The 115,343-nt window shown below is 62.3% G+C and carries 93 protein-coding genes and 1 pseudogene (1 of these 94 running past the window's edge); 39 read left to right on the forward strand and 55 right to left on the reverse strand.

Annotation, left to right across the window (positions count from 1 at the left end; translation table 11 throughout):
• Window positions 1-140: 140 nt before the first annotated feature.
• The 5 genes and pseudogenes from tssM to P9236_RS21790 form a co-directional block, all read left to right on the forward strand.
• A pseudogene (gene tssM, locus P9236_RS21770) lies at window positions 141-3,389 on the forward strand (type VI secretion system membrane subunit TssM); the annotation flags it as partial.
• Window positions 3,390-3,524: 135 nt separating this feature from the next.
• The gene (locus tag P9236_RS21775; protein WP_278076610.1) at window positions 3,525-4,298 is read left to right on the forward strand and encodes a PP2C family serine/threonine-protein phosphatase; all 774 of its coding nucleotides are present in this window, start codon (window positions 3,525-3,527) and stop codon (window positions 4,296-4,298) included.
• 5 nt (window positions 4,299-4,303) lie between these two features.
• Complete coding sequence (locus tag P9236_RS21780) at window positions 4,304-6,877, forward strand: serine/threonine protein kinase (protein ID WP_278076611.1); 2,574 nt, start codon at window positions 4,304-4,306, stop codon at window positions 6,875-6,877.
• 12 nt (window positions 6,878-6,889) lie between these two features.
• Entirely contained in the window at window positions 6,890-7,378 is a 489-nt protein-coding gene (locus P9236_RS21785) for a DUF1036 domain-containing protein (protein WP_278076612.1), read from the forward strand.
• The gene (locus tag P9236_RS21790) at window positions 7,375-9,789 is read left to right on the forward strand and encodes a M23 family metallopeptidase (RefSeq protein WP_278076613.1); all 2,415 of its coding nucleotides are present in this window, start codon (window positions 7,375-7,377) and stop codon (window positions 9,787-9,789) included. Before P9236_RS21785 ends, P9236_RS21790 begins: the two co-directional genes overlap by 4 nt.
• A 172-nt stretch (window positions 9,790-9,961) precedes the next feature.
• Here P9236_RS21790 and P9236_RS21795 read toward each other — a convergent pair whose 3' ends face one another.
• Window positions 9,962-10,495: an OmpA family protein gene (locus P9236_RS21795; protein ID WP_278076614.1), complete on the reverse strand. Its 534-nt coding sequence runs from the start codon at window positions 10,493-10,495 to the stop codon at window positions 9,962-9,964.
• A 276-nt stretch (window positions 10,496-10,771) separates the two neighbouring features.
• On the opposite strand from P9236_RS21795, the gene P9236_RS21800 reads away from it, so the two are divergent.
• Entirely contained in the window at window positions 10,772-11,338 is a 567-nt protein-coding gene (locus P9236_RS21800) for a hypothetical protein (RefSeq protein ID WP_278076615.1), read from the forward strand.
• Window positions 11,339-11,389: 51 nt separating this feature from the next.
• On the opposite strand, the gene P9236_RS21805 is transcribed toward P9236_RS21800, so the two are convergent.
• The 6 genes from P9236_RS21805 to P9236_RS21830 form a co-directional block, all read right to left on the reverse strand.
• On the reverse strand, window positions 11,390-12,628 hold the full coding sequence (locus P9236_RS21805; RefSeq protein WP_278076616.1) for a caspase domain-containing protein: 1,239 nt from the start codon (window positions 12,626-12,628) through the stop codon (window positions 11,390-11,392).
• 8 nt (window positions 12,629-12,636) lie between these two features.
• Window positions 12,637-13,740 carry an OmpA family protein gene (locus P9236_RS21810; protein ID WP_278076617.1) on the reverse strand — a complete coding sequence of 368 codons (1,104 nt, stop codon included), beginning with the start codon at window positions 13,738-13,740 and terminating at the stop codon, window positions 12,637-12,639.
• Between the two features lie 122 nt (window positions 13,741-13,862).
• Window positions 13,863-14,132: a hypothetical protein gene (locus P9236_RS21815; RefSeq protein ID WP_278076618.1), complete on the reverse strand. Its 270-nt coding sequence runs from the start codon at window positions 14,130-14,132 to the stop codon at window positions 13,863-13,865.
• A 29-nt stretch (window positions 14,133-14,161) separates the two neighbouring features.
• Window positions 14,162-16,711, reverse strand: coding sequence for a caspase family protein (locus tag P9236_RS21820; RefSeq protein ID WP_278076620.1), 2,550 nt, complete (start codon window positions 16,709-16,711; stop codon window positions 14,162-14,164).
• 384 nt (window positions 16,712-17,095) lie between these two features.
• Complete coding sequence (gene fghA / locus P9236_RS21825) at window positions 17,096-17,932, reverse strand: S-formylglutathione hydrolase (RefSeq protein ID WP_278076621.1); 837 nt, start codon at window positions 17,930-17,932, stop codon at window positions 17,096-17,098.
• A gap of 220 nt (window positions 17,933-18,152) precedes the next feature.
• Window positions 18,153-18,578, reverse strand: coding sequence for a hypothetical protein (locus tag P9236_RS21830; RefSeq protein ID WP_278076622.1), 426 nt, complete (start codon window positions 18,576-18,578; stop codon window positions 18,153-18,155).
• A 247-nt stretch (window positions 18,579-18,825) separates the two neighbouring features.
• On the opposite strand from P9236_RS21830, the gene P9236_RS21835 reads away from it, so the two are divergent.
• Entirely contained in the window at window positions 18,826-19,659 is an 834-nt protein-coding gene (locus tag P9236_RS21835; protein WP_278076623.1) for a 3-keto-5-aminohexanoate cleavage protein, read from the forward strand.
• Between the two features lie 25 nt (window positions 19,660-19,684).
• On the opposite strand, the gene P9236_RS21840 is transcribed toward P9236_RS21835, so the two are convergent.
• From P9236_RS21840 to P9236_RS21850, 3 genes are read right to left on the reverse strand one after another with little or no spacing between them, the layout of a single operon-like run.
• Window positions 19,685-21,964 (reverse strand): xanthine dehydrogenase family protein molybdopterin-binding subunit, encoded by a 2,280-nt coding sequence (locus tag P9236_RS21840; protein ID WP_278076624.1) that lies wholly within the window; start codon window positions 21,962-21,964, stop codon window positions 19,685-19,687.
• Between the two features lie 2 nt (window positions 21,965-21,966).
• A complete protein-coding gene (locus tag P9236_RS21845) occupies window positions 21,967-22,989 on the reverse strand; it encodes a xanthine dehydrogenase family protein subunit M (RefSeq protein ID WP_278076625.1) in 1,023 nt (340 codons plus the stop codon).
• Window positions 22,990-22,991: 2 nt separating this feature from the next.
• Complete coding sequence (locus tag P9236_RS21850) at window positions 22,992-23,612, reverse strand: 2Fe-2S iron-sulfur cluster-binding protein (protein WP_278076626.1); 621 nt, start codon at window positions 23,610-23,612, stop codon at window positions 22,992-22,994.
• A 331-nt stretch (window positions 23,613-23,943) separates the two neighbouring features.
• On the opposite strand from P9236_RS21850, the gene P9236_RS21855 reads away from it, so the two are divergent.
• The 5 genes from P9236_RS21855 (at window position 23,944) to P9236_RS21875 (ending at window position 28,673) form a co-directional block, all read left to right on the forward strand.
• Window positions 23,944-25,158: an HlyD family secretion protein gene (locus tag P9236_RS21855; protein ID WP_278076628.1), complete on the forward strand. Its 1,215-nt coding sequence runs from the start codon at window positions 23,944-23,946 to the stop codon at window positions 25,156-25,158.
• The gene (locus P9236_RS21860; protein WP_278076630.1) at window positions 25,155-26,753 is read left to right on the forward strand and encodes a DHA2 family efflux MFS transporter permease subunit; all 1,599 of its coding nucleotides are present in this window, start codon (window positions 25,155-25,157) and stop codon (window positions 26,751-26,753) included. Before P9236_RS21855 ends, P9236_RS21860 begins: the two co-directional genes overlap by 4 nt.
• Window positions 26,754-26,819: 66 nt before the next feature.
• Window positions 26,820-27,263 carry a PPC domain-containing DNA-binding protein gene (locus tag P9236_RS21865; protein ID WP_278076632.1) on the forward strand — a complete coding sequence of 148 codons (444 nt, stop codon included), beginning with the start codon at window positions 26,820-26,822 and terminating at the stop codon, window positions 27,261-27,263.
• Window positions 27,264-27,277: 14 nt separating this feature from the next.
• Complete coding sequence (locus P9236_RS21870; protein ID WP_278076633.1) at window positions 27,278-28,297, forward strand: ATP-dependent DNA ligase; 1,020 nt, start codon at window positions 27,278-27,280, stop codon at window positions 28,295-28,297.
• Between the two features lie 94 nt (window positions 28,298-28,391).
• Window positions 28,392-28,673, forward strand: a complete 282-nt coding sequence (locus P9236_RS21875) for a hypothetical protein (protein ID WP_278076634.1) — start codon at window positions 28,392-28,394, stop codon at window positions 28,671-28,673.
• Between the two features lie 88 nt (window positions 28,674-28,761).
• Here the strand turns inward: P9236_RS21875 and P9236_RS21880 are convergent, their stop codons facing one another.
• A complete protein-coding gene (locus P9236_RS21880) occupies window positions 28,762-28,977 on the reverse strand; it encodes a KTSC domain-containing protein (protein ID WP_278076636.1) in 216 nt (71 codons plus the stop codon).
• Between the two features lie 113 nt (window positions 28,978-29,090).
• Between P9236_RS21880 and P9236_RS21885 the strand changes: the two genes are divergently transcribed.
• Entirely contained in the window at window positions 29,091-29,696 is a 606-nt protein-coding gene (locus P9236_RS21885) for an alpha-ketoglutarate-dependent dioxygenase AlkB (protein ID WP_278076638.1), read from the forward strand.
• 12 nt (window positions 29,697-29,708) lie between these two features.
• On the opposite strand, the gene P9236_RS21890 is transcribed toward P9236_RS21885, so the two are convergent.
• From P9236_RS21890 to P9236_RS21905, 4 genes are all read right to left on the reverse strand, one after another.
• Window positions 29,709-31,052, reverse strand: a complete 1,344-nt coding sequence (locus P9236_RS21890) for a sorbosone dehydrogenase family protein (protein ID WP_278076639.1) — start codon at window positions 31,050-31,052, stop codon at window positions 29,709-29,711.
• Window positions 31,039-31,491, reverse strand: a complete 453-nt coding sequence (locus tag P9236_RS21895) for a DUF2231 domain-containing protein (protein WP_278076641.1) — start codon at window positions 31,489-31,491, stop codon at window positions 31,039-31,041. Before P9236_RS21895 ends, P9236_RS21890 begins: the two co-directional genes overlap by 14 nt.
• A gap of 373 nt (window positions 31,492-31,864) precedes the next feature.
• The gene (locus P9236_RS21900) at window positions 31,865-33,241 is read right to left on the reverse strand and encodes an MFS transporter (RefSeq protein WP_278076642.1); all 1,377 of its coding nucleotides are present in this window, start codon (window positions 33,239-33,241) and stop codon (window positions 31,865-31,867) included.
• A 222-nt stretch (window positions 33,242-33,463) separates the two neighbouring features.
• Window positions 33,464-34,888, reverse strand: a complete 1,425-nt coding sequence (locus P9236_RS21905; protein ID WP_278076643.1) for a hypothetical protein — start codon at window positions 34,886-34,888, stop codon at window positions 33,464-33,466.
• Between the two features lie 529 nt (window positions 34,889-35,417).
• On the opposite strand from P9236_RS21905, the gene P9236_RS21910 reads away from it, so the two are divergent.
• From P9236_RS21910 to P9236_RS21925, 4 genes are all read left to right on the forward strand, one after another.
• Entirely contained in the window at window positions 35,418-35,642 is a 225-nt protein-coding gene (locus P9236_RS21910; protein ID WP_278076644.1) for a hypothetical protein, read from the forward strand.
• Between the two features lie 477 nt (window positions 35,643-36,119).
• A complete protein-coding gene (locus P9236_RS21915) occupies window positions 36,120-36,824 on the forward strand; it encodes a Crp/Fnr family transcriptional regulator (RefSeq protein ID WP_278076645.1) in 705 nt (234 codons plus the stop codon).
• Window positions 36,825-37,264: 440 nt separating this feature from the next.
• Complete coding sequence (locus P9236_RS21920; protein ID WP_278076646.1) at window positions 37,265-38,017, forward strand: response regulator transcription factor; 753 nt, start codon at window positions 37,265-37,267, stop codon at window positions 38,015-38,017.
• Between the two features lie 331 nt (window positions 38,018-38,348).
• On the forward strand, window positions 38,349-39,767 hold the full coding sequence (locus tag P9236_RS21925; RefSeq protein ID WP_278076647.1) for a glutamate-1-semialdehyde 2,1-aminomutase: 1,419 nt from the start codon (window positions 38,349-38,351) through the stop codon (window positions 39,765-39,767).
• Window positions 39,768-40,011: 244 nt separating this feature from the next.
• On the opposite strand, the gene P9236_RS21930 is transcribed toward P9236_RS21925, so the two are convergent.
• The 4 genes from P9236_RS21930 to P9236_RS21945 form a co-directional block, all read right to left on the reverse strand.
• Window positions 40,012-40,317 (reverse strand): hypothetical protein, encoded by a 306-nt coding sequence (locus P9236_RS21930; RefSeq protein ID WP_278076648.1) that lies wholly within the window; start codon window positions 40,315-40,317, stop codon window positions 40,012-40,014.
• A gap of 187 nt (window positions 40,318-40,504) precedes the next feature.
• A complete protein-coding gene (locus P9236_RS21935; protein WP_278076649.1) occupies window positions 40,505-41,158 on the reverse strand; it encodes a PIG-L deacetylase family protein in 654 nt (217 codons plus the stop codon).
• Window positions 41,155-41,970 carry a sugar phosphate nucleotidyltransferase gene (locus tag P9236_RS21940; RefSeq protein WP_278076650.1) on the reverse strand — a complete coding sequence of 272 codons (816 nt, stop codon included), beginning with the start codon at window positions 41,968-41,970 and terminating at the stop codon, window positions 41,155-41,157. The genes P9236_RS21935 and P9236_RS21940 overlap by 4 nt, the downstream gene beginning before the upstream one ends.
• On the reverse strand, window positions 41,967-43,262 hold the full coding sequence (locus P9236_RS21945; protein WP_278076651.1) for a class I SAM-dependent methyltransferase: 1,296 nt from the start codon (window positions 43,260-43,262) through the stop codon (window positions 41,967-41,969). The genes P9236_RS21940 and P9236_RS21945 overlap by 4 nt, the downstream gene beginning before the upstream one ends.
• 320 nt (window positions 43,263-43,582) lie before the next feature.
• Between P9236_RS21945 and rfbC the strand changes: the two genes are divergently transcribed.
• Window positions 43,583-44,122, forward strand: a complete 540-nt coding sequence (rfbC, locus tag P9236_RS21950; RefSeq protein WP_278076728.1) for a dTDP-4-dehydrorhamnose 3,5-epimerase — start codon at window positions 43,583-43,585, stop codon at window positions 44,120-44,122.
• Between the two features lie 6 nt (window positions 44,123-44,128).
• Here rfbC and P9236_RS21955 read toward each other — a convergent pair whose 3' ends face one another.
• From P9236_RS21955 to P9236_RS21985, 7 genes are all read right to left on the reverse strand, one after another.
• Entirely contained in the window at window positions 44,129-45,451 is a 1,323-nt protein-coding gene (locus P9236_RS21955; protein ID WP_278076652.1) for a DUF4910 domain-containing protein, read from the reverse strand.
• A 5-nt stretch (window positions 45,452-45,456) separates the two neighbouring features.
• Window positions 45,457-46,518, reverse strand: coding sequence for an SDR family oxidoreductase (locus P9236_RS21960; RefSeq protein ID WP_278076653.1), 1,062 nt, complete (start codon window positions 46,516-46,518; stop codon window positions 45,457-45,459).
• Window positions 46,519-46,728: 210 nt separating this feature from the next.
• On the reverse strand, window positions 46,729-48,837 hold the full coding sequence (locus tag P9236_RS21965; protein WP_278076654.1) for a PQQ-binding-like beta-propeller repeat protein: 2,109 nt from the start codon (window positions 48,835-48,837) through the stop codon (window positions 46,729-46,731).
• A 188-nt stretch (window positions 48,838-49,025) separates the two neighbouring features.
• Window positions 49,026-50,321 carry a polysaccharide pyruvyl transferase family protein gene (locus tag P9236_RS21970; protein ID WP_278076655.1) on the reverse strand — a complete coding sequence of 432 codons (1,296 nt, stop codon included), beginning with the start codon at window positions 50,319-50,321 and terminating at the stop codon, window positions 49,026-49,028.
• Window positions 50,318-51,667 carry a DUF4038 domain-containing protein gene (locus tag P9236_RS21975; RefSeq protein ID WP_278076656.1) on the reverse strand — a complete coding sequence of 450 codons (1,350 nt, stop codon included), beginning with the start codon at window positions 51,665-51,667 and terminating at the stop codon, window positions 50,318-50,320. The genes P9236_RS21970 and P9236_RS21975 overlap by 4 nt, the downstream gene beginning before the upstream one ends.
• Window positions 51,668-51,696: 29 nt before the next feature.
• Window positions 51,697-53,130, reverse strand: coding sequence for a DUF4214 domain-containing protein (locus P9236_RS21980; protein ID WP_278076657.1), 1,434 nt, complete (start codon window positions 53,128-53,130; stop codon window positions 51,697-51,699).
• 160 nt (window positions 53,131-53,290) lie between these two features.
• Window positions 53,291-54,391, reverse strand: a complete 1,101-nt coding sequence (locus tag P9236_RS21985; RefSeq protein ID WP_278076658.1) for an acyltransferase — start codon at window positions 54,389-54,391, stop codon at window positions 53,291-53,293.
• Window positions 54,392-54,747: 356 nt separating this feature from the next.
• Here P9236_RS21985 and P9236_RS21990 point away from each other — a divergent pair, with 356 nt between their 5' ends.
• Complete coding sequence (locus P9236_RS21990) at window positions 54,748-56,205, forward strand: oligosaccharide flippase family protein (RefSeq protein ID WP_278076659.1); 1,458 nt, start codon at window positions 54,748-54,750, stop codon at window positions 56,203-56,205.
• Between the two features lie 42 nt (window positions 56,206-56,247).
• On the opposite strand, the gene P9236_RS21995 is transcribed toward P9236_RS21990, so the two are convergent.
• The 3 genes from P9236_RS21995 to P9236_RS22005 all read right to left on the reverse strand — a co-directional run bounded on the left by P9236_RS21995 (window position 56,248) and on the right by P9236_RS22005 (window position 59,553).
• Complete coding sequence (locus P9236_RS21995) at window positions 56,248-57,171, reverse strand: glycosyltransferase (protein WP_278076660.1); 924 nt, start codon at window positions 57,169-57,171, stop codon at window positions 56,248-56,250.
• Window positions 57,168-58,163 (reverse strand): glycosyltransferase family A protein, encoded by a 996-nt coding sequence (locus P9236_RS22000; RefSeq protein ID WP_278076661.1) that lies wholly within the window; start codon window positions 58,161-58,163, stop codon window positions 57,168-57,170. The genes P9236_RS21995 and P9236_RS22000 overlap by 4 nt, the downstream gene beginning before the upstream one ends.
• 100 nt (window positions 58,164-58,263) lie before the next feature.
• Window positions 58,264-59,553 (reverse strand): glycosyltransferase family 1 protein, encoded by a 1,290-nt coding sequence (locus tag P9236_RS22005; protein ID WP_278076662.1) that lies wholly within the window; start codon window positions 59,551-59,553, stop codon window positions 58,264-58,266.
• Between the two features lie 191 nt (window positions 59,554-59,744).
• On the opposite strand from P9236_RS22005, the gene P9236_RS22010 reads away from it, so the two are divergent.
• A complete protein-coding gene (locus P9236_RS22010; protein ID WP_278076663.1) occupies window positions 59,745-60,875 on the forward strand; it encodes a glycosyltransferase family 1 protein in 1,131 nt (376 codons plus the stop codon).
• Here the strand turns inward: P9236_RS22010 and P9236_RS22015 are convergent.
• Window positions 60,868-62,052, reverse strand: coding sequence for a glycosyltransferase (locus P9236_RS22015; RefSeq protein WP_278076729.1), 1,185 nt, complete (start codon window positions 62,050-62,052; stop codon window positions 60,868-60,870). The genes P9236_RS22010 and P9236_RS22015 overlap by 8 nt on opposite strands.
• Window positions 62,053-62,346: 294 nt before the next feature.
• Between P9236_RS22015 and P9236_RS22020 the strand changes: the two genes are divergently transcribed.
• From P9236_RS22020 to P9236_RS22030, 3 genes are all read left to right on the forward strand, one after another.
• Window positions 62,347-63,219: a glycosyltransferase family 2 protein gene (locus tag P9236_RS22020; RefSeq protein WP_278076664.1), complete on the forward strand. Its 873-nt coding sequence runs from the start codon at window positions 62,347-62,349 to the stop codon at window positions 63,217-63,219.
• 2 nt (window positions 63,220-63,221) lie between these two features.
• Window positions 63,222-64,544 (forward strand): polysaccharide biosynthesis/export family protein, encoded by a 1,323-nt coding sequence (locus P9236_RS22025; protein WP_278076665.1) that lies wholly within the window; start codon window positions 63,222-63,224, stop codon window positions 64,542-64,544.
• Between the two features lie 421 nt (window positions 64,545-64,965).
• Window positions 64,966-65,196, forward strand: coding sequence for a hypothetical protein (locus P9236_RS22030; protein ID WP_278076666.1), 231 nt, complete (start codon window positions 64,966-64,968; stop codon window positions 65,194-65,196).
• Between the two features lie 16 nt (window positions 65,197-65,212).
• Here P9236_RS22030 and P9236_RS22035 read toward each other — a convergent pair whose 3' ends face one another.
• From P9236_RS22035 to P9236_RS22045, 3 genes are all read right to left on the reverse strand, one after another.
• Entirely contained in the window at window positions 65,213-65,800 is a 588-nt protein-coding gene (locus tag P9236_RS22035) for a sugar transferase (RefSeq protein ID WP_278076667.1), read from the reverse strand.
• Window positions 65,801-66,185: 385 nt separating this feature from the next.
• On the reverse strand, window positions 66,186-68,018 hold the full coding sequence (locus P9236_RS22040) for a GNVR domain-containing protein (protein ID WP_278076668.1): 1,833 nt from the start codon (window positions 68,016-68,018) through the stop codon (window positions 66,186-66,188).
• 175 nt (window positions 68,019-68,193) lie between these two features.
• Window positions 68,194-68,358, reverse strand: coding sequence for a hypothetical protein (locus P9236_RS22045; RefSeq protein ID WP_278076669.1), 165 nt, complete (start codon window positions 68,356-68,358; stop codon window positions 68,194-68,196).
• Between the two features lie 373 nt (window positions 68,359-68,731).
• Here P9236_RS22045 and P9236_RS22050 point away from each other — a divergent pair, with 373 nt between their 5' ends.
• From P9236_RS22050 to P9236_RS22075, 6 genes are all read left to right on the forward strand, one after another.
• A complete protein-coding gene (locus P9236_RS22050) occupies window positions 68,732-70,252 on the forward strand; it encodes a phosphomannomutase/phosphoglucomutase (RefSeq protein WP_278076670.1) in 1,521 nt (506 codons plus the stop codon).
• Between the two features lie 26 nt (window positions 70,253-70,278).
• The gene (locus tag P9236_RS22055; RefSeq protein ID WP_278076671.1) at window positions 70,279-72,582 is read left to right on the forward strand and encodes an AGE family epimerase/isomerase; all 2,304 of its coding nucleotides are present in this window, start codon (window positions 70,279-70,281) and stop codon (window positions 72,580-72,582) included.
• Window positions 72,583-73,276: 694 nt separating this feature from the next.
• Window positions 73,277-74,149, forward strand: coding sequence for an oxidoreductase (locus tag P9236_RS22060; protein WP_278076672.1), 873 nt, complete (start codon window positions 73,277-73,279; stop codon window positions 74,147-74,149).
• 73 nt (window positions 74,150-74,222) lie between these two features.
• Entirely contained in the window at window positions 74,223-74,519 is a 297-nt protein-coding gene (locus P9236_RS22065; protein ID WP_278076673.1) for a hypothetical protein, read from the forward strand.
• A gap of 455 nt (window positions 74,520-74,974) precedes the next feature.
• Window positions 74,975-77,194, forward strand: a complete 2,220-nt coding sequence (locus tag P9236_RS22070; RefSeq protein ID WP_278076674.1) for a mechanosensitive ion channel family protein — start codon at window positions 74,975-74,977, stop codon at window positions 77,192-77,194.
• Between the two features lie 77 nt (window positions 77,195-77,271).
• Complete coding sequence (locus P9236_RS22075) at window positions 77,272-77,832, forward strand: DUF1801 domain-containing protein (RefSeq protein ID WP_278076675.1); 561 nt, start codon at window positions 77,272-77,274, stop codon at window positions 77,830-77,832.
• 256 nt (window positions 77,833-78,088) lie between these two features.
• Here P9236_RS22075 and P9236_RS22080 read toward each other — a convergent pair whose 3' ends face one another.
• The 12 genes from P9236_RS22080 to P9236_RS22135 all read right to left on the reverse strand — a co-directional run bounded on the left by P9236_RS22080 (window position 78,089) and on the right by P9236_RS22135 (window position 87,172).
• The gene (locus P9236_RS22080; protein ID WP_278076676.1) at window positions 78,089-78,913 is read right to left on the reverse strand and encodes a DUF1445 domain-containing protein; all 825 of its coding nucleotides are present in this window, start codon (window positions 78,911-78,913) and stop codon (window positions 78,089-78,091) included.
• Between the two features lie 167 nt (window positions 78,914-79,080).
• Window positions 79,081-79,896: a type III secretion system export apparatus subunit SctT gene (sctT, locus tag P9236_RS22085; protein ID WP_278076677.1), complete on the reverse strand. Its 816-nt coding sequence runs from the start codon at window positions 79,894-79,896 to the stop codon at window positions 79,081-79,083.
• Between the two features lie 9 nt (window positions 79,897-79,905).
• Window positions 79,906-80,175: a flagellar biosynthetic protein FliQ gene (locus P9236_RS22090; RefSeq protein ID WP_126085461.1), complete on the reverse strand. Its 270-nt coding sequence runs from the start codon at window positions 80,173-80,175 to the stop codon at window positions 79,906-79,908.
• 18 nt (window positions 80,176-80,193) lie between these two features.
• Entirely contained in the window at window positions 80,194-80,847 is a 654-nt protein-coding gene (gene sctR / locus P9236_RS22095; RefSeq protein ID WP_278076678.1) for a type III secretion system export apparatus subunit SctR, read from the reverse strand.
• Window positions 80,840-81,838 carry a type III secretion system cytoplasmic ring protein SctQ gene (sctQ, locus tag P9236_RS22100; protein ID WP_278076730.1) on the reverse strand — a complete coding sequence of 333 codons (999 nt, stop codon included), beginning with the start codon at window positions 81,836-81,838 and terminating at the stop codon, window positions 80,840-80,842. Before sctQ ends, sctR begins: the two co-directional genes overlap by 8 nt.
• A 128-nt stretch (window positions 81,839-81,966) precedes the next feature.
• A complete protein-coding gene (locus tag P9236_RS22105) occupies window positions 81,967-82,455 on the reverse strand; it encodes a hypothetical protein (protein WP_278076679.1) in 489 nt (162 codons plus the stop codon).
• Window positions 82,442-83,800, reverse strand: a complete 1,359-nt coding sequence (locus P9236_RS22110; RefSeq protein ID WP_278076680.1) for a FliI/YscN family ATPase — start codon at window positions 83,798-83,800, stop codon at window positions 82,442-82,444. Before P9236_RS22110 ends, P9236_RS22105 begins: the two co-directional genes overlap by 14 nt.
• Complete coding sequence (sctL, locus tag P9236_RS22115) at window positions 83,797-84,417, reverse strand: type III secretion system stator protein SctL (protein ID WP_347405200.1); 621 nt, start codon at window positions 84,415-84,417, stop codon at window positions 83,797-83,799. The genes P9236_RS22110 and sctL overlap by 4 nt, the downstream gene beginning before the upstream one ends.
• Window positions 84,417-84,989 carry a hypothetical protein gene (locus P9236_RS22120; protein ID WP_278076681.1) on the reverse strand — a complete coding sequence of 191 codons (573 nt, stop codon included), beginning with the start codon at window positions 84,987-84,989 and terminating at the stop codon, window positions 84,417-84,419. The genes sctL and P9236_RS22120 overlap by 1 nt, the downstream gene beginning before the upstream one ends.
• A gap of 47 nt (window positions 84,990-85,036) precedes the next feature.
• Window positions 85,037-85,873: a type III secretion inner membrane ring lipoprotein SctJ gene (gene sctJ, locus P9236_RS22125; RefSeq protein ID WP_278076682.1), complete on the reverse strand. Its 837-nt coding sequence runs from the start codon at window positions 85,871-85,873 to the stop codon at window positions 85,037-85,039.
• Between the two features lie 10 nt (window positions 85,874-85,883).
• The gene (locus P9236_RS22130) at window positions 85,884-86,504 is read right to left on the reverse strand and encodes a hypothetical protein (RefSeq protein ID WP_278076683.1); all 621 of its coding nucleotides are present in this window, start codon (window positions 86,502-86,504) and stop codon (window positions 85,884-85,886) included.
• Window positions 86,505-86,515: 11 nt separating this feature from the next.
• Window positions 86,516-87,172 (reverse strand): type III secretion protein, encoded by a 657-nt coding sequence (locus P9236_RS22135; protein ID WP_278076684.1) that lies wholly within the window; start codon window positions 87,170-87,172, stop codon window positions 86,516-86,518.
• A 233-nt stretch (window positions 87,173-87,405) separates the two neighbouring features.
• Here P9236_RS22135 and P9236_RS22140 point away from each other — a divergent pair, with 233 nt between their 5' ends.
• Both P9236_RS22140 and P9236_RS22145 read left to right on the forward strand, forming a co-directional pair.
• Complete coding sequence (locus P9236_RS22140) at window positions 87,406-88,128, forward strand: L,D-transpeptidase (RefSeq protein WP_278076685.1); 723 nt, start codon at window positions 87,406-87,408, stop codon at window positions 88,126-88,128.
• Window positions 88,129-88,131: 3 nt separating this feature from the next.
• Window positions 88,132-89,109 (forward strand): LysR family transcriptional regulator, encoded by a 978-nt coding sequence (locus tag P9236_RS22145; protein ID WP_278076686.1) that lies wholly within the window; start codon window positions 88,132-88,134, stop codon window positions 89,107-89,109.
• Here P9236_RS22145 and P9236_RS22150 read toward each other — a convergent pair.
• Window positions 89,082-98,918 (reverse strand): LysM peptidoglycan-binding domain-containing protein, encoded by a 9,837-nt coding sequence (locus P9236_RS22150; protein WP_278076687.1) that lies wholly within the window; start codon window positions 98,916-98,918, stop codon window positions 89,082-89,084. The two genes, P9236_RS22145 and P9236_RS22150, sit on opposite strands and share 28 nt — an antisense overlap.
• Before the next feature lie 77 nt (window positions 98,919-98,995).
• Window positions 98,996-99,838 (reverse strand): MurR/RpiR family transcriptional regulator, encoded by an 843-nt coding sequence (locus P9236_RS22155; RefSeq protein WP_278076688.1) that lies wholly within the window; start codon window positions 99,836-99,838, stop codon window positions 98,996-98,998.
• A 225-nt stretch (window positions 99,839-100,063) separates the two neighbouring features.
• Here P9236_RS22155 and P9236_RS22160 point away from each other — a divergent pair, with 225 nt between their 5' ends.
• From P9236_RS22160 to P9236_RS22185, 6 genes are all read left to right on the forward strand, one after another.
• Entirely contained in the window at window positions 100,064-100,246 is a 183-nt protein-coding gene (locus tag P9236_RS22160) for a hypothetical protein (RefSeq protein WP_192251710.1), read from the forward strand.
• 124 nt (window positions 100,247-100,370) lie between these two features.
• Entirely contained in the window at window positions 100,371-101,372 is a 1,002-nt protein-coding gene (locus P9236_RS22165) for an EscD/YscD/HrpQ family type III secretion system periplasmic domain-containing protein (RefSeq protein WP_278076689.1), read from the forward strand.
• A complete protein-coding gene (locus tag P9236_RS22170) occupies window positions 101,369-101,806 on the forward strand; it encodes a hypothetical protein (RefSeq protein WP_278076690.1) in 438 nt (145 codons plus the stop codon). Before P9236_RS22165 ends, P9236_RS22170 begins: the two co-directional genes overlap by 4 nt.
• 331 nt (window positions 101,807-102,137) lie before the next feature.
• Window positions 102,138-104,300, forward strand: a complete 2,163-nt coding sequence (gene sctV / locus P9236_RS22175) for a type III secretion system export apparatus subunit SctV (protein ID WP_278076691.1) — start codon at window positions 102,138-102,140, stop codon at window positions 104,298-104,300.
• Between the two features lie 48 nt (window positions 104,301-104,348).
• Window positions 104,349-105,710, forward strand: coding sequence for a type II and III secretion system protein family protein (locus P9236_RS22180; RefSeq protein WP_278076692.1), 1,362 nt, complete (start codon window positions 104,349-104,351; stop codon window positions 105,708-105,710).
• Between the two features lie 12 nt (window positions 105,711-105,722).
• Window positions 105,723-106,172, forward strand: a complete 450-nt coding sequence (locus P9236_RS22185; protein WP_278076693.1) for a hypothetical protein — start codon at window positions 105,723-105,725, stop codon at window positions 106,170-106,172.
• A 170-nt stretch (window positions 106,173-106,342) separates the two neighbouring features.
• Here P9236_RS22185 and P9236_RS22190 read toward each other — a convergent pair whose 3' ends face one another.
• Window positions 106,343-107,125 carry a tetratricopeptide repeat protein gene (locus P9236_RS22190; RefSeq protein WP_278076694.1) on the reverse strand — a complete coding sequence of 261 codons (783 nt, stop codon included), beginning with the start codon at window positions 107,123-107,125 and terminating at the stop codon, window positions 106,343-106,345.
• Window positions 107,126-107,231: 106 nt separating this feature from the next.
• On the opposite strand from P9236_RS22190, the gene P9236_RS22195 reads away from it, so the two are divergent.
• On the forward strand, window positions 107,232-108,272 hold the full coding sequence (locus P9236_RS22195; protein ID WP_278076695.1) for an EscU/YscU/HrcU family type III secretion system export apparatus switch protein: 1,041 nt from the start codon (window positions 107,232-107,234) through the stop codon (window positions 108,270-108,272).
• 160 nt (window positions 108,273-108,432) lie between these two features.
• On the opposite strand, the gene P9236_RS22200 is transcribed toward P9236_RS22195, so the two are convergent.
• From P9236_RS22200 to P9236_RS22225, 6 genes are all read right to left on the reverse strand, one after another.
• Complete coding sequence (locus P9236_RS22200; RefSeq protein WP_278076696.1) at window positions 108,433-108,798, reverse strand: VOC family protein; 366 nt, start codon at window positions 108,796-108,798, stop codon at window positions 108,433-108,435.
• Between the two features lie 209 nt (window positions 108,799-109,007).
• Window positions 109,008-110,063 (reverse strand): sn-glycerol-3-phosphate ABC transporter ATP-binding protein UgpC, encoded by a 1,056-nt coding sequence (gene ugpC / locus P9236_RS22205; RefSeq protein ID WP_278076697.1) that lies wholly within the window; start codon window positions 110,061-110,063, stop codon window positions 109,008-109,010.
• 26 nt (window positions 110,064-110,089) lie between these two features.
• Window positions 110,090-110,845, reverse strand: a complete 756-nt coding sequence (locus P9236_RS22210; RefSeq protein WP_278076698.1) for a ribonuclease activity regulator RraA — start codon at window positions 110,843-110,845, stop codon at window positions 110,090-110,092.
• 106 nt (window positions 110,846-110,951) lie between these two features.
• Window positions 110,952-111,830: a carbohydrate ABC transporter permease gene (locus P9236_RS22215; RefSeq protein ID WP_278076699.1), complete on the reverse strand. Its 879-nt coding sequence runs from the start codon at window positions 111,828-111,830 to the stop codon at window positions 110,952-110,954.
• Complete coding sequence (locus P9236_RS22220) at window positions 111,827-112,750, reverse strand: sugar ABC transporter permease (RefSeq protein ID WP_278076700.1); 924 nt, start codon at window positions 112,748-112,750, stop codon at window positions 111,827-111,829. The genes P9236_RS22215 and P9236_RS22220 overlap by 4 nt, the downstream gene beginning before the upstream one ends.
• Before the next feature lie 2 nt (window positions 112,751-112,752).
• Complete coding sequence (locus P9236_RS22225; protein ID WP_278076701.1) at window positions 112,753-114,033, reverse strand: sugar ABC transporter substrate-binding protein; 1,281 nt, start codon at window positions 114,031-114,033, stop codon at window positions 112,753-112,755.
• A 390-nt stretch (window positions 114,034-114,423) separates the two neighbouring features.
• On the opposite strand from P9236_RS22225, the gene P9236_RS22230 reads away from it, so the two are divergent.
• Window positions 114,424-115,077, forward strand: a complete 654-nt coding sequence (locus P9236_RS22230) for an FCD domain-containing protein (protein ID WP_278076702.1) — start codon at window positions 114,424-114,426, stop codon at window positions 115,075-115,077.
• A 91-nt stretch (window positions 115,078-115,168) separates the two neighbouring features.
• On the opposite strand, the gene P9236_RS22235 is transcribed toward P9236_RS22230, so the two are convergent.
• Window positions 115,169-115,343: the final stretch of an aldo/keto reductase gene (locus P9236_RS22235; RefSeq protein ID WP_278076703.1), read on the reverse strand. It continues 812 nt past the right edge of the window; only the last 175 of its 987 coding nucleotides appear in the window; the start codon falls outside the window, past its right edge; it ends in the stop codon at window positions 115,169-115,171.

Here is a 115,343-nt window from a genome sequence, read left to right on the forward strand (position 1 = left end):
GGCTCGCCGTCGAGCGCGGAGGCGATGTCGGCCGCGATGGGCTGGAACTCTGTCTTCAGCTCCGCCTGGCCTGACGCTAACAAAAGCTGGTTGTTGACCTCCACGACGATGAAGTTGCCCTTGGTGCCGACCGTCAGCCCATCGCGACGCTGAAGCGGTCGAGCGGGAGGCGCAATTTCCTCTACGAGATTCCCTGGTACATCATCATCGGCCCGCCGGGAGCCGGCAAGACGACGGCGCTGGTGAATTCTGGGCTGAAATTTCCGCTTGCGGGCTCGGGCAATGCCCAGCCGGTGGCAGGCGTCGGCGGCACGCGGTCATGCGACTGGTGGTTTACCGACGATGCCGTGCTGATCGACACGGCCGGCCGCTATACGACGCAGGAGTCGGACCGCGAGCGCGACAAGGCTAGCTGGCTCGCCTTCCTGACGCTGCTGAAGAAGCACCGCACCAGACAGCCGATCAACGGCGTGATCCTCGCCATCAGCCTTGCCGACCTCATCGGCTTCGACGACCAGCAGCTCGACGCGCATGTCACCGAGATCAGAAGCCGGCTGCGCGAGCTGCACGAGACGCTGAAGATCCAGTTCCCGGTCTACCTTCTCTTCACCAAGGCCGACCTCGTCGCCGGCTTCATGGACTATTTCGGCGATTTCGACGAGGCGCGCCGGCGCAAGGTTTGGGGCGCCACCTTCCAGACCACCGACCGCAACAGGAACATGGTCGGCGAGGCCCCTGCCGAGTTCGACGCGCTGGCCGGGCAACTGGCGGACGAGATCGCCGATCGCCTGCAGGACGAGGCCGACCCGGTGGCGCGCATCGCGATCTTCGGCTTTCCGGCGCAGTTCGGAGCGCTGCGGACCCGCGTCGTGCGTTTCGTCACAAGCCTGTTCGACGCCTCGCGGGCGCAAGTGAACGTCAGCCTGCGCGGGCTCTATTTCTCGTCGGGCACGCAGGAAGGAACGCCGATCGACCAGGTGCTGGGCGCGATCGGACGCAGTTTCGGCAGCGCTTCGCAGGCGCATCTTTCCGGCTCCGGCAAGAGCTTCTTCCTGCATGATCTTCTGGCGAAGGTGATCTTTCCGGAGGCAGGCTGGGTCTCGTTCGACAGGACCGCGGAGCGGCGCGCCAAGTTCGCCAGATTTGGCAGCCTCGCCGCGATCGCGCTCGCGGCTCTGGCGGCGCTCGGCGTCCTGGGCCTCTCCTTCTTCGCCAACAAGTCGCTGATTACCGCCACGAGGCAAGCGATGGCGCAGTATCGCGACAGCGCGGATTCGCTGCTCAAGAGCGCGACCGTGGCCGATGTCGATCTCGAGAACGTCATCGGTCCGCTCGACCAGCTGCGCAACCTGCCGGCCGGATATGAAGCCGCCGACCAATCGAAGCCGGTCGAGGAGAGTTTCGGGCTCAGCCAACGGGAGAGACTTCTGTCGGCGTCCAAGACTGCCTACCGGCAGGCGCTGGAGCGAAGCTTCCGCTCCCGGCTTCTGGTTCAGGCGGAGCGGACGATCCAGGCCAAGATGGCCGATCCGATCGCGCTTTACGAACCGCTGAAGATCTATCTGATGCTGGGCGGCAAGGCGCCGAAGGTCGATGACGAGCTGATCGTGTCCTGGATGAAGCAGGACTGGGAGGAAAACCGCTACCCGGGCGAGAACAACCGCGAGGGCCGCGCGCAGCTCGAAAAACATCTGCGCGCCATGCTCGCGCTCGATGACGCCTACGACCCGGTCTTCGAGCTCAACCAGCCGCTGGTCGAGGCGGCGCAACGCTCGCTCGGGCGCATGAGCCTTGCCGACCGCGCGTCGGCGCTGATCAGGTCGGCGGTCTACGCGGCAAGGCTCCAGGACTTTTCCGTTCCCGCGAAGGCCGGTCCGGAAGCGCAGCTCCTGTTCGAGCGCATGGATGGCAGGGAGCTCTCCGACCTTAACGTTCCCGGCCTCTACACCAAGGCAGGTTTCAACGGCTTTTATCTGCCGCAGCTTTCCCGCATGGCGCAAATGCTGGTCGACGACCAATGGGTCCTCGGCGGCGGCGGCGAGCAAGGCAGCATCGACCAGGACCTGCCCCAACTCGGCCCGGAGCTCATCGACCGCTACGGCAAGGAATTCGCTTCCGCCTGGAACGGCGCGCTCGACCAGCTGAAGTTGAAGGCGATGCTCAAGGACAAGCCGCAATATATCGCGCTCTCCGCCGCCGCGTCGCCGGGCTCGCCTCTCGACCGGCTGTTCACGGCGATCGCCGATGAAACCGCGTTGACGAAAGACAGCGCCGCCTCCGAAGGCGAGACCGGCACGGCGCAGCAGGACCCGGCTGTTATGGCCAAGGGCCTGGCCCGCATCGGCCTGCAGATCGCCGGCGGCAAGTCGCAAAGCCGCGCCGGGACAAACTCGCCCGCCACACAGAACGCCGGCGCCACGGTGGAAGCGCAGTTCAGGCCTTTCCAGGCGCTGGTAAGCGGCTCCGGCGGGCGCCGCCCGCTCGATGCGCTGACGCAGAACTTCCACGACATCTACCAGAGCGTGAAGCTGGCGGCGGACGTCCCCGCGCAGACGGAACGCGTCAACGCCAATTTGAAGCTGCAGATCGCGACGATGCGGGCCAATGCCTCGCGCCTGCCCAAGCAGCTCGCGCGCATGGTCGACGCGGCGGCGGACGAGTTCGAGGGCAACGTGGCCGAGACCTCGGTCGCCAATCTCAACCAGACGCTCGACGAGACGGTCACTCGCCCCTGCGAGGAAGCCGTCAACGGCCACTATCCCTTCGCAAGCGACGGCACGGAGGACATCTCGATGGCGGATTTCGCCAAGCTGTTCGCTCCGGGTGGCGTGATGGACCGGTTCTTCGCGCAGAACCTGGCGCCGATGATCGACATGACGGGTCAGGACTGGACCTGGAAGCAAGATGCGCGCGCCGGCCGCGAGCTCGCCAAGTCGACGTTAAAGGCGTTTCAGTCGGCGGCGGAAATCCGCAGCGCCTTCTTCCCGTCCGGCGGTTCGACGCCGCTCGTCTCGATCACTTTCACGCCCGCCTCGCTGAACAGCGAGGCCGACAGCGCAGTGCTCGATGTCGACGGGCAGACAGTGCAGAGCGCGCAGGCCGGCAACGCGCCGAGCACGGTGACATGGCCGAGCGGCGCCGCCTCGGGATCCGCGAGTCTGAGCCTGACGCCGGAAATGCCGGGCCGCGAATCCGTCCTCAAATTCGAAGGGCCATGGGCCCTGAAGCGCCTCATGGACAAGGCGAGCGTCACCAGCAATGGCGGCAATACCGAAGCGCGCTTCGTGATCGGCGGGCGCGACGTCGCCTATACGCTGCAGACCGGCTCGGCCGCCAATCCCCTCCTGTTACCGGCGCTGTCCGGGTTCAGCTGTCCGAAGGCATTCTGACATGGCGGCGTTCCAGAGCAGCACCAGCCTCGGTCTTCATTTCGGTACTCTAATGTATGCGCTTGTGGCAGAGTGGACTGGGCACGCGGCCCATGGTTGGTCACAGAGGACGCTCGCGAAGCGCTTGGTGGCAAATTGAGCACTGTCGCCCTTCCCATGGAAAGCTTCGCCGTCAGCCATAAGGGCTGCGTGCGCGACCACAACGAGGACAATTATCTCGTCGAGCCACGGACCGGCCTTTGGGTGGTGGCCGACGGGATGGGCGGACACGAGGCCGGCGAGGTCGCTTCGGCCAGCATCGTCGATCATCTCGCCACGATCGGGATCGCAAGTTCGGCACCGGACCTGCGCGCGCGCTTCGAGGATCGGCTGAGCCGCGCCAACACCGAGATCCGCAACATCTCGCGGTCGCGCGGCATTACCATCGGCTCCACATTCGCGGCGCTGCTCGCGATGGACGGGCGGTTCGCGGTCCTATGGGCCGGCGACAGCCGCATCTATCTGGTCCGCGGCGGTGCGATCTCGCAGATATCGAGGGATCATACCGAAGTGCAGGAGCTTCTCGATCGCGGCATGATCAGCGCGGAGGAAGCCCTCGCCTGGCCGCGCCGCAATGTGATCACGCATGCCGTCGGGGTCAGCGACGAGCTCGTGATCGATTTCCAGCAAGGCGAGCTGATGCCTGGCGACGTTTTCGTTCTGAGCACCGATGGGTTGACCGCGCATGTCAACGACGCCGAGATCGAAGCGGCGGTCAACTCAGGGCCACCACAGGCGGCGTGCGAGAAGCTGCTGGAGATGGTGCTGGCGCGCGGCGGAACGGACAATGTCACCGTCGTGCTGGTGAGGGTCGGCGACGGGCGCGACGGACAGCCGCGCCGTGCAGATCGGTCCAAGGCGGAAGGCTGAGGCAGATGAGCGACGACGACAAGACGCGAATTTCGCCGAACCTGGCCTTTACGGGCGTGGGCACGCAGCTCAGCGGCATCTACGAGCTCGACGAGAGGATAGCTTCCGGCGGCATGGGCGAGGTCTATCGCGGCCACAACATCCAGACCGGCGACCATGTCGCGATCAAGATCGTGCTGCCCGAGTTCGCGCGCGACCAGACGATCCTGTCCCTGTTCCGCAAGGAAGCGTCGATCCTCAACCATCTGTCGCATGACGCGGTGGTGCGATACCACGTCTTCACCATCGATCCGGGGATCGGCCGCCCCTACCTTGCCATGGAGTTCGTGGACGGCCAGTCGCTGTTCGACGTCATGCGGCGCGGCCCAATGTCGCCGCCGGACGTGCGCAGGCTTTGCCATCGCCTCGCCTCCGGCCTGAGCGCCGTGCATCAGGCCGGCGCGGTCCATCGCGATCTCTCGCCCGACAACATCATCCTGCCGGGCGGTCGGGTCGATCGGGCGAAAATCATCGACTTCGGTATAGCGCGTTCGGCAACTGTCGGCGGCGAGACGCTGATCGGCGGAAAGTTTGCCGGCAAATACAACTACGTTTCGCCGGAACAGCTCGGCCTCTATGGCGGCGAGGTCAGCGAGCAGTCGGACATCTACAGCCTCGGGCTGGTTCTGGCCGCCGCGCTGCGAGGAAAGCCGCTCGACATGAGCGGCTCGCAGTTCGAGGTGGTCGAAAAGCGGCGGGCCGTGCCGGATCTGTCGGATATCGACCCCGATTTTCGCGCCCTCATCGAAGCGATGCTGCAGCCGGATCCTCGAGACCGGCCGGCGAGCATGGCCGAGATCGCCAGAGCGACGCGCGACGAAGATTTCGACGCGACCTTGCCGCCGCCCGCGTCTTTCGCCCCGCGCGAGCGCTCGGGTCTGCCGCGCGCCGGATGGACCGCGCTGCCGAACTCCGGCCCCCCGCCTTCGACCGTGCCCGGAGAACAACGCTTCGTCCCGCATGTGCGGCCGGCGCATCTGTCGGAGCCGCGGCCTTCGCCGCCGGCTGCACCGGCCAGCGCACCCACGCGGCCCGCCGAGCGAAAGCCTTCGCGGATCCCGGCCATCGCGGGCGGCGTCGCTGTGCTGGCCGTCCTGGCGGGGGCTGGCGTCTATTTCAGCGGCGCCTTGACGCCACCGCCCGCCGTGGAGAAGCCCGAGCCTCTTACGCCGAAGCCGGCGGCAAAACCCGCGGCGGAAGCGGCCCGGCCGGCAGCGGAGGCAAGCAAGCCTCAGCCGGAGACCCCGAAACCTCAGCCGCAAGCGCCGGCCGAGTCACAGCCGAAAGCACCGAAGGCTGACAGTTCTGCCGCCGTTGAGCCGGCAAAGCCCGTCGCCCCGGCTCTGCCGCAACCGCAGGACAAGACCGTCCAGAAACAGACGCAAGCCGAGACAGAGCAGACACCGGAGCCAACGCCGCCTGCCCTTCCGGAGGGTCCGGCCAACAACAACCAGATGCAAGCCTCGCAGCCCGCAGAGGCCGAACCCACGCAGCCGCCAATAGGGAAATCACCGGCGCCTCTGCCGAAGGCCGCGCAAAACCAAAAACCGTCGCAACCAGCCGGCGAGGTGCCGGTGGTCAAGCCGAACCAGACAGCGGAAAACACTCCGGCGCTGGAAGCAAAACCGCCCGCGGCCAAGCCCAGCGCGTCGGACCTCGTCGACGCACTATCCAAATTGTCGAAGTCGAAAACGCCGGCGCCTCAAGTCACGGAAAACCAAAACCAGGCACCGGTTTCGCCGCTGCCGACAGCGCCCGAACCAGCCAGCAAACCGGCAACGCCAAGCGCATCGACGCAGCCGGCAGCACTGCCGCAACCGCCGCCCGCCAGCAAGCAACCTCAGGATACGGACGTCGCCATAAACCTGCCCAAGCCGCAGGTTCCGCCGCCGGCAAACAAAAACGACGAGCTGGCTCAGCGAGCCTCCTGGGTGCGCGACTTCAGCGGCGGCGATTGCTTCTACGCGAGCCTGACATCGGCAACGGACAGCGCCGCCACGATCGAAGGCTTCGGAACCGCGGTGCAGCCCTTCGAGCAGATGCTCAACGATTTCCAGTCGCGGTTCCACCTCGAGCCGGACATCAGCGTCCGCCTCATCGATCAGCCGCAATGCGAGGTGACCAATTTCCTGCGCCTCCTCGACCGCAGCGGGACAGAGCGGCCGCAGCTCGTTCTCGACCGGACCTCCGTGCCGGACGGCTCGCCGATCAGCGGCACGCTGGTGACGCGCGGCGGGCTCGTCTCCAACGTGATGCTGATCGATCACAAGGGGATCGCCTTCAACCTCGACGACCGCATGGTGGCGCAACTCGACAAGGCGACTTTCAGCATTCCGATCGGTCTCAGCACCGCCGACAAGGCGGCCGGCAAGGCCTTGCCGCAGATCATGCTGGTGATCACCGGACCTCAGGATATCCAGGCCGCGATGTTCTCGCGGCCGACGCCGGCCTCGGAACTGCTGCCCAAGATCCTGGAGGAGATCGAGGCCGACGGTTCCCAATTCTCCGCCACCGCCAAGTATTTCCGGCTTGGCGGATAGACATGGACGCCGATGGAACTCCGCCGACCGCGTTCATTGTTCGAGCCATCACCACGCAGGAGGCGTGGACGGCTCATTCTGCATGACCGCATGAGACTTGCAGCCCTTCTCGGCGCGGTACTGCTCTCGATCTTCCTGACCGGTAAGGCGCATGCCGAATTCACCGTCTGCAACCAGACGCTCGACGTCGTCAACCTCGCCGTCGGACAGAAAGTCGACGATGCCGACCAGACCGACGGCTGGTGGACCATCGGCGCCAACCAATGCGTCAACGTCATCCGGGAGGAGCTGACCAACCGCTACATCTACATCTACGCGACCGACGTCTTCGGTCACGCGATCCTCGCCGGATCGACCGAGATGTGCATCGATCGGCGCCGCTTCTCGATCCGAGGTATCGACGAGTGCTGGCAGCGCGGCCATATCGCGGCGCGCTTCATCGAGGTCGATACGCAGGAGCAGGTGCGCTGGACCTATTTCCTGACCGGAACCAGCCCGTGACGCACAGCATCGACACGAGCTTCAAATTGAAGAAGCAGGCGCGCCTGGCCGAGCGCCGGCGCAAGCTCTGGCGCTGGGTTCTTTCGAGCCTGGCCGCGCTCGCCGTCGTTTCGATCGCGACGGGTTTCTACCTTACCAAGGACTACTGGTCGTTCGGCGACGAGGACGAGGAGCTGCACCCCGTCGAAAGCATGGAAGACGTGCCGCCCGACGCGTCGGTCTATGTGCCGGCCATCATCGACCTCGCCGGAGACCCGATGTGGATCACGCTTGCGCCCGACGCCGACACCGCAACGAAGGGCCACACGGTCGCCCGTCCGGCCGAGCTCGACGGTTCCGGCGCCTCGCCGCAGATCGAAATCCTCTCCGACGTCATGTTGAGCGCCAGCGAAAAATTCATGACGACGATCCCATCGACGCAAGAGGATTTCGCCTTCTTCCAGGCGCAGCGGCAGACCGCGCCGAAAGCCTCAGCGCCGGCGCCTGACGATCAGCAGGCCGCCCCGCCGCCTGCCCCGGCTGCAACGGACGATCAGCAAGGCGATCTGGAAAACGATCTGCAGCCGGCGCCCGACGAGAGCGAGGCGCCTGCCGGCTCGGCGCCCAAGGCGGATGCCGGCGATCCGGAGGCCGGCTGGGGCGAGACCGTCGATCAGGGCGAAGCCGCCCTTCCCGCCTTCAAGAAGACCGAGATCGAGAACAACACGACTGTCGCCACCGTCACCAGCGAATACCAGCGCTTCGAGGCGACCGAGGATACGTTCGTAAAAATCCTCAACGACCGCAGCCTGGACAGCGTCGTCGCCGACGCGCATTTCTCCGCCGACGACGCCAAGCTCGCCGGCGAGGCGCTGAAGACGCTGTTTAACCGCGACGGCCTGGAGGCGGGCTATGTGGTGGCCATGCGCGGCTTCAGGCCGAGCCGCGAGACGACGGCCATGTCGCTGATGCAGGTCTCGATCTATGCCAGGAACGTCTATGTCGGAACGCTGACGCGCAACGCTGCAGGCGCCTTCGTGTCCGGCGTCGACCCGTGGGTGCGCGAGGACCTGTTCAACTACTCCGGCGCTTCCGACCAGGGCGGACCCAAGCGACAGTACCGCCTGCTCGACGCGATCTATTCGACGGCCGCGCGCAACAAGGTTCCGACCAGCGTGATCGGCGAGGCGATCATGTATCTGTCGCGGGGACAGGATCTCGACGCCTTCGCCAGCGAGGACCAGCGCCTGGTGCTGATCTATTCGCAGACGCCGCGCGGCCAAAGCGAGATATCCGGACGGGTCCTCTATGTCGGCGTCCAGGGCACGGAAAAGACCCTCGACTGTTTCGTCTTCCAGCAGAGCGACGGCCAGTTCGCATGCGTCACAGGCAATGACGAGGTTCGTTCGCTGACCGTGACCAACGGCATGGTCACGCCGGTCGCCGGGGTGATGACCTCGACCTTCGGCCCGCGCAAGCATCCCATCCTGGGCACCGTTCGCATCCACAAGGGGGTCGACTGGGCCGCGCCGGTCGGCACGCCGATCATGGCGGCCTTCGACGGCGAAATCAGCTTCCAGGGCGATGGCGGCGGCTATGGCAATCTGGTCAAGATCGCGCATGCCAACGGCCGTGAGACGCGTTACGCGCATATGCAAAAATTCGCCATCGCAAGCGGCGTCGGCACCAAGGTCAAGGCCGGCGACGTCATCGGCTATATCGGCACCACAGGGCTCTCGACCGGCCCGCATCTGCATTTCGAACTCTACCAGAACGGCGAGGCGATCGACCCGCTGGGGACGGTCACCACGGTTGCCACTTATGCCTCTGGCGGTTCCGGCGATTCCGCAGTCGAGACGCTGACCGAACGCATCGTCCATGTCGAAAGCGGCGGCAGCGCGCGGGCCAAGAACCCGCTGTCGTCGGCGACCGGCGCCGGCCAGTTCATTACCAAGACCTGGATCCGGATGATGAACACCTATCGGCCGGATCTTGCCCGCACGCTGTCGACGGCCGACCTGCTCGCGCTTCGCTACGACGCCACGCTTTCGCGCGAGATGGTGCGCAACCTGGCGCGCGAGGGCGAAGCCTATCTTCGCGCGCGTGGCCACCAGATCACCGCCGGGCGGCTCTATCTCTGCCATTTCCTGGGCATGGAAGGCGCGGCCCAGGTTCTGGCGGCTCCGGGTTCGGCGCAACTGAGCGCCGTGCTCGGATCGGCCGTCATCCAGGCCAATCCGTTCCTCACCGGCAAGACCACCGGCTATGTCATCGACTGGGCCGAGCGGAAGATGGGCCAAAAGGTGACCCGCCTCGCCTCCGACCAAGGCCAGCAGACGACCACGACGCAAATCCGGCAGACCTCGCCGGAATTCGAGAAATACAAACAGGCCGTCACGGCCCTCATCAGTTCGATCCAGACCACGCTTTGAACGTGCCCGCCGCCGTGAGCTTGGCCGGCGCGCCATTGGTGTCGGCTCGGCGCGCCAGATGCCATCATGGCGCGGTGGGCGGCGTGCTGGACAAGCCCTGAAAAAGGGGAGCCCGGCTTAGTGAGACCGGGCTCCCGTTGTTTCGTACCGATTGGCGCTTTGTGCCGGCGGCTTATTCCGTCCTGATCCGCATCTCGACCCGGCGGTTGACCGGATCATAGGGGTTGGCGACGCGCGGATGCGACTTGCCAAGGCCGATCGCCTCGAGCCGGGCGGCCTGAACGCCATTCGCGGTCAGGAAGGCGGCCACCGACTGCGCCCTTCTTTGCGACAGATCCTGATTGTAGCGGTCCGGGCCGGAAGCATCGGTATGGCCCTCGACGACGAAGCTGAACGTGCTCAGCCGATTGTCCTTGAGCGCCTTGGCGAACTCGTCGAGTTCCGCGCGCGCCGTCTGGTCGAGCTGGGCCGAATCCAGCCCGAAATTGATCATCATATCGAGCCCGGTTTTGTTGGGGGCCGCGTTCTTTTCGTTCTTGCTCTTGCACTCTTCCTCTGTGCCGACGCAAATCCCGCGCGATGCGCCGAGATTGCCCGCGCCGGTGAAGAATTTCACGATGTCTTCCGATTTCTGAAGCGGATCAGCGGAAACGTGCGTCGAAAAAAGCACGGCCGCCAATGCAAAGGCTGAGCTGGCCCACCGCATGACCGTTACTCCCTGTTTGAGCGGATCTCGTCAAAGCGTGTCGCGTCGAAACCTATTCGGGCGCCGCGCTTCAAGCCCTCATTTCATGCCCATCGTTTCCCCGAAACCGCTGCACGGTTTTGGGCGACATGCACCGGTCCAGACGATATCAAATTTCGCGTCCATTGTCTGTGAACAAACACACGTTGAGAGCGCCCGCCGTTTGCTAAAGCTAAAGCTTGACCAACGCCTCCGCCGGGGCTTCAGTACCTTATTCCTAGTGAGGGCGTGGCAGCCATGGCCAGGGGGTTCCGGTTCAGGACGGCGCGGGATCTGTTCAGCGCTTGCCCTGCCGTCGCCCAGGACATGAAGGCGCTCCCAACCGATCAGCCTTCGATCGAGTTTTGCCGTACGCTGCTGGCCGGGCGCGTGCCGGAGGAGGCAATCACCTTCTGTGCCTATCTGCTGCCGGAACGGGCCGCGGTCTGGTGGGCGCATGAGTGCCTGAGCAACCTTGCCGAACTCCTTGGCGACCGGGACCTCGAATTGCTGGCGGTCGTCCGCGACTGGGTCGGCGAACCCGGTAATCCCGACCATCGCACAGCGGTAGCCCAGGCCGTGGAAGTGCCGCCGGTGACGCCTGTCTCCTGGCTCGCTTTGGCGGCGGGTTGGCGCGACAGCGGCTCGGTCATCGATCAGGCCGCGGGCGGATTTCCGACCGCCCATGCGGTTAGCGCGGGGATTCTGGCAGGGCTTGCGCGGGTGTCGCTCGCGGACCGCCTCGCCGTCCTTTCGGCCTTCGTGGAGATGGGCATCCAGATGGCGGAGATGGAGGCGCAGCAGCAATCGGCCGACGCCTATTAGCGGCTGCCACGTATGGAAAATTCGAAGGGTTACGGGTGGAGGTAGCGCCGCTTACTTGCAGCCCCCTTGCGCCCACTTCGCCAGCGCTACCTTGAAGCGGGTTCCCAGCGGGTGCTGCAGGCGCAGCACCGAGACATCGTTGGCGGCGAAATTCTTCGCCTGCTCGCACAGCCGGGCCTCGTTCCATTGGTGGCAGCCGTCGCAGTGCTTGCCTTCCCAGACCGACTTGTCGAGGCCCTCCACCGGACTGAACAGCGGCTTGCCCTTGATCAGCTGGGCGATGCTCTTGCCGTCGATGGCCGGGTCGCCGAACTTGATCGGATGATCGAAAAGGATCGGTTCGTCCGTCGCCAGTTTCGGGATCTTCTGGCGCAGGACGTTGAGAGCCAGTTGATCGTCGGTCTGGCCTGGCGCCGCTCCGGTGTTGCGCGTATCAGAACCGCCTTCGGCCTTCGGGGCGCTCGCTTCGCCAACGATCAGCGGCGCATTGAGATCGACCTTGTGCAGGATGACCTCTGTGGTCAGCGAGACGTTGAGCCAAGGGCGCTGCTTGCCGGCCGTCGCCTTGAAGACGTCGCTGGTTACCCTGTTCATCGCCTCGGTGATGGAGACGTTGGATTCGCCGATATGCTGGATCAGCGCCGCGGTGAAGGGCGAGTGCTCGCCCGATCCGTCAAAGGCAAGCTGGTTAGGGCTGGCGGCGAAGGCGACGAGCGTGCCGGCGCCGCCATTCTCGATCGGGATTTCGGCAAGGCCGCTGGCTGCGCCCTTGACGCCGGCGGTCTTGGCCAGCACTTCGGCCAGCGGGTTGTCGCGGCAGGCATCCAGGAACACCAGCCTGATGCTGGTCTCGCGCGACATCTGGCGCAGGACGAAATCGACCGACACGGCCTCGAAATCGAGCGAGGTTTCGTCCTCCAGCGCGGCATCGACGGGAAGCAGGTAGTTCTTGCCCGCGGCCTGCAGGCCATGGCCGGCATAGAAGAAGAGCGCGATCTCGGCGCCGCGCACCTGCTTGGCAAACTGAGCGACGGTGGTCTGCGTCTGCTGCTTGCTGAGGTCGTAGCCGGAAACCACCTCGAAGCCCAGGTCCTGCAGGCGCGCGGCCATGGCCTGGGCGTCGCGCACCGGGTTGGCAAGCGGCGCCGCGTGCTGATACTGCGAGTTGCCGAGCACCAGCGCGACGCGGCGTTCGGCGCTGGCGGCGGTCAAAGTCAGGAACACGGCAAGCACGGCGATCCCGACGGCGCGAAACAGGCGGCTGCAGCGGGCGATCCGATCGGCACCCACCCGCGACCTCAGTTCGCGAGCTTGGTGGCGGAGAACTCGATCCGCCGGTTGAGCGCCTTGTTCTTGGCCGTATCGTTGGCGGCGACAGGCCGTTCCTCGCCATAGCCGGCGGCGCTGATCTGGTTGCGCGGCACGCCGTCGGCGACCAGCGCGTCGGCGACCGCCTGGGCCCTGCGTTCGGAGAGCGCCTTGTTGGCCTCGGGCGATCCGTCGGAATCGGTGTAGCCCGAAACCTCGACCTTGAGGGCCGGGCACTTACCGACGACGCCTTCGACCTCCGCCAGCAGCGGGCGACTCTTGGCATCGAGCCTTGCGCTCGCCTGCCGGAAGTAGATGGCGCCGGTGCGCGAGAGCACGGCAAACCTGTTCAGGCACTCCTCGTCGCTGAAATTCGATTTGGCGGCATCTGTGGCGACCGGCCCGACGTCGGCGGCACTTGCCGCGACGGTTTGGACCGCGGCCGGCTTGCTGCCATCGGCGGTGAAGACGAAATCGAAGGAAACCGAGGCGGTCGGCACGATGTTGGTCACATTGGCCGCCTGCTGCAGCTTGTCGACGTTGGGAAGCAGGCCGAAATCCTCGACATGGACCGCGACGGGCGCTTCCGAGGCGACGGAGACCTGGGTGTCGCTGATCATGGTGACGACGATGCTGGCTTCGAGGTCCTTGTCGACACCATGGAGGCTGAGGCGGAAGGGCAAGGTCGCCTTGATCCTGCGTTTTGCAGGCAAGTCGGCGAATGCGGCGGGGTCCACCTTCGCCGTCAGTTCGGCCGTCGGGTACTTGAAGGTCTCGAAGAACAGGAAGCGCATGCGGACATTGCGGAGGTCGACGCCGGTATCGACCGAATTGAGATCGAAGCTGATCTTGGCATCACCGGCAGCGCTCAGCGTGCCGGTGATGTTCCTGATCTTGTTGGTCTCGACGATCGTGTTCTTTTTGACCGACTGGTAGGTGAGCACCGAGGCGGAGGGATCGAGCGTCCAGTTCGGCGCGGCGTTGGCGGCCGGCGGTTGGAGCAGCAAAGCGAACAGCGCGGCGACGATGAAACCCGCGGCCCGCGCGGCGGCTTCCAACCGCACAATCCGCCAGAATGCGACGACTTCGACCATGGAACGCCCCCCAAGGACAACCCTATATCGATACCGGCACGTGCCGAGAGCATAGAGCACTTGCTTCGGCTTGGCGAGCGGTTCGAGCTACGCGGAACGATGTTGCTGTTAACGGGGGCCTATCACCAGCCACCGCCACCACCACCGCCACTGCCACCGCCGCCCAAGGGCGCGATGACAGGTGTGGTTTCGGTCTGAACGGGCGCAGCCGACGTTGTGGCTATGACCTTCTTCTTCTTCACGACCTTTGGCGCGGTTGTCGTGCGAACGACCTTCGGCTGAGGTTTCGCCGCTACCGGCACCGGCTCCGGTTTGGGCGGCAATAAGGACGTACAGCCCATGAGCGCCGCCAAAACGGCGGAAAGAGTTGTTCCGACGATTACCTGTTTCAATGCCCTGCCCACCATTGCCTCCCTGTTGATCAGAACAAGTCCCGACGCGGGTTGGCTTGTTCCCAGACAGCCCTGGCCGTTTTGACCAATTGGTCGTCGAGCGAACCGCCTGTTGCGATTTTCGATTTGAGTTCCGAACGAAGTTGTTTCAACGCCGCCGTCTTGGCCTTTGCCGGGAATTGCGCCAACGTGGTCTGGGCGCTCGGCAACTCGTTACGAAGATCGAGCCCGACCGCGAAGGCGAGATAGCGGACAGCCACGGTCTGGTCCGCCATTGCGCCCTTCTGCATCTCGAGCGCCGCACGATCATATGCGCCGGAATAATCGCCGCGGGCGGCTGCCATCTCAAACAGCCTTTGCGCTTCGTCTAGATTCTGCGCCACGCCAACGCCGTCCCTATACATGCGCCCAAGGCTGCCAGGAGCATAAGGCTGGCCGAGATCCATGGCCCGTTGGAAAAGCGCCTGCGCCTGCTTCGGGTCCTTCTCCACGCCGCGACCGGAAAGATAATTGCGACCGAGGATGTTCATCGAATACATATCCTGCCGCTCGACTCCGGCCTTCAGAAAGGCTACGGCGCGATCCGGATCCGCGGGGACGCCGTTGCGGCCCTCGGTGAAGATCGCTGCGAGGTCGTTCATGGCGTAGGTATGGCCCATCGCAGCCGCTTTCAGCAGCAGATCCAGCCCCTTGCCGGTATCGCGCTGAACTCCAAGTCCATTGAACAAGGCCCGGCCCCAGGCGGTCATTCCATACGGATCGCCTTTGTCAGACGCCCTTAAGTAGAAGCCATTGGCCTTCGTGGGATCGACAGCCGTCCCTATTCCGGACGAGGCGATATAGCCAAGCTCGAACACGGCGCGGACATGCCCCCTGTCGGCGGCCTCCTGGATCGCCTTCTTGGCCTCGTCGACCTTGCCGACCGAAAGCAGCGCGCGCCCGAGCTCGTAGCGGAAGCGGGCGACATCGGGATAGGCCTTCACGGCCGCCCGGCAGACGTCCACGGCGTTGCTGCTGATTTCGTTCGGCAGCAGACCGGGGACGACACCCTGCAGGTCGAGGGGCTCGCCGGCTTCCCTGTCGCAAGGCTCGACGCTCGGCGACAACTTCATCGTCGCCGGCTTGGGCGACGCGTTGCCGGCCTTGATTTCTAGGCCGACTATCAATGGCTTGTCGGCGCCGATCTGCGGTTCGTAGCGCAGATGGTCGACTTCATCGGCCATCAGGCTGGAGTCCGGCGACAGCGTCCGGTCCGGCAGCGACAGCGTTCCCGTTGCCGGATAGCTCGCGAGCTTCAGGCTGACCGCGGGGTCCTTGGTCGGGAAATCCAGCTTCAGCGGCACCGGACCGACGCCGACCGGGACGCTGATGTCGCGCTTCTCGATGGCCTCGGCGGCGCCGGTGATGTGGATGCCGCGCTCCAGCACCTGTTGCTTCTGCTCGGCCTCGAGCGAGGCCACGAGCTGCTGACCGGCGGCGCCCTCGCCGTTCTTGACCCGGAAGACCAATATGCCCTGGGATTCGCCGCCCCAATTGTCGCGCGTGGCATAGGCCAGCATGTCGACCTCTTCCTGCGCGCCGGAACTCTTTGGCACGTCCATCTGGAGGCGCGGCAGGTCCTTGCCGGCGATCGGCTCGCCGACGGCGACAGGCTTGCCGTCGAGCATCAGGCGCCCGAGCGCGGGCGGCCTTTCGATGCTGACGGTAACGGCGCCGCCGTCGACATCGACCGGCTCCGGCAGATCCAGCGCGACAGGACCAACGCCCGAGGGCACGACTTTCTCAAGCACCGGCGGCAGCGCCGGGCGGCTGGCGCGGCGCATCAGCACCACCTCGTCGATCAGCGAGGAGTTTTCCCAGGGAACCTGCTTCCCCTCGGTTGCATCGACCACGTCGCGGCGCACCGCGGCCATAACCGTGCGTATCTCCTGGTTCGGCGCCAGCGCGCGACGCGAAAAGGCGGACGAGAAGGGACTGAGGTCGCCGGTTCCATCAAAGGCAACCGCCCCAGGCTCGGTGGCGAAGGCAATGAGCGTGTTCAGCGAGCTCTTCACCTGCGCAAGGCCGGCGCCGCCCGTGGCGATCAACTGGTCCCGCAGCCAGTAGTCCTTGCGCGGAAACGGATTGTTGCGGCAGGCATCGAGGATGATCACCTGGATCTTCGATTTCGAGCGCAATTGCTCCAGCACGTCGTCGAGCTTGATCGCCTGGACCTCGATGTCGGCGGCGGCCTTCAACGTGGCGTCGACAGGAATAAGAAAATTCTCGCCGCCGATCTGAAAGCCGTGGCCCGAATAGTAGACGACGGCGAGATCGGCGCCGTCCGCAGCGGCGAGGTAGTTGCGGAACTGCTCCTCGAACTGAAGCTTGGTGAGATCCTTGGCGACGAACACGTCGAAGCCGGCAAGACGGAACGTGTTCGACACATCCTCGGCATCCTTGTCCGGGTTCTTGAGGGCCGGGATGTCGCGATACTCGGAATTGCCGATCACAAAGGCAACCCTGCGATCGGCGTGAGCTTCGAACGCCGTGAAGCCCACGAGGATCAAGGCTGCAAGCAAGGCGCAGCATCGCAGCATGGCAAATCCTTAACTGCTATGACCTGTCGGCCACAGGAATGCAGTCTGCGGCGCCGAGGTCTGTTAAAGAGTTCACAATCTGCCGGGACCGGAGCAGACGGCATGCATAACGACGGCAAACATGCGTCTCATCCAATCAAGTTCTAAAATACTCCAGAGGCATAGGCGCTGCAATGACGCTGCGCTGCGTCCAGGCGCGGCGTGGCACATTTGCGCGGCACCAATCTTGGGATAGATGCAAGGACATGACAGCCAGGGTGATAGTCCTCGACGCTCCGCTCGACGACGACCGCGAAATGAGCGCGGACATGGCGCGCGTAGCGCGAATGGTGGCGGGGCCGCGTCTCTGATCCGAAACCCGCCGCCCGGTTTACTTCGCGTCCTCTACTTCGCCAGCCGCGCCGCGTGCCACTTCAGGTGGTCGTCCATGAAGGTCGAGATGAAGTTGTAGGAATGATCGTAGCCTTCCTGCATGCGCAGCGTCAGCGCGATGCGTGCCTTCCCGCAGGCCTCTTCGAGCAGCCACGGACGCAGGCCGTCCTGGAGGAAGCCGTCGGCGGTGCCCTGGTCGACCAGCAATTCACCGTAACGATGGCCGTCCTCGATCAGCAGCGTGGCATCGTAGGCGCGCCAGCTCTTTTCGTCCGGCCCGAGATATTTTTCGAGCGCCGGCCGCGACCAGCCCGCCGTCGTCGGCTGCACGATCGGCGCGAAGGCCGAGCAGCTCCGGAAGCGCCCGGGGTTCTTCAACGCGATCGTCAGCGCGCCGTGGCCGCCCATCGAATGGCCGAAGATGGACTGGCGCGACATGTCGACGGGGAAATTGGCGGCGACGAGCGCCGGCAGTTCCTCGGTGACGTAGGAATACATGCGGTAGTTTTTCGCATAAGGCGCCTGGCTGGCGTCGACGTAGAAGCCGGCGCCGCAGCCGAACTGCCAATTGTCTTTTTCGTCCGGAACATCGGGGCCGCGCGGGCTGGTGTCGGGGCATACGATGACGAGGCCCAGCTCGGCCGCCAGGCGCCGGTATTCGCCCTTGTCCATGACATTGGCATGGGTGCAGGTGAGGCCCGACAGATACCAGAGCACCGGCAAAGGCCTGTCCTTGGCCTGGGGCGGCACGAAGACGGCAAAGGTCATGTCGCAGGCGCAGACCGCGGAGGCGTGCGAGTAGACGCCCTGGATGCCGCCATGCGATTTGGAGGTGGAAAGGACGTTCATCGGTTCTGCCTTTCTCGTCAGGGGATGTCGGGTCCGGCATAGCCGCCGAACCTCGCGCCCGCAACCTTGCGCCTCGCAAAACCGTGCCGGCAGGTCACCGGCCCAGGCGCTTTGACGTGAAAGCCGCCGCTGTGGCGAATATGGCGAACAGCGCCATGCTGACCGGCTGGTAGCCGGCACAACTTGGCAATTTGCGCTAAATCACCCGCCCTGGTAGGCGCTATTGGGCTGCGACCGGTAGCGGCCGGCATATGGCGTGCACACCCGTAAGGCACCCGACACAATAGTCTTTGGTATTTTGCTCGACCCTTATGCCGACAGCGTAATAGCCTTCCTGACACATCGAGGGATAAGGGTTCACACCTCCACCGCTGACACCGGTGCCGTTGGCCTCATATTCCGTCGGAGACCACTTAGACAAAGACTTTTGCCAGGTCAGAAGCGGGCCGACACTCCCCTGCAAAATTGCGATTTTGGATTCGTGCTCATCGATTGTTTTTAGGCGCTGCTGGACCTCAGCACTGAGCTTTTCAACGGCGACGCCGGCCGTGAAGATAGCTGCTACGACCGCCAGTGCGGCGACAACGATCACTTTAAAGTCCGAAACCCACTTTGCAGATGTTTCAAGCTTAGCATCGACTGTCATCGCTCTCTCCTCTCATGCCGACAGAATTTCACGGACTGCTTAAGTAGGCAATCAGCCTTGCGCCCCCTCAGACCGCCTCTGACCGGGAGACAGTGCCACATGGACGGTGCCGGCACAGTTGCTCAGCCACCTCCGAGGTGAAGAAACCGATATGCACGTGAGCTAGCGATCGAGTTGTTCGTCGAGTGCTGCTATGACCGCGCTGTAGTACCGACTGGAATGGATCATAACCCGATCGAGATGGGAAATGAGAGCTGATGCGCCGCGCGAAGTCGTGATTGCCGTGGCGCCGAATGGCGGCCGGCGCACGAAGGCCGATCATCCGGCAATACCGCTGACGGCGGCCGAACTTGCGCGCACGGCCGCCGAGTGCCTGGAGGCCGGCGCGGCCATGATCCATGTGCACATACGCCGGCCTGACGGGCGCCACCTGCTCGACGCCGATGCCTACAGACAGGCCATCGCGGCGATCCGCGCGGAAGTGAGCGAGCGTCTGATAATACAGATCACCACTGAAGCGCTTGGCATCTACCGCCCGGCGGAACAGGCGGCGGTTCTAAAAGCGGTGAGGCCCGAGGCCGCCTCACTGGCGTTTCGGGAATTTGCGCCTGATGCTGCCTCGGAGCCGGCCTTCGCCGATCTGCTGGGCTGGATGAAGAAACACGGCGTGCTGCCGCAGATCATCCTCTACGATCCTTCAGAAGCCGTTCGCCTGGCCGGCATGATCAAGCGCGGCTCGGTGCCTTGGACCGACATCCCGGTCCTCTACGTGCTCGGACGCTACGCGGTTTCGCAGACCTCGCAGCCTGCGGACCTGCTGCCTTTCCTCGTGCCGGGCGTGCCGCAATTCTCCAACTGGAGCGTGTGCGCATTCGGCAAGCTTGAAGCTGCCTGCGTCGTCGCGGCCGCATTGCTGGGCGGCCATGTGCGGGTCGGCTTCGAGAACAATTTTCATTTGCCCGACGGCCGGCTGGCAGGCGGCAACGCGGCTCTGGTCGAAACGGTCGCACGCGCGGTCGAGCGGCTCGGATATGGCCTCGCCGACGCCGCCGCGGCCCGCAGGCTGTTTTGCGCGCGATGACGGCGTCGCGACAGTGCCGGCATCGTCAAGCGATAAGCTGCTCGATCCTGATCGGCAGATCGCGGATGCGCTTGCCCGTCGCATGGTAGACCGCGCTGGCAACGGCGGCGGCCGTGCCGACATTGCCCAGTTCGCCCAGGCCCTTGACACCGGCCGGATTGACGGCGTGGTCCACCTCCGGGACCAGGATCACCTGTAAATCCCTGATGTCGGCGTTGACCGGCACGAGGTAATCCTGCAGGTCGCGGTTGACGTAACGGGCATAGCGCCCGTCGACCTCGGTCGCCTCATGCAGCGCCTGGCCGATGCCCCAGATCATGCCGCCCATAAGCTGGCTGCGCGCGGTACGCGTGTTCATGATGCGGCCAGCCGCGAAGGCGCCGACGATGCGCGGCACGCGGATTTCCCTGGTGTAGCTGTTGATGCGGACTTCGACGAACTCCGCGCCGAAGGCGTATTTCACCGAATCCTCATCGTGCTCGCCGCCATGGAATTCCGGCAGGCCGGCATAGAGCTTCTTCAGCGCCCCCGGCGTCGCGCCCTTGGGGGCGAACTCGGCATATTCGTCGATCGCGCCGACCTGCATGATCTTGAAGACATCCTCGATCTTCGCCGAGGCGCCGCCCTTCGCAACGATCTTTCCAGCGGCGAAGTCCAGTTCCTCGTTGTGGGAACCGGCAAGCGGGGCGCTTTCGCCTGTCGCGGCCGCGGCAAGCTTCGTCCTGATCGCATCGCAGGCCTTGAGCACCGCCGAGCAAACGCTCGCGGTGGAAATCGAGCCGCCCGACACCGGGGCCGGCGGCAGGCTGCTGTCGCCCATTTCGACATTCACCTTGCCGATCGGGATGCCAAGACGTTCCGAAGCCATCTGGGCGGCCACGGTGCGGACGCCGGTGCCGATCTCGTGCGAGCCGCACTGCACCCTGACATCGCCGTCGGACGTCAGGCGCACACGCGCGGCACATGGCGCCGCGGCAGTCGGATAGATGGCCGTGGCACAGCCCATGCCGACCAGCCAGTCGCCCTCGCGCATCGCCCCAACTTTCGGATCCCGCTTCGCCCAGCCGAAGGCATCAGCCGCCTGTTCGTAGCACTGGATCAGCGAGCGGCTGGAGAAGGGCTTCCTCCCGATGGGTTCCGTCTTCGGCTCGTTGATGTGGCGGAACTCCACCGGGTCCATGCCGAGCGCTACCGCCATCTCGTCCATCGCGTTTTCAAGCGCGTATACGTAAGGCGTCTCCGGTGGCGAGCGCATGTAACCCGGTGTGTTGCGGTCGGCCTCGACCAGCGAGACATGGGTCAGCACCGAGCCGTAGTCGTACATGCGGCCGGTAGCCGAAGTGCCGGCGACGACGTAGGCATCCGGGCGCGACGTCACTTCCCAGCCTTCATGCGCGAAGGCGGTGATGCGTCCGTCCCTGCCCGCCCCGATCCGGATGCGATGGCGGGTTTCGGCCCGATAGGTCTGGGTGCCGAAGGCCTGCATGCGGCTCGTCACGCAACGCACCGGACGGCCGAGACGCTTGGCGGCAACGGCGACGATCGCGGTGCGTGACGTCATCGGCCCTTTCGAGCCGAACGCCCCGCCGATGAAGGGACTGAGGATGCGCACATTCGCAGGATCGATCTTCAGCTGCCGCGCAAGCTCGGACTTCCAGCCGGTGACGTTCTGCGACGGCTCATGGACGATGAGCTGATCGCCCTGCCAGAGCGCCGTTGTCGAGAACAGCTCGATTGGATTGTGATGCTGGGTCGGCGTCGAATAGCGCGCGTCGATCTTGACCGGAGCCGCGGCATAGGCGGCGTCGAAATCGCCGGCCTTCACATCCTCCTTGTGCATGGGGTTCTTTCCGGCAGCATCAACAGTCTTCGTGCCCGGACTGTCGAAGCTCGCGGTCGGCTTTTCCTCCTCATACTCGGCGCGGATCAACTGCGCCGCCTCTTCCGCCGCCTCGAATGTCTCGGCAACGGCCAAGGCGATGATCTGCCCGTCGTGGAAGATCGTGCGGTCATGCAGCGGTCCGATCGAGGTTGCACTGCCATTGCCGAACTTCGGCCTGTTGACCTTATCCATGTCGCCGTATGTCACGATATCGAGCAGGCCCGGCACCGCACGAGCCTCATCGAGATGAAGCTTGGCCACCTTGCCCTTGGCGATGCTGCTCGTTGCAAGCGCGCCATAGGCGATGTTGGCCGCCGGCAAATCAGCGGGATAGCCGGCCTGCCCGGTGACTTTCAGCCGCGCATCGATGCGTGGCAGCGGTTCGCCCATGTTCTCCTTGGGCCTTGGAGCGGCTGCGTCCATGGTCACACCTTCATGTCTCGGGTTTCGAGCAGCGCGCGCACCAGCGTTCGTTTGCCGAGCTCGATCTTGAACGCGTTGTGCCGGCGCGGTTCGGCATCGGCAAAGGCGGCGTCCGCCGCAGCACCCGCCGATGTCTCGTCGAGCTTCTTGCCTTGCAAGGCCGCCTCGGCTGTCTTGGCGCGCCAGGGCACGGTCGCCACGCCGCCGAGCGCGATGCGGGCCTCGCGGACGCTGTCGCCGTCGAGGTCGAGCGCAACCGCCGCCGAAGCCAGCGCGAAGGCGTAGGATTCGCGGTCGCGGATCTTCAGGTAACGCGAGCGCCGGGCCCAGGGGACGGCGGGCACCTCGATGGCGGTGATGATCTCGTCGGCCGCCAGATCGGTCTCGATATGCGGCGTGTCACCGGGCAGCCGATGCAGCCTGGCGAAGGGAACTTTCCGCGCTCCGCGCGAGCCCTCGGCACGAATGACGGCGTCGAGCGCGATCAAGGCCTGGGCAAAGTCGCCGTGATAGGTGGCGATGCACGCATCGCTCGCGCCCAAAACCGCATGCTGGCGGTTGAAGCCTTCCATCGCCGCGCAGCCCGAACCCGGCACGCGCTTGTTACAGGCCCAGGAGGTCTCGCGGAAATATTCGCAGCGCGTTCGCTGCAAGACGTTGCCGGCAAGGCTCGCCATGTTGCGGATCTGGCCGCTTGCCGCCAATCTCAGGCTGTCGGCAATGACGGGATAGCGGCGTTTGACTTCACCGTGGTCGGCAGCCTCTCCCATCCGCACCAAGGCGCCGAAGCGGATACCGTCGTCGCTGACCCGGATCTGCCTGAGCGCCGGCTCCTCAAGGCGGTTGAGGTCCAGCAACCGGCCGGGTTCCGCGACACCAAGCTTCATATAGTCGGCGAGATTGGTGCCGCCGGCGATGAATTGCGCGTTCGCCCGCGTCGGCTGGTCGTCGTCGGTCGTAAAGCGGGAGGCGATGGCGACCGCGGCAGAAATGTCCGCCGGCCGTTCATAGATGAAAGGGCGCATGGTCAGGCTCCCCTCGCCTGGTCACGCGCCTGGGCGATCGCCGCGACGATGTTCGGATAGGCCGCGCAGCGGCAGATGTTGCCGCTCATGAATTCGCGGATATCGTCCTCGGAGTTCGCGTGACCTTCGTTGACGCAGCCGATGGCCGACATGATCTGGCCCGGCGTGCAGTAGCCGCACTGGAAGGCGTCGTGGTCGATGAACGCCTGCTGCATCGGATGCAGCTTGCCGTCGCTCGAGGCGAGCCCTTCCACCGTCATCACTTCCTTGCCCTGGTTCATCACGGCGAAGCTTAGACAAGAGAGCACGCGTTTTCCGTCGACGAGCACGGTGCAGGCGCCGCACTGGCCGTGGTCGCAGCCCTTCTTCGTGCCGGTAAGACCGGCATGATCGCGCAGCGCATCCAGCAGACTCGTCCTTGTGTCCAGCGAAAGCTCGTAAGGCTGCTTGTTGATCCGCAGCGATACGGCGACGGCTTCCCTGAGTTTGGCATGGGTCGCGGCCGGCACTTGCGCCTTTGCGGCGGAGGTCAGCAACGGCGCGGCAGCGGCGGCCGAAACCGTACCGGTCATGAAGCTTCGTCGGCTGAGACCAGTCGCGCTCGATACGGGATTTTGGGACATGGCTCGCTCCCCTGGTTGGCTGGGTGGGCTGGCTGGGTATCAGCGCTAACCTCTCAGCCGGGGCATTGTTCCGGATTTGTCGGCTCAAAAACGGGTCACGAAAGAGTGACTCCCGCACGGCTTCCAAGGACCTGACGACGGGCCGATGCATGGGGATTGGTGTCGGGCCGGTTGTCGCGGCAAAGGAACCTTTCCGAATGCGGGAGGTTGACCTCGGCTTGGGCCGGTGATGCGCGGCGGCGCCGCGCAAGTTCCCATGCGAGTAATTCCAGTAAGTGCGCAGCGGTGACTGCCCGGAATTGCACAAGACAAAACACTTCGATCGAAAGGCATGCCGGTGGATACGAATTCTCCAGTTGCCGAACCCGTGGACGAGACGCAGCGCCCGACGCGTCGCTCCGAAAAACGACACAAAAGCCCGCAGCGCTCCGATACCCGAAGAAGAGCAGCGCCCGATGCCTCGCCGGATAAGACCGATGCGTCCCCAGAAGACGGCGGCGCGCCGCAGGACAAGCGCGGCCTGTCCGGGTCCATCAGACGACATCCCTACACCGCGGGCACCGTCCTGCTTGTCGTGCTGCTGGTTGCGGCAGGCGCGGTGGCCTGGTGGCTGAACGCGCGCAACTACGAATGGACGGACGATGCCTTCATCGATGCGCGCACGGTGACCGTCGGCGCCGAAATCGCCGGCCGCATCACGGAGGTGGCCGTCACCGACAATCAACCCGTCGAAGCGGGCGCGGTCCTGCTTCGCATCGACGACAGCGACTACCAGGCCTCGCTCAAGCAGGCTGAGGCCAGCGTGGCGGCGGCGCAGGCCGAGATCACCAATGTCGCGGCCCAGACCGAAGCGCAGAACGCCAAGATCGATGCCGCGCAAAAGCAGGTCGCCCAGGCGCAGGCGGCGCTGGAATTCGCCAAGTCGGAGGACCGGCGCGACCGCGAGCTGCTGGCCCGGGGCACCGCCACCGAGCAGCAGGCACAGCAGGCAGCGTCAACGCTCCGCCAGGACCAGGCGGCCCTCGACACGGCCACGGCGAATGCGGAGGCCGCGAAGAGCCAGCTCGCCGTGCTGCAGGCACAGGGCAAGGGCGCTGACGCCAAACTGCGGCAGGCAAGAGCGAGCGAAGACCAGGCCAGGACCACGCTCACGCGCACCACCATCGTGGCCCCAGTCGCCGGCCGGGCAACCAACATCACCGTTGCGAAAGGCACCTATGCCCAGCCCGGGCAAGTACTGATGATGTTCGTTCCGAAGGACGTCTGGGTGAAGGCGAATTTCAAGGAGACGCAGCTCGACCTGATGCGGCCGGGCCAGCCGGTCGACATCGCCATCGACGCCTATCCGGAAAAGACCTTCCATGGCCGTGTCGACAGTGTGCAGGCCGGCAGCGGCACTGCCTTCAGCCTTCTGCCCGCCGAGAATGCCACCGGCAATTTCGTCAAGGTCGTCCAGCGCGTCCCCGTGAAGATCGTCTTCGACCAGCCGCCGGACGCCTATCTCGGTCCGGGCATGTCGGTGGTGCCGACGGTCAAGGTACGATGACTGATGCAGCATTAGCCCATGCCGGCGAAAGCCGCTCCGCCGCCGGCGCGCGCAATCCCTGGCTGATCGCGATCGTCGTCTCCATCGCCACCTTCATGATGGTGCTCGACACCGCGATCGCCAATGTCGCGTTGCGCAACATTGCCGGCAGCCTGGCGGCCGGCCTGGACGAGAGCACCTGGATCATCACTACCTATCTCGTCGCCAGTTCGATCATCGTTCCAATCAGCGGCTGGCTTGCCGACGTCATCGGCCGCAAGCGTTACTACATGCTCTGCGTCGCCACCTTCACCGGCGCGTCGTTGCTTTGCGGCCTGGCGCCCAATCTCGACATGCTGATCCTGTTCCGCATCCTCCAGGGTCTTGGCGGCGGCGGCATGGCGCCGAGCGAGCAATCGATCCTCGCAGATACTTTCCCGCCCGAAAAGCGCTCGCAGGCTTTCGCGCTCTACGGCATCGCGGTCATCGTGGCGCCGACGGTAGGCCCGACGATCGGTGGATGGCTGACGGACCATTTCTCCTGGCATTGGATCTTCTTCATCAATGTGCCCTTCGGCATTCTTTCGCTGGCGCTCGTGCAATGGCTGGTGGTCGAGCCCGACGTGCTGAAACGCGAGCGCCAGGAGAGGCTGAAAGGCGGCATCAAGGTGGATTGGGTCGGCTTCATCCTAGTGACGCTGGCGCTCGGATGCCTGGAGGTATTTCTCGACGAGGGCCAGCGCAACGATTGGTTTTCATCGAGTTTCATCACCACCTTCGCCGTGATCTCCGCCATTTCGTTGCTCATCCTGATTCCGTGGGAGCTGGCACACCGCGACCCGATCGTCGACATGCGGCTGCTGTTCATGCGTCAGTTCGGCACGGCCTTCCTCGTCATGATGGCGGTAGGCGCGGCGCTGTACAGCACGACGCAGCTCCTGCCGCAGCTGCAGCAGACAGCGTTCGACTACACAGCGACGCTGTCGGGGCTTTCGATGATGCCGGGCGGCATCGCCATGCTGATGCTGATGCCGGTCTCGGGCTTCGCCTCCGGTTTCGTGCAGCCGAAATATCTGATCATGTTGGGCATGTCGGCGGTGGCTATAGCGCTCTGGCATCTGACCTCGCTGGCCCCGGATGCGACGTTCAGCTTCTTTGCCTTTGCCCGCGTCTTCCTGATGGTCGGCCTGCCCTTCCTGTTCATCCCGATCTCGACGGCGGCCTATCTCGGCCTGCCGGCGAGGAAGACCAACCAGGCTTCGGCGCTGATCAACGTTGCCCGCAACATCGGCGGCAGCATCGGCGTCTCGCTGACCAACACGGTGGTCGCGCAGCAAGCGCAGCTGCATCAATCGAACCTGACTGCCGACACCGTGCAATCATCGTCCACCTACCAGCAGATATTGCGGCAGGTCAGCGAGTATTTCACCGCGCAAGGCTCCCCTGCCGTCGAGGCGAAGGCGCAGGCGCTCGGCTGGGTCGGCCAGCTCATCGGCCGCCAGGCGACGCTGCTCGCCTATGTCGACGTCTTCCGCTACTCGGCGATCGCCACCGCGTTGCTGGTGCCGCTGGCGCTTCTTTTGCAGTCGCCCAAGCCGTCCCGTCCAGGGAAATAGCACGCTTCTGACGGAACATGCGTTGCGGGTTGCGAGTTTGCACCTAAAGGCAATGGCCGAAGCGATATGAAATCGAAGCTGATCGCAGAGACTTCTGGACAGAGAACCTTCGTGGTCGTGTTGGACCCGGGCGAGGAAGCGATCGCCGCGCTGACGACTTTTGCCGAGCAGAAAGGGATCACCGGCGCTTCGCTGACGGCGATCGGCGCGTTCGAGAAGGCGACAGTCGGCTGGTTCGACACCGGGTCGAAATCCTACCGCAAGATCACTGTCGACGAGCAGTGCGAAGTGCTGAGCGCCATCGGCGACGTTGCTGTCGACGACAATGGCAAGCAAAGCCTCCACATTCACGCGGTGCTTGGCCTCAGCGACGGAAGGACACGCGGCGGACATCTGCTGGAAGGCACTGTCCAGCCGACATTGGAAGTCACGGTGCTGGAGTCGCCTGCGCATCTGCGCCGCAGGAAGCGCAGCGAGCTGGGGATCGCGTTGATCGACCTCGAGGCTTGATATCGGGCCACGCGATGGATGAACCATTCAGCGACACATTTCCACTACCTCCTGAAGAAACACCTCCGATGGAGGCTCGAACGGCGGATGCACTGCCCGAGGACAGCGGTGTCTGGCAATATGAGCCGAAATGGGATGGGTTCCGCTGCCTCGTCTTCAAGGGCCAGGCCGCCATTGATCTAAGAGCGAAATCCGGCAAGCCGCTTGGCCGCTATTTTCCTGAGCTCACCGCGACGCTTGGTGATATCCGTGCGAAGGATTTTGTCGTCGACGGCGAGATCGTGATCGAGGTCGAAGGCCGTGCCTCCTTCAACGCACTACAGATGCGACTCCACCCCGCGGAGAGTCGGATTCGCAAGCTGAGCAGGGAGACACCGGCGCAACTGATCCTGTTCGACGTGCTCGTCTCATCGGGCGGCAAGATCCTGCTCGAAAAGCCTCTGCTGGAACGGCGGGCGGCAATCGAGCACTTCGCGGCGAAGGCAAATGCCGCTTCCTTGCAACTTTCACCGTCGACCACGAGTCTCGCGACCGCCAGGCGATGGCTGGAGGGCGCCGGGCACGGTTCAACCGATGGCGTTGTCGCCAAGATGCTGAATGAACCGTATCGACCGGGTGAGCGGGCGATGATCAAGGTCAAGCGGCTGCGGACCGCCGACTGCGTGGTAGGTGGATTCCGCTATCTGAACGGCAAACGACAAGTCGGGTCGCTGCTGCTCGGCCTCTACGACGAGCGCGGCCAGCTCAACCATGTCGGTTTCACTTCGACCATCAGCGATGACGAGCGCCCTGAGGTCACCGGCAAGCTCGAGGCATTGCGGGGCGGACTTGGCTTCACAGGCAAGGCGCCAGGCGGACCGAGTCGCTGGAGCACGAAACGCAGCGGGGAGTGGGAGCCGGTACAGCCGGAACTGGTCGTTGAGGTCCGTTTCGACCAAGTCACCGGCGGCCGTTTTCGACATGGAACCAGGTTTTTGCGCTGGCGACCGGACAAGGCGCCGCGCCAATGCACGTTCGAGCAGCTCGAGCAGTGAGCGCGCGCTCCGCTCATAATCCGCGGAACAACCCGTCGGCCTGGCGGTTCCCCCTAGAGAGAAACAGGTAAGGTCCACACCATCGGAGAGCGAGATGGAACCTCGCAACAAGCAGCGATCCAAACAGCAAGACGAGACCGAGGCCCCGGCCATCGAGCAGCAGGACTGGGATTCCTTTGAGGGCGACAAGGTGCTTCCGGACAGCGTGGTCGTGGAAGAAGGCATTCCCGACGCCAGGGAGACGGAAGACACTCCCTCCGAGGAGGACGATGACAATCCGAGCCAGAACAGCGACGAGGCCTTGCCCGACGACGAGGAGGAAGAGGTTTTGTCGCGGGATCCTTCCAAGGAGGGAGGCCGGTTCGACGAGGTCTAGCGGATCACCCGCCTGCCTGGCCGATGAAGGTTGAAGAAGATCCGATCGGCGCGGGTTGCAAAGGGCACCAGTCCCGCGGCCGGCTCGTTCAATGCCTTGATCCGTGCTCGACCAGACGGAAGCTGTACCGGTCGCGTACGAATTCGTTGAAGAACCGCCCCTTGGAGGGAGCGGCTGCGAACGCGGCGTAGGTCTCAGGCTCGACTTCCTCATAGTCATAGCGGTCGCCGCTCGGCACGAACCATACCGAAAGGATCTTCGTCGCCGGATCGTAATGGGTGTTCCGGATGGCAGTGGAAGGCATGACGGACATCCTGTTTGCCATGCGTAATTCCTGGGGCTGGCTGAGGTTCCGCCGTATCAGGCGTTGGCAGCACAAAGCCTTGCCAGAGCGGCACAATTGTCTATTTGAAAGCCATGCCGTCAACGAAATCGAGGACCGCGGCTCAGCTCCGCCAGGGCGATCTTTTCGGCGCCAAAGACAGCTTGCCGGAGGGATTCCACTACCGACCGGAGCTGATCACGCGCGGCGAAGAAAGCGATCTGGTCCGCCATATCGGCTCCCTGCCGTTCAAGCCCTTCGACTTTCACGGCCATCTTGCCAACAGGCAGGTCGTCGGCTTCGGGCTGCGTTACGACTACGATCGCCGCGAGGTCGTGGAAGCACCGGCCATGCCCGACTTCCTGCTGCCGCTCCGCGACAAGGTCGCCGCCTTCGCCGGCCGACCCGCGTCCGAGTTCTCACAGGTGCTGATCAACGAATACCGGCCCGGCGCCGGCATCGGCTGGCATCGCGACAAGCCATATTTCGAGCTCGTCGCCGGCGTCTCCCTGCTGGCGTCCTGCAGCTTCCGGCTACGCCGCAGGAACGGCGTGACGTGGGACCGCGAGACGATCGAGGTCGAGCCAAGATCCGTCTATCTCATGGCCGGTCCGGCGCGCAACGAATGGGAGCACAGTATTCCGCCGCTCGCCCAGCACCGCTACTCGGTCACATTTCGGACGTTGCGGCCTAAGCTCTGAGCGGGCGTCGGCTCACGCTCCCGGCGACGCCGACGTCACCCGCCACACCGTGTTGCCGACGTCGTCGGCTATGAGCAGCGCGCCAGATCTATCGACGGCCACGCCGACCGGTCTGCCTCGCGCCTCGCCCCTGTCGTTGAGGAAGCCGGTCACCACGTCTTGCGCCATTCCGTTCGGGTGCCCGCCGCTGAACGGCACGAACACGACCTTGTAGCCGTTGAAGCGCTGGCGGTCCCAACTGCCATGTTCGCCGACGAAGGCGCCACCGCGATAGCTCCGCGGCAGGCTGTTGGCGGTGTAGAAGGCCAGCCCCAGCGGCGCGACATGCGAGCTCAGCGCATAGTCCGGCGGGATCGCCTTTGCCACCATGTCCGGGCGCTGCGGCATGACGCGCGGATCGACATGCTGGCCGTAGTAACTGTAGGGCCAGCCATAAAAGGCGCCGTCTTTCACCGACGTCATGTAGTCCGGCACGAGATTTGGTCCGAGCTCGTCGCGTTCGTTGACCACCGTCCAGAGTGCTTTGCTTTCAGGTTCGAACGTCAGGCCGTTCGGATTGCGCAGCCCGCTGGCGAAGATGCGCGAGCGTCCCGTTGCACGATCGACCTCCCAGATCGCCGCACGGTCCTTTTCGGCCTGGATGCCATTTTCGGTGATGTTGCTGTTCGAGCCGACGCCGACATAAAGCAGGGATCCGTCCGGGCTCGCGACGAGGCTTTTCGTCCAGTGATGATCGATCGGACCGCCCGGTAGCTCCGTAAGCACCTTGCCCGGCGCAGTGATCGTGGTGTCGCCCGGCTGGTACGGATAGCGCATGATCGCATCCGTATTGGCAACGTAAAGGTCGTTGCCGACCAGCGCGACGCCGAAGGGCGAGTTGAGATGGTCGAGGAAAACGCCCTGATATTCAGGCTTGCCGTCGCCGTTGGTGTCGCGCAGCAGCGTAATGCGGTTGCTCGGCCCGGTGTCGCCGCCGGAGGTGACCCATGACTCGACCCAGTCCATCACGATGTCCTTCGGCCGTTTGACCGATCCCTCGGTCGGCGCCGTGGACTCCACGACCAGAATATCGCCATTGGGCAGCATGTAGAGCGAGCGCGGATGCTGCAGGCCCTTCGCCAGCGCCTGGATCTGCAAGCCCTGCGCGACCGTCGGTTTCTCGTCGTTCTTCCAGCCGACCACCGAGGCCAGATGCATCGGCGGGAAGAAATACTGATTTATTTCAGGGAGCCTCGGGTTCGCGCCGATCTGCTCATTGGGATCGGTATTGTCATTGCTGCAGCCCGCAATAACCAAGGCGGATGCGCACGACAGAGCCGCCATTGTCCGCGTGATGGATCCATCAAGTCGTCTCATCGGCTACTCCCACGTGATGGCGATAGACCAGCGCCCAGCCGAGCCAGCCGGTGAACAGCAGGATGATTACGACCAGCGCCGACAGGATCAGCCCCGTCGGCACAACAGATGTCCATGCATCGCGCGTATGGATGAGCATGTTGAAGAAGGCCAGGACGAGAGCCACGAAATTGCCGGCCATGTGCAGCCAAGCGGTCGGCTGTTCGCGTATCTGCCGTCCCCCAGTAAAGTCCACGAGCCCAACAACAGCTGCCAGAATCCCGACAATGACGCCGACCGTAACGAGCCAGGCCGAGAAGTTGGCCCATGTCATTTCGGCGGTTCGCCAGTAGACTATGTCCGTCAGCAGAGTGCCGACAAAGCAGGCTATCGGGATCGTGACCAGCATGGGGTGGATAGGGTGGCCGGCTATGCTTGCCGTTGATCTCGGATTTTCCATGCGGAAGCTCCTTTCCGCAAACTCAACAAGGCAAACAGGCTAATGTTCCGCTAGGAATTGCCGCGGTCACCAGAAGGTGAACGAGTCCGCTTTCCATGTCGCTCGGCCAGGAGATCGGCCGCTGTGCGCGGGCAGGTCATGATCCTGAAACCGGTTGCGTATCATCCGATCGCGGTGCAGCTCACCAAATCGCGTGCATGCCTGGAACCGCAGGATCGACCCTCGTGAGGCAGACCGGCAGGCGGCTTCAACGGCTGGTGAATGCAGATTCGGGAGTTCTCCCGCGATAGACGTACCGCTCCCCTTATCTTGGGTCATGGTAACGCTCATCCGGCGCGACACTTTTTTCGCAGGTCACGATATTGCCCATCCGTCAGACATGCGTGCTCTTGATTTCAAACAGCATCGCGGCAGCGCTGACCGCGAGCAGAACCACCGAGATGACGAGCGATATATGCATGCCGGGCAGGAGACCGTGCACGCCGATCATCGATCCGAACAGCGCGACGCCGAGCACGCTGCCGATCTGCCGCATCGAATTCAGGACACCGGAGGCGATACCGGAACGCGATCGTTCGACGCTTGCGAGCAGCATCGAGGTCAGCGGCGGCACAAGCAGGCCGAGTCCGCCGCCCAAGACGACAAACTGACCGACGAGGCGGACATAAGGCGTGCCCTGCCCGGTTCCCAGCAGCGCTAGGCAGGCGAGCGCCATCGTTGCGGATCCTGCCACGACGGTGATCGGCGGGCCGATGACGGGGCTGATGCGCGGCACGACGAGGTTCGCGATCAGCACCGCGCCGACCATCGGCACGAAAGCCATGCCTGTCCACAACGGCGACCAACCGTTGATTTCCCGGAAATAGAGGCTGAACACGAAGAGCAGCCCGTAGAAGGCGATGTTGATCAGCAGTCCGACGGCGGAAGTCGAGCTGAACGCCCGGCGGCGGAACAGGGACAGCGGCAGCATCGGCTGCTCAGCTCTCCATTCGATTGCCACAAACGCGGTGATGGAAAGGATGGCAATGAAGAAGGCCGCGAGCACGAAGCCGTTTGTCCAGCCGAGCTTGCCTCCTTCGATGATCGCTCCGGCAAGGCATGCCAAGGCCACGATGCCGGTCAACTGGCCGGCGGAATCGAGATGGCGCTGACGCGAGGCGGACGTCTCCATAGTGTATCGCCAGGTTAGCCAGATCGCGGCCAGACCGAGCGGGACGTTGACCAGGAAAATGCTGCGCCAGCTCGAGATGGCTATGAGCGCGCCTCCGATCAGCGGCCCCGCCGTGAGCGCCACGCTTGCCCCGGCCGCCCACATCGCAACGGCCCATCCACGCTCCTCTTTGTCGGAATAAGTGTGATTGAGCAGCGCAAGCGAATTCGGCACCAGAACGGCCGCGCCGACCCCCCGGACCGCGCGCGCCGCGATCAGCACACCCAATGACGGCGCCAACGCGCATGCCAGCGAAGCAACCGTGAAGATCGCAAAACCAGTGGCGAAGACCCGCTTGGCACCCATGCGGTCGCCCAGCGCGCCTGCGGTCAGGATCAGCGCGGCAAAGGCAGTCGTGTAGGCGGTCACCACCCACTGCAGCGCGGCGACTCCGCCGCCGAACGAGCGACCGATACTGTCGATGGCGACGTTGACGATGGTGATATCGAGCTGCACCACGCCGTAGCCAAGGCTCATTGCGGCGAGCGTCAGGTGCTTGCGCAGAGCGCGCGTCGCAGCGACCGGATGCATAGCGATCATGCGATCCTCCTGAGCGATTGGGCGATTGACGACGCCGACCGTGGCTTTGATGCGATCCGGCCCAAGCCGGTAACCCACCCAGCGTCGTGGCAAAAAACCGGCTCGGGCGGTGCCTTGCCGATCCTGTAGGCGAAATAATAGGGCGAATGATCGGATGACTAGGGGGCGATGCCACCGCCGGCCAGGAACCGCCAGAAGATGCTCGCGACGACGCGGCGCGGTTCAAATCGCTTGCGTAAGCAACCGATGTTGGGTTTGCCGCAATACCGTGACGGTGCGCCGCGCGCGGGCCTTCGTGGCGGCAACGGCGGCGAACGCTATGAAGAAGAGAATGCCCGGATCGGCGCTGCCGGCCGACACCGAGTTGGCGATTATGCTGGCGAGGGCAGCGTTCCTGACGCTCAGCACGACGGCGTCGGTCTCCGGGTCCAGGCGCTCCCGCGCCCGGCCAACCCCGCTGACAAGGACGGCGACCAGGATCGCCACCATCAGTGATCCAAACAGGCCGAGCTGGGACAGGACCGCGATCGGCCAGCTCGAGGCCCTCGAGCTGCCGAAACCGACCCCGAGACCACTGGTGTCCAGGAAGGACTGCAGGCTCTTGACGTTCCAATAGGTTCGCTCCTCACCGGAGGAGGAATTGGCCTTGTTGATGATGGTCGAGTTGATCAACCTGATGAAGGGATCCAAGGCGCCGGCGTCATAGAGACTGACGCCCAAGACGGTGACCACGCCGAATGCCACAATAGCGAATATGAGTATCTCCTGGCGCTCGAACCGCCCGCTCAGAACCGAGGCCGACATTGAGAAGGCCACGGGGATGCAGAGGGCCATCAGACCGACATAGGCGGTCGAAGACGTCGACAGGAGGGTCAGAAACAGCAAGATGCCTGCCAGCCACTGGGCAAGGCTCGATTTGGTTTTTCTCCAGTAGGTGTAGCAGAACGCCAGACAGGAGAGGGACGCGCCGGCGAAGGAAGAGGCCTCGGAGAAGGCGCCCGTGATCCGCGAGAACCCTGCCTCGACCGAATCCGTCAGGAGGGCATAACTCGCGGTCCTGATCGGAGCCAGCAGGTCGCCTGCTCCCGCGAATTTGCCGAAGAAATCGATCAGTCCCATGCCCGCGTGGAGACCGCACCAGAGGAAAAATCCACGGCGTAGCTGGTCGATCCTGTCGGAGTGCAAAAGCAGCATGCAAAGCGCAATGGCGGTGAGGCCGCCAAGAATGAAATAGCCCGTCTGCGACGTGTTCGCCGAGACCGGAGCCAAGGAAGCTTCGACGACCGCACCCCGGGTTTTCGACTGAACGAAGACGACAGTCTGTCCTGCGAAGAGTCTTGGAAGCAGCCACGCCCCAATGATCGCATAGGTCATGAGGCTCGTGAGGATCCAGATCGAGCGAATGCTCCCGAACACGCTTCCAAGCTCGAGCCAGATGTAACGCCTCGCAGTCACGGCTGTCACGAGCAGCGCCGCGAACAAGGTATAGATGAGAGGGGTGGATCCGCCGAGCGAAGTAAGAGTCATGGCGGCCGTCGAACCAAATGCCAGGGATACCATCAGGCCGACAATCAAGATGCCGCGGGAATAGTAGGCGACAATCAGGACAGCGGCGCACACTGCCAGTCCCGGAATCGAGAACTGCATCGTCGCACGGCCTTTCTCGTACAGGTCGCCCTCTGGATGCCCATAAGCACCGAGAGGCGGTGTCTCGCCTTGCATACTTCGGCAGACGGGTGTCCCGGACAAGGGAGCCAAAGGACGTAGCCGAACATCCCACAGCGGTAGGGTGCCGGCAGATACGCCTTCCGAACGAACCGGTGGAGGGTCGACCCGGCGGTACGCATTAAAGCTTAAGCACGGCGGAGGTGCTGGAGACCCCGGCACAATGTAAGCTCGTTTCCTGCTCGGATCGGACGTCTGGATACCAGTGCTGAATGTTGCTTTGCCAAAAGCCGCGAGGAGCTAGCCAACGAAACCGAGCGCGTTGGTTTGCCCGTCATGACAGGCTGCCGCCCAAAGTGGCCGCTTCATCGCGTGCGCAGGCGCCGCGATGCCGATATAGATCGCCGCCTCCGGGTGGCTGGACTATTCGACGGTGGTCGCGATCGCGCATTCGTAATTCTGGCACAGGCGGTGGATTGGTTGGCGTACCAGCGCGAGAAGGAGGAGCGGTATGACCAGGCGGATCAGGCGAGGGGCGTTGGGAGCCAAAGAGGCCAAGCAGCTCAAGGAAGTTTACGACCGGGCCCGGGCCGTTCAAGCCAAATACGCGGAGTCCCACCTCGCGGGCCGGGCGGCAAAAACGCTTGTCGATGCTTTCGAAGCCGCCGGCCATCCCGAAGATACGGCTGTCGATCCGCAATGGCTGAGCAAGGCCGCCCCCAAGGGAAATGCGTGAAAACATCATATATTCGAAAGCCGCGGCGGCGCCCTAAAGCGCGTCGCGGTCTTTCGGATTTCGCTCCATGCGCTTTAGGTTCTGATTTTACCATGTCCTTTTCGCGAAACCGATTCCCACTTTCGGGAGACATGCTCTAGGTCTCTCCTGCCAGCCTCGCATTCTCGGGCCTTGTCGGGCAAACCTAGCTGCAACTTCGGCAACCGGCGGAAAGGCATGCCCGCAAAATGCGGAGGCCAGGTAAATGCTGCCTCGCCTGACAGGCCCCGGCGCAAACACCGGTCTTCGATTTTTTCCCATCGCAGGAGCTCGATACGGAACTTTGAAGTCGGTCGCGACGTTATTGGCAGTTGGAGAAGGGTTCCTTTCCATCGGGCATAGCAACTGAAGTCGGCTCACTGTGAAGCCGCTCACATCTGGCTTTCAAGAAGCAACTATTGTAGGTTGTGTTAAAGTTGGAGAAACTGGCGGGTCTCCATGCAGACACTGTCGCAGTTCATAGGCCCACGTCCGCTTGGGGGGACGTGGTCGAAGGTCGAGTGGGGCAACAACGATTTTCTCGGTGTGGCCGCAAGAGCCTATAAACCCCATTCGATCGTGTGTCGCCAGGATGACGACGACGACACGATCTTCATCGTGAAGTCGGGCTGGACCCTGCTTTGCCGCGGCCTGCCGGACGGAGAACGGCAGATCATCGACACTCCTCTTTGGGGAGACATAGTCGGCTTCCGTTCCGCGGACGGGCCTCGCTTCGCTTCGCTGGTCTCCATAACCGACGTCACTGTTTATCCAATACCAAGGAAAGCGCTGGTCGAGAGCATCTCGTCCGAGGGTAACTTCGGCAGCAAGATTGCCCACTCGTTGGCGCGGATGAACGCCATCCTTGCCGAGCATCTGGTGAATGTCGGGCGACGCAACGCAATGAGCCGGATCGCCCATTTCCTGCTCGAGTTGGAGGAACGGCTGTCCAAAGTCGGCCTGTCGGCTCACGGGAGATATGATTGTCCCCTCACTCAGAACGAACTGGCGGACATCCTCGGAATGACCCCCGTTCACGTGAACCGGACACTGCGGGAGCTCCGCAGGGCCGATCTCGTCTCGTTCAAGACCGGCCGTGTCGAGATACTCAACCGCAAGAACCTCGTCAAATTGGCCGGGTTCGAGAAAGAGTACCTCGGCTAGAGCATTTCACCGTTTCACGGAAACGGCGAACCGCTCTATCTCTTGGTTTTGACGCAATTCCGGACGGAAGGCTGCGGCGAAGTCGCCGAGCCCGACCGTTTCACACTTTTCCTGGAATTGCTCTAGATTTCTCTTTGCGGATCCAACCATGCTGTCGTGATGCCTCCCGCCTTCAGGCGGCAGCATGGCTGCGTGCCTGCAACCAGCGGCGCAGCTTCCCTAAAATCGGAAATTTACGAAAAATTAACCTAGGTTAGCGACCCCTAATAATTCGGTCCTAGAGTAACGTTAGCCGTTCTTCGCTGGGGTAGGCGCGGAACTGCCATGGGTGTCAGAATGAAGCGATCCAGCTCAAGGGCGGGCGGGGTCACTTTTCCACATTCTAGAACAAGGGGTAATCGGCCGCCGGAGGCGGCTCGTGTGCAAAAAGGGTGGGTAGTATGAGTTCAACAGTGGGACTGGTTAATTACACCTCGATAAATCAGCCAAGAATTCCGATCAGCGGAACTGAAAGTGCTCCTCAAAGGGAATGCCTCCTCATATTGGATGGAAGGGCCTTGGACCGAGAATGTCTTGCATCGGCCCTCGTAGACCACGAACTCGGCATGGCGGTCGTGGCCATGGGTTCAATCGAAGAATGGCGCATGAAGAAGAGTTCGGTACCTCCCCTGGTCGCCATACTCTTCAACCTTGGCGGCCGGAAGATCACCGATCATGCCACGGCGGACGAGATCAGGCGGATATCGTCTGAGTTCAAATCGATCCCCGTGGTCGTCCTGGCCGACAATGAAGACCTCGCGCAGATACTGGCAGCTCTCGAATATGGCGCGCGAGGCTACATTCCGACTTCGGTCGGTATCGACGTGTGTGTCGAAGCGATCAACCTGGCGGCAGCCGGCGGCATCTTTGTCCCGGCAAGCAGCGTTCTTTCCATGCGTCATCTGATCGACTCCGACAGCCGCGACACGCAGCCTTTGTCGAGAATGTTCACGCAGAGGCAGACCGAGGTCGCCCAGGCACTCCGGCGCGGGAAGGCGAACAAGATCATCGCCTACGAACTGAACCTGCGTGAGAGCACAGTGAAGGTGCATATTCGAAACATCATGAAGAAACTGAAGGCAACCAACCGCACGGAAGTCGCCTACAAGGTCAACGATCTCTTCGCGGAAGGAGTTGCCGCGGAGCGACCTTAAACGCTGAAACGGCCCGCCCTCGCGGGCCGTATCTATTGCTTCGACTGAAGTAAGTACCGGGCCCTCCGTTGCCTTTGCGGCAGCGGAGGCCTCCAAGACAGACTGCCCGGCTTGGTCCGAGCTTCCCGACAATTGAAGCCGCTGGTGGTGTCAAGTTGGAACAGCGCGCCAGAGTTCGCTGCGTCCGCTCGGTGCGTCAAAAATGCTGCTCCGCCGCTCTGTCACCGATAGTACGAAGCTATCCGCCATAAGTGCTAACCGATGATCTTATGGAGAACGCGAAATCCCGGGCCGAACATGTAGATACTTTGTCGGAATGGAGTTTTCGCGCATGTCTGAGCAAGGTCTTCGTTTTCCAAGATCCGTCCGGCTACAGGGGCGCAGCCACCAACTGATCCCCGGCGGATGTCACACCTACGCAAAAGGGGAGGACCAGTATCCTGTCCTCGCTCCGGGTTTCATCGAGCGCGGCCGGGGTTGCCGTGTCTGGGACGTCGACGGCCACGAATACATCGAATACGGCATGGGCAATCGTGCCGTCGGGCTGGGGCACGCTTACCCGAGCGTGCTGAGCGCCGTGGAAGCCGCCCTTGTCGGCGGCTGCAATTTCACGCGACCCGCGAAGATCGAAGTCGACTGCGCCGAGACGTTCCTGGAACTGATCGGTGCGCAGATGGTAAAATTCTGCAAGGATGGGTCGGATGCCACTTCGGGCGCGGTTCGCCTTGCCCGCGCCTACACGGGCCGCGATCTCGTTGCCTGCTGCGCCGACCACCCCTTCTTTTCGACCGACGATTGGTTCATTGGAACCACGCCGATGAATGCGGGAATTCCGGAGGCGGTCCAGAAGCTGACCGTCACCTTCCGCTACAACGATATCGCCAGCGTCAAAGATCTCTTTGAGAGATATCCGGGCAAGTTGGCAGCGTTGATCCTCGAGCCGTCCCGCGGCGACGATCCTGAGAACGGGTTCTTGCACGAGGTGCAACGTCTCTGCAGGGAAAATGGCGCGCTGCTCATTCTCGACGAGATGATCACCGGCTTCAGGTGGCATGCGGCCGGGGCGCAGAAACTGTACGGGATCGAGCCAGACCTGTCGACATTCGGCAAGGCACTCGGCAACGGGTTTTCCGTCTCCGCTCTGGCGGGGAAACGCGAATACATGCGTCTCGGCGGCCTGGAGCAAACGGACCGTCCAAGGGTGTTTCTGCTGTCGACCACGCATGGCGCAGAGACGCATGCGCTCGCGGCAGCGATCGCAACCATGCAGGTCTACCAGAACGAGCCCGTGATCGAGCACCTTTATGCCCAGGGAACAAAACTGAGGGAAGGGATCGAACAGGCCGCCAGACAGCATGGAGTGGATCAGCACTTCAAGGTCACCGGTCGTCCTTGCTGCCTGGCATTTGCCACACTCGATCTCGACGGCAAACCGTCGCAGACCTACCGCTCGCTGTTCCTGCAGGAGACGATCAGGCGTGGGGTGCTCATGCCGTCCCTGGTCGTCAGCTACACGCACGACGACGACGCCGTCATGAAGACTATCGAGGCTGTCGACGGAGCCTTGGCGGTCTATGCGCGGGCACTGGATTCGGGAGCGGACCATTTGTTGGTCGGGCGTCCCTCGCGGGTCGTGTTCCGCCGCTACAACAGCGGCGACGAGCGGGCCGAAGTGATCGCGGAGAGTTCCGAAATCGCGAGAGGCGCGATAGAGAGGCGATCGGAAAGCCGGCTCGCAGCGACTGCTTGACTGACCAAAGACGTTTTAGATAGGGCGGTCTTGCCGGACCAAAGCGCGTCGCAATCTTTCAGATTCGCTCCATGCGCTTTAAGTTTTGATCTTACGCATGTCTTTATCCCGAAACCGGGTCCCGCTTTCGGGAGACATGCACTAACGGTCCCTGCGACGAACGGCGACAAATGCCTTCGCAATGAACGGCACGAGGCGGGCCTGCGGCGTCAATCAAATGCAATAGATGCGACAGGTACGCGGGTCAAACCGATCCCGCCGCATCAACCGATGAATCCGCGGAGAGGACAGGGTCAGGGAAGGTGTATTTGCCCAGCCAGCTGACGGCTTCCTCAATCGTATCGAAATTCTTATGTTGCCCCGTAAGCAACCCGAAACCTGTCTCAAGGAACCATTTGCCCTTGGTTGAATAGGTCTCCTCGTCGATCCGGGTAAGTATCGCGACCAGTTGGCCGAACTTCCACACCAGAACACCCGACTCTCCGCCCTCAACCGTCCCTATTCGGGCTTCGTTGAGCGAAAACCCCGGAGCAAGTCTGGCGTGGCCCACCTTGATTTTTCCCCTCGAACTCCACACGCACGACAAAATGCCTAGCGTGGATCGCTTCTTCTGTGTTCTGTTTTTTTGTTGCGAACGTCGTCCTGCCGGACGACGGGTAAGTTTGTTAGCAGATCGTCAGATACGTTCAAAGGCCCTTTCGCTCGTCATCCACTGTTGGTTTTTTGGTGTCGTCTCACTAGAAAATATTGGCTTTTCGGAGCGTGAAAGCCTCGGCGAAATGCTCGGGCGCCCGGCATTCCATGCCGCGCAATCGGGCAAGTCCGACGAAGGTCTCGCGGTCGAACCAATCCTTGGAGCGCTGCGTCCCGAAGTGCTCGTGGAGAAGCTCGATCTTGCGCTCGAGAACCTTGGCCGCAAGCGGCACATAAGCATTGGGCTGGCCGAGGTCGCCGTCCCACTTCGGGATCTCGTATTCGAGCACCAGATGATCGCGGAAAACGTTCCAGGTCAATTGATTGACCTCTCGATGATCCTGATGGGCGTCGAACCTGGCGTGCGTAAACACCACGTCGGGGTTGATCCGTGACCTCAGATCGATCAGCCAATGCTTTATCGATCGGCTATGGGCTGGAAAGTAGCTGTCTTCGAAATCGGCGACGTCGACCGTGGACGCGTTCGATCCTTCGAGGAAGGATTTCGCCGATGCCCTAGCTTCGGCCGATCGCTGCCCGCCGGCGCTCAACACGCACCAATGGACGTTCAGTTTGACCCCTGACGCGATAAGGCTGAGGATCGTGCCTCCCGCGCCGATCTCGATGTCGTCGGAATGGGCGCCGAGACAGAGGATCGAGACTTCCTCCCCTCGACGCGCGAGGCCAAGCCCCTTCATGATGCAGCCATCACCATGCTGCGTCTGATTTTCTCGGCGGCGGTCTTCCGGTTCCAGGGCATGTCGCCCTTCTCGACCATGTCTTCCAGCGACTGCCAATCGCGCAGTGTATCCATCGAGCGCCAGAAGCCTTCATGCTTGTACGCCATCAGCATGTTGTCGTCGATCAGCCGCCTGAAAGGTTCGATAACGAGCTCCTCGCCGTCTCGCATGTAGTCGAAGATTTCCGGCCGGAACACGAAGTACCCGCCGTTGATCCAGATCTCCGAGGTCTCGGTCGTGCGGAACTCGCGCACCCGGCCGTCCTCGGCGATATCGGCCAGATGATAGGTCAGCGGCGCCCGCACTGCGAGAAAGCAGCCGATCTTGCCGCTGGCCTCGAACTTCGCGATCATGTCGTCGAGATCGACATTGGTCAGACCGTCGGAATAGTTGGCCAGGAACATCTTCTCGTTCTTGACGTGGTCTTGCGCCGCCCACAGGCGCTCCCCGATGTTGCGCCAGATGCCCGTGTCGAGCAGGGTGATGCTCCAGTCCTTGACCGCGTCGCCAAGCAGCTTCACGTCCTGGCCGCCATGCGTGACGATGCAATCGGAGAAGGTCTGTGGCCGGGTGTTCAGGAAGAAATCCTTGATGACGTTGGCCTTGTAGCCCAGGCACAAGACGAACTCGTCATGCCCGTAGTCGCTGTACCATTGCATGACGTGGCGCAGGATCGGCTGATGGCCGAGCGGTATCATCGGCTTCGGTATGCTGTCGGAATAGTCGCGGATGCGCGTACCGCGACCGCCGCAGAAAAGGACGACTTTCATCTCGGTAACTCCGATGGATCGATCACTGCCACGAAAGGAATCGGCACCACGAATTTCGCGCCCCAGGCGGCGACGTGATGCATCTGCTTGATGATCTCGTCCTTCAAGTTCCACGGCAGGATCAGGATGTAGTCCGGCTTGGCGTGGTCGATCGCCTCGATCGGCTTGATCGGGATGTGCATTCCCGGCGTGAAGCGGCCGTGCTTGTAGGGATTTCGGTCGACGGTAAAGTCGAGGAAGTCGGTGCCGATGGCGCAATAGTTGAGCAGCGTGTTGCCCTTGCCGGGCGCGCCATAGCCGCAAATCCTCTTCCCTTCGCTTTTGGCCGAGATCAGAAACGCCAGGAGATCGCGCTTCGCGCGCTGGGCCTTTTCACCGAAGGAGGCGTAGGTCGCCATTTCCGTGAGCCCGTGCCGCTTTTCGCGATCGAGAAGTTTGGCGACGCGGTCGTTGACACTCCAGCTGCTGTCCTCGTTGGCGAGATAGACACGCAGCGAGCCGCCATGCGTCGGCAGTTCCTCGACGTCGATCACGCGCAGGCCGTGACGGCTCGCCATCAGCTCGATGGTCAGCAACGAGAAATATGAAAAATGCTCGTGGTAGATGGTGTCGAACTGATTTTCGGCCATCAGCCGTTCGATATGCGGGAATTCGAGGGTGACCACGCCTTCCGGCTTGAGCAGGATCTTCATCCCGGCGACGAAGTCGTTGAGGTCCGGCACCTGCGCCAGGACGTTGTTGCCGACGATGAGATCGGCGCGAAGTCCTTCGCTCACCATCTGAAGCGCCAGCCGCACTCCGAAGAAGTCCACGCGCGTGGGCACGCCCTTGTCGACCGCGGCCTGGGCGACGTTGGCCGCTGGCTCGACGCCAAGCACTGGAACACCGAGCGGCAGGAAGTGCTGCAGCAGGTAACCGTCGTTGCTCGCGAGTTCCACCACGAAGCTGTCGGCGCCAAGGCCAAGTCGCTTCGTGACAGACTCACAATAGGCTTTGGCGTGGGCTACCCAGCTCGTCGAGAAGGAGGAGAAATAGGCGTATTCGCTGAAGATGGTCTCGGCGCTGATATACTCCTTGAGCTGCACCAAGTAGCAGGTGTCGCAAACCAGGACATTGAGCGGATAATAGAGCTCCATATGGTCGAGTTGGTCGGCCCGCAGGAAACTCTCGCAGGGCGGGGACATGCCAAGGTCCACCAGCGTGTGGCGCAGACGCGATCCGCAGAGCCGGCAGCCGACTGGCCGGCGCCCCATGTCGTGATCGCGGACGACTTCGATCGCCTGAATGTTCATTCCTGCTCCTGCCCGATTGAATTGAGGAAGGAAACGCGGTGGCCTGACGATGAACCTATGCCTGCCGCGTCTCCCCAGGTGGATGAAAGCAACTTAGATTCGAGTGCCCGCGGGTTCGATTTGCCTATCCGTTGGGTGCCTTAAGCCTTATGGAGAAACCGCGGGGGGCATCACCCCGCCCAGCCCACCGAAGGGGTAGTGCGATCGGCCGGGCGTACCGCGATCGGAGGCTCTGATAAGGCTTTGGTAGCTCTTCCAGCCCAGGCATGCGCTATCGACAATCCGACCGGCTGTCTTGCCACCTCGAGGCCAAGGTCGACATGCGATTTACCGAGACGAAGCTGAACGGTGTCTGGCTGATCGAGCCGACGCCCATAGTCGACGACCGCGGGTCCTTCACGCGCCTGTTCTGCGAAAAGGAGATGGCCGATTGCGGGCTGGCAACGCGCTTTGTCCAGCACAGCCGGTCGCATTCGGTCAAACGAGGCACGCTGCGCGGTTTGCATTATCAGCAGGAGCCATATTCGGAAGTGAAGCTCGTCTCCTGCGTCCGCGGCGCGATCTTCGACGTCGTGGTGGACTTGCGCCTGAACTCGCCGACACGTCACAATTGGCTGGCCTTCGAGCTCACCCCCGAGAACATGAGACAGGTCTACATCCCTGCCGGATTCGCCCATGGGCTCCAGACGCTCACGAACGATGCCGAGGTGTCCTATCTGATCTCGCAGTTCTACACGCCGCATGCATCGACGGGCCTGCGCTACAACGACCCTGCCTTCTCGATAAACTGGCCTTTGATGCCGACCGCCATGTCGGAAAGGGACTTGAGCTGGCCGCTGCTGAAGAACCTGGTTTCCTAGAGCGGTTCACCATTTGCCCGCTTGGGCCAGGAGACCGTGATCCGAAAGCAATCTCGCTGCGGCAGCCAATTCCCTGAACGGCAGACCCGAGCGCTCCGCCATTGCGAGAAGCGAATGCTGCCCATCGGCGAGATTGAGCACCCAAAGCAGGGCCATCGAGCTCATGCCGGATGACTTCTGCCCTCCCAGGGCGCTGTAGAGGCCGCGCCTGCCGAGTTGCGGCTCGCCCTTGGGGAAGAGGTTCAAGGGCGTCCAGTCCCCTTCGACGATGTCGATCACGTCCATGAGGATGCGGAAGGAATCCTCCAGATGCTGCGGCGCGATGAAGTCGAGATTGTCGGCCGAGGTGTGATATTCGGGGAAGGTGCCGTGGACGCTGCGCTGGAACATGCCGACGGGAAGATTGAAACCCGGCGAACAATACTGCCTCTCGTCATAGCCGTAAGGGGAAAAGTCGATCAGCTTCGCCCCAGCCCGACCACTAAGCACATGCGCCATCGCGCGGTCGATGAAGGCATCGCCGCGACGGCTGCGCTTGTAGGCCGGCGCCGCGGCGTCGCCCACGCAGGACATCACCAGGCCGTGGTCGATCAGGCCTACCTGCTCCTCGTTGCGGGACAGCCATGCGAGCGCACCGATCGTGCCGGGAGCGAAGAGGAAGCGGTAGCTGTATCGTGTCTTTCTTGCCTTGAGGCTTCGCGCAAGGGTCGCCAGCAGGGCTAGGCCCGAGCAATTGTCGTTGGCGAGTGACGGATGGCATATGTGTGCCGACAGCAGGAATTCCCGCTCGGTCCCGCCGCGGTGCAGATATTCGCCGTAGGTGAGGCTGCCGTCCTTGAGCTCGGCATCGATCTCCACCCGATAGAGACCGTCGGGCATTTTGGCCAGACGATCATGGGCCATGCAGAACCCCCATGCCGGAGTGTAGTAGGCGGTGCGGTAGGGGATCAGTTGCGGCTGCTCAGGCAATGTGTGGATGTGCGGTCTCAACTCGTCGAGCGTCAGGGTCCCCTTGAAGGGTATGGAGTAGTTGACGACATGCAGGTTGGAGTCCGCAAAATCCACGACCTTCTGTCCGTCAGGGCCGATGATGCTTGCCGAGCGGATGTTCCATTCCTTCGGAACGGTCCAGTCGAACAGCTGGGTGCCGGTGGGCACCTCGTGCCGTGCAAGGTCGACGTGCTCCGACAGGATATCCAGCGTCCGCCGCACGCCGTCACCGGTGATGCTCCTGCAAATCGGAAAGAGGCGTTCGGCTAGCGCATAGACTTGCCGGCCGAGGCCGGAAGACAGCCGCGGGCCAAGTTCCTCGGGGTTTATGCGTTCCATTGCGGTCAGCCCGCCGCTGCCTCCAGCTTGCGCGAGGGTTCAACCACTCGCATCCGCTCATCCAAAAATCCGTTGGCCCGAAGATATTTGATGTGGCCTATGCGCTGGAAGCGCGGCCCCTCGAATTCCTCGAGCGTGACGTTCGACTTGCGGTAGGCTTGGTACAACTGCTCGGCGCCCTTGCGCGCATCCCATTGCGGCCTGAAGGCGGGAAGAACGCGCGCGATCTTGTCGAAGCTGACGCGATAAGACCGCTTGTCCGGGCCGGCATCGGACGCGAATTCGAGCCGGCATCCCGGCACGACGCCGGCGACGATCTCGGCAATGTCGCGGATCCTGTAATTGTGCTCCGTGCGTCCTACGTTGAAGGCCTCGTTGTGGATGCTCTCGCGCGGGGCTTCCAGTCCTGCGATGAAGGCCCTCGAAATATCCTCGATATGGACGATCGGCCGCCAGGGCGTTCCATCGGACTTGAGCAGGATCACCCCTTTCGTGACGGCCCAGGCGACGAGATTGTTCAGCACGATGTCAAAGCGCAGGCGCGGCGACAGGCCGTAGGCGGTGGCGGGCCGGAAGTAGATCGGGGAGAAGTTGCTGTCGGCCAGCTCCGAGATATCGCGCTCCGAAAGCACCTTGGACCAGCCATAGGCGGTAACCGGGTTCAGCTCCGCCGTCTCGTCGACGATCCCGTCGCCTGCCTGTCCGTAGTTGCTGCACGAAGAGGCGAGCAGGAAGCGGGACACGCCTGCCTGCTTGGCAGCCTTGGCAAAGCGGACCGTACCTTTGTGATTGATCTCGTAGGTAATATTCGGATCGAGATCGGACAGCGGGTCGTTGGAAAGAGCGGCCAGATGAATGACGGCATCGAACCCCTCGAGGTCGCGCGCATTCACGTCCCTGACGTCCTTCAGGATGGACGGAACGGCAACCTGCTCGCCTCCCGAGGCAAAGGTGCAGCGGCGGTAGAGATCGCTGTCGTAGCCGCAGACCGAATGCCCAGCGCGCAGCAGCATCGGCACCATCACCGAGCCGATATAGCCTTGATGGCCGGTTACCATAACTTTCATCGCACACCTTTTCTCGAGCGCCCACAGTCGCGAAAAGGCTACTTGGGCGCGAAGAAGCGGGGGAGAACGCCAATGGGAGATCGGGATGCCCCGTTGGACGAAGCGTTGCCACCGGCTAGGTCTTTCGGGCGGCGCGCGCGTAAACCTTTCGGAGGATGTCCGCTGGAGAGACGGAATTCACCTGGACGGCGGTTTCTCTTCGATTTGCGCCTACAATCCGAAGACAAACAGCGCCCGTCCGGCTGCGATCGCGATGACCTGCCGGCCATCGTCAACAAACGAGATGGGAGCTGCCCTCGTTTCTCCGCCAAGCGGCACACGCCAAAGCTCCTGACCGGTGGCTGAGTCGAGCGCGAACAATACCCCTCCGGAGGCGCCGAATACCAATCCGCCGGCGGTCGCGAGCAGGCCGCTGTGACCATAGTCCTTCGCCGAAGGAGAACGGAATTCCCACTTCTTCTCCCCAGTCGCGGCATCGAGCGCGCGCACGCCCCGCACGGGCGGGGCGGCCCATGTTGCCCCGCTTCCGACAAACAGTCCTCCCTGCCCCCGCTCGACCTTGTCCGCATCGGTCTTCGTAAAAATCGATGCCCCCTCAGTCGTCGGCACGAAGACCAGCCCCCGACCTTGGTCGAAGGCCGGATTTTGCCAATTCGTTCCACCACCCCCCGGTTTTATGAGGCGTCCCTCGGTGGAAGCACCATCGACGAAGATCGGCCGGCCCGCGTGATCCAGGCCAGCGGCCCAATTCTGCTCGACAAAGTTCACGCCGGTCAGGAATTCGCCCGTAACCCTGTCGAGCACATAGTAAAATCCATTCCTGTTTGCCCAGCAAATCACCTTGCGTTTGATACCGCCAATTGTGAGTTCGGCAAGGATCGGCGTCTGGTTTGAATCCCAATCGTGATCGTCATGCGGCGTGAACTGGAAATGCCATGCGAGCTTCCCAGAACTCGCGTGCAGCGCGATCACGCTGTTGGTGAACAAATTGTCGCCGGGGCGCGCATCGCCATTATAGTCGGGCGCCGGGTTGCCCACGCCCCAGTAAAGGAGATCGAGCGAGGAGTCGTAGCTGCCCGTCACCCATGTTGGCCCACCGCCGGTTCGCCAGGCATCATTCTTCCAGGTTTCGTGCCCCGGTTCGCCGGGACCCGGGATCGTATTGAATTTCCACAGTCGCTTGCCGCTCGCGGGGTCGTAGGCCGCCAGAAATCCGCGAACGCCGAATTCGCCGCCGGCGACCCCGACCACGACGGCATTGTTCACGACCAGCGGCGCCCCGGTCATCGAGAAGCCTTCGGAGGGTGCGGCAACCTGGGTTTCCCAAGCCTCCTTTCCCGTGTTGGCATCGATGGCGACCAGGACGCCGTCCAAGGTGCCCAGGAAGAGAGTGTTGCCAAGAACGGCAAGGCCTCTGTTTACCCGGCCGCAGCATATCGGCAGGTTATCGGGTAAGGACCTTTGGTATTTCCAGAGGACGTTGCCCGTTTTTGTGTCGAAGGCAACGACGTTGGCTGGAGGCACGCTGGTAAAGAGCGTTCCGCCGACGACGAGCGGCGTTGCCTCTATCACTCGGTCATCGGTGTCGAACTGGCCAATCCAGCGGACATGAAGACGGGACACGTTTTCCTTCGTGATCTCGGCGAGCGGCGAGTAGCGATGACCGTCGAGGGAACCCGAATAGGTCAACCATTGGGCCGAGTTCGGTGCCCGCAGGTCGTCGGCCGTCACGCGGACATCGAGATGCGGCACGCTGTCGTCGCTCTTGGCCGAATTCTGGAGCGATCTGATATAGCCGACAACCCTCCAACGGTCGTCGAACGACAGATCGGCATGGGACGCCATGGCAGTGGCGGGAATGCCGTCGCGCACGATTTTGTAAATGGTCAGGTCGCTGTCGCCGTGCCTGAGCGGCCGGTCGAGAAGCGGCGCGTGCGCCCCCGATCCATCGTGGCAGGCCGCGCAGTTCCGGCGAAATATCTCGGCGCCGGCAGCACGATCTTCCGCACCGACATAGGGGTTGATGACCGAGGCATCCAGCGATCGCGCTTCCGTGACCGTCGAGGTCAGGACAAACCCGCTTGACGGGTTTGTCATTCGGAAGAGCTCCGGCCAGGACAGGTCCGGAACCTCGCCGAATGCCTTGCGGCCGTACAGGTCCAATCGCCAGGTCAGCGAGTGCCAAAATTTGGCTCTGCTCGCCTCTCCGGTCGATTCTTGCAGCTTTTCGTACAGCAAAACCCCGAAAACTATGGCAACAGACGCCAATACGCCAAAAATTCCAGCCGATAACATTCGGTGATTAGTCATGCTGCGCATAGTATTTGATCGATTCGAGATACTTCTGAAGAATTGCTCTCGATAAACTTTCGCGACAAGAGCGCAATGGCGATCCACCGGTTGAACCCGCATTGCCGATCCAAAGAGCGAGGCTCCGGAAGAAAGCTAAGCAGTCAAACGCGAAGTCGGGCATTTTTGCGTCTCTCGTCAAACACCCGCGGCATGCCTCATCCGACCACGCTGGAGAGAAGCCGAACGCCCTGCCTCTCGATCTGGCCCCCGAGTTCGGCGAGCCGATCGGCTATCGTCATTTCGTATGCTTCCCGAGCTGCCGCCAACCGCGAAAACTGCGCGATGAGTCCGTCGACGTCGAATGTCTCAATGTTCTGGCAGTACTCGCCCAGGCCCATCCGATCCATCAGCACGTCGTTCTTCCTGGCGTAACCAAGCGAGATGATTGGCCTGCGCATCTTGAGTGCGCAGACGATGTTGTGGAAGCGCGTGGCGACGACAAGATCGGTGAGCGCCATCTGCCCCATCACGTCGCCCAGCGAATGGACCGGTCGATACGCCAGCTTTGAATCAGGCCTGAGGCTCCTCACGGCCGCCAGCAGCGCATCCACGGCTACGCCGTCGTCGTCATCGCCTGTAAGAAGCCTGACTTCATGCCCACAATCCAGGAGGTGGACGACGAAGATCGCCAGCTTACCGATGTAGCGGGAAAAGATCGATTGACCGCCATCGGCAAAACCGTACCAGCCACGGTAGGCCATGACGCCCACTCCTACCCTCAGCGTGTTTGGAGCGATCTGTGGAACTAGAGTCGGCGCGGGCAGGCCAAAGGCGAGGTCCGGATAGATCGGATCGTTGCGGGCGTCGAAGCCGACGCTCTCCATAAACTCCTTGGACTGAAGATCGCGATAGGACCGATAGTGGGCCAGCCGGGCCGCCGAGATCATCAAGAGGCGGCTCAACCTGTTCCTGATTGGCCCTGCCCCGATGCTGACAAAAGCAATATGAGTGCCGGCGAGCCGGGCGGCCAGGCACCATTTCAGTATGTCGTAAGGCATGCCCGCAGGCCTCTCGCCGAAATCGTCCAGAATTCCGGTACCCGGGATAATCATGACATCGGCCTTGCGGACATGGCTGTACGCTCGCGCGAAATCGGCGAGCTTCCCCGGAATTTTCAGGAACAGCCGGTTAATTCTTCGTGACAGGCCGCTTGTCGGGCCACTCCCGCGGATCGGCAGGGTCTCGAGACCGAACGCTTCCCTGACGAGCTCGGGTTCCTGGCAGATGCAGAAAAGTTCCGCCCCTGGGCGCTCTCTTCTCAGAAACCCGACCATCGCCTCGAGCGAACCTTCATTGCCAAGGTTGCCGCAGCCGAAGAGTCCGAACAGAGCGATCCTTCGAGGTGCCCGGCGCAGGCCAGTGCCGTCTCCGCTTGCACGATGGGATGCCGCCATCGTTGCGTCGACGGTCGCGAGGCTCTCAAAGCTGTCGACGTCGTTTCTGGCGATCATTGGCTTTGCACCGGCAGCGAACGGAGTTCCAATATCCAATCGGCATGATTGCCTTTTGGCGGAGCGAAATACCGGGCGCCCGCGGAAAACGGGGATCCAGCGGCTGGATCGCTCCTTCCGGTGGAAGGATCGATCCAGCGAGCCGAGACCTGCGGCCCGGCGAGCCTCGCAAGGTCGAGGGTGACACCCCTGCCGGTGGGGATATAGAGGACCGCGAGCGAGCCATCCCTTGTCCGAGCGGCTATTGTTCGGGCGTGGTAGTTGCCCTGCCCCGCGATCAACAAATCGTTCCCCGTGTCAGGCTCCAGATCCCACCATTTGATGGACGAGAAATATTCATGCAGAATCTGCATGCTCCGCGCCCCCGGGCTGTCGAGGGCTTTTTGCCAGGTCGTTTCCGCCGGCAGGATGCCCGGACCGCCGAAATGCCAAACCGGGTTATTGCCATAGACGTGCCCGAAGGCACCGGAGAGGATCGCCTGATATGCCTGGATGCGAACGCGGTATTGATCGGCACCATATTCGAACTCATAGGCGCTCTCGATCAGGAAGAAGGGCATGCCCCTGCCGGCGGCGTACTCCCTGCTCGCTGCCGCATAGGTGGGCTTGTATGTGTAGATATCGTTGACCTTCAGCCAGGGCTCGCGACCCCAGAATTTCAAAGGTGCAGTTTCCGGAGCGCCGTGGACGGTGCTGAGGGCGACCGGGTCCTCTTCCATGATGGCCCGAGCGATGGCCCTGACCAGCTCCTTGTCGGCAGGATCATAGTCACCGCCGTTGACCCACATGATGTTGTCGAAACGCCGGTAGCGATTTCCGACGAAATGCCCGTAGGTGGCGAGACTTCCGGCCCCCGCCGCCGCCATTTCCTGATACCAGCCCTCATCGCCACCGCCGATTCCGAGATATGACGGGACGAGGAGGACCAGGAAACCGAGGTCGCATGCCTTCTGCAGGATGCGGTCGGCGCGGGCAAAGTATGCTTCGTTCGGAAGAACGAAATTTCCGTTGTCCGCGAACGGCCTCTCGCCATAGGCGTTCGCGGGAGCGTTGCGGGAGAACCGGTGTTCGATAAGGTTCACCAGTATGGTGTTGAACCCGCGCGCCTTGCGATCCTCGAGATAGAGCTCAGCTTCGTCCTCCTTGAGCTCGGCGATGAGAGACCACGCCGCCTCGCCTTGCATGAAGAATGGACGGCCATTCCGGTCGACCGGATAGTTCTTGCCAGGTTCGATCCTCAGCGGGAACTGCGTCGCGCCATTGCTTTCGCATGCCGGACTTGCGGTGGCCATGGCCGCAAAAAGGATGATGGCCATGAGTGCGGCGGAGGCGAGGCGCATTGCCATGGTGCCCTCCTTCCGGCCGACCTTCCTGTCTAGCCCGGAGCCGGCACCGCGGAGACCTCGCGGGTCGCCGCGTATCTGGAGTTGAACTCGGCCGAATTGATGATGCCGAAGGCCACCATCTCCCGTGTCATGGATCCCGCACGCAGCTGAGTGACATAGGTCTCCAGTCCGTAGCCGTCCGCGCCACGTCCGAGAAGCAACTGAAACAGGAAATTGACGTAGGCACTGTCCGTCAGGCCGATCGTCACATATTTGGCTTCGAAATCGTCCGTGCGCATCATTTCCACGATCATGTCGGCAAGTTTGCTGTTCCCGTCTTCGAGCGCTGCCGACCACCGTCCCACGCTGTCGGCGTCGCCCTGGCGGCCAAGAACGAGGCAGTAAGCGAAGCTCGCCTGCCTGACATAGATCGGCTTGTCCGCAGCCGTGGTCTGGGGGTCGCATTCCCGAAGCGGCTTGGGCGACGGCTGCGGACCGCGGATCAAGTCGCGCACCGTCTTGTAGGCGGGCTTCGGCTCGCCGGCCCTCCATTTGCCGTCGGACGCGGGGGTGAGTCTCACCAATCCCATCTTGGCTTCGAAGCTTGGCGCCCAATAGGTCTCGTCGAACAATTCATAAATGTGAGCTGCTTCGACCTTGTATTTGGCGCTGAGTTCGCGAAGCCGCGTCATCGTCTGCTTGATGCCGTCGGCCTGCTGCCGCTCGCCGCGCTGGCTTCCGTAAGGGTTATTGAATTCGGTGACCCAGATCGGCTTGCCGTAGCCCGAGATTTCGCGGAAGGCCCATTCCGGATCGTCGCCATACATATGCCAGACCGAGATGTCCCAGGAGATCCCATCCTGCTTCATACGCGCGAACGCGCCCGTATGGCCCCATCCCGCCGTGCCGATCGCCTTTCTGATGCCGGGATCGGCTTCCGTCATGCCTTCGGACAGGCCTTTGAGGACGGCGCTCACCTTCACCCAGCGCGGGCCGTAGTAGTCGAGCGCGCCCGTTCCTCCCGCGGGTCCCCATGCGCAGGGATACTGGGTGCCGTCGTCGCGCTTTTCGCAGGGCTGGATGATGGCATAGTTCTCCAACTCGTTGCCGAGTTCCCAAACCCGGATGTCGTCCTTGAACCTGGTGCCAAGAGCGATCGCCAGCTTCCGGCTCTTTTCATAGAGATCTTGCGGGCTGTCCTTATCCATATTCACGCCCGCCGGCGTGATGACGGGCAGGATCTCGATCCCTCTCGCCTTTCCGGCGTCGACAAGGGCGGCAAGCTTATCCGCGTTGTCCTCGCCGGTGACGTTCACGCGGTACGATTTCAGGCCCAGATCCTTGAGGAAGTCGAGTTGCCGTTCAAACGGGACACCCGGATAGGCAACTATAGGATGTCCGTTGACGCCCCAGAGGAGATCAGCGGAAGCGGGCGCGACGGTCACAAACAGGCAGGCTGCGGCGACTGCAAAACGAAAAGACATGGCAAGCGCCTCCGTGCCGGATTTCAAACTCGGGCTGGATAGTCGGGATTGCGATCATGGGAAGCAATTTGCCCATACGGGTGAAGGGAGTCCCGGTACTACCCCTTTCGGACGTAACCCTAAGTCTCAGGCTGCGTCGTTATGGCAGCAGTCGGTTGCATTATCTTGGCAAAGTGCCAACCTCCACCGGCCGCCGGCTCCGCTGGCGTTTTATGGCCTTCCGGATGAAGTCCAGAATTGGCTTTTCCAGCAACAGATGTGTCAGCACGCCGACAACAATGCATACGCATATGACCGCAGGAACGAACGGAACTTGCGACACCCCTCCAACAAATGTCGACTTGATCAGCCAGCCATATGCCAACATGACGAAGATGTGCGTCAGATAGAGCGCGTAAGATGCGTCGCCGAGCAGCACGGCGGCTCGGCCCAGTTTCGACCGCGGCCGCTCGACATTGAGAAAGGCCGCCACAATCAAAGTCGCCGGAATACCCCACATAATGACCCGAGTGGCATCCGGCGCGGCATCGTGTTGCATCGTGAAAATCGAAGCCGCAATTATCGCCGCAAATCCTATGACACTGAGAGCTTGCGGGACTTTCCATTTTCCTCCAGCGCAAAACAACAGCGCCAAAATGATGCCGAAACAGAATTCCAGAATGAGAGGGCTGGAGACGAAATTGGCGAATGTCGGATCCTGAATCCGGCCCCCAAACGCAATCCCAACGATCATCAGGAATATGGCCGCAATAGATGTTGGCCCCATCCTGCCCAACGCCAGACAAATCGAAAAAATCACGTAGAAATATATCTCATATGACAGCGTCCATGCGACAAACACCAGCTTGTCACCTGGGAGCAATAGTGCGGAGTTTAATAAAGTATACGAGTCTATGTGCTTGTTGTGCAGGAACCCAACTGCCGATACCGCGAAGATGGCGGCGCTGCATATCCAGTATAACGGGAAAATGCGCGTTGCCCGTTTGATGATGAAATCCTTTGGTGAATCAGGGAGCCGCCCAAAAGGGAAGCTCACATAGACCATGATAAACCCACTGATCACGAAGAACAGATCGACTCCGGCGCCACCGGATGTTGCCACCCAGTAAGGGCCGAAGCGCCCAGCTTCCGATCCCTCCGACATGTCGAGGGTATGGCGAACGACCACAGCAAGCGCCGCAATCGCGCGGAGCATCTGAAGCCCATACAGCTCGCGGTTCTGCCTGCCCATCGCATTCCCAGCCATGTCGGAACAGGCCATCGATCGTAGGTCGATCCTGCCACAACACAACGCATCCCTCCGGCGAGGGCATCCTTACGTCCAATGGATATCCTGAAGGCTTCCGTCGATACCGAGGCGATCGCAGCGCCGGGAGGAGCACCTCACTCGGCCGTCCTAACAACCTCCGAGCGTAAGGCCGCATGTCCTAGTTGCAGCGACAGATGCGGGTCGTTGCCGAGTGGTCGACAGGCAGGACCGGCACGTTCAGCGCTACCCCTTTGGGCGGGTGCGTCCCTTAGCCTTTTTGGCGGCATGATCTTCCAACTCGTTTGTCGGACTATCGGTGATCGATCGAGGCGGACGAGCTCCCGCCTGACTGGAGAAGAACAGCACCCATGCTCGGCGTAAAACGCGCACTCCTGATTAGCACGGGTGAACGCTACGTGCTGTTTGCCACGAATTTTGCCACTGCTGCCGCGGTCTCGCGGATCTTGACGCCCGAAGAGATCGGGGTATCGGCGATCGGCACCGCTATCCTGGCGATTATCATGTCCGTCAGGGAATTCTCGAGTTCGAGCTACCTGATACAGCGCGACGAACTGAGCCGAGAAGATATCGGCGCGGCATTTACTGTGATGTTCATCCTTACTGGGATCATCGCAGCCGTTCTCGTCGCCGTCTCCCCCGGATTGGCTCTCTTCTATCGGCAGCCCAACCTTATCCCCTACTTCCACATCGTCTCGATCTGCCTCTTCCTCGATGCTTGCTTCATTCTGATCAACGCCCTGCTCCGGCGGGAAATGTCCTTTGGCAAGGTGGCGGCCATCAACATCACCGGGGCGGTGACGGCTTCGGCGGCAACAATCGCGCTTGCGTTTGCCGGCTTCAGCTACATGAGCTTCGCTTGGGGATGGCTGATCGGCAGCGGGCTTGCCGCGGCGCTCGCCCTGGCCCTGCGCCCCCATTTCTGGATGTTCAAGCCGTCCTTCGCCAACTGGCGCGCGATGATCTCGTTCGGCGGGTACAATGGCGCCATCGCCATCATCTTCTACATCTTCGATGCCCTGCCTTTGCTGCTCCTGGGCCGCTTCGTGTCGCCGAATGCCGCGGGCTTGTTCAGTCGCACCCTGTTGATCGGTCAGATACCCGACAAACTCATCCTCGGAGGAGCGATGAGCGTCGTGCTGCCGGCCTTCTCGGCCGAGGTCAGGCAAGGCAGGGATTTGAAACGCCCATATCTCGCGGCCCTTTCTCTCATCACCGGACTCCACTGGCCCGCGCTCCTGGTGCTTTCGGTGCTGGCGCGTCCCGTCATAGAAATCACGCTCGGTCACCAATGGGTCGAGGCCGCCCCGCTCGTCCAGGTCGTCGCTATCGCCCTTCTTTTCTCGTTCAGTTTCCAGCTCAATTATCCGGTGACGGTGGCGGTGGGCGCGATCCGCGACTTGCTCATTCGGGCATTGATCGCCTTCCCGCTTTCCGGGGTCATCTTGTCGATAGCCGTAATTTTCGGCGGACTGCACGCAGCCGTCTGGTGCATGCTGGTGACCGTTCCTTTCCAGGCATTTGTCGCTCTGAGCTTCGTCCGTCGCAGGTTGGGACTGAGACGCAGGGACATCGCCGCGGCGATATGGAGAAGCGCTGTCGTGGCCGTCGCGAGCGTGCTCCCTCCGCTCGCCGTAACCTGGGCTTACGGCTCCGTCGCCGGCCTTTCATACGGGCAGGCATTTGGCGCGGGATTGCTGGCACTGATCGGATGGGCAACGGCACTGGTCCTTACCAGGCATCCGCTGCTCGGCGAGATCGTCAGAACCATCCCGGAATTTCGGCGGGTTCGTGCCTCGGCAGGCTGACCCGCGCACGCCGCGGGAGCCCGCCGGTTCGTTGTGATTGGATCAAGAGAGCTGCCCGATCAGCCGCGAAATCCTGATCCGCTCGGCTTTCCTGCGCAGTCCGTTTGCCCAGTATGCCAATCCCAGATAGCCAGAAGGAACTTCCAGGCCGAGATCCTGGCATTCATGCGCTATGCGACGAAGTACGGACCGCTCCTTCCTGTCGGCGCGGTGAGCTCTCGCGGGGAGGAATTTCTCGGGCCCGGTGTAGTGACGGATCAATGCACGGTCCCAATAGGCGGTCTGAAAGGCGGACTTCTGCACGTTGAATTCCAGCGGAAGTGTTTCCCATGATCCGCCGGCGGCTATGTTGAAGGCGCATTGGTCGAGATCATTGCATGCTCCATCCCAATAGGGGCAGAAGTCGGCATGGGCCTTGACCGCGGCTTCGTATCGCTCGGGAATTCCCGAAGCAATCCATCGGGAGGCATTGATGACCAGCAGGCCGGAGTTGAAGTAGCGTCGCTGAAGGCCGTGCTTGTCGCAGTTAGCGAAGAAGGCGGGATTGTCGCTGCCCGTGGACACGGATAGGTCGGGCACCGCGGCCAGCGGCTGCGTTTTTGGCGCGGCAATTTCCAGATCAAGAGGCCGCACGGCCAGCGTGTCATTGTCCAGGTAACAGATGACATCGTGTTCGTTGGAAACCATTGCGATCGCGTCGGTCTTTGCGTACGCAGTCGGCGTTATGTGGCCGCGACCTGGCAGACCCCGATCGACCATCAGCAGGGTATGGGTCGCCAGCCGATGCCCCTTCGCCTGGAGGAACCTGAGCACGGTTGGCGGCGGGGCCGAGCGGAAACCAGCCTGAACGATGTGAATGTCTATCTCACGCGATTGGTTCAAGCCTAGCGCGGCAGCACTGGCATAGGTCAGATCGTCACGCCTGCCGTCCGTCAGATAGACGACACCAAGCCGCCTCCTGGTCACGCGCGATCCTCCGCGTGGTTGGCAACCGAGCCCACCCGACCCGAAATCACCGACAGCGCTCGTTTTAAGGTCCCCTTCTTTCGATAAAAATGTCCCATCGGCGGGAACAGCCTCGATAACGGCGTTAGCGAAAAGCAATATCTAAACAGCTCGACGCCGTACGCTGTCTTTCCCCGGAACAGATGGGAGATTGCCGACCAATAGGCAGCGTCGCCAATTCTGTGCATGGCTATGCGATGCAACCGGTTTGCTTCCCGCATCGCCGCTCCTTCCCTTGTGAAGAAGCTGTTGAATACCGCCTCCCGTTCCTTCAGCTGGATCAGTTTGTCTGAAAAGTAGACAACCGTCATTTGCTCCGGATGCAGGCGGCGGATGCCGAGGGCGCCTTCGAACTCGACGACGCAACCCAACCGGGCGAGGCGAAGCGCGATCTCCAGGTCGTCTGCGTGGGGAAGCGACGCCCGGTAGTGCCCCGCCGCCTTTTGCGCCGCCGTCTTGACCACCACAGCTCCCAAGGCCAGGGATAGCCCTAGATGGCGGCAGCAATCCTCGATGAATCCCGCCCCTTCCCTGATCCGCCATCGATCCGGTTGACTTGGCTCGACGAAATCCTCTCCGTCGATCATGCTAAGTTCGGAGCCAATGGCGAAAACAGCCGTCGGATTGCTTTCGAGGACGTCGATGGCGCGCCGGAGCGAACCGTCCGCAAGGAGATCGTCGGCGCACAGGATGACGAAGTAGTCGCCGCGCGCAAGGTCGATGCCTTCGTTGAAGGACGCTACCGGCCCAAGATTTCTGGCATGGCGGACGATTTCAATCCGACTGTCCTCGGCAGCGAAGCGGCGCGCCACCTCCACGCTGTCGTCGGTCGAGGCATTGTCAATGACGATGATGCGGAGGTCGTCGATGTCCTGCGAAAGCACACTGCGGATGCATTGCGCGAGGTACCTTCCGGCGTTGTAGCAGGGTATGGCTACATCGATGCGAGCCATCAGCGCTGCCTTCCCATGGCTGGCCGGCGGCGCCTTTTCGTCGGTGTGGGCTTGCTGCAGACGCCAGCGCTGTCTCCAAGTTCTGGCCGAGGACAAGGCATCACGTTGCTCCGCCACGAACAAAGGACAGGGATTGGGTTGCGAAATCGGCATCGACCTGAACCATCAGTTCCAGATATTTCCATGCGATCCAGCGCCACGAATAGCTGCTCGCCTTGGCGTTGCCCTTGGTCACCAGCCACTCGCGCAGGGCCGGGTTGAGCAGGAGCAGGCGAACCTTCTCGGCCCATGAATGGACGTCGTCCGGATCGGCATAGAGGGCTGAATCCCCGCAGATCTCCGGGAGGCACGGCGAGGTCGATGCAATGACGGGACAGCCCGACGCCATCGCTTCGACGGCCGGAAGCCCGAACCCTTCGATGCGTGACGGAAACAGGAAGCAGAGCGCGCCCTCGAGCGTCTTCTTGAAGTCGTCATCGCCTATGCGGCCAAGGAAGACGATGTTGCCGGGCAAGTTCGGGACGTATCGCAGGAGCGTGGCTTCGTCGACATCGCCCGGCATCCACAGATCCAGACCCATCTCATCGAGGAGCGGAGCCAGCCGGGCGAGAAGTCCCATGTTCTTGTATTCCTGATCCCGTCTGCCAAGGCAGAGCACATAGGGTCTGCCACGGTCGACGGTCAGCGACGATCTCGCGGCATCCCATCTCCTGGCGTGATCGCTGCCGTTGTAGGTGATGACGATGTTTTCGTCCGGAGCGATGCCGAACGCCACCAGATGGCTGCGCGAGAGTTGCGAGACGGTGGTGATGCGGGCTGCCCGCCTGCCGAGCGCCGGCAGAATGAGGCGGTGCGCCCAGCGGAAGCCGCGTCCATAGCTCGACGGCATCAGCCTGGTGTGCATGTCGTGGATGCAGGCGATCTGGCGCTTCAGCACGATGGGGGCGAGGTTGCAGAAGCTCAGCAACCCTCCGGGCACATGCCAGGGCAACTGCGCCTGCACCCAGAACTGGGGAAGGCGCGGCCGGTTGAACTCGGGAACCACTCGGACGGCGATGGCGTCGAGATGGAGAGGTTCCGACAGCGGGCGCGGCACGACGAGATCGATATCCAGGTCGCGCCCGAGCGGATGCCGCTCCGAAATGAGGGCATCGAGCGCCATCGTGACCTCGCGGGCGTAGCGGGCCACACCGTTCGGCCGAAGTGTCGTGAAGTCTCCGTTTATGGTCCAGCGCCGTCTCGGCGTTTCCGGTTTTTCCAAGGACCACGCGGAATGCCCGATCGAATTCTGGGCATTCTCGGCCAGCGATTTCACCAGCGGCGTGTCGGGGCGATGTCCATTGCGCTGTCGGGGTGGCGCGTCTGTCGTATCGAAATCGAGCTTGCCCATACCCTTCCCCGGTCCTTTCGGAACTCATGGCCAGACTAGCATCCCCGGCGGCGCGGAGGTCCTCAGACGTTTGAGGTAGGAAGGCCGCCCGATCTCGCCCATCCGAATGATTGCCGGCGAACCGCATGACCCGATGGCCATGGTGACCCCGCGTCGCCGCCCCACCACACTGAGGGTTCAAAGAGGTTGCCATGACACGGCGCTGGACAATCAACGGGCGCTTCCTTTCCCAGCCGACAACCGGCGTCCAACGCTATGCGCGCGAGGTCGTCCGTTGGCTCGACGCGTTGATCGCGGAACAGGTGCCTTTGGCCCGCGGCCTGGAAATTGGACTGCACTGCCCGCCTGGATCGGAGGAAATCCCCCTCGCTTTCATCGAACGCCGCGAGATCGGCAGCGGGCGCGGCCATGCCTGGGAGCAGACGCAGCTTCCCTCATCTCTCGGCGGCGGCGGACTGCTCAGCCTCTGCAACACAGGACCGCTCTTTTGCCGGAAGCAGATCGTCTGCATACATGACGCAAATGTCTGGAACGCCCCGCAAAGCTACTCGCTTGCCTTCAGGAGCTTCTACAGAATGCTGCTGCCGTGTCTCGGCAGGACCGCATGGGGCATTTCGACCGTTTCCAACTACTCGCTGGGCGAGCTGGTCCGCCGTGGCGTCATCCCGGCGAGACGGGCTTTCGTGGCGCCGAACGGCCATGAGCATGCCTTGCGGTGGACGCCTGAACATTCGCCGGCGACACGACGGGCGGCTTCGCCGGAAACCATCGTCCTGATCGGCAGCGCCGCACCGCACAAGAATGTGGAGCTCATCCTGAACATGGCCGGCCGCCTTGCCGAAAACGGGCTCAGGATCGCGATTGTCGGCATGTCGGATTCGCGCGTTTTCCGCTCGGAATCGACCAGGACCGAAGCGCAAAACATTCATTGGCTCGGTCGCATCTCCGACAGCGAGCTGGTGGCTCTGCTTGAGGACTCGCTCTGCCTGGCCTTCTCTTCGCTCACGGAAGGTTTCGGCCTGCCTGCCCTCGAGGCGATGGCAATCGGCTGCCCGGTGGTGGTTTCCGACCGCGCCAGCCTGCCGGAAGTCTGCAGCGACGCGGCGCTGTTTGCGCCTCCCGACGACCCGGAGGCCTGGTTCGCGCATTTCATGCGGCTGCGCAGTTCCGAGGCGCTGCAGCTGCGGATGGTGGCGAGGGGAAAAGAGAGAGCCTTGGACTACTGCTGGAGGGAAACGGCCCTGCGCTATCTCGAAGCGATGGCCGCCGCCGATGGCGTCGATACGGAAACGAGGATCGTCAGGGTGCGCGAGTTCACGTGATCTCGTGAAGCGCCTGTACGGCTCCCAGCGATTCCAGGATGGCGCGGTCGAAGTTCTCTTCAGAAAAGCGTCCCGCATTCCTGGAGCAGGCCCGGGGCGCGATCGCATGGCTGTTCTGCTCGAACCGTTCGACTGCTTCCTTGAGATGATCGACAGTCTGCGCCTTGAACAGCACTCCCGTCGGCTCGGGCGATGAACCAAGGCGCCTCACTATGTCGACCGCCCCGCCGCGGCCGAAGGCGATCAGCGGCGTCCCGCAGGCCTGCGCCTCGGCCAGCGCTATGCCAAAATCCTCGCAGCCGGCGAAGACCATTGCCTTCGCCCGTGCCACGGTGTCCACGTAGTCCTGCCGGGGCAGGTAACCCGAGAAGGTGATGTTCGGGCCGGCGAGCGCCCGCAAGCCGGCCGACTGCTGCCCCTCGCCGACGATGACCAGCCGCCGCGACGGCATCTCGTTGAAGGCGCGGATGACGAGGTCCGTGCGCTTGTACGGGGCGAGAAAGGATGCGGAGACGTAATAGTCGTCCTTGTCATCCACGCATGGCAGTTCTCCGAGCGCAACGGGCGGGAAGACGACACGCGCGTCGCGGCCGTAGATGTGCTGGATACGGGAGCGGACATAGTTCGAGTTCGCCAGCATCAGGTCCGGGCCATGCGCGGTCCTGGTGTCCCAGGTCCTCAGGCGATGAAGCATGTAGCGGTAGAGAAATCCCTTCGGACCGAAGCCGAGCCGCCCTTGCTGGAGGTAGGAAAACTGCTCGTCCCAGGCGTAGCGGACGGGGCTGTGCACATAGCAGAGATGCGGTTGGTCCGGCCTGGTGATCACGCCGCGCGAGAATGCGGCCGAGGATGAGATCACCGCATCGTAGCCCGTCACGTCGAACTGCTCGATCAGGAAGGGGCAGAAGAAGAAAAGGGACCGATAGAATTTCTGCACCATCGGGATGCGGTTGGCCGCGGAGGTGTGGAATTCCACGTCGCGGAAATATTGCTCTTTAACCTCGGCCGGCAGAAAATCGAAAAGCGTGAAGACCTCGGCATTGGGAAACTGCTTGCAGATCTGCGCCAGGACCCGTTCGCCGCCGCGGAAATTCGGGCACCAGTCGTGAACGACCGCTATCTTCGCGTATCTATCGACCGGAAACTCCGGCGCGGCTGGCAGATCCTCGATGGGCATGTCGAGCCTGGCCGCGACCGCCAAATCGGAAGAGCGTTCGTGGAGCATGGGTCCCCCTGGCACCAGTAGACCCGGCAATCTCGGTTCCACGTCACGCTCCCGGCAAGTTGTCCGATCGGGTACCGGCTGCCTCAGGCGCATGCGTGCCTAGTACTTACGGCTGTGGCTCCACGGCGGAAATACTCCGAAAGCCTGTGCCCAGGGGTAGGGCAAGTCCGGTCCGTCTCCTTTTATGCATGCTGTTTCGCTCCCCTGGCCGGTCTAGCCTCTTGGAAACCGACATATGGATCGAGCATGAGACTGGCAGTGATCATCCCGACCCTCGGCCGCAAGGAACAGCTGGCGCGCCTGCTCGCCTATCTGGGCGGCCAGACGAGGCTTCCCGACGAGGTCATATTGTCGGCACCCGACTCTACCCATGTCGAGTTGCCGGCAAGCCATCCGTTCCCTGTGTCGCCCGTTTTCGGACCGAAGGGGCTGGCTGCCCAGCGCAACTCCGCCCTTGCCACGTCCTTGGCGCGCTTCGACGTCATCACCTTCTTCGACGACGATTTCGTTCCGTCGGCCAACTACCTGGAGCAGGTCGAGAAGGCCTTCGAGGAACATGACAACTGGGCGGTGGTGATGGGCAATGTCGTGCGGGACGGGGCCAGCAACGCGGGCCTCACCTGGCAAGATGCCGAAGCCGCCCTGCGAGAGGCCAATGGCGGAGGAGCCGATGGACCATCCGTCGTCGACCATGTCGGCGCATACGGCTGCAACATGTCCCTGCGTTCCTCGCTTGTCGGCGACTTGCGCTTCGATGAGCGCCTCGTCCTCTACGGCTGGCAGGAAGACATCGACTTCACCAGTCAGATGAGATCCAGGGGCCGGGTGGTTTGCGTGACTTCGATCAAAGGCGTCCATCTCGGCATCAAGACTGGGCGGGTGAGCGGGGAACGGTTCGGCTACTCTCAGGTCGCAAATCCGATCTACCTGATCAGGAAGGGCTCCGTTCCCGCCTCGTTCGCGCTTCCCCTGATGTTCAGGAACATAGCGGCCAATCTCGCAAAGAGCCTGCGGCCCGAGCCTTATGTCGACCGCAGGGGCAGGCTGAGAGGCAATATGCTGGCGATCCTCCATGTCGCGATGGGGCGCATCGAACCCGAATACATCCTGAAGATTTGACGGTGGGCAAGACCATGCGCAAATGGGTGGTGACGGCAGTGGCTTCATTGGCGGCAATGACCGGCTGGACCCTGCCGACGATGGCCGACGAGTATCTCCTCGGCCCGCAGGACAAAGTCAGGCTCAAGGTCTACGAATGGCGCGCTTCGCGCGACGTGTTCTTCGAGTGGACTGCGCTCAACGACGACTTTACCGTCGGCGCCGACGGCACGCTCTTCTTGCCGTTCGTCGGCCAGATACGCGCACAGGGAACCGCGCCCGGCGACCTTGCCCGCGCGATCGGCGGCCGTCTGATGCAGCAGATGGGCCTCGGCCGGCCGCCGGATGTAGCCGTCGAGATCGCTCAGTACAGACCGTTCTATATCGTCGGCAACGTCGCGCAGCCCGGCGAATTTCCCTACAGACCCGGCCTGACGGTATTGCAGGCAATGGGTATCGCCGGCGGCTTGCGGACACGCGAGGAAGATATCCCGAGACTCGAGCGTGAAGTTATCGCCGGTCAAGGCGAGGTGGATTTGCTGGCGCAGTCCAGCGTGAGCCTGCTTTCGCGCAAGGCGCGGCTGGAGTCCGAACAGGCCGGCAGCGACGAGATCTCCTTCCCGCCGGAGCTGAACGTGAGGGCTTCGAACCCGACGGTGGCGATAGCGATGGAGCAGGAGCGCAAAATCTTCGCCGTCCGCAAAGATGCGATGACCACGCAACTCCGCTCGCTGAACGATCTGAAGGAATTTCTGGAAAAGGAATTGGATTCGCTCGGGCAGCAGATGACCTTCCACGACAAGCAGATCGAACTCATCCAGAAGGAGCTCGCTGGCGTCTCCACCCTGGTGCAGAAAGGGCTGGCGGTTGCGCCGCGGGAACTATCGCTGGAAGGTACGCTTGCGCAGATGCAGAGCGACAAACTGGTTGCCGAGACCTCGCTCCTGCGGGTCCGGCAGGAGATAAGCAAGACCGACATCGAGATCCTCAACCTCGGCAATCAACACGCAAACGAGATTGCAGGGGCCTTGCGCGAAACGCAGCAGCAACTCAACGAAATTACCAGCAAGGCCGACACCGCTGTCCAACTGCTGCACGAAACCGAGGTCACCGCCCCTGCTCTGCTCGCGCTGAGGGAGCGCTCCGAAAGGACCAAGCCCATCTTCAAGATCGTCAGGACGACGGCCAGCGGGTCCGAAGAGCGCTCGGCTGACGAAACGACGCTGATCGAGCCAGGCGATACCGTCAAGATCGAAATTCCCCGACCGCAGTCGGGCGTGGCGGCCCTCCCTGCGGCAGTGGGCGGCTTGCAGGCGGAGACGCTGCCGATCCAGGGCACCAACTGACACCCAGGAACGATGTCGGCAAGAACGGCAGGCCGCTGTCCCTTGGCAGCTTGATCGACCGTCACTGAAGCGCGTCGCGCTGAAGCGGATTCGCGCGACGCGCTTTTAAGCCTCTGTATCAACTCATGTCGTTTTCCCAGAGCCGCTGCGCACCTTGGGCGACATGCGTTGGTGCTTGCGGTCGCTGCCATCGCAAAGCCAAGGGGGCCACAGCCTCGGAGCGAGCCGCCTCAGCCCGATACCACCAAAAAAGGTGCAGACAAGTACCCGATGCCAGGGGATCATCCGGCCTCGGCGCTTGCCATGTATTTTTAGGCCGCATATCTGTGCTTCGATCGCTTCTGCACCAATTGCATGTTGATTCCTCCCAACTGCGGTCAATCGGTACCCTGGGGTGCCACCATTGGAGACGTCGGTGCTGATGAGTGTAGTCGCCGTATTTGCCTCAGGCATTCTGATCGGGCTGCGATTCAAGGCTCCTGCCTTGATCGCAGCGACCGCGCTGCTGATGATTGGGAGCTTTGCCTGGAATGGCCTTGGTTTGCCCGGCAATGTGACGGTTGCCAAGTTCCTCATTCTGGCGTTCGCATTGGCCTGCGCCTACATCGTCGGGCTGTCTCTGTCCATGCACCGGAAGCGGAACGAGGGCTGATTGCCCGGCTGCGGTTTCAGGACGCCCTGTCGAAACGCATCACCGCGAAAACGGTTCTGACCAGTATCGCGAGATCGAGCCAGATCGACCAGTTCCGCACATACTGGCTGTCAAGCGCCACGCGGCTGGGGTAGTCCACGCTGCTTCTGCCACTGACCTGCCAGAGGCCTGTAAGCCCTGGCCTGGTGCGAAGGTACTCCCCGACATGATCGCCGTAGCGCTTGAGTTCGTCGTTCACGATGGGCCTCGGACCCACGCAGCTCATATCGCCGCGGATGATGTTGAAGAGCTGGGGCAGTTCGTCGAGGCTCGATTTGCGGAGCATCCAGCCGAGCGGCGTCACGCGGGGATCGTCCCTGATCTTGTGCGTCTCCTCCCACTCGATGCCGGCATCGGGATTGGCTTCGAGATATGCCTTGAGCACCTCTTCGGAATTCGTGACCATCGAGCGGAACTTGTAGCACTTGAACGGCTTCCCGCCGAAGCCCACGCGGCTGTGCGAGAACACCGCCGGACCTCCCGCGGTCACCTTTATCAGCAGGACGACGACGATCATTACGGGCGCGGCAACAATGAGTGCCGAGGTGGCGATGATCAGATCCATGATCCGCTTCAACAGACCTCCCAGGGGCGGGTTTGTGGTTCCAGCCCTGAGCGAGGGCGACAGGTCGGTCCAAACTGCCCCAGCATTGTTGGGATCGGGCGCGGAAACGACATGCACGACCGCCGGCCGGCTGTCGGTCTCCACGGGAAGAAATGGCTCAACCCAGATTAGAGATCTCTGGCGAGACTGCTTCTCGAAGGCGTTTGTTGTCATAGGGCGGTCGCCAATTCGAACTTGCTCTCGTCACTCTTCCAAGACCAGTGCCGGCGAGCAAGGAAGGCAAAGGAGGTAGCGGGGTGCTCCGGGGCTATACCCTCTAATCCCAAGGAATGATCCCACTGCATGCTTTGCGGCCTCAACAGGAGGAATATCGAGCGACCCGCTCTCATGCTTTGCGGTTCGCGGACGTCATCGCCCTGACTCTCGTCAGGAGCACGCCGAGGATGGGAGTCCGGCTGGTCTGCAGCGTTCTGGTGAGACCGCGCAGCGTTTCGAGGTGTGTCTTGCCCCACTCGGCGACCATGACGACACCGTCCAGGATCGACCCGACCTTCAGCATGTCAGGCCCCGAGGCAAGCGCCGGCAGGTCCAGGATCACGATATCGTAGGCGTAGGCCGCAAGGTCGCAGGCTGCCAGATCCGAGAGAAAGGCCTCCATGTTGTCCGGCACCAACAAGTTCTTGGTGTTAACCACCGAACTGGGGAGCAAATCGAACGGTCGCCCCGGAGTGCTTATGATGTTGAGCCGGACCAGATCATGGCACGGCCTGTCGAGCCCACGCAACGGGCCGAGCAGCCGCATCGTCAAGGTCGGCTGCCGGACGTCGGCATCGATGACCAGCGTCTTCAGGCCGGACATCGAATAAAGCGTGGCAAGGTTGCTGATGACCGAACTCTTCGCGCTGTCGTCGGATGCAGCGGTCAATCCAAGGAATTTTATCGGATGATCGGTTTCCGCAAGGCTGATTTCGGTTCGCGCCTTCCGGAGGCTGTGGCTGTAGCGGGAGTGCGGACGTCTCAGCACTTCGTCGACGCGACCGGTCTCCCTCCCCTTGCCAATGTGCGGCAGCTCCCCGACGCATTCGATACCCAGGTTGTCGCGAATAAGCCGCGGCGACTTTATGGTCCAGTCGAACGTATGCCTTACAAACGACAGGCCGATCCCGAGGATGAGCCCGGCAACCGCGGCGAACGCCAGGATGAGCTTCGGCCGGGGAGCGCTGGGAGAGAGCGGCTCCGTGGCGGCCGTGATCACCCTCGCATCGGCAACAGGGTATGATTGCTGGCTCACCGAATTGGTATAAGCCTGCAGGAAGCTCTCATACATCTTCTGATAGGTCTCGGCAGTCGTCTCAAGCTCCTCAAGGGTGGGCACGGCGTTCGCCCCGTCTTCTCCTTCGGTCCCGCCATTGACGCTGTAGTCGTGCCGGGAACGGAATTCCTGCGCCTTCGCCATGGCTTTGTTCATTTGGGTGCGCAGCTGCTCAAGCCGCATCTCGAGCCAGGCGCCGCCCTCCTTTGCCGCTTCCGCCTTGGTTTCAACCTGCTCGCGCACGAAGGCGTCTGCCGTCGCGTTGGCAATGTCGGCTGCAGCCTTGGGATCCAGGGCGGTGAAGGATATGCCTATGGCGTAGGAAACACCGACCCTGCGGACGTCGAGGCCGTCGTGAAAGATCGACATCGCGCGCCGGCCCTTTTCGTATTCGGTGAGCGTCGCAGGCGTTTCAGCAGCGTCCAAACCGAGATACTTCCGAATCTTGCCGAAGAGCGCGCTATTCTGCAGTCCAAAAGCTTCAACGACGATCGTTCCTATCTTTCGGAATCTGTCCCTCAGGGGCGGAGTCTGAGGTCGGTTGAACTTGGGGTCGTCGACGAGTTTCAATTGGTCGAGAACCATCGCCGCGATCTTTTCCGACTGCATCACCGCGATCTGGCTCTCCACTTGTGCGGTGTCCAACGACAGGGTTACTTCGCCGCCGTCCTGGAGATGCTGCGGCAATCTTGGCTCGATCAGGATCTGCGCCATGGCAGTGAACGCAGGGTCAGTGGTCGAATTGTAGAACGCGGCGGCCAGGAATGCCGCGGCCAATGCTGCGACAATCGTTGCGACATAGCGCTTGAAAAATCCGGTTATGTCGGAAAGACCGATGAACTCCTGACCGCCGGATGCCAGCTGATCCGTCGCCGCCGGCCATCTCTGGGGGAACACACGGTCCATTCAATCCCTCCTGCGCGCGCATGCCGCAATTGCGCGCATGCGCCGTTCGGATGCAGGCGATCCATGGTTTCCGGCTGGTATTTTCATTGAAGGCTGAGTCCCCGAGATCCCAGACTGCCGCAAAAAGACTACCTCCGGCCCCCGGAAGGTAAACGCCGCCAATTGGCGTATGGGCTTACGCCCTATGGGAAGAGAGAAGGCGCGACAGCCCCGCTCTGGCGCTCTCCACAATTAACACCTGCTGTTCCAGCAGCACCTGTCGCCCACGATTTATCGCCAGATCCCTGGTCAGGGCATCGACCTTCGCGGACAGGCGTTTGGCGTCCTCGCCGTTTTCCATCGCCTCCAAGGAGAACGCGGCGCATTGCTCCATCCTATCCCGGATTGGCGGAGTTGCGCGGACTCGCACTCGATTTCCGCTCGAATCCCTTCGAGAAGGCGGGCTAGGCGCCCGAAACGCCTTTGGTCGATGGTCTCGTGCAACGCGATCAGCGGCATTTTGCAGGCCACCTCTTCGTGAAATCCGCGATAGGGCGCGCACCCGTCAGGATAGGAAACCCCGAGTGTTGGACGAGATATCCTTTCGGCCGTTGGCCGGCATGCTCCTAACGGATGAGGGGGTGCGGACCGGTGAGCCGAGCTATCCGAATTCATGAAGCGGCTCACGCCCGACCGCGTGCTAGGACTGGCCCGCAAATTGCGGAGCAGAAGCCGTGAGCCTGAACATTATCGGCCAGGCCAGGCCGAACACATTCGCCTTCGAAACCAGTGCTCTCATCAAGGCCACTGGCTTTCGAGAATATGACGCGCGTTGGTGGTTCGGGCACCCAGGTTCCGACAAGGAGCCCGAACTCAACCTGCTGGGCGTGCAGGCGCTCGGCATGGGGCTCGGCACTTTGATACGCCGAATGGGCATGCGCCCGGAGATCATCACCGGCCACGACTTCCGCAGCTATTCCACGGCCATCAAGATGGCGCTGGTCAGCGGCCTGATGGCGGCCGGCGCGCGCGTCAAGGACATCGGCCTGGCGCTTTCTCCCATGGCCTACTTCGCCCAGTTCGCGCTCGACGCTCCGTCGGTGGCGATGGTGACGGCCTCACACAACGAAAACGGCTGGACCGGCGTGAAGATGGGAGCGCAAAGGCCGCTGACTTTCGGCCCCGAGGAGATGTCGGCCTTGAAAGCGCTCGTGCTGGACGGCGACTTCGATCTGGCGGGTGCAGGGAGCTACGAATTCGTCGCTGGATTTCGCGAGCGATACATCGAGGACCTGACCGCGGGAAAGACAATCGGCAGGAGGCTGAAGGTGGTGGCCGCCTGCGGCAATGGCACCGCCGGCGCTTTTGCGCCGCAGGCGCTGGAACGCATCGGCTGCGAGGTAATCCCGCTGGACGTCGAGCTCGACCACACGTTTCCGCGCTACAACCCCAATCCCGAAGACATGAAGATGCTGCATGCGATCCGGGACAAGGTTCTGGAGACGGGCGCCGATGTCGGACTCGGCTTCGACGGCGACGGGGATCGCTGCGGCGTGGTCGATAACGAGGGCCACGAGATTTTTGCCGACAAGGTCGGCGTCATGCTGGCGCGGGACATTTCCAGCCTGCACCCGAAGTCCGTATTCGTCGCGGACGTGAAGTCGACGGGGTTGTTCGCGACGGATCCCATCCTCGCCCAAAACGGCGCGACGACGGATTACTGGAAGACCGGGCATTCCTACATCAAGCGGCGCGTAGCCGAGCTCAACGCTATCGCCGGCTTCGAAAAGTCGGGGCATTTCTTCTTCAACCCGCCGATCGGGCGCGGCTACGACGACGGGCTCGTGACGGCAATCGCCGTCTGCGAGATGCTCGACCGCAGCCCGGCCAAGACACTGGCAGACCTCTATCGCGACCTGCCGCTGACCTTCGGCACCCCGACGATGTCGCCCCATTGCCCCGACGAGGAGAAATACGGCGTGGTCGAGAAGGTCGTGAAGGCATTCACGAAAATGAAGGGCGACGGGATCGAGTTCGCCGGCCAGCCGCTGGCCGATCTGGTCACCGTGAACGGGGTGCGTGTAGTCGCCCAGGACGGCACGTGGGGTCTGGTCAGGGCCTCATCGAACAAGCCGGAAATCGTCGTGGTTGTAGAAAGCCCCGTCTCGCCGGAGCGACGTCGCGAGATGTTCCAGGCTCTCGATGCGGTGCTGCGCCGCAATCCGGAAGTCGGAGCTTACAACCAGACGTTCTGAGAGGAATAGGCTGAGGGGAACTCAACATGCCAGACCGGATCGTAAGTTTCGTCATGAGCGGGGGCGTGGGCTCGCGGCTGTGGCCCCTCTCGCGCGAGGACAATCCCAAGCAGTTCCACGATCTTTCGGGTGACGGCTCGATGCTTGCCAAGACCGTACGGCGCCTGAAAGCGCGGCCGGACGGCGAGACCCCCATCTATCTGATAGCGTCCGAACGGCATGCCGACCGTCTTGTTTCGGACATCTGCCCGCTCGGCCTGAATGGCGGCAGGCCGATTTTCGAGCCCGTCGGCCGCAATACCGCCGCCGCCGTCGCCGTGGCCACCCAGCAGACGATTTCCGAACATGGCGGCGACGCGCTCGTGCTCGTGGTCCCCTCCGACCACGAGATATCGACCGAGGCGCAATTCTGGCAAACCGTCGAGGCGGGCAGCGCCGCCGCCAGTTCAGGAAACATCGTCGTGTTCGGCATCAAGCCGACGCACCCCGAAACCGGATACGGCTACATCGAGGTCGCCACGACGAAGGGCGACGCAGTTGCGGCAGTCTCGCGCTTTGTCGAAAAGCCGGATGCCGAGACAGCCCGCCAGTACGTCTCTTCGGGAAGATTCTACTGGAATGCCGGCATCTTCCTGTTCCGCGCCGAGACGATGCGGCAGGCCTTCCTCGAATTCCAGCCGGACATCTGGGAAACCGCCGAGCGGGCCTATCGGGCCGCGCGGACAGACGTCAGCGGCATCTATCTGCCGCAAAGCTTCTACTCCGCCGTCCCCTCGATATCGATCGACTACGCGGTGATGGAACATGCGCGCGGCATCGCGATGGCCACGGCTTCCTTCCGGTGGAACGACCTTGGATCGTGGCAGTCGCTGCTCGAAGCGAGCCCGACCGACCCCAACGGCAACGTCGTGATGGGCGACGTCGTCGCCATGGATTGCGACGGCTCCTACCTTCGCAGCCAGGGCAGATTGCTGACCGTCATCGGGATGAAGGACGTGGCGGTGGTGGCAACGCCCGACGCCGTATTCGTCGCCCCGGTCAGCCATAGCCAGAACGTCAAAAAGGTCGTCGAACAGCTGGAGAAGGGCGGACGTCTCGAGACGAAGTTCACGGCGTCGGAAGACCGCGTCGTCCTCAGCGGATCGTGGCGCAAGCGGGTCGAGCACTGGCTCTTCGACGAGACCTTGCCGCTATGGTCCGCCTCGGGTGTCGACGATGTCCATGGCGGCTTCCATGAGGCTCTCGGCTTCGATGCAAGGCCGTTGGGCAAACCCAAGCGCATGCGAACGATGGCGCGCCAGATATACGCTTTCGCGGTGGCCAAGGAACGCGGCTGGACCGGACCGGCCGACAGGCTGATCGACCACGGCATCGACTTCATCGCCAGGAACGGTCGAACCGACCGCGGCGGATGGGTGCGGACCCTTCAACCCAACGGCAGCGTGGCCGACCCGGCGGAGGACGCTTACGACCATTCCTGCGTGCTGCTCGCGCTTGCCCATGCGCACCGGTGCGGCCATTGGGACGCCTTGCGGCTTGCCCAGGAAACGTTCCAATTCATCGACGCCCATCTCGAGGATCACAGCCTGAATGGTTTCCTCGAGAGCCCGGGTTGGAACGGGATGCGGTTCTCGAACCCGCACATGCACATGCTGGAATCCTTCCTTGCCTGGCATGACGTCACCGGCGACCGCGCATATCTGCGTCGGGCTGCGCGCGTCATCGATCTCTTCCGGTGCCATTTCTTCGACCAGGAGAGCTGGACGCTCGGGGAGCGTTTCGACGCCGATTGGTTGCCATCGCCAGGAAACGACGGACAATGGACCGAACCGGGGCACCATTTCGAATGGGCTTCCCTCCTCGTCGACTTCTCGCGGGCAAGCGGGCAGAAGGATCTGGTGGCCTATGCGAGAAAACTCTATTCATCGGCGGTCGCCAGCGGGTTGAACAGGGCGACGGGGCTGGCCTATGCGGCCGTGTCGCGGAACGGGATTCCCCTCGACCGCACCTCCCGAAGCTGGCCGCAATGCGAGGCGGTCAAGGCGGCGGCCGCCCTGGACGGCATTGGCGGGCCTGACCTGAAACCCGAGATCGAAGCCCGCGTCGCCCGCCTCTTCAGATGGCATATCGAGCCGGCGCCGCTAGGCCTGTGGATCGACAGGATCGACGAGCGCGGACGATCGGTGGCGACCGAAGTCCCTGCAAGCATCTTCTATCATCTGGTGACCGCGTTGATGCAGTATCTGGACAAGACCGGAGGACAGGTCGAGCCGTTCCGGCCGTCCGTTTCTGAAACGGGCAGGTCGACCATCAGACGCGCTTACGCCTGAGCCGATCAGTCGGTCACTATCCGGCGATCGTGAGTGATATCGGCTCGCATTCGTCGCGAAACGGATGCCGAGCGATGCCATCTGTCCGGGCGACCCGTTGCTCCAACGCCGCTGCTCAGCCGTCTTGAGACCACCAACGAACCGCCCGTTGACACCCCATCCTCACAGCCGGGCCGGTTCAGCTTTCGACAGAACGTCGACGCGCTCCAAGTATTTGTTTTTATGTAGATCTCTGCGGAAAGCTACTGCGCACTTCCAGACCTAACGCTTACGGAGCATCCCCTTTTTGCTGAATTAGCAACTACAGGAAAACGACTAAGCTCCCCTCTCAGCCGGCGGGCCCGCCAAGACGCCGGTCAGGCCCAGCGGCCACTCCAAGTCATACCCGCGTCTGCTGGGCCGCCCGGCCAACAATCTCTTCACCTCGATGAACGCCGGGCTGCCTGTCGAAGCGCGCCGGGCGGACGCAAGCCACGGCAATAGAACTGAAACTCAACTCACGCCGCCGGCTCGCCGAGGGTGACGCCGTATTTGGCGGTGATGGCCGCGAGCTTCGCCGCCGATATTCTTCTCATTCCCATTCGCTTGCCACCCCGCTGCAATGCGGAACGAGATCGGTGCTGTCCCGTTCCCGTTGAGGGGCAAATATCGCGGGACTTGCCTGTTACTCACGTCTGGAACGGAGGTGCCGAACATGGTCGATCAACATCGGAAGCAGCGTGTCTGGTTTGTGACCGGAGCCTCCAGCGGCTTTGGCCGGGCTGTGAGCGAGGCCGTCCTCGACCGCGGCGACCGGCTGGTGGCTACCGCCCGACACGTCGATGCGATACGCGGTTTTGCCCGTCGAGGCGGCGATCGGGCGCTGGCGCTGCCATTGGACGTCACCAGCGCGACGGCGGCAAAGGAAACGGTCGACGAGGCCGTGGCGCATTTCGGCAGGCTCGACGTGATTTTCAACAATGCCGGATACGGTCATGTCGGCGCCATCGAAGAACTCACCGAGGAAGAACTCCGGCAACAGGTCGAGGTCGACTTCTTCGGCGTCGTGAATGTCACGCGTGCAGCGCTTCCGCATCTGCGCCGGCTGCGCTCAGGCCACTTCGTGCAGATGTCGTCGCTCAACGGCGTCGAGCCATTGCCTGGCGGTGCTTTCTATTCCGCCGCCAAATTCGCAGTCGAAGGCTTCTCGGAAGCGCTCGCCGGCGAGGTGGCTCACCTCGGAATCAAGGTCATCATCGTCGAGCCGGCTCCGTTCCGCACACGATTTCTCAGCGGCGAGTCCGCGAGATGGTCGCGCCCGATGGGCGACTACGAAGCCAGCGTCGGCCAGGTGCGGCAGACGCTAAAGCAAATGGACGGCAATCAGCCGGGCGACCCTGCTCGCGCAGCGCAAGCCATCATTGAGGTCGTCGAGGCCGAGAATCCGCCCTTGCGGCTGCCGTTGGGACAGATCGCGGTCGACCACATCCGTGCGGCGCTCGATGCCGAAGCAAGAGAGCTCGATGCCTGGGCGCATGTGAGCACGTCGGTCGATTTTCCGCGAGCCAACGCAAACCTTTCTGCTTGAGCTTCGGCCGCGGACCGTCGCTTGGGTGTCCGAGATGGCTCCAGGATCCACATCGGCGCTTCCAGTCGGCCAAGTGCTCGAGATCACGTTCGCCACCTTTACGGCGCGGATCACCATTCACTCCGAACGCGAGCTGAGCGTGGAAATCATCGCGGGCGACAATGCCGGTTTCTCTGACACCGTCGAATATGAGGCGGTAGCGGTTCGCAAGGGCGTGACGGTTCTTTCATGGCAAGAGCATATCGGAAGCACCATCGTACACGTTCTTGATCTCACCTCCGGTCAGGCATACACCGCGGTAACACCAGCGAAAGGCGATTTCATGCGACTGACGGGTCGGATCGCAATCAAATCGGCAGGATCTATTTGACCGCCAGGCGCATCTTCACGCGGTAATATGCTAAGGATTTTTGAAGAATAGGCGCGTTTCTGCAGAATTGCGTGAAGTTACTATTTCAAGGTTACCAATACTACTTCAGGTCGATCGGACGATTTTTTGACTTTGCGGCATTCGATGGCACGCCGAAGCCGCCTTGAACAGCGCCCTCCCCACTCCCACCACGGCAATTTTTTCGTTGCAAAATCAATGGTCATGGCGGGCCGGAGGACATGCTGTAGATGTTGCGCCCGGCGCAACGGTCCAGCTCGGAACGATGGCGTCTTGCGCCACAACATCGGTTTCTTCAAGGTAGGAGCTGGGACGGGCATAGATGTCGTTGCTCGCCAATTCGACCAGAAGGTTGCAGCACGATGCCACTCATGATTCGACAATTGGGAGCCAGGAATCCGGCGCGCCCGGCGCGACGTCTCGGAGATCTGACCGCGATGTTTGTTCTGGTTGCGAGGCCGCTTGTCTTTGGAATCGCCCTCTTGTTGGCTGGACAGGCACAGGCGCAGGCGCCGGCGACCGTCCCGCCTGAAAGGGTCAAACAGCTATTCGAGCTTCTCGACGATCCGTCGGTGAAGGCCTGGGTGGCCGAACAAAGAAAGCAGGGCTCCGGGGCGACGGGAGCGCCTGCCGAGGCGGGAGCTTCGCCGGCCGACACATCGTCCGACGCCGTGGCCGCACCAGGCCAGATGAATACGATGGCATCCTCGGCGCTGGATCGGATCAAGCATCACATCCAAAGAATCGTACGGACTTTGCCCTTGCTGCCAGGCCAGTTCGCGCGCGTTCGGACAGAGACCATGGACGATATGTCCAGCAGAGGCCCGGCCGGCGTATTCATGCTGATCGCGATCTTCATCGCTGCCGGCGTGGCGCTCACCTGGGCAACGTACAGGCTCACCCGCCCGTTTCGTCTCTGGGTCATAGCGCAGCCGAAGGATACGCCCATCGGGCGGGCCAAGAAGATCGGCGGCCGTATGCTTTATTCCAGCCTGCTGATCGTTTCGTTCGCGCTGGGCAGCGCCGGCGCGTTCATGTTGTTCGACTGGCCAATGCTTATCCGCGAGATCGTGCTGACGTTCCTGATGGCTGCAGTCGTTACAGCGGGTGTGCGCATGTACCTCGCAGCCATCCTCGTCCCTTCCTTCATGAAGGTCGAGAGCGCCGTCGAGGTTCGTGCTCTGCCGATCACCAACGAAACGGCCGACCATTGGTTCTATTGGCTACCCCGGATCGTCGGCGTCTTTGCTTTCTTCGCCGCCGCGTTCATCCTCTTGCCGGGTCTCGGCATCGATCGGGACGGAATGCTGGTCCTGTCAACGGGCGCCGATTTCGTACTGCTGCTGCTCTTGCTGCTTGCCATCTGGCGCCGGCCAAGAATCGAGCAAGAGAGTGCGCACCACCACGCGGAAGCGACATGGCTGTTGACGTCCTATTTCGTCGCCCTGTTCCTGCTGCGCATCGCCGGCCTCAATATATTATTCTGGTTTACCTTCGCCGCATTCTTCCTGCCTTTGGCAGTCGTGCTGACGCAGCGCGGGGTCAATTTCGTCCTGCGGCCGGGTTCGGAGGATGCTGGCCGGCCTACGATCCCGGCGGTGACGATCGCTGTAATCGATCGGGGAGTCCGGATGATCCTGATCCTGACGGCGGCTTATTTTCTCGCGCGTGTCTGGGGTCTGGACATGCAGTCGATGCGCGACAGCGATACGACGACCACGCTCGTATTGCGCGGCTTGATCAATGTCATGGTCATCGCACTGGCAGCCGATTTCGGCTGGTCGATCATCAAAGCCTTGATCGAACGAAAGCTGGGCGTCGAAACACCGCACGCGGTGATCGACGACGAGGAGGTCCCGATCCTCGATCCGCAGCAGGCGCGGCTGCGCACGCTCTTGCCGATCATCCAGAACATTCTGCTCGCGGTAATCGTCGTGATGGCGGTGCTGATGATGCTCGCATCAATGGGTATCGAGATCGGCCCGCTGATCGCCGGCGCCGGCGTTGTCGGCGTCGCTGTAGGATTTGGAGCTCAAACCATAGTCAAGGACGTCATTTCGGGCGTGTTTTTTCTGCTCGATGATGCGTTTCGTGTCGGCGAATACATTACATCCGGCCGTTATGTTGGAACGGTGGAGAGCTTTTCGCTGCGCTCGGTGAAGCTGCGCCACCATCGTGGCCCACTGTTCACAATACCCTTCGGTGAACTCGGAGCAGTCCAGAACCAGAGCCGCGACTGGGTCACCGACAAGTTCAACATCACCGTCGGCTACGACACCGATATCGACTTCGCTCGCAGGCTGATCAAGCGGGTCGGCCTCGAACTGGCGGAAGATCCCGAATTCAAAAACTGGGTGATCTCACCGATCAAGATGCAGGGCGTGCAGGAATTCGGCGAATACGGCATCGTCTTGAGGGTCAAGGTCACAACCAGACCGGGAGGCGCCTTCAACATGAAACGCAAATTCTATGTACGCATTCGCCAAGTCTTCAAGGAGCAGGGCATCGAACTGCCATTCCCGACCGTCCACGTCGAGGGGCTACAGAACCCACGTGCAGCAGAGAACGCGCCGTTGCAGGTCACACCCGAGCTGAAACTGGCCGTCGCGCAGTCCCACACCAATCGGCGCAGGAAGAAAACCAGCACAACGGAGTAGAAAGCTGTGACAGAGGTGATGTTGGCTCCTAACCGACGCGCCGACAGCTGCCGAACTTAGAGCGACGGAGGTGCAGCATGGAGATGGCGTATCGAGAGCGGTGGCAGGCAGAGATTGCCGCACTGCAGAAGGTCTTGTCCGAGTTTGGCCTAAGTGAGGAGTGCAAGTGGGGAAAGCCCTGCTACACGATGGCTGGAAAAAATATCGTCATCATTCAGGGCTTCAAAGAATATTGCGCGTTGGGCTTCTTCCAGGGTGCGCTACTGAAGGACCCCAAGAAGCTGCTGGTGCAGCTCGGGCAGGTTCAGGCAGCGCGGGTGATAAAATTCACCAGCGCCAAGGAGATTGCGACGAAAGCGAACACCATCAAGGCCTACGTGCGCGAGGCCGTGGCGGCCGAGAAGGCTGGAATGAAGGTTGAGACGAAGCCCCCAGAGGTTCCCGTGCCTGAGGAGTTGAAAGAGAAGTTCCGCAACGATCCGCGGTTCAAGCGCGCGTTCGAGGCGCTGACGCCGGGTCGGCAAAGAGGATACCTGTTTCACTTCGCCAGCGCCAAGCAGTCTGGGACACGGACCGCGCGGATCGAGAAGGCGATGCCTGCAATTTTCGAAGGACGAGGGTTCCTGGAGCGGCGATAGATCGTGAAACTGTTGATGCCTACCGAGTGATAGTCTTCTTAACGGTATCCGACGCTGTGAGCCAAACAGCCTCGGCAGTTCGCTGCGCAATATTCTCTCGAACCATCCGAAATTAGCCCATTCTGCCCTTACTCCCCACTCGATCGTTCTGAGTCATCGTAACCTATTGATTTAGCAGCGCAAAGTTTTTCTGCGCTCCCTGCATGGCCTGGCCGTCAGCACCCCGATCGTCAACTTCCGAAGATGAAGATAATTGTCAAAACTTGAAAGCGCCCGCATCCGCTTTTGCGTCATCGTCAGTGATCGACATACGCCCTGGCGATATCGAGATCGAGATCGCGAGTTCGGCACGGGCAAGCGCGTCCTGAGCGGTCAGGCTGCTGGCCCAGAAAACGGGGACCTCGCCTTCCATGATTTCTACCGCATCGCCCCAATCCGGTGCCATCAAATCTTCTATTCCGATGATCGTGGGGTCTCCGACATGGATTGGAGAGCCGTGGGCGTCCGGGAAGCGTGCCGTCAGGGCGCGTACCTTGTCGACATCGCAACGCCTTATCGGGCGCATCGAAACGACCATTTCGCCACCAAACGGACCGGCGCGCCAGGTCTCGATTCCGGTCCGAAACTTGGGCAACGCCTTGCCGTGGCCAACGCTGCGGAGCATTACGCCCTTTTCGACCAATGCCGCTTCGACGGTAAGCAAGCTGCCGAGCGCAAATGCCGCAAAGTCATCCCGCCACAAGTCGATGATATCCGTCCTGCGGCCGGTGAGCTCACCGTAACGATAGATGTTGTATTGGGGGGCATCGGTACGGATGTCGATGTTGCCCAGAGTCGGGATCAGCGGGCTGCCAACGCGACTGACGCCAACCAACGGACAGGGCTTTGGATTGCGCACGCAAAACTGATGGAAATCGCTGGCAAAGCGGCTGGGCACAATCACAACGTTCGCCTGAAGCTTGCCGCTCGCAAGCCCTCCCGTGTACCCTTCATAGGCGCCCATCCTAACCAGCCTGCGCAGCTTGTCTGCATCGACCAGTCGCAAATTGTCATAGAACAATGAAGTGGTCTGGCGAGGCATGGCGTCCGAGAGTATGCACGTTTCACAGACACGTCGAAAGAGCGTAAGATCATCGCCTGGCTATTCGCTTGTCAAATTGTCAGAATCTTTCCTCATTGATAAATTGTATTTATTTGTTAGCCAGCGAATGCTTACCTATTAGCATTTTTGCATAGACATACTGACTCTCATTGACAGCTCAGGCAGCCGATCGCTTGTAACTGACGGCCTGCCTCGCGCAGGAAGCCGAGATCGCGGTTCATGTACGAGAGCAGGAAAGCCGCGTAGAGGACAAAGACCAGGCTGAAGACCAGTGTCTTGACGACCAGCGAAAGCGCGAAAACATTGAGGTGCGGCGACGCCCGCGCCAGGAAGGCCAGCACAATATCGGACAAGAGCATGCTGATGATGAGCGGGAAAACGAGGGTCAGCGCCATCACCAGAATGCGGTTCAGCAAGCCGAGGAAGATCCCGGCCGCGTCCTTGCTGAACAGTGGCAGAAGTCGATCGATCGGCCAAAGGTCGTAGCTGTCGTAGAGACTGGTCAGACAAAGTTGCAGGCCGCCGGCTGCGAGGTAGATCGTGACCATGATGACGGCGAGGAAGGTGCCGGTGGCACCGGTCTCATGGGTCATCATCGGATCGATCAACGTCCCCATCGTGGAACCGCGCTGCAAATCCAGGATATCGCCCGCGGCTTCCGCCGCCCAGAATGGTATTCCCATCGCCAGGCCGAGCGTTACGCCGACCACGACCTCCTTGAGCATGTAGAGCACGACCATCGTCGTCTGGAGATCGGTGCTCGTCAGCTTGTTGACGATCATCGGGAAGATCGGAACTGCCAGCGCCAGCGCCACACCGCTGCGCAGAAGCCCTGACAACGGCACGCGCGAAAAGAGCGGCATCAGGAGCATGAACCCGGTCATGCGGGCGAGCGCGAAAGCGCCTGCCAGGAGGTAGAACTGAAGCTCCTTGATCGAGGTGAACAGTGGTTCGGCCGACATCCGCGTGCCTCAACGCGTGACGACGGGGAACTCGTCCAGCGCCGTCGAGGCCTGCTGCGCGATCTGCTGGCCAAGTAGCGGACCGAAGACCATGATGACCAGCAAGATCACGACGAGCTTGATGGTCTGCGGCAACGACTGATCCTGGATCTGAGTCAACGCCTGGGCAAGGCCGACAAGGATGCCGACGGCTAGCGCCGCGATAATCGCCGGGCTCGACGCCAGCAACACCGTCAGAAGCGCACCTTGGACCTTCGCCAGGATGAAGTCATTGCTCATGCAAAACCCCCAGCGGCGTCAGCCATAGCTCAGAATGAGGCCATGCATCAGCCGCGACCACCCGTCTATGGCGACGAAGAGGAATAGCTTCAGCGGGATCGAAATAAGGACCGGCGAAACCATGATCATGCCGAGCGTCATCAGGACATTCGCAACAACGAGATCGATAATGAGGAAAGGAAGATAGAGCAGGAAGCCGATTTCGAAGGCCCGGGTAAGTTCGGATGCGACAAAGGCAGGGACAAGGATCGACAGATCGTCGTCTTTGAGATTTTGCCGGGCCTGTTCCGGCCACAGACGGTTCGTTCCGTCGAGAAAGAACTGCCGTTCTTGCGGCTGGGTGAATCTCATGAGGTGGCGCTGCAAAGGTTCCCTGACCAGTTGCGCCGCCCGCGCAAGGTCATCCGTCGTCTGGAACTGGACCTGCCCTTCCTGAAGCCGGCTCGACATTTCGCTCAGCAATGGCGTGGTGACATAGACCGTCAGCACGAGCGCGATGCCGTAGAGCACCAGATTGGGCGGCATTTGCTGAACGCCGAGCGCATTGCGGATGAGAAACAGCACGACCGAAATCTTCAGGAAGCCTGTCATCGTGACGACCGCCAGCGGCAGCAGCCCGACCACGCCGACGGCGATCAGAATTCCAAGCAGGTTGGGTGAGTTATCAAGCATTGTCGAACATTCGGACGATCCGCACGCCCAGGCTTTCTCCGATCCGCACGATCTCACCACGACCGACCCTCCTGCCGTTGGCGAGGATGTCGACAGTCGCCTCGGCCACATCGGCGAGCGGAACGATGGCGCCGGGCGCAAGCTGCCTTATTTCCGCTAGGGGCATTGCGGTGCGGGCGACCTCGAAGGCAAGCGCGATCACCAATTCGTCCAAAGTCGATTCTTCCAAGGTCTGCCCGGCTGGCGGCGGCGTATTCTGGTTCATGGTCCACTCCCAATTCGATCCAGCGATTGCAGTCGGCGCGGCAAGCAATTGCGGGCCATCGGCTGTCAGGGCCACCGGCGCATAAAGGCGCTCTCCAATGACGAGCGCCGCCATCTCCTCCGCATCGCGGAAAAGCACCACATCGTCAGGCTGCAGGGTTTGAAGCTCGCCAAGGGTGATCGCAAGCGGGCCGCGCCGTAAGCAGATCGGCAGCGGAAATTCAGCCGGGACCGGCGGTCTGGTCCTGCCCAGTTCGTCGAGAAGACGGCCGATCCGCACCACCAGACCGGTATCGTTCGTGGTCAAGACGCAGCCTATCGATTCGTCCTTGCCGGTCAGGACAAAAGCGAATGGAGTTTCGCCCGAGACGGTATTTCCCGGCGCGACCGAGGTGATCTCGATCCTCTCATCCAGCTTGCCCTCGATCCATTCGAGATCGTCTTCGAATGCAGTCTCCAGCAGCAGTGCGGCGTGCGCGGGCGCCAGCCGTTTCGTATCGATCGTTCCGTCGATCCTGGCGAGACCTCGCTCGACAACCGAAAGCGGCAGGCACAATTGCCCGACCGTATCGCCGACGGTGAGCCCAATCGCGCATTGCGGCTTGTCCGCAGAGTTCGGCGCCGGCCAGATGGATGCGATCGCCATGGCCTTTCCCGCAAGGGTGATCTCCGCGGCCGCGCGGCGACGGTAAAAGGCGTTCAACGCGCCAACATCCGCGCGCGCCACGGTTTCCAATGTCAGCCGTGCTCCACCGCCCGAGCCTGCGGCGGCCCGTTTCGCCGGTTTCAGCCGCGCTTTCCTTTTCGCCGGAGCGAAGTCTTGAGGCGTCACATCCATGTCGATCACGAATTGGGCTATCGTTCCGCGGGCGGGCGCGGTTGGCCGCGCTCCTCTTCCTCGGAAAGCTCGGCGAGGGCCAAGCGACGACGCGCGTTGCGTTTGGCCAGTTGCTCCGACAGCCTGTCCAGCTTGGTCACCGCCTCCATGCTCGCGCGGTGATCATTGCGGGCCACCGACAGCTCCGCCTGGCGTTGCTGCTCGGCGAGCGCCGCCATCTTCGCGGTTTCCCGCAACTGCTCGGTTTTTCTCGCAGCGCTCTCGAACCGCCCCTGAAGCCGGTGGAGCCTGGCGGCCTTTACCGGCTGTCCAACGAGCGCCCCGAAGGCCGCGTCTTCGGCGTCGACCGTGCGCTCGAGATGATCCGTTACCGCGACGGCGGCCTCCTGGCCCTGCCTTGCCGCCCTCTGCGCAGCCGCGCGCCTTCTGACCACATCTTCCCTGGCGCGCTCTTCACGGCGGCTTCTGAGGTCGCGCAAGCGGGCGATCATGTCACGTTCCTTCATCGACGATCTCCCGCATCAATTGCCGAGTCTTCTCGATACTCTCATGAGCGGCGGATCCCTGCCGCAGGAAGGCGGTGATGGCGTCAATCTTCGCCATCGCCTCGTCCGCCACGGCATCGCTGCCTTTTTCGTACTCGCCGACACGCACGAGAAGTTCGATGTCGGCATAGCGGGCGAGCAATTCGCGCAGGTGGCCGGCGTCGGTCCGATGTGTCGGCGGCACAACGGCATCCATCAGGCGGCTCCTGCTGCGCAGGATGTCGATGGCTGGAAAATGGTTGCGTTGCGCAAGTTCGCTCGACAGGAAGACATGGCCATCGAGCAGCGCCTGGATTTCCTCGGCCACCGGATCCAGCGTTCCGTCGCCTTCCAGAAGGACGCTGTAGAGGCTTGTGATGGACCCGATGCGACCAGGCCCCGAGCGCTCGAGCAGGCGCGGCAGAACCGCGAACAGCGAAGACGGAAAACCTCTTCGCGTCGGCGGCTCGCCCGAGGCCAGGCCAATTTCACGCTGCGCTCGGGCGAAGCGCGTTATGTTGTCCATCGCAAGCAGCACATGCTTGCCCTGGTCGCGAAAAAATTCGGCGATGCTGGTCGCCACATAAGCGGCCTTGACGCGCTCGATGGCGGGCCGGTCCGACGTGGCGACGACGACGACCGCCCGCTCCCGACCTTTCGGTCCAAGCTGGTGTTCGACGAACTCGCGCACCTCGCGCCCACGTTCGCCGACGAGGGCGACTACCGCAACATCGGCGTCGGTGCCGCTGACGATATCGGAGAGCAGGATCGACTTGCCGACGCCGGGTTCGCCGAATATGCCGACGCGCTGCCCGCGCGCGCAGGTGAGCAGCCCATCGAGGGCGCGGATGCCAAGCTGGATCGGCTCGGAAATCAGAGTGCGCTCCAGCGGAGACGGCGGATAGGCATTGACCGGATAGCTGCCGACAATACCGTCCGGCGAAAGCGGCCTGCCATCCAATGGCTCGCCGAACGCGCTGATCACGCGGCCGAGGAGGCCGGGTCCGACGGCGACCAGCTGCTCCTTTCCGGTCGCGACGACCTCGGTCAGGCTTGAAAGGCCGGTCAGATCGCCCAGCTGAACGAGGATCGCCATCTCATCCATGAGCCCGACGACTTCCGCCTTGGTCCTCCTGCCGGCCTTGGGGTCTACCAGCTCGCATATCTCGCCGATCCGGGCTTCTTCCACAGTCGCATGAATGACTGTGCCGATCACCCGCCGCACACGCCCTTTCCTGGGACGGCTGGCATCGTCGCGCAGGCCGGAACGGAGGTTCGGAATGATGGACGCCAGGCGGCCCTCGACATCGATGGCTGGACCTGTCATGCCGACGCCTCGGCCTTTGACGAGATTGCGGCGGCGATGGCATCGAGCTGAGCGTCGATGCTGGCATCGATGACGGCGACATCGGTCGAAAGGATGCAAGCACCCTGCGCCAGCGCATGGTCCGTGTCGATTTCGACCGTCATGCCCAGATCGCTCTTGCGCAGGACCGCGTCCAATTCTTCGCGAACTCTGCCCACGGAAGCGGGATGGACCCGGACCTTCAGATATTTGGCTCGGCGAATTTCGGTCACGGCCTGCCTTGCGGCCCTTGCCACGAGCGTGCCGACGTCGAATTCCCCGAGAATTCGCCTGACAACCTCGAGGGCGAGACCGGTGACTTCGGCTTCTAGCCCACCGAGATAGCGATCGACCTTGACCGCTGTTTCGCTTATCAACCGGCTGGCATCTGCATCGCCTTGCGCCTTGCCGTCCTCATAACCCTGCGCGTATTCGGCTGCATAAGCACGCCGGGCTGCTTCGCGCATCCGCTGGGCATCCTGCCTCGCCTCCTCAAGAAATGCATAGCCATCCTGCCGCGCGCGCGCCTCGGCGGCGCGCAGGATGCGGGCGTAAGGCCGCCTTGGCATATCGGTGATCGCAGGGCCCGGTTCGACCATCACGCCAACTCCATAGCGCGCCGGACGATCGGCGGACCGCACTCGATGAAAGCCTTGGCCGTCCGGTCGATGAGTTCGTGCGGCATGAGCTTGAGGCGAACGCGCACGCCCGTCTCATGTGGCATCGCCTGGCACCACCCGCCAAGGCAGCTCAGGCCATCGGCATAGACGCGGCTGCGGATATCTTCCAAGGGCTCCAACAGCCGCACTGGACCGGCCAGGTCGCGGTTGGCGACGGCTAAAGTACAGAGATCGGCGCCGAGCGCCACCTGCAGCGCATCGGCCTCGCGTCCGTCAATGACGGCGGCAAGACTGCCCGCCCAGTAGATTGCTCCCGAGCGAAGAGCGAGATCCTCCAGCTCCTCGCCCGACGACAGGGCGATCGCCCGATCCACTTCGTCGGACGGTTCATCGGCAGCGTGAGAGAGCCGGTAGTGCTCCAGCAGATGCTTCGACAACCGCTCATGCAGGCGTTGCGACTGCAGCATACGTTGGCAGGCAGCCTCGCTGATCATGCCATCAAAACATTCCGCGAGCCGGGCCGCGTCCGCATAGGTTGCGAGGCCGGACATGAATGCCCGCCACTGCGGGCTGGCGGCTTGCTCCGAGCGGGCTGGGGTCATGTCTTCTTCACAGGTATTGCGGAAGCGTCGAGGGCGTAGACACCGGGCCTCCGGTACCACTGCAGGTACGCAAGCCGGGCGGCCAGCGCGAGTATGGCCGCCGCCATGCCGTAGAACAGCCACATCGCGGCCGCCACGCTATCCGGATGCAGCCAGAGACCAAGGAAGGTCGTGAAGCCTGCCTCGGAGTCCGGTTCAGGGGCTGTCGCGGCAACCGGAATGAGCGTGACGGAGACGTTGTCGTAGGTGAGGCCGGCGATGCCCTTGGCCACCAGCATCTTGACCTGCGGGATCAGCTCATTCATCGGCACGGATGCACGATGCCGGATGAACACGGAGGCGGACGACGGGACCAACTGCTGTCTCAGCGGATCGTTCTCGGGCAGGACAAGATGAACACGCGCGGAAAGCACGCCGTCGATATCCGAGATTGTCTGCGAAAGCTCCTGGCTCAGGCCATAGATCATCGTTGCCCGCTCTTCCACCGGCGAAGAGACGAGCCCGTCCCTCTTGAACACCTCGCCCAGCGTCTGGAATTCCTGTTTGGGCAAACCGCTTTCGTCGAGAATAGCCATGGCTTCGGCGAAATGGCCCTTCTGTACCGAAACCGTCATCTTGCCGTCCTTGCCGGCCTCGCGTTGTGCCGGAATCCCGTGACGCATCAGCGTGGCCACGATCTCGTTGGCTTGCCGCTGATTGAGGTTGGAATAGAGCTCCACCGAACAGGCCTGGAGCAAAAGCATGGCCACGAGAACAAGCGTGACGCGGCACGCCGCGATACATCGATTGAACAGCGCCGACCGCCGCGGCAGGACCAATTCGGGCACGAGCACTTCGCAGCGCCTATTGTTGCTTGATCAGCGTGCTGGTGGACGACGTCACGGCCTTTACGCTGCTCGTCACGACTTCGAGATTGGCTGCCGCCCACATCACCGAAATGGATCGTTCGAGCAACTGCTCGGCATTCTTTGCCGGTGCATTTTCCGCTTCTTTGCCCGACGGCGTGGCATCCTGCGTAGCGGCCGTTTCGGCGTTTGCCGGCGTATTCGCTTTGCCGAGGGCCTTTTGGACCTGCTGCATGGTTCCTTCCAGCGACTGAACGGCGGAACCCAACAGGGCCGAGGGATCCGTGACCGCTCCTCCTCCAGTCTTCTCCACCTCAGCCAGATAGTCGAAGAGTTTGTGTTCGACGATCGGCCCTGCCCTTTCCGACTTGGAAGACTGTCCGGCCATTGCCGGATTGGCTCCGGACGATGTCTGTGCCACCTGCTGGCCCGCGCGTGCAGCGACATCGCCGCGCTCTGGCGCGTTGAGCTGCACGGCATCGTGCTTTTCCTGCTTGGCGCCAACCATCCGGTTGCCCGGCTGCGCCGCCGCACCGGCGGTGATCTGCTGTTGCGGGCTTACGCTGGTGGTCAAGGTGGCCAGCGTCGCCTCCAAGGCTCCAATCGGCGCGATCTGCATGAAGCTGCCTCCTATTCCTTAGTCGGTTTTCCGGAGGGGACAGTTTGCGCCTCCGCCTGCTTTCCGCGGAAAACGCGGACCGAAACAACTTTGCCCGGCTCCTGCTTGTTGCCCTTCGCGGCAGGAACCCCGAGTGTCTTCCTGACGAGCTCGATGTAGGACGGCGGCCCCGATACCGAGACGACATCGTCCTGCCTGGAGACCTTCACCGGGAACTTCGGATCGATGACGCCCAGCCGCGAAAGCCGGTCTTCCGCGTCGGCTGCCGTGTTGGCATCAAGCGGAATCATCTCCGTCTGGACCTCAGCTTCGGTGGCGACGTTCATGACGATACCGTCGAAATGCCAGACCAGACCGTATCGATTGCAAATCTCTTCAAGAAACTCGCGCGCCGTTCCAACCGGCATGCCGGCGCTCAAGCGCCCCTTTACCAGCTTGCTGACACGCATCGGCACTCGCATGTTGCGGCCAAGCTCGACCAGCGCGTCCGTCACCGACTGATCGATGGTGATGTATTTGTAAGGACCGGCGGGCCAGCGCGGCTCGGCGGCATCCGCCCGCGAAGCAGCGAGGCCGAACATCAGCATGACCGCGAGGCCGCCGGCCACGAAGGCGGCATTGGCTTTCGACAACCGGTGCGCTTGGCAGGTACCGCGTGCCGTCAACATTGGTCCTATCGCAAGGGCGCGGAGCGATGGTCCGCGTCGCCGTCTCATGATTTACCCGCCACGTTTCATCCTATCGCGCGCGTTGCCAAATTGGAAGTCCAATTGGATTGCCAATGCATACTTGGTTCCAAATGTTGCGAATGACGAGCAAAGCGATATGGTGCGCATGGAATCAGGCAGAGGCGGTTGGTGGTTGCCGGTTTCCTGCTCGAATTTGAAAGGGATCAGCCCCGGTGGCAGCACGCAGGAACCTGCTCTCGAGCTCGAAAGCTCCTGCGGGCATTCTAGGGCGCTGGACTCTGACCGACCCGCGTCTCGTCGGGGGCCTGTGTGAGTCGGTTCTGGTTGTCGCCACGTTGACCGCCGGCATGGCGCCGGCGCAGGGTCAGTCGAATAGCGGCTATGACCCGCGAAGCTGGGGCTACGATCAAACCCGAAATGTACTGATCTCGCCATCCGCTCCCGACCAGCCCCCTGGTGGAGAAAAGCGGCCGGCATGGTCGGCAATCCCCAAGGAGGTCGTCGATTTCGGTGAGGTTCAACCGAAGGGATCGATTGTGATCAACACCACGGAGCGACGCCTCTATTACATATTGGGAAACGGCAAGGCGCTGCGATATGCGGTGGGCGTCGGCAAGGAGGGGCTCGAGTGGTCGGGTCGCGACACGATCTCGGGCAAGAAGGACTGGCCGGATTGGCAGCCGCCGGCCGAAATGCGTTCCAGGGAAGCATCGAAAGGCCGCTTCCTGCCCGTTAGGGTCGCGGGAGGCCCCAACAACCCGTTGGGCGCGCGCGCCTTGTACATCGGCAACACGCTTTATCGCGTCCACGGCACCAATCAGCCATGGACTGTCGGACAGGCCAACTCCTCCGGTTGCATTCGAATGACCAACGAAGACGTTATCGACCTATATGACCGAGTGAAGATCGGCGCCCAGATTATTGTCCGGCATTGAATCGTGATCCCTTTCAACATCAAGCAGCTCGAAACCTTCCTTCTGGTGGCGACCTTCGGAAGCTTCCGAAAGGCGGCTGAACGGCTGAACACGACACAGCCCGCTGTCTCGACCCGAATCGCCGGTCTGGAAGAAGCGCTTGGCGCCAAGCTGTTCGAGAGGCATCGCAGCACCGTAAGACTGACCGCCGAAGGACAAAGGCTGCTGCCGCCGGCGCAACGCGTCCTGCGCGTGGCCGAACGGCTGCAGTTGATGGCAAGCTCTCTTTCGGAAACGGCAGGGGTGCTGAGACTCGGGATTGCCGAGACCATCGTGCATACATGGCTTCCTGATTTCCTCAAGGAATTGCAGGCGAACTATCCGCTTGTCGATGCCGATATCGTCGTCGACACGACGACGACGCTTCGCAATGAGCTCATGTCCCACCGGCTCGATCTTGCAGTGCTGATGGGCCCTATCGTGGAATACAATATCGAGAACGTGGAGCTGCCATCGTTTCCGCTCGTGTGGGTCTGCTCGCCCGCTTTGAATCTACCCAACCGAGGCAAGCTGACGCTGAACGACCTGATGCAATTCCCAATCATCAGCTATGCGCGCACGACGAGACCCTACAGCGAGCTTTACCGCAAGCTGACGGGCGAGCTTGAAGCAACGCCGCGTATCTTTCCGGCCAATTCGCTGGCCGCTTCCATCAGGATGACGCTGAATGGGATCGGTATCGCCTCCCTCCCCAGGGAAGTCGTCCAGGATCATACCGCCAGCGGCGCCCTGCGCATCGTCGACTGCGAATGGCATCCCTCCGACCTGCGGTTCACCGCCTCCTACTCCTCCGAACCATCGAATCCGACAGCGGAGCGCGCGGCAAAGCTGGCGGGTTGCATCGCACATGCATATGCCGCGCGGATCGGCAAGGGGCAGCCTGCCAAGGACTCTCGAGTCGAGCCTGCGCCGTCTCAGCCGACCGACGCAAGCGGCAGGTAGATGCGGTCGCCGGAGAAGATCATATCCGGCCTCAGAATATGATCCATGTTAAGCACAACCGTATCGGCCACATCGGCCGAATGCGCATTGGCGATCAGGCGAATGCTGTCGCCATTCTTGACCTCGACCCACCGATAGCCGTCTTTCTCCAGCGTCGGATTGGTGCGACCCTCAGAGTTGCTGCTGCCGGCGGGATGAACCTCGACATAGTCCGCTGAAACCCAGCCACTACGCATTTCGCCGTCCGGTCCGAAACCTTCGACGGGTATCCAGGCTTCTCCTGACGGATCGGTCGAAGGTTTCGCGGTCTGCTCGACGAACGTGCCGGGCTGCAGCACCACCACCACGGCGGAATTGCCGTCGGGCTTGCTCCGCAAATTCAGGCCGTCATTCGCCGACACCACGAGTTGCGGGAAGCTTTCGGGCGGGGTTTTCGGCTTACCTGGAACATCCGAATGGTCGTCGGGCTGCTGGGACGAGGAATCGTCATCCGACTTTTTCGGATCGGGTGGAGGGGTCGTCGCCGCGTTCTGCCAAGGCTGCGCCAGCAAGGCGTCCAGTGAGAACAGGAGCATGCCAACGCCAAAGGTGATGCCCAGGGTCCAACGATCCCACGCAGCCCATCTTTTGTCGGACTTTGCGGCCGTCGCGATGTCGACATCGGTTCGCGGCACCGAACGGCGATTCACCCGGTCCGTCCTTATGGCGGACGCCCAGAATTCGGCGCAGCCGAACGTGAACATGGTGCCGGCGACGGTGGCGATCGGCGCCGGCCAGGAGTGCAGCGTATAGACGGCGCAGCCAAGTACGTAGCCGGGTCCAGCCAGATACTCGGCCAGGTTACGGATCACCGGCCTGCCGGTGAAGGACTGCAGCATCGATTTCGTGCCATAGACGACGTTGCCGAGCGAGAAGGTGCTGTTGACGACAAGATCCTTGCCCTGGATCATCCCGGTCGCGGCGCCCGGTGCCGCGGCAATGAATGTGGCTCCGCCGAGCGCATTGAGGAATCGCCCGAACGGCTTATTGCTTGCGGTTGCGTTGGGGAAGATCGCCTGCGTGCCGAAAACGAAGCCTCGCACGCCAAATGCCACCGCTCCGGCCGTTGCGGTCCAGGTTGGCGGCAGCGAACTCCACAATACGTAGGAAGTTGTCGACATGCCGCCAAAGGTGGCGAGCGCCTGAGCGTTCTCGCGCATCCTGGCATGGCGCAACGCCAGATCGACGCTGGTCGCCTGATCCGGCGTCATCGCCTTCTTATGGGTCGCCCGAAAGGTCGTCAGTTGCAGCACGGACAGAGCATTCGTCTGATCCCCGCTCATCCACTCGAACTGCTCGGGCGTGAACTTGCGGAACTGGCCGGGGCTCATTTCCTCGAACTGCTTTGGTGTAACCGCTTCGATCTGCGGCTGGGTCAGCGCTTCGATGTGGTGGATCGTGAAGGCGCCCCATTGATCGCGGGTCAGCGCAGGGATCTGCCTCCCGGTCAGCCACGGCACCTGCCTGGCATCGAACTTCGCCACATCCACCGAGCTTATCATGGTCTCGGGGATCGCCCGGACCTGCCGCTCGACGAGGTTCTTCAGCAATCCGGCCTCGCCCAGATCCTTGAATTGCGGTGACGTGAACTTCGCGACTTGGCTCCCCTTGAACCACGGAACCTGGCGCGCATCCAACTTGGACACGTCGACGAGCCCGACCTTGTCTCCTTTTATCGCCTGCAACTGCGGTTTCGCCAGGAGAGGGGTAAAACCGGCCTTGCCGAAATCACCGAACTGCTGGTCGGTCAGATTGCGGATGTGGCTCTCGGTGAGCCAGGGAACCTGTTTCCCGTCGAGGCCCGCTATGTTGATATAGCCTGTCTTTGCCTTCGGGATACCGCGCAGTTGGCTCTTGGTCAGATAGGGCAGCAAGCCCGCCTGGTCCATGTCGCGGAACTGCTGCTCCGTCAGCTCGGCCACCTGCTCGCGCTTGAGCCATGGAATCTGGTTCGGCTGGAAATCGCCCATGGCGAGATCCGGCACCTGGTCAAGCGGGGTGGCTCTGACGCTATCCCGGGTGAGCGGTCCGTTGCTAGGAGCCGATTGCCCCTTGCCGCGCGAGGCCTGCGGCTGATTGCCCTGTTCCGGCCCGAGGCTTCCCGGCACGTGCTCGTCGGAAGCGCCGCGTATCCAGGGCAATACCACAGCCTCGCCGGTATCGGGGTCATACACCAGAATGTGGGTCTTGTCCTGGAGCTCCGGTGCGTCGGCCGGCGCGCGCGGCCCATCGGAAGGCGGCACATAAACCCGCTCCGGACCGCTCGGCTGGGCTCCGAGTACTGACGCCGTGATCGTGTTGCCGCTTTCGTCTTCGAGCTGAATGGTCCGGTCCGAACTGTTCTTGGCTGTCGCAGATTGCGGTTTCGCAGCGGCCGGCTTGGAGTGTCCGAAGATGTTGCCGACAATCCGGGCATCGTCGAGCGCGCCTTGCAACTCGGCCGAGGGCGGCGCGTCAAGGAACACCCAGCGCGGCTGATAGCCCGGGTTTTCATTGCGCAGGGCCACGTCCTTGTTGATCTGCTCCTGCAGTTTCGGCGTGAGGGGCACCTCGCGCATCTGCGCGACACCGTTGATCGTCGTCCAGCGATGGTAGGTCTTGACCTCGATCGCCTCGATCACATCCTGGCTCTTGAAGACCGGAGCATCGACGTATCGCCCACCCTGGCCAGTAACGGGGTGGGTGCCGTCCGGATTGGCCTCGACCGGGAAATGCACTTCTCCAAGCGACCCGTTGAGTTCGCGCGTATAGATCTCGCCTGCCTTCCATTTTTCGGGCTGCCGCATGTAGCGGACCTGTTGCAGCGAATAGGTGGTCGGCGGCGCCGCCTCGATTGCCTTCCTGGCTGGAGGCGGCTGCGCCGGCTCTCCCTTCGGCGTTCCCTGACTGCCCGGCACATGGTCCTCGGAGGCGCCGCGCACCCACGGCAGGACATATGCCTCTCCCGTCTCCGGGTCCCGGAACAGGATATGCGACTTGTGCATCAACTCCGGTTCGTCGCCACGCGCTTGCGGCCCGTCGGCTGGCGGCACATAGATATTCTTCGCACTCTTTGGCAGTGGTCCGTATCGGGTCGCCGTCACCGATTTCCCGTTCTCGTCCCTTATCTGGATGGGCCCGCTTCGGCGACTGCCGACCTGCGAGGAGAGAAACGTCAGCACCCCGTCGGCAACGTCCTGGCGCATGAAACCGCCGTCGACGATCGACGGGCCGAACTCGGTCTTGAACTGTTCGATCGCGCCAAGCTGATCCGGTCTTGCCGTCTTCTGCAACTCGCTCAGGAACCGGTCCAGGGAGTCTTTGCCGCCCTTTGGAATGCCCGTTGCGGCGCCGTCGCGCGAGGATTCCAGAGCATGAGCGAGCCAGGCCGGGACGGTCAATTGCTCATTCTGCCCGTCGGCGCGATTGAAGGTCAGTGTCGCGGTTTCGTTCTTGGCGATCGAAGGCGCAACCTTTGCCGCCTTGGACTTGTACTGGAACCTCACCTCGGCACTGAAGGCCACTGCGCCCGCCGGCAGAGGAGGCGTGGACACCGAAAGCGTATAGCGCGTTGCCGGTGTCCCGTCGCCACCATAGAGATTGCGATAGATGTTGCCGGCGGTCGGCATATAGCGCGACTGCGGCGAGCCGTCCGAGCCGATACGCGCGGGAAGCCACGACTGTACCGTCGATTTCACCTTGTAGGTAGCCGACGTCACCGTCCGATCAGGATTGAAGCCCAACGCTCCGGGAAGCCCGTTGCGATCGTTGAAGATGACATCGATCAGCATCGCTTCGGGATTGACGACGCGAGCCTTCTCGCCGGTCAGCAAGACTATATCTGCCGTGGGCGCCTTGCCCGGTATGGCCGAGAGCCTGAACCCGCTTAGCGTCGGCTCGTCGACGAGGGAGACCGTATTCGATGGATCGATCTGACCAGATTTGACGAGATCGCGGATCGAGCGGATGCCGTCTCCCTGCCCTATTGCTGCGACGAGCTCTGATGCCTTGGCGGGGTCCTTGACCGCGAACTGGATCTTTAGCGTCGTCGAGCCAAGCGCCGACTGGATCTGGTCGTACACCTGCTTTGAGACGATGTCGCCAGGCTGGAGTGTGTCCTTGACCGGCTGTTCCGGGCGCTTCTCGAAACCGACACGCGGCATCTGGTCAACCGCCGTCACATGGTTGGCCACGATCGGCAGGCGTATGCCGACTTTCGTCTCCGTCATGACACGGTCGAACGGAAGCGCGCCTTGCAACGTGACGTGGCCGGCGCTGTTTTCGGCAGGCACGCCGAAGAAATCATGCTGGCCCGGTGCAAGCGCGGCCTCCTCGCCTTTGAGCGAGGGCGTGTAGGTCATCTCGACCACCGTGCCCTTACCGTCTGGCGTCATCCCGACAATGGCAGCATCCAGAGGAGTGACGCCATACCCGGTCGCATCGCCAAATACCGCCTTGCCGGCCGCCGCCGAAAGATCGCTGCTGCGAACCGGCAAGGCCGTCTGGTTGGAAACCGGCCAGACGCCAGCCTGAAGGGCCGTGATGTTCCTGTATTCGCGGGCCCGGTATGAGACGACGCCCTGAGTGCCGAGCGCGTCCTTGAACGGTGTCAGGCTGCGCTGGCTGACGCTGTCGACGATCGACCACCCGATCATGCCGAAATCGGTCTTGGTACCGACGCCGAAGCCAACGGCAGCAACGGTCGGCGAACCGATCCCGAACGCCTGGCCCGTGTTCAGCCGGGCCCGGAACGTGACGCCGACGCGGAAGTCCGGCAGGGTCTCGCGAAGCGGCGTGCGCGGTATCTGGACCCCGTCCGGGCCGTAGCGTTCAGCCAACTCGCGACGGGAGTAATAGCTCTTCTCCTGTTCATAGCGGCTCACAAGCTGCTCGGCGGTCAAGCCGTCGAGATAGGCGGATGGCGTCTTCGGATCCTTGCCGCTGGTGTAGACGTAGCCGCTGGTGTCGGGTTGCGGCATGCCGGCAAAGCTGCGTGTCTCAGGGTCCCAGACGAAGCGCATGGTCCCGTCCGTCACAGTCGGCTTGTTCGATACGATGATGGGATCGGCATCGGCGGGATTGGTTGGGCTTGTCTCGGTCGAACCATCTGTATCGCGGTCCGAAAGCGTCGTCGGGTCATCGCCGCTGGCGTCACTCGTTTTGATCGCTTCCCCGGGTATCACGGGATGGCTGGGATCGTGGAAGACCTGTTCCCCGGTCGGCCGGTAGACGCCGTCCGCGCCAGCCGCGTAGACATTCATGGGACGTCCGGAGGGTCCAGGTCCAAGCGCCAGCGGCGACTGCGGCGGTCCTTTGCCGCCGGGCGGCAGCTGGCGCTGTCCGCCGCCGCCCGGCGGCGGATTGGCGCCGGGCGCGTTGGCGTCCGCCTGCGTGCCCGTTCCCGGCCGCAGCGTGCGCAGACCGTGGATGCCGAGCCCCGTGCCGGCGATGCCGGTGCCAAGACCGGTAAGCGCGTTGGCAAGCTGGAGACCGTTCATCTGGTCTCCATTGACGGCGAGGTCGTAGGCGGACGTCGCCAGCAATGGTGAGCCGACGACCACTGAGCCGACATCCATCCCCCACGCCGCCTTGTTCAGGCCAGCGCTCGATTGCATGTAGCTGCGGGTTTCGACCGCCAGGGAAGAGCTTGAACGTGTTGCGCCGATGCTGCCGCGGAAGGCCTGCAGGACGCTCATTTCCTTTCCCGCCATTCCAATGGTGCGAAGGCCGCTGGAAGCCATGGGCAGAACCGTGGTTGCCGCACTGGCGATGTTCATCAGTGACTCGGTATCGTCCCACTCGCCGCCATGATCGAGGTGGTTCACCTCGTTTATGACGGCCCTCGTCCCAAGATAGGCCGCGCCCGCATAGGCCAGCGGTGCGGCGACCGGCGCGGCCGGCGTGAACGACAGGATGGTTGCAATGCCGGTCCCGATGCCGACCACCGGATCGACGACCTTGTCCCAGACCGAGACATTGCGCGCTTTCACCACTTCGAGCGCGATCTTGCCGTCGGCGCCCGCCTTGATTTCCAGCCCTTTGGGAACGACGAGCTTGCCGTTCTCGCTAAACTGGCTGTTGTTGTCCTGGAAATCGCCGAGGTCGTCGAACTTCTTGCCGGTCGCGTCGACGTAGCGGGTGTTGCCGTCTCCGTCGCGCACCGCAAACAGCGCCACCTGCTGCGTTCCAACCTGGTCGTCTACATAGAAGATCGGCACGCGACGCACATACGGGTTGTCGCCGCCTATATCGCGGATCTCATCCGTCACATTCTTTATCGCGTCGCGGCCGTCATCGGTCGAACTGTCCAGGCCGAGCGTTTTGGCTACCGTAGTATCCAGATCCTTGCCGCTCTGTTGGTGGAACTCCTTGTCGTAGCCTCTGTCGAGCAGTTGCTGGAACCTCGGCTGATAGATGGCGTCGAGCGTCTGCTGCTCGTGCTTGTCCAGATAGGTTTTGTCGACAGTGGTGTTGTCGTCGGCCAGCAGGGACGGCTCGCTGAGCCGAAGCTCGTGATAGTCGTTGAAGCCCTGCAACTGTCTGCGCAGATCCTGGATTTGACTTATCTGAAGCCTTGTCGTCTCCAGCCTGAGCTTGGCGACCGCCAGTTCGGGATCGACCCAGCGGCCATTGGGGTCGTCATCCTTGGTATCAAGGTCGATCCAGATCGCCTTTCCGCCCTGGGTCAGCGCATCGATCCCATGCTCGTTGTAATTCCGGGCAACGTCCGGCGCCACCTTGATCGTCTGTCCGCCGACATTGATTTCGACCGGCTGCACGCCGTCGGGCAACGTGCCTTCGGGAGCATCGACTGTTCCCGGCTTGTGATGCGTCAGCGCATTGTCGAAATTGGTCTGCAGCGTCGGCAACTTGGCGTTCAGATCGGCGAGGCTGTCGCCGAGCTGCCGGTCCAGGACGTCGTTCAGGCTCTTTGCCGCCTGCTCCTCGCTGGACCTCACCGATTGCAGACCATCTGCCGTGCACATTTTTGCGTTGGAGTCGTAGCCGGCCAGCAGCGCCTGCCAGTCCTTGTTGAGCTGGCGATCGCGATATTCGCCCCTGACATTCTTGTCGTTCAGGCTGTAAGTCAGCTGCTGTTCAGTGGTTCCCTCGTCGAAGTGGTTGACCACCCAGAGCTGGCCGTCACGAATCTCGAGAGTCGAGTTCTTGTAGTGCCCGAGGTAGTCGCCATTGATGCGATTGTACTTCTCGTCAAAATTAAAGTTCTGTTTACCAAGATATTCGTTAGCCAGCTTCTGCTCGAGGTCCGTCTGCCGCGCGTTGACCTGTGCGGCATCGGCATGAGCGTCGAAATAGTTCTGGTAGGCCTGGGCCAGTTCGAGCTGGCTGCCTGCCGTCGTCTGTAGGGCTTTGAGGTCCTTGTATTCCTTGGAGTCCGCGGGGACGCCGGCGAGTTCGGCCTGCCCAACCAGGTAATCGATGGTCAGCTTGTCGCCCTTGCTCAGATGCAGGCCGACCTCGGAAAACAGCTTGTCGACAGCGCTATGGTCGGCGACGCCCTGGTCGTATTTCGGATGAAGGTCGGGAGTGCCCCGCGCTCTGACCGACGGCGCATTCGGATCGCCCAGAGGAGTGAGCTTGCCTAGCCCGGCAATGGCATCCTTGAGGACGCGTCCGGCATTCTCATACTCGCCTCGGGCATCCTGTGCGTTCTGCAGAAGGGTGTTGGCTTTGGTCAGCCGCGCCTGCGCATCGGCAAGGTTGCCCTTAGGTTTCTGCGGCGTCCATTGCAGGCCGTGAGGCGCCAGTGCCTTGTTTATGATGGTTTGCGCGCCGTCGACGGCATCCTTATAGGCAGGATCGAGCAGATCGACGTTGAATTGCTCCTGCCGCTGGCCTGCCAGAGCCCGCGTCTCGGTGATGCGCGATAGTGCGACGTTCTCGTTGACGATAGCCTCTGCGACCTGGGGATCGACCCACCTCCAGACGCCATCTATCTTCATCGGCACCCATTTTCCCCCGGAGGGTGCATTGCCCTGGGGTGGATCGCCAAATGGATCGACAACCCTGTTCTGCCCGTCAAGCTTGGGCTTGGCGGGTGTGCCCAGGTCGTACTTGTCGATCAGGTCCTGTTTGTCCTGTCCGGCCTTTTCCGCGGCATCGATCAGATTGGGCAGGGTCTCCCCTGCCAACAGCCCCTCGACGAAGGTCTTCACGACCTCGCCTTCTTTTGCCACCTTGGGATCGCTGCTGTTGGGGTTCACCGCCAGCAGCGTCCTGGCCAGAGCTTCCCGCGTGCTCCCCGCCTCGATTTTCAGGTCGGTGCCGGTGGTGTTGTTGTGCAGCGTCATGCTGCCATCGGGCTTGGTGGTCAGCGTATAGCCGTTGAATGTGACCTCGACCGTCGTGCGGGTGCCGTTGTCGATGGTAATTTTTTCGCCTGTATGGATTGTGTTCGGGTCGCGCGACGAGCTGAAAAGTTCCGGATTCGTGCGCCTGAGGTCAGCCAGCGTGACGCCATATCGCCGCGCGATCTGGGTCAGGTTGTCGTCCGGCTTGACCTCGTACACGACAGGCTTGCCGCCATTGATCTTCTCGGTGGTGGTCGTGGTCACCCGACCGTCCTTGTCGGTGACCGTCTTGGTTTCGGTTCCGTTGCCATCGACGGACAGCGACGTTTTCTTGTCGTCCGCGGTGGTCGTGACGGTGCGTACGTCGTGCTGATAATCGTAAGAATAGACGGTCTTGTCGCCGCTGCGCGGGTCGACGAGCTCGACCGACTGCGCGTCGCTGCTGCTGTTGGTCGTAACCTTGTAGCCGGCGGCTTGCAGTTCGGCGATTACCTGCTGGCTGGTGAGGTCGTTTTCCTTCGCGATCTGGTCGATGCTTTTTCCGTCCGCAAGACCATTCTTGATGTTCTGCGTGCTGTCGCCACCCGGATCCTGGGAGGGCTTCAGAATGGTTTTGCTGCCGTCTGGACCGGTGACGGTGGTCACGGGAAGCGAAGGTCCGGCGCCCGGCGTCACCGTTTCCACCGACGCACCGTTGGGCAGTGACGTCCGCTCGGTGACGGTGCCGGTGCCGAGATCGTCCTCATAGCGTGTCGTGATGGCGTCGGTATCGGGATTGTAGCTGCTGGTCTCCTTGCGCCCGAGCCCGTCCCGGGTCGGCGAGTTGGTCACCGCGCCGTTGGGCTGTCCCTGGACGCTCGTATAGTAGCTGTCGTGCTGGTAGTCGTAATATTGCGTGACGGTGCGGCCGCCGGCATCCGTGATCTTCGTCGTTTGCACGTCGCCGTTGCCGCTCGTCGGGTCAGTAGTCGACACGGTCATTCCGCCGGATCTGAGCGCGGCGATAACCTGTTCGCGCGTTTTGTGACGGTCAGAGGCAATCTGGTCGATGCTCTTGCCGCCGCTAACGTCGTTGACGATGTTGCGCGCGGTGGCCGCGGCAGCAGGATCATCCTTGGCCGGACTTCCATCGAAGTCCACCAGTGTCACGGGCGTCGACGCGAGATTGCTGTGCACATAGAGGGCCGGCGCCACCGTAGCGCCATTGCCGGGTGTGCCATTGCCGGCGTTCACGACACCTGGCGTCGCCGGAGCCGTTGCCGGGTTCGGCTGAAGCGAGCTCAATTGCGTGTTTACCTGAGCCAGTTCCTGGCGGGCCTGCGCCGCCCAATCGCGCTCGCCCATCCTGTTGGCAAGCCTGATCTGCTCCCGCAGTTCCGCTGCCTGCGCCTCCAGCCGCGCAATCTGTGCCGCGTTTGCCTTGGGATCGACCTTTTGCGACTGGAGCGGCGGCTTGGTGAGCGTTATCGGGCGAACCATCTGGACGACCTCCGGAAATCACTGTCACCGGCAGCCCGGCCGCCGTCACGCCCGCCCCGATCGCAACCCTTCTGCTGTTATCGAGGGGGCTTCCAATAAATGCCGAAAGCAGCAAGCTGCTCTTCCGACTGCTTCGCTCGTTCCGCGGCATCCGTTCCGGACCGCGCCGCCGTCAGCGCAGCCAGGATTTCGACGGCGGCGAACGCCGGCGACATGCTTCGGAAGAATGATTGCGAGTTTGAGGTCACGATGATTGTTTCCCGCGCGATCCGGGTCAGCGGCGAGACACTGCTGTCGGTGATCGCCAGCACGCTGACGCCCTGGCGGGCCACCTGGCGCGCCACTTCTATCGTCATGCGTTCATAGGGCGACATGCCTACAGCAAGAAGCACGTCGCCGCGCCCTGCATGCTGAAGGACGTCCAGACCCTGCCCGACGATCCCGCCAACAAGCATTACCTTGCCGCCAGCCGCAGACGACATGATGTGAACGAAATGGCTCGCAATCGCATAAGCCGAGCCTGAGCCGAGACCGAATAGATTGCGCGCTCCCGCAAGCAGCTCGGTGGCGGCGATGAACTGCATGGCGTTGCCGTACTCGCCGAGACTCGAGATCTGGGCAGCGAGAGAATCAGCCACGACGCCGGCCGTCGAATATCCCGGATCGCCATCCCGTTCGACACCCTGGCGGGCCGGTCCTCCGGCTGTCGTCTCACGCAGCGCGCGCGCATAAAGGCTGCGCATGTCCTCATAGCCCTCGAGGCCGAGCCATCGCGCCAGCCGCATCATCGTGCTGTGCGAAACGCCGGCCTGCTGCGCCTGCTCGCGCATCGACATCAGCGCCACGTCCTTGGGATGATCCAGCACGAAACGCGCCGCCATCCGCAGTTGCGGCGGCATGTTCTCAAACCGTTCGACCAACAGCTCCGCCAAAGGACCTTTTTCCATTCCCGTTACCCCATATAACCCCGTTGGTTAGGCTACTCCGTGAACGCCTGAAACGCAACAGTTGGAACAAACAAGCCTCAAATATTCCAAGTGGACTTTCATTTCCGATCGTCCTGCCCTAAGTTGTTATAGCAAAGTCTCGGGCCGCAGGCCTGGACCCGGGCTTGCAACCTGAATAGTCCGCTCAAGGAGACAATGATGGCTGCCACCCCTCCCATTACGTCCGGCTCTGCAGGGTCGCCGGAACAGAACCTGGACAAGATGATCAAGCAGCAGGAGCGCATGTTCAGCCTGGAGATCACGAAAGAGATCGCGAAATCCCAGCACGACATGCTGATGAGCACCGCCAAGACGCTCGGCGAGTCGGCTGAGAAGGCTTGACGGAGGAGATGCTCGAACCCATGCGCCGCCGCGAGCAATCGGCGGCGCACTTCCACGGCGGAAATTTTCGAACGCCATCGTCCGGCTGCATTTGAAATCCTCATCGGCGGGGAGATGAAGTGGCATGACCGCTAGTCCTATCGGCAGATATCCGGATGCCGCGCCGGCGCGGCGGCTTCGGTCGATGCTCGCCCCGTCGCTGGCGACCGCAAAATCGGTTACACTGAGCGTAACCCACGGGTTTCATGCCGGTGCCGAACTCATTCTGGTCGAGCCCCTTTATACCATCGGCTCCAGCACCGAATCGGACGTTGTCCTCCGGGATGCCGGCATCGCTCCGATCCACGCCAGACTGCGGCGCAAGGGCAGCCAGTTTGAAATCGAAGCCGTCGGCGGCGATGTCGCGCTCGCCACGGGCGAGATCATCCGTCAAGGACAAGGCAGCCGCTGCAGGTTGCCGATCATCTTAGGCATCGGTGATGCCCGTATCCGGCTGGTCAATCCGGAACGCCCCCCGAACCGGTTGTCGATCGGCAACAGACCGGTGCTGGTTGCGGGCAGCGTTCTCTTTGCCGTTTTCGCCGTTTCCGTCGCCGCCAACGGGTTCTCTCTCGCCAAGTCCGACATTCGCGCGCAGACATCTTCTTCCCACGATGGCCAGGTCAAAATGGCTTTTGCCGGCGAGCGAGGCCGGGACGCGCTGGACGATTCATCGCCCGCGCAAATTCAGACTGTCGCCGAAGCGGAAAGCCAGCTCAAACTGCGTCTAGATCGGTCCGGCATAAACACGGTGACGGTGCAGCGATCGCCCGGCCGCCTGGTGGTTTCGGGCATGATCCCGAGTGACAAGAGCCGCGTCTGGACAGAAACGCAATCCTGGTTCGACGAGGCGTTCGGCACTCGTGTCCCCCTGGTGTCCAACGTCATGGTCGGCAACGCACCACAGGCGCCGCGCCTGACGCTGCAGGCGATCTGGTATGGCGAGCGGCCTTACGTCATCGCAGCCGACGGCGCGCGCTATCACGAAGGTGCGTTCACGGATGACGGCTGGACCATCAAGCACATCGGCGAGACGGAACTTCTGCTGACCAAGGGCGGCGCAACGGTCGCGCTGAAATATCCGTGAACCGCCGGCTCGAAGGGCCGCGCCTCGATTCGGCGAGGATGGACACTGCCGGCCGTGACGTCCATCAGGCGGAAGGCGTGCGCAACCAAACCATCAGCCGGCGACGGATGAATGGCGTCGACCAGGTTGCAAAGCGCGCCCAGGGGACGAAAGCGGCTGCCGCAGAGATGCCTGAGACGGCGGAGTTCCAGGCCTCTCGAGAAGCGGCGGGCGAATCGCTGGATGACATCCTGATCAACTTCGTCATGCCCGCCATTCCGGAGCCAGCCATCCTGCGTCGCTCCGTGCCCATTCTCCAGCATTTCATAACGAACCTGGTCCCTGAGCTCGAGGGCGGCGAGCAACTCAAGACGCTCGCCAGAGCATTGATCGAGGGTGAAATCGAGCGTCATCGCGATCTGCTCGGTCGCATGCAGGAAGGAATCGAAATCTGACCGACCCGCATGACACGGTCCATCTGCTGCATGTCCTGGGCTATCTCTACGGATGTCATGGGCAGGCCAAGCGGGGTGCGACGTACCTGCTCATCGCCGCACAGCTGGCGCCGGAAAATGCCGGTCTCCTGAGGACATTAGCGCACCTGCTCATACTTGATGGTGAAGCGGAAAAGGCGCTGGCCACGATTGCCAGGCTGGAGAGCTTGGAAGGAATGGCCCACCCGGCACTTGCATTGCTGAAGAGCCGCGCCCTGCTCGTGGCCGGGCGCAAGACGGAGGCCCACAGTGCCTTGCTGCGCTTCCTGTCGCAACGAGGCGTTGAACAACCATGACCGTATCGGAGCGGCTTCTGCAATTCCTTACCAGGCTGTCGCGCCGCAGCGATCTGGTCATTGCCGTCCTGATGCTCGTCGCCGTGGTGATGATGCTCATCCCGTTGCCGACGTTTCTCGTCGACATTCTCATCACCGCGAATATCGCCATCAGCGTGCTCATCCTGCTGGCTTCGTTCTACGTTTCCCATCCGCTGCAGTTCTCGTCGCTGCCGTCGGTCATCCTCATCGCCACCTTGTTCCGGCTGGCGATCACGATCACGACCACGCGGCTGATCCTGCTGCAGGCCGACGCGGGCGAAATCATTACCGCCTTCGGCACCTTCGTCGTCGGCGGCAGTATTGCGGTCGGCCTCGTCATCTTCCTGATCATCACCGTCGCGCAGTTCATAGTGGTTGCGCGGGGCGCGGAACGCGTCGCCGAAGTGGCCGCGCGCTTCACGCTCGATGCGCTGCCGGGCAAGCAGATGAGCATCGATGCCGAGCTGCGCAACGGCGATATCGATCAGGCGGAAGCACGCCGTCTCCGCCAGCAGCTGGAGCGCGAGAGCCAGCTGTTCGGCGCGATGGACGGCGCCATGAAATTCGTCAAGGGCGACGTCATCGCCGGGATCGTGATCATCCTGGTCAACCTTATCGGCGGCTTCGCCGTCGGCACGCTGCAGCACGACATGTCGCTGGGCGATGCGGCAGCGACCTACTCGCTGCTCACCGTAGGAGACGGGCTGGTGGCGCAGATACCGGCACTGCTCGTCGCAGTCGCCGCCGGCACGATGGTGACGCGCGTCGGCAGCGCGGACGGAACCGGCGACCTTGGCCGGCAGATAACAAGTCAGCTTCTGCGTGACTCGCGTGCGCTTGCTCTCGCAGCGGTAATCATGATTGGCCTCGCCATGGTGCCAGGCTTTCCTTCCATCGTGTTCCTGGTCCTTGGCGCCTGCTTCGGCGCGGGCGCCTATGCCATCAGCCGCCACAATGCCCAGGAATCCGAATCCAACGACATCGGCCAGATCGCGGTCGAGGAACAGCGGGGCAGTTCCGCTTCGCTTTCGGCAATTTCCACGGGAACACTGCCTGCTACTTATCGCGTGATCGTACGCCTCGGCTCTGAACTCGCGGACTCGATCCCGGAGCCTGAATTCAGCGCACTCGCTGACGGCGTTCGCCGCGAACTCTTCGGCGATCTCGGTGTCGATGTTCCGGCCATCGGCTTGCAGGTCGACGAGATGCTCTCACCACGAAGCATCCGCATCGACCTTGAAGGCGCGCCCATCCTGGACGCCGAAATTCCCGCCGCTCGCGTTCTCGTCGAAGCGGATCTAACGCACCTCGATCTGCTGGAGGTGACTTACGAACAAGCTGCTTCGAACGCCGGCCAGCGCAAATTCGTATGGGTCGATGACCGGCACGTCCCGACGCTGCAAGAAGCCGGCTTCGTATTCTCCACGCCCGCAGAAACGGCCGCCAAATGGACTGGAAATGCGCTTCGGCTCTATGCCGGGCATTTTGTCGGCATCCAGGAGACACGCAGGCTGCTGTCGGACATGGAGACGGAATATGCGGATCTGGTCAGGCAGGCTCAGGAGATCGTGCCGCTGCAGAAGATCGCGGAAGTGTTTCGCCGCCTTGTCGGCGAAAACGTGCCGATCCGCAATCTGCGCCTTATCCTCGAATCGTTGATCGAATGGGGCCAACGCGAACAGGACGTCGTCCTGCTGACGGAATATGTCCGCACATCCCTGAAGCGCCAGATCAGCTTCCGTTCCGCCGGCCGCAACAACATCATCGCGGCTTATGTGCTGCAGCGGTCGGCGGAGGATGTTCTGCGCAACGCTGTGCAAAGCACGCCGACCGGGACATACCTGAACCTTTCAGATGATGATGTGCAGGCTCTGGTTGGCGAAGTCGAGCGAGCACTGGCGCACAACTCCAGCGACGTCTCGCCGGTCGTCCTTGCCGCGATGGACGTGCGCCGTCACATGCGCAGCCTGCTGACGCACAATGCGATCGAGCTTTCTGTCCTGTCCTTCCAGGAACTTGCGCAGGAATTCAACGTCCAGCCGCTGGCCACAATCACCGGCCGCAGCGCAAGAGCCGGCGCACGCGCCCAGGCACTGCCGTCGGCTCAAGCGAAAGCCGCGCAAGAGGCAGCCTCATGACGGCAGCCGGACGGATGGGGACATCCAGGGAACCAGGAGAGGAACGGCATGACAATCCACGATACCGCAGCAGGCGTTCGATCCGCCGCTTCCGCCTGGCGGACGGACATGCGCTGGCTCGCTATCGCGACGGTTGGCGTTTTGGTGGCCTTGTTGTTCACGATTGCCGATGCGACTGCGCAGAACGTATCGCCACTGCCCAGCAAGCCAACGCTCGACCTGCCGGTCGGGCAGGGCCGATTGCTGCGGTTCAATGAGCCGGTCGAATCCGTCCTGGTCGCCGACACGACGATCGCAGACCTCCAGGTCGTGTCGCCAAGCATGGTCTATGTCTTCGGCCTCAAACCCGGCCTGACCAATCTCATTGCGGTCACTGCCGACGAACGGATCGAAGCGACGGCTCAATTCCGCGTCACACCCGATGTCACGCCTGCCTCCGAAGCCAAGCATGCGATGCAGCCGAATTCGGCGACAAATCTCCACATTTTCGGAACCCGCATCGTCATCACGGGTGAGGCAAGAGGCGTCGATGAGGCAAAGGATCTGGACAATGTCGCCCGCACATTCTCACCGCCGGAACAGCCGCCGTTGAACAACATGACCGTGCAGGGTTCGCAGCAGGTCAACATCCGGGTCCGCTTCGCCGAAGTCTCGCGCACGGAGCTGCAATCTTATGGCGTCGACTGGTCCGTCGGGTACAAGAGCGGTGGCTTCGAATTCAACATGTTCCAGGACAATGGCGTGCCTTCCGGCGGCGACGGGAATTTCGGTCTGAGCCTCGACCAGGCGCAGGGCCTCAATTTCGACGTCCTCATCGAAGCCCTGCAACGCAACGGCGTCGTCAAGATACTGGCCGAGCCGAACCTGACCGCCGTGACCGGTCAGACGGCGAACTTCCTGGCCGGCGGGGAAATTCCAGTGCCTATCGCGCAAGGATCCGAGGTCACAACCGTTCAATACAAACCTTTCGGCGTATCTCTTGGTTTCACCCCGACGCTCATCGGCCGCAATCGCATCGCGCTCCATGTCCAGCCGGAAGTCAGTTCTCTGTCGGATGCCGGCTCCGTCACCGCCAACGGATTTGCCATGCCGAGCTTCGTGGTGCGAAGAGCGGACACGACGGTGGAAGTGGCGAGCGGCCAGACCTTTGCGATCGCGGGCCTTTTCCAGCAGCGGACCTCGCGCAACCTGGAAAAATTTCCAGTGCTCGGCGATGTGCCCGTGCTTGGCCCGCTCTTTCAATCGCAACGCTTCCAGCACGAAGAAACCGAACTGGTCATCCTGATCACGCCGTATCTGGTGGCGCCGGTGCGGGACAGTCTCGCCACGCCACTCGATCGCCCGGCTGCCAAGCGGGTCAGTCGCAAGCACGCCAAGGACGCCTCGGCGACCGGTCTGATCGTAAAATAGCGGGAGACGACCATGACATTGCGCACCGCTTTCTGCTTCGTGCTTCCCGCGCTTTTTCTTGCCGGCTGCGTGAACAGCCCGCAACAGCGGCAGGAGTATTCGCCCGGCTACAGCTATGTCTCGACCGATTCCGGCGGCTCCGAGAAAGGCGTCAACGGCTCGATCCTAGCTCCCAATGCATGTCTGGCGGAACCGGCCGACGACGACAACCCCGCCGCCAAGACCGACCTGACTATCGTCTCCGGCGTCGGCTCCCATCTGCCGGCCGGCTGCGCCAATGCCTACGATCTTCAGCGCATGGCTGAAAGCCAGCGCGACCTCATCGAGGGCCGCCGCATGGGGCCGGCGGCCGCCGCTCCGACGGCGCGCGCGGCCCGTCGCTATCTCGATGGCGAGGAGGCTCCGATCGGCGGCGCCAACAGCCCGCCGGCAGCGCCGCAAACGACGCTTCCGGTCGAATGAGCCGGCGCGATCGTCGCTCATTCCGAGCGGTTCAGCGGTTCATAGAATCGCTGAACCGCTCCAGCTATTTGTTCTTACGCAATTCCGAACGGAAAACCGTTACACACTTTTCCCGGAATTGCCCTAGCACCTGTTTGCGCGGCGGGCTTTGCATAAGAGCACCTCAGGCGCTAGCCGAGGATGGAGCCGAGCGCCTTGGCTTTGGCCTGCGTGCTGCCCTTCGACCGGATGGTTCTGGCACGCGCGAGCAAAGTGGCCACCTCCTTGGTCGTCAGTCCGATAGGCGGCGAAGCCTTGACCTGATCCGCCTGGCCGAGAAGCCCATAGACCATCACAACATTGCGCTTGTGGTGCAATTGCGCGCTGGGTGCTGCGGCAACCTTCTGGACCAGCGGCAGTGCGGTGGCGGAGTTGTCCTCGAGGGCTGCCGCCAATGCCATGTTGGTTTCGACGTCCAAATCGCCGGGCGCAAGTTTCAACGCCCGGGCGAAGGTCGCCTGCGCTTCAGCAGTCTGCCCGGCAAATGTCTGCGCCACGCCCAATCGGTTGTAGGCGGCGCTGCTATTGACCAAAGGCGCGGCCTGTGCGAGCGCGCGCATGCCGGCCTCGATATCACCGGCCTCAATCATCGCCGAGCCAAGCCCGAGCATCGCTTCGCTGTCGTTGGGCGCTTTTGCGAGCGCGGCCTGGTAAGCTTTGGCGGCATCGGCCGGATATCCCGCCCGCATATAGGCGTCGCCCGCCTTGACGAACGCGCCCGGCTTGGCGTCCGGCATCGCTGCCGCACGCTGGTAGAGCGCTATCGCGGTATCACTTTCGCCGCGCGCATCGATATCGTCGGCAAGCTTAATCAGTCGATCCGACTGCGAGGCCGGGGCTTGGTCCTTCGCGCTGACCGAGCCGGTTTTGGCCGTCTGGCAGCCGGACAGCGCCAGCGCGATGACGACAGGCAAGAATACGATATGCAACCGCATATCCACCTCTCCGTATTCAAGCCCGCCCTCACCTTACACAGACCATCGACGGACTGGAACCACACCAGTGCGGTAAGATTGCAACATGACCGAAGAAGCTGAGGAAAAGAAACTACCGGCTTCCGACAAGAAGCTTCGCGACGCCCGCCGCAAAGGCAAGGTTCCGCAGAGCCGCGACCTCATCTCCGGCTTCACTTTCCTTGCAGCGCTCGCCTATCTCTATTTTTTCTGGCCGACGCTGTTCGAACGCCTCTCCGAACTCGTGCAGACCGTAACCGTGCCTGGCGGCGCGTTCGGGGATGCCAGCCTGCGCGCCATCCGTAATGCGTTCTCGCTGCTGATGCTTGCCACCCTGCCGCTGGTCGGCATCCTTGTCGTCCTGACTGCTGTCTTCGGCATGCTGGGGACGTTCGGACCAGTTTTCTCGTTCGAGCCGCTGAGGCCGCAGTTCGACCACATAAACCCGGCCAAGGGCGTGCAGAAGATCCTGTCGCTCCGCAACGTCATCGAGTTCGCCAAAGGCGTGATCAAGCTCGTGCTGCTGGCGTGCCTGTTCGTGTTCGTGCTGATCACATGGCTGCAGCCGCTTTTCGATGCGCCGGGTTGCGGTCCGTCATGCCTGGGCCCGATGATCAAGGCGGTCCTGACGCCTCTCGGTATCGCCGCCGGCCTGGCCTTCGTCGCCATCGGCGTAATCGATGTTCCGGTTCAACGTTGGCTGTTCCTGCGCGACATGCGCATGACGACAACCGAGTACAAACGCGAGCACAAGGACCTCGAAGGCGATCCGTTGATCCGCCATGAACAGCAGCGGCAGCGGCGCGAGGCGGTATTGCAGCCCGCGAAGCTGGGCGTGAAGAATGCGGTCATCGTCTTCGTATCCGGCGACCTGGCCGTTGCGTTGCGCTACGTCAAGGGCGAAACGCCTGTGCCGGCGGTGGTCGGCAAGGGCCAGGGGCGCATTGCCTACGAGATAATGGCGCAAGCGCGCCAGTCAGGTATCCCAGTGGTTGTGGATGCGGCGCTCGCCGGGTCCCTTTTCGAGCGTGCGAATACCGGAACTTACATCGGCGAGGAGTTGTTTTCTCCAGTCGTTCGCCATCTTGTACGGCACGGCCTAACTTGAGGCAAGGCGGGCATCTTGCTGCCGATCCGCACGTGCGGAGACCAGCCGGGCGCCATACTTCCATTCGATCATTCCGGGCGAGGATAATGCGCTGATTTTTCAGCGCAAATTTTTCCGCATCCGCTGAAATGAGCCGGGCGATCGTAGCCGGCGCGCGCCCTCATTTCTTCTTGAACTCAAACAGTTCAACCAGATTGCCCGACGGATCTTCCAGAAGTCTGGCGCGACCAGCTCCCGCCTCGCTGATTTCTCCTCTGAATTTGGCGCCAGCATCGTTCAACCGACCGACGACGGCATCTATGTCTTTCGTGACGATCATGAATCGGTTCCATCCGCCGGGCTCTGGTTTACCGCCAGCAGTTCCCCCACTGCCTGCCCCCGGAGCGCTAAGGTAAAGCGTGAGATCATCGCGAGCGACCGCTGCGAACTTGCCAGGGTTGTGCATGTCAACCTTGAACTCGAGTTTATCGCGATAAAACACGACCGAACTATCAACGTCCGTCACAATGTATCGAATGGATGCCATCGTCCGTTCTCCTTTCACCCTAGAAGGGGAACGGACTCATGCGAATGCGGATGCCTTGACATTGGCGATCAGCCGGCTTGCTGACAGCGGCTTCGAGCATTCGCGCCGCCGCCTGTGTCAGACTGTTTTCGGGAGCCAAGGGCGACCACCAGCCGTTTCGAGGCCGCGTTGCCATGCGGAGGTAGAGGTGGCTCGGAGAGTATGGGCCGTTAGTTTATCCTCCTGCCGCTCTCGGCATCGAACAGGTGCACCTTATTCACCATGATCTCCAGATCGACCTCCTGATCCGGCTTGAAGGGCGGCCGGTCCCGGATCTCCGCCATCAGGTCGACGCCATCGGCGGTCAAGGTGATTTCCTGCGCTTCGCCGGTCGGCTCGACCACCTGGACTTTCGCCTTTGAATGGCTTCCACCGACAGCGATGTGCTGAGGACGAATCCCGTAAACCACACCTTGCCTGTCCCCCACCCCTGCCACGTGAGGCAAGGGCAGGCGTAGGCCCTGCTCCGCGATGAATGCGCCACTCTGGATGCGACCGTTGATGAGATTCATTTCCGGCGAGCCGATAAAGCCTGCGACGAACAGATTGGCCGGGTTCTCGTAGAGTTCGAAGGGGGTGCCGATCTGTTCGATGCGGCCCTTGTTCAGGACCACGATGCGGTCGGCGAGCGTCATCGCCTCGGTCTGGTCATGCGTGACGTAGATACTGGTTCGCCCCAGCCGTTGGTGCAGCTTCTTGATCTCGGCACGCATCTTCACGCGCAACTTGGCATCGAGATTGCTGAGCGGCTCGTCGAACAGGAAGGCTGAGGGGTCGCGGACGATCGCGCGGCCCATGGCGACACGCTGGCGCTGGCCGCCGGACAGTTGACGCGGCATGCGGCCGAGCAGGTCCTGCAGACCGAGGATTTCGGCCGCCGCCTTCACCCTGGAGACGATCTCTTCCCGGGGAACCTTGGCCAGCCGGAGCGCGAAGCTCATATTGTCGGCCACGCTCATATGCGGATAGAGGGCATAGCTTTGGAACACCATGGCTATGTCGCGCGACTTGGCCGGCATCTCGTCGACGACGCGTCCGCCGATGCGGATCTCGCCGGTCGTATGCTCTTCGAGTCCCGCGATTATGCGCAGCAGCGTTGACTTGCCGCAACCCGACGGACCGACCAGGACCACGAACTCGCCGCTGGCGATCTCGATGTTGACGTCGTGCAGAACTTCCACCGCCCCGAAGCTCTTGCCGAGCTGTTCTATCTCGATTGCAGACACCTATTCTTCTCCCGTAGCGGCACAGCTCATTTTCGTTGAGCCTGCCGCCATGTGCGGTATTCAGCCTCGCCCTCGGGGCTCAACGGGTAGTATTTCCGCAGGTCTCCTCCTTGCGCGAGCCGCAAGCGCGAAAACTCTTCCCATTCGATGTGCGCGCCCGCGAGTTCGACCAGTTTGGGGGCCAGGCCGACCGGCACGACGACCACGCCATCGTCGTCCGCCACGATGATGTCGCCCGGGATCACCAGCACGTTCGAGCAGGCGATTGGAACGTTTACGGCGAATGGAACAATATTGGTCTGGGCGTGGAAATTCGGCGTGACGCCTCTCACCCAGATGCCTATGTCGAGTGCCGCCGCCTGGGCGGAATCACGAATGCAGCCGTCGACGACGACGCCGGCTCCGCCACGCCCGGCGAAATAGGTCAGCATCATCTCGCCGAAAATGCCGCTGCCCAGATCGCCGCGGGCGTCGACCACCACCATGTCGCCAGGCTGGGTGGGATAGAGCACGTGTCGGTGCAGTTGCCGCTCCGGCTCCTCATACTCCGCCTCGTTGTACAGATCCTCGCGCTTTGGCATGCACTGGAGGGTCAGGGCCGGCCCCGCCGCCGTGCTGCCGAGCCTCAGCGGACGCGGCCCACGGATTTGCGGATCGCGAATGCCCATCTTGTGGTAAAGCTCGCTGGCCAGTGTGGCCGAACCGATCGCCGCCAGCGCGTCGACCAGTTCTCGTGGCGGCCGGGAAATGTCGGATATCACCGGTATCTGGTCAGCTTCCATTTCGTTTCCTCCAATGTGCGGTGAGGGTTCTAACCTCATCGATCGTCACTCAGTGCGTTCAACGCCCAGCGAAGCCGTCGAGCGCCCTGTGGTCCATGTCCGCTACTCAGCCGCGAACGGCGCCGGTCGTAAGGCCTTTGACCAGCAGTCCCTGGGCAAACCAGACGAATACCAAAGTCGGGATGACCATGAGCACGCCGGCAGCCGACATGGCGCCCCAGTCGATGCCGAACTGAGAGACGAAATTGGTGAGCCCGACCGGCAGCGTCTGCGCGGCCTTGCTCGAGGTCAGGGTCAAGGCGAGCAGCAGGTCGTTCCAGGTGAAGAGGAAGGTGATGACGGCGCTGGCGCCGATGCCGGGCGCAATCAGCGGCGCGACGATCTGGACCAGCGTGCGCACGGTGCCGGCGCCGTCCGACTGGGCTGCCTCCTCGATCTCTTTCGGCACATCCTGAATGAAGCCCAGAAGCAGCCAGATGGCGACAGGCAGCTTGGCCGCCGTATGGCTGAGAATCAGCGCCCAGACGGTGTCGAGCAGGCCCATGGCGGCGAACACGGCGAAGAGCGGGATGGCAAGCGCAATGACCGGGATCATGCGCATGATCAAAAGCAGCCCGAAGATCAGCATGGCGCCCGGCATCTTGAAGCGTGACAGCGCATAGGCGCACGGGATGGCAAGCAGATGGACGAGGACGACCGTCGCCACCGAGACGATGACGGTGTTCCACACATAGCCCATCGTGTCGTACTGGGCGAAAACGGAGACATACTGCGTCATCGTCGCGGTCTCGGGGATGATGTGCACCGGGACCGAGAAGATGTCGGCCGAACTGCGGATCGAGGTCAGGAACAGCCACACCAGCGGGAAGACGGTGAGCGCGACGGTCAGGACCAGCGCCAAATACTGACCGGCGATCTCCGCGGTGAACCGGCGCCGCCGCCGCTTTGGCCTGGTGCGCGCGCCGACGAAGATGGCTTCGGTCATATCGCCCTCCGTTTCGCAATAAGCCACGGCACTCCGTAGAGGAGGCCGAGCACGAACAGCGACATGCCCAGCGCGATGTAGGAGACCGCGGCCGCGTGTCCGAAATCCACCGCCTGAAATGCCAGCAGGTAGGAATAAACTGTCAGCAGGTTGGTAGCGCCGCCCGGGCCGCCCTGCGTCATCAACCAGACGACGTCGAAGGTGCGGAAGGTGTCGATGATGCGCAGCATCAGCGCGATCATGATGACCGGGCGCATCAGCGGCAGGACGATGTGCCAGAAGCGCTGCCATGGCGTCGCGCCATCCACCGTGGCTGCCTCGAGCGGCTCCTGCGGCAGGGATTGTAGGCCGGCGAGGAACAGAAGCACCATCAGCGGCGTGTTCTGCCAGACGTCGGCGACGATCACCGAGACGAGCGCCCAGGTCGGGTGGTTGAGCCACGGAATGTCAGGCAGGTTGAACATGCGCAGCAGCGCATCGACCAAGCCGTATTGGGTATTGAACAGCCAGCGGAAGTTCAGGCCGACGACGGCAGGCGCAATCATCGGCGGAACCAAAAGCAAGGTGCGCGCAAGCCGCATGCCGCGCAATTTGCCGTTGACGAGCACCGCGATCGCCATGCCGGCCACCACTTCGATCGTGATGGAAACGACGCTGAAAATGGTCTGGTTTCGCAGCGCCTGGTTGAACTGGCGGCCAAAGAGCTCGTCGGTGTAGTTTCCCGTCCCGATGAATGGCGCCGAGCCGCTCAGATCCCAGCGGAAGAAGCTCATGATGAAGGAGTATCCGAGCGGATAGATGAGGATGGCCAGCATGACGAGGAGCGCCGGGCTCGCCAGCAGGTAGCCTCTCTGCCAGGTGTAGGGCAGCGGCGAACGTCGCCGGCGCCCTGGCGCCTGGTGCTGCGCGACGGCCGACATTCTCAGTCGTAAGCTCCGGCCCGACGCATGATCTCTTCCGCTTCCGTCGCCGCCTGGTTGAGCGAGTCGGCGGGCGAAACCTGATCGGACAGGGCTTGCTCGATAGCCGAGAACATCAAGGTGCAGACCTTCGAGAAGCCGGCGAGCTTGGGCCATTCCTTGCCGTTCGCGATCGTTGTCTCGAGTTGCTGCAGCCATGTGGCCTGCGGCCCCTTCGCCGCGGCGATCACTTCCTTGGCCAGGCTCTGGCTGCTCGGGAAGTTGGTGAACTGGTCGAACTGCAGCCGCTGGGCGTCGGTACTGACCGTGTATTTGATGAACTCGACGGCGGGTTCCTTGCGGCCGGACTGGCCGTTCAGCGCCATGGCATGCGAGATGGCGCATGAGATCGCCGCCTTGTCCCGCACATAGGGCGCCGTCGACCATTTGCCGACGATGCGCGAGGTTTCCGGATTGGACAGGGTGGCGAAGGCGCCCGGCCAATCGAAAGTGGCATAGACCGTGCCGGATGAGAATTCGGTCGAGTTCTCGTTCCATTGATAGCCGACCGCGTCGGGCGGCACGATTTTGTGCTTCTGGATCAGATCGCGGTAAAAGGTCAGGGCCTTGATTCCGGCTTCGGAATTGAAGGCCGGCTTGTTGGCTTGGTCGACCCAGTCGCCGCCTGCCTGCCAGAGCAGGTCGCTGAAGGTGCGTTGCGCGGGGTCGCCCTGCCCGGGCACGACAAGGCCATAGTGGCCGTTGCCGGTGAGTTTCAGGCCGACATCGACGAGTTCTTCCCAGGTCTCGGCCGGCTTCAGGCCTTTCTCCTGGTAGATGTCGCTGCGGTAATATTGAACGCGCGCATCCATGTTGCGTGGAATGGCCGCCAGATTTCCCGTCTTGGGATCGCGCAGGTATTTGACCGCGACGGGATAGAACTCCGCCAGTTCTGAGTCGCTGAAATAGCTGTTCAGCGGCGCGAAATGGTTGAAGTAGGAATCGATCTGCGCCGTGTGGGTGCTGTAGACGTCGTACTGGCTCGACTTTGCCGCGCTCAATGTGACCACCTTCGCCGTCAAAGGCGTGAATTCCAGGAGGTCGTAGCGAACCTTAATGCCGGTCTTGGCGGTGAAATCCTGAACAATCTTCTCCCAGTATTTCGGATAGAGCGGACCGCCGGTGATCAGCAATGCGGTGATCTCTTTAGCCTCTGCCTTGGCAATCCACGGCGCGGCAAGCGAGCCGGCTGTCACTGCCGCGCTCGCGGCCAGGAATTTGCGTCTCGATAAGTTTACGGACATCACAATCTCCTCCTTGGTTTGATTGGTCGGCCATCCAGGGACGGCCGACCTCAGCCTCGACAATCCATGGCGGCCTGCTCCTCCCGCCGCGGAATTTCCTGGATCGGTTCCCGGACGTCGTTTGCGAGCCTCCGGGCGACAGGGCACTTGCGCTCCAACACGCCTCGATCGGTTTGCGAAGGCGTATCGATCGTGATCGCGGACGGCGGCAACAGGGAACGGCACTTGCACCGCTCGATCCTCCCTTCCCGCAGGCCTTGTTATAGGCTAGTGAGCGTTTTTATGAGATAAGTTGACTGCATATCTAGCTATCAGCCTATAAGCTTATCAGACAAGTGGATGTTAATGATGGATACCGTCGAGGTCAAGCTTCAAACTTTGCCCAAGCAGGTGGCGGGCGTGCTTGCGCGACGCATCGCTGCCAGCGGTGTCGCGGGCGCCCAGGGGCCGTCGGAACAGCAGATCCTTCAGGAATTCGGGGTCTCGCGCGCGGTCGCGCGGGAGGCGCTGAAGATCCTGGCGTCGCTGGATATGATCGAGATCGCCCAGGGACGGCGCGTGGTGCTGCGCCCGGCCGAAGAGTGGGACTATCTCAGCCCATTGCTCATCGACTGGCTGCCGCATGAGCAGATGCGCGAGATCCTAGCCGAAGCGCACGCGACGCGGATCATCATCGAACCGGCCATCGCCGCCATCGCGGCCAAGCATATGACCAAGGAAAATCTCGAGCGTCTTGGCACCTTGCTGGCGGCAATGTCGGCAAGCGAGGACAATCCGGACGCCTATCTGAAGCTCGACTTGGACTTTCACATGGAGATTTGCCGGGCGGCGCGAAACAGGATTCTCGACCGCTTCATGTATTCGTCCCGGTGGTGGCAGATGGCGAGCAGGCGCATCAGCAACCAGATGCCGCACGCCCTGCCCTCCGCAACCGAAATGCACAGGGCGATATACGAGGCGCTCGTGGCGCGCGATGAAAAGCGGGCCGAAGAAGCGATGCGCCGGCACCTCAAGAAAACCACCGCGGTCGGCCTGCCGCGGTGAAGGAGCGGCGCAGCCAGCATTTGCGCTGGCCGCGCCGCGGCGTGTCGGGAGGACACGGATTGACGTGTAGCAACCCTGAAAAGTGGACTTTCTAAGCTCTTTTCGCTTGTTGTTCCTGTCGCTGGCGGGCGCGGAAACCGAACATGTCGCCCTTGTCCTTGATTTCCGCCCAGATCGGCGCGGTGATCCTGTCGATAGCGGCAATGTCCGCATCGGAAATCGTCCAGCCGGCGCTCTCGACATTTTCCTCCAGCTCCTTGACGGTG

This window comes from Mesorhizobium sp. WSM4884 (genome assembly GCF_029625675.1).
Lineage (GTDB): Bacteria > Pseudomonadota > Alphaproteobacteria > Rhizobiales > Rhizobiaceae > Mesorhizobium.

Coding starts and splice junctions, on each gene's coding strand:
- P9236_RS22040 (WP_278076668.1), bottom strand. CDS start 68,018: ATGGACCGTGTGTTCCCCCAGAGATGGCCGGCGGCGACGGATCAGCTG.
- P9236_RS22130 (WP_278076683.1), bottom strand. CDS start 86,504: ATGCAGATCGCGCCGATTGGAGCCTTGGAGGCGACGCTGGCCACCTTG.
- P9236_RS21970 (WP_278076655.1), bottom strand. CDS start 50,321: ATGATCGCCAGAAACGACGTCGACAGCTTTGAGAGCCTCGCGACCGTC.
- sctL (WP_347405200.1), bottom strand. CDS start 84,417: ATGGTCGAACCGGGCCCTGCGATCACCGATATGCCAAGGCGGCCTTAC.
- P9236_RS21925 (WP_278076647.1), top strand. CDS start 38,349: ATGTCTGAGCAAGGTCTTCGTTTTCCAAGATCCGTCCGGCTACAGGGG.
- P9236_RS22220 (WP_278076700.1), bottom strand. CDS start 112,750: ATGTCGGCCGTCGCGCAGCACCAGGCGCCAGGGCGCCGGCGACGTTCG.
- P9236_RS22070 (WP_278076674.1), top strand. CDS start 74,975: ATGTTTGTTCTGGTTGCGAGGCCGCTTGTCTTTGGAATCGCCCTCTTG.
- P9236_RS21810 (WP_278076617.1), bottom strand. CDS start 13,740: ATGGTCGAAGTCGTCGCATTCTGGCGGATTGTGCGGTTGGAAGCCGCC.
- P9236_RS21965 (WP_278076654.1), bottom strand. CDS start 48,837: ATGCGCAGCATGACTAATCACCGAATGTTATCGGCTGGAATTTTTGGC.
- P9236_RS22010 (WP_278076663.1), top strand. CDS start 59,745: ATGACACGGCGCTGGACAATCAACGGGCGCTTCCTTTCCCAGCCGACA.
- P9236_RS21885 (WP_278076638.1), top strand. CDS start 29,091: ATGCCGTCAACGAAATCGAGGACCGCGGCTCAGCTCCGCCAGGGCGAT.
- P9236_RS21785 (WP_278076612.1), top strand. CDS start 6,890: ATGGAACTCCGCCGACCGCGTTCATTGTTCGAGCCATCACCACGCAGG.
- P9236_RS22020 (WP_278076664.1), top strand. CDS start 62,347: ATGAGACTGGCAGTGATCATCCCGACCCTCGGCCGCAAGGAACAGCTG.
- P9236_RS21855 (WP_278076628.1), top strand. CDS start 23,944: ATGCCGGTGGATACGAATTCTCCAGTTGCCGAACCCGTGGACGAGACG.
- P9236_RS21895 (WP_278076641.1), bottom strand. CDS start 31,491: ATGGAAAATCCGAGATCAACGGCAAGCATAGCCGGCCACCCTATCCAC.
- P9236_RS22210 (WP_278076698.1), bottom strand. CDS start 110,845: ATGGAAGCTGACCAGATACCGGTGATATCCGACATTTCCCGGCCGCCA.
- P9236_RS21795 (WP_278076614.1), bottom strand. CDS start 10,495: ATGCGGTGGGCCAGCTCAGCCTTTGCATTGGCGGCCGTGCTTTTTTCG.
- P9236_RS22200 (WP_278076696.1), bottom strand. CDS start 108,798: ATGGCATCCATTCGATACATTGTGACGGACGTTGATAGTTCGGTCGTG.
- P9236_RS22030 (WP_278076666.1), top strand. CDS start 64,966: ATGAGTGTAGTCGCCGTATTTGCCTCAGGCATTCTGATCGGGCTGCGA.
- P9236_RS22185 (WP_278076693.1), top strand. CDS start 105,723: ATGACATTGCGCACCGCTTTCTGCTTCGTGCTTCCCGCGCTTTTTCTT.
- P9236_RS21980 (WP_278076657.1), bottom strand. CDS start 53,130: ATGTCTTTTCGTTTTGCAGTCGCCGCAGCCTGCCTGTTTGTGACCGTC.
- sctR (WP_278076678.1), bottom strand. CDS start 80,847: ATGCTTGATAACTCACCCAACCTGCTTGGAATTCTGATCGCCGTCGGC.
- P9236_RS22055 (WP_278076671.1), top strand. CDS start 70,279: ATGCCAGACCGGATCGTAAGTTTCGTCATGAGCGGGGGCGTGGGCTCG.
- P9236_RS22120 (WP_278076681.1), bottom strand. CDS start 84,989: ATGTCCGGCCTCGCAACCTATGCGGACGCGGCCCGGCTCGCGGAATGT.
- P9236_RS22135 (WP_278076684.1), bottom strand. CDS start 87,172: ATGTTGACGGCACGCGGTACCTGCCAAGCGCACCGGTTGTCGAAAGCC.
- P9236_RS21935 (WP_278076649.1), bottom strand. CDS start 41,158: ATGAAGGGGCTTGGCCTCGCGCGTCGAGGGGAGGAAGTCTCGATCCTC.
- P9236_RS21830 (WP_278076622.1), bottom strand. CDS start 18,578: ATGACAGTCGATGCTAAGCTTGAAACATCTGCAAAGTGGGTTTCGGAC.
- P9236_RS21905 (WP_278076643.1), bottom strand. CDS start 34,888: ATGCAGTTCTCGATTCCGGGACTGGCAGTGTGCGCCGCTGTCCTGATT.
- P9236_RS22165 (WP_278076689.1), top strand. CDS start 100,371: ATGACCGCTAGTCCTATCGGCAGATATCCGGATGCCGCGCCGGCGCGG.
- P9236_RS22075 (WP_278076675.1), top strand. CDS start 77,272: ATGGAGATGGCGTATCGAGAGCGGTGGCAGGCAGAGATTGCCGCACTG.
- P9236_RS21945 (WP_278076651.1), bottom strand. CDS start 43,262: ATGAACATTCAGGCGATCGAAGTCGTCCGCGATCACGACATGGGGCGC.
- P9236_RS21835 (WP_278076623.1), top strand. CDS start 18,826: ATGAGAGCTGATGCGCCGCGCGAAGTCGTGATTGCCGTGGCGCCGAAT.
- P9236_RS22215 (WP_278076699.1), bottom strand. CDS start 111,830: ATGACCGAAGCCATCTTCGTCGGCGCGCGCACCAGGCCAAAGCGGCGG.
- P9236_RS21985 (WP_278076658.1), bottom strand. CDS start 54,391: ATGGCCTGTTCCGACATGGCTGGGAATGCGATGGGCAGGCAGAACCGC.
- P9236_RS22015 (WP_278076729.1), bottom strand. CDS start 62,052: ATGCCCATCGAGGATCTGCCAGCCGCGCCGGAGTTTCCGGTCGATAGA.
- P9236_RS21900 (WP_278076642.1), bottom strand. CDS start 33,241: ATGATCGCTATGCATCCGGTCGCTGCGACGCGCGCTCTGCGCAAGCAC.
- sctV (WP_278076691.1), top strand. CDS start 102,138: ATGACCGTATCGGAGCGGCTTCTGCAATTCCTTACCAGGCTGTCGCGC.
- P9236_RS22105 (WP_278076679.1), bottom strand. CDS start 82,455: ATGAAGGAACGTGACATGATCGCCCGCTTGCGCGACCTCAGAAGCCGC.
- P9236_RS21850 (WP_278076626.1), bottom strand. CDS start 23,612: ATGTCCCAAAATCCCGTATCGAGCGCGACTGGTCTCAGCCGACGAAGC.
- P9236_RS22180 (WP_278076692.1), top strand. CDS start 104,349: ATGACAATCCACGATACCGCAGCAGGCGTTCGATCCGCCGCTTCCGCC.
- P9236_RS22045 (WP_278076669.1), bottom strand. CDS start 68,358: ATGGAAAACGGCGAGGACGCCAAACGCCTGTCCGCGAAGGTCGATGCC.
- P9236_RS21955 (WP_278076652.1), bottom strand. CDS start 45,451: ATGGAACGCATAAACCCCGAGGAACTTGGCCCGCGGCTGTCTTCCGGC.
- P9236_RS22160 (WP_192251710.1), top strand. CDS start 100,064: ATGGCTGCCACCCCTCCCATTACGTCCGGCTCTGCAGGGTCGCCGGAA.
- rfbC (WP_278076728.1), top strand. CDS start 43,583: ATGCGATTTACCGAGACGAAGCTGAACGGTGTCTGGCTGATCGAGCCG.
- P9236_RS22000 (WP_278076661.1), bottom strand. CDS start 58,163: ATGGCTCGCATCGATGTAGCCATACCCTGCTACAACGCCGGAAGGTAC.
- P9236_RS21800 (WP_278076615.1), top strand. CDS start 10,772: ATGGCCAGGGGGTTCCGGTTCAGGACGGCGCGGGATCTGTTCAGCGCT.
- P9236_RS21990 (WP_278076659.1), top strand. CDS start 54,748: ATGCTCGGCGTAAAACGCGCACTCCTGATTAGCACGGGTGAACGCTAC.
- P9236_RS21860 (WP_278076630.1), top strand. CDS start 25,155: ATGACTGATGCAGCATTAGCCCATGCCGGCGAAAGCCGCTCCGCCGCC.
- P9236_RS22110 (WP_278076680.1), bottom strand. CDS start 83,800: ATGACAGGTCCAGCCATCGATGTCGAGGGCCGCCTGGCGTCCATCATT.
- P9236_RS21915 (WP_278076645.1), top strand. CDS start 36,120: ATGCAGACACTGTCGCAGTTCATAGGCCCACGTCCGCTTGGGGGGACG.
- P9236_RS22005 (WP_278076662.1), bottom strand. CDS start 59,553: ATGGGCAAGCTCGATTTCGATACGACAGACGCGCCACCCCGACAGCGC.
- P9236_RS21845 (WP_278076625.1), bottom strand. CDS start 22,989: ATGCGCCCTTTCATCTATGAACGGCCGGCGGACATTTCTGCCGCGGTC.
- P9236_RS21960 (WP_278076653.1), bottom strand. CDS start 46,518: ATGAAAGTTATGGTAACCGGCCATCAAGGCTATATCGGCTCGGTGATG.
- P9236_RS22035 (WP_278076667.1), bottom strand. CDS start 65,800: ATGGATCTGATCATCGCCACCTCGGCACTCATTGTTGCCGCGCCCGTA.
- P9236_RS21875 (WP_278076634.1), top strand. CDS start 28,392: ATGGAACCTCGCAACAAGCAGCGATCCAAACAGCAAGACGAGACCGAG.
- P9236_RS21840 (WP_278076624.1), bottom strand. CDS start 21,964: ATGGACGCAGCCGCTCCAAGGCCCAAGGAGAACATGGGCGAACCGCTG.
- P9236_RS21975 (WP_278076656.1), bottom strand. CDS start 51,667: ATGGCAATGCGCCTCGCCTCCGCCGCACTCATGGCCATCATCCTTTTT.
- P9236_RS22090 (WP_126085461.1), bottom strand. CDS start 80,175: ATGAGCAATGACTTCATCCTGGCGAAGGTCCAAGGTGCGCTTCTGACG.
- P9236_RS21780 (WP_278076611.1), top strand. CDS start 4,304: ATGAGCGACGACGACAAGACGCGAATTTCGCCGAACCTGGCCTTTACG.
- P9236_RS21880 (WP_278076636.1), bottom strand. CDS start 28,977: ATGCCTTCCACTGCCATCCGGAACACCCATTACGATCCGGCGACGAAG.
- P9236_RS21910 (WP_278076644.1), top strand. CDS start 35,418: ATGACCAGGCGGATCAGGCGAGGGGCGTTGGGAGCCAAAGAGGCCAAG.
- P9236_RS21920 (WP_278076646.1), top strand. CDS start 37,265: ATGAGTTCAACAGTGGGACTGGTTAATTACACCTCGATAAATCAGCCA.
- P9236_RS21820 (WP_278076620.1), bottom strand. CDS start 16,711: ATGCTGCGATGCTGCGCCTTGCTTGCAGCCTTGATCCTCGTGGGCTTC.
- P9236_RS21940 (WP_278076650.1), bottom strand. CDS start 41,970: ATGAAAGTCGTCCTTTTCTGCGGCGGTCGCGGTACGCGCATCCGCGAC.
- P9236_RS22060 (WP_278076672.1), top strand. CDS start 73,277: ATGGTCGATCAACATCGGAAGCAGCGTGTCTGGTTTGTGACCGGAGCC.
- P9236_RS22225 (WP_278076701.1), bottom strand. CDS start 114,033: ATGTCCGTAAACTTATCGAGACGCAAATTCCTGGCCGCGAGCGCGGCA.
- P9236_RS21890 (WP_278076639.1), bottom strand. CDS start 31,052: ATGAGACGACTTGATGGATCCATCACGCGGACAATGGCGGCTCTGTCG.
- sctT (WP_278076677.1), bottom strand. CDS start 79,896: ATGTCGGCCGAACCACTGTTCACCTCGATCAAGGAGCTTCAGTTCTAC.
- P9236_RS22195 (WP_278076695.1), top strand. CDS start 107,232: ATGACCGAAGAAGCTGAGGAAAAGAAACTACCGGCTTCCGACAAGAAG.
- P9236_RS22150 (WP_278076687.1), bottom strand. CDS start 98,918: ATGGTTCGCCCGATAACGCTCACCAAGCCGCCGCTCCAGTCGCAAAAG.
- P9236_RS21865 (WP_278076632.1), top strand. CDS start 26,820: ATGAAATCGAAGCTGATCGCAGAGACTTCTGGACAGAGAACCTTCGTG.
- fghA (WP_278076621.1), bottom strand. CDS start 17,932: ATGAACGTCCTTTCCACCTCCAAATCGCATGGCGGCATCCAGGGCGTC.
- P9236_RS22080 (WP_278076676.1), bottom strand. CDS start 78,913: ATGCCTCGCCAGACCACTTCATTGTTCTATGACAATTTGCGACTGGTC.
- P9236_RS21870 (WP_278076633.1), top strand. CDS start 27,278: ATGGATGAACCATTCAGCGACACATTTCCACTACCTCCTGAAGAAACA.